Raw genomic sequence first — 115343 nt, 5'->3', positions numbered from 1 at the left:
CAGGAGGCGTTTCGCCATGATGATGACGTGCTGGTGGAAGCGTTTCTCAGCGGCGCCGAGTACACGGTGGGCATCGTTGGCGATGAAATTCTGCCTTCCATCAGAATTCAGACCGCCAGCGAGTTCTATGACTATGAAGCAAAATACATTTCTGACGATACTCAATACTTCTGCCCGAGCGGGTTGAGTGCAGAGAAAGAGGCAGAGCTGCAGGCGCTGGTGCTGGCTGCGTGGCGCGCGTTAGGCTGCAGCGGCTGGGGACGGGTTGATGTAATGGCTGATGGCGACGGTAACTTCCAGCTGCTGGAAGTGAACACCTCGCCAGGCATGACCAGCCACAGCCTGGTGCCGATGGCCGCGAAGCAGGCAGGATACAGCTTCCCGCAGCTGGTGGCGCGCATTCTGGAGCTGGCTGACTGATATGTCTCAGGCGGCACTGCGCGTTAGAAATCGCGAACCACAGGAGCGTGCGCGCTCCGGACGGAGCAACGGAGCACGGCTGTTTGGCATCGTGTTCCTGCTGCTGGTGATGGGCACCATGGTGGCTGGCGGCCTGGTGGTGCTGAAGTGGATGAATGATGCGTCGCGACTGCCGCTGTCGAAGCTGGTGGTGACGGGCGAAACCCACTACACCACGCACGATGATATTCGCCAGGCGATTTTATCGCTCGGCGCGCCGGGCACGTTCATGTCGCAGAATGTGGATATCATTCAGCAGCAGATTGAGCGTTTACCGTGGATTAAGCAGGTCAGCGTGCGCAAGCAGTGGCCTGACGAGCTGAAGATAAACCTGGTGGAGTTTGTCCCGGTGGCACGCTGGAATGACTCGCACATGGTGGACGCCGATGGCGTCTCCTTCAGCGTCCCGGCCAGCCACATCGGCAAGGAGACGTTGCCGATGCTGTATGGTCCGGAAGGCAGTGAAAAAGAGGTGCTGGCCGGCTATCACACCATGAGTGATGTGCTGCGGGCCAGTAAGTTTACCCTGAAGGTCGCGTCGATGACGGCGCGGCGCTCGTGGCAACTGGTGACCAGTGACGATGTGCGCATCGAACTGGGGCGCAGCGATACCATGAAGCGTCTGAACCGTTTTATTGAGCTCTACCCGGAGCTGCAGCAGCAGGGCCAGAGTCAGAACCAGCGCATCAGCTATGTTGATCTACGCTATGACTCCGGCGCCGCAGTAGGCTGGGCACCGGCACCGATTGAGCCACAGGACAGTAATCAGCAACAAAACCAGGCACAGGCTAAACCACAATGATCAAGGCAACGGACAGAAAACTGGTAGTAGGACTTGAAATCGGCACTGCGAAGGTCGCCGCCCTGGTTGGGGAAATTCTGCCCGATGGTATGGTCAACATTATTGGCGTCGGCAGCTGCCCGTCCCGCGGGATGGACAAAGGCGGCGTAAACGATCTGGAGTCGGTGGTGAAGTGCGTACAGCGCGCCATCGATCAGGCGGAATTGATGGCTGACTGCCAGATTTCGTCGGTATACCTTGCTTTATCGGGCAAACATATTAGTTGTCAGAACGAAATCGGGATGGTTCCGATTTCCGAAGAGGAAGTCACTCAGGATGATGTGGAAAACGTGGTGCACACGGCGAAATCCGTTCGCGTGCGTGACGAACATCGTATTCTGCATGTGATTCCACAGGAATACGCCATCGATTATCAGGAAGGCATCAAAAACCCGGTCGGCCTTTCCGGCGTGCGTATGCAGGCCAAGGTGCATCTCATCACCTGCCACAACGATATGGCAAAAAATATCGTCAAAGCAGTTGAACGTTGTGGCCTGAAAGTTGACCAACTGATTTTTGCCGGACTGGCAGCCAGTTTTTCGGTACTGACCGAAGATGAACGTGAGCTGGGAGTCTGTGTTGTTGACATCGGTGGCGGTACAATGGATATCGCGGTGTACACCGGCGGCGCGCTGCGTCATACCAAAGTGATCCCCTATGCCGGGAACGTGGTGACCAGCGATATCGCCTATGCATTTGGCACACCGCCAACCGACGCCGAAGCGATTAAAGTGCGTCACGGTTGTGCGCTGGGTTCGATTGTCGGCAAAGACGAAAACGTCGAAGTGCCGAGCGTGGGTGGACGTCCACCGCGCAGCCTGCAGCGCCAGACGCTGGCGGAAGTGATTGAGCCGCGTTACACCGAACTGCTGAATCTGGTGAACGACGAGATTCTGCAACTGCAGGAGCAACTGCGTCAGCAGGGCGTGAAGCACCATCTGGCAGCCGGTATTGTGCTGACCGGCGGTGCGGCGCAGATTGAAGGTCTGGCGGCCTGTGCGCAGCGGGTGTTCCACACCCAGGTGCGCATCGGTCAGCCGCTTAACATCACCGGCCTGACGGATTATGCGCAGGAGCCGTACTACTCGACGGCGGTTGGCCTGCTGCATTACGGCAAAGAGTCACACATGAACGGTGATGCAGAAACGGAAAAACGTGCTTCAGTGGGCAATTGGTTTAAACGCATCAACAGCTGGCTGAAGAAAGAGTTTTAATTTTTTGAAAAAGGAGATCATCAGGCAATGTTTATGATCTCCAGGCGACAGGCACATAACGGAGAGAAATCATGTTTGAACCTATGGAATTAACCAATGACGCGGTGATTAAAGTCATCGGCGTCGGCGGTGGCGGTGGCAACGCCGTAGAGCACATGGTACGCGAGCGTATCGAAGGTGTGGAATTCTTCGCTGTGAACACCGACGCGCAGGCGTTGCGTAAAACGGCGGTCGGCCAGACGATTCAGATCGGGACCAACATCACCAAAGGTCTCGGTGCGGGTGCTAACCCGGAAGTCGGTCGTACCTCGGCGGAAGAGGATCGCGAAGCACTGCGTTCTGCGCTGGAAGGGGCAGACATGGTGTTTATCGCCGCAGGCATGGGTGGCGGTACCGGTACCGGTGCAGCACCTGTAGTGGCTGAAGTGGCCAAAGATTTAGGTATCCTGACGGTTGCGGTGGTGACGAAGCCCTTCAACTTCGAAGGGAAAAAGCGCATGGCGTTTGCGGAACAGGGTATCGCTGAGCTGTCCAAGCATGTCGATTCACTGATCACCATTCCTAACGATAAGCTGCTGAAAGTGCTGGGCCGTGGTATCTCTCTGCTCGACGCGTTCGGTGCGGCTAACGACGTGCTGAAAGGCGCGGTACAGGGTATTGCTGAACTGATCACACGTCCGGGTCTGATGAACGTCGACTTCGCTGACGTGCGTACCGTGATGTCGGAGATGGGTTACGCGATGATGGGTTCTGGCGTTGCCTGCGGTGAAGATCGTGCTGAAGAAGCGGCCGAAATGGCGATCTCCAGCCCGCTGCTGGAAGACATCGACCTGTCGGGCGCGCGCGGCGTGCTGGTTAACATCACGGCGGGCTTCGACCTGCGCCTGGATGAGTTCGAAACCGTGGGTAACACCATCCGCGCCTTCGCCTCTGACAACGCGACCGTGGTGATCGGTACCTCGCTGGATCCAGAGATGAACGACGAGCTGCGCGTCACCGTGGTGGCAACCGGTATCGGCATGGATAAGCGTCCGGAAATCACTCTGGTGACTAACAAGCCAGCCACTCAGCCGGTGATGGATCATCGTTACCAGCAGCACGGCATGGCGCCGCTGCCGCAGGAGCAGAAACCGGCCGCGAAAGTGGTGAACGATCAGCCTGCGTCTTCCAGCAAAGAGCCTGACTATCTTGATATTCCCGCCTTCCTGCGTAAACAGGCAGACTAAGAATATCCTGAGAATTGGGATTCTCCGCTCTTTGTGCTAAAGTATTCGCCCGCCGGTAATTTATACTGGCGGTCGGATGGGTAATATTGCGAGATAATGCGATGATCAAACAAAGGACATTAAAACGTATTGTTCAGGCGACTGGCGTCGGTTTACATACCGGCAAAAAAGTCACGCTGACCTTACGCCCTGCGTCGGCTAATACCGGGGTCATCTATCGTCGCACTGACTTGAATCCACCGGTTGATTTCCCGGCTGATGCAAAATACGTGCGCGACACCATGCTGAGTACGTGCCTGGTGAATGATGAAGGCGTGCGTATTTCGACGGTTGAACACCTGAATGCTGCATTGGCGGGCCTGGGCATCGACAACATCATTGTTGAAGTTGATGCGCCAGAAATTCCGATTATGGATGGCAGTGCCGCGCCTTTTGTTTATTTGCTGATGGATGCCGGTGTCGAAGAGCTGAACAGTGCGAAGAAATTCGTGCGCGTGAAGCAAGCGGTACGGGTAGAAGATGGCGACAAGTGGGCCGAGATCAAACCGTATAATGGTTTTTCACTCGACTTCACCATCGACTTCAAACATCCGGCGATTGACTCAAGCTCGCAGCGTTACCAGCTCAATTTCTCGGCTGAATCCTTCGTGCGTCAGATTAGCCGTGCGCGCACCTTTGGCTTTATGCGTGAAATCGAATATCTGCAGTCTAAAGGCCTGTGCCTGGGCGGTAGTTTAGATTGTGCGATTGGCCTCGATGATTTCCGCGTGCTGAACGAAGATGGCCTGCGCTTTGAAGATGAGTTCGTGCGTCACAAAATGCTGGACGCCATCGGCGACCTGTTCATGTGTGGTCATAACGTGATTGGCGCATTCTCTGCGTTCAAATCCGGCCATGCGCTGAACAACAAGCTGCTGCAGGCGGTACTGGCTAAGCAGGAAGCCTGGGAATGGGCGACCTTCGAAGACGAAGCTGAACTGCCACTGGCCTTCAAAGCGCCAAATTTAGTGCTGGCCTAAGTCAGCCATCAAACGGCGGGCTTCCCTGACACCCTCTCCGGTCAGTGGAACCCGCCGTTTTTTATTGCCTGTCTCTGGCTCTGTAACCCCGCTCGCAAAACCCTGTCGTGACCGGCGAAACCCTGCGCAAAAAAACGTGAAATCCGCCGTAAGCCCTTTAATCCCTGATGTCGAAGCCCCACATAAGTGCTATTATCTGGCGCTCATGTAAGCAGGGTAGTTAATGCAACTCTGACTTAGCGCTTAATGACTGGCATGATGGACGAAAGGTGATCGGGATTTTCTCACGCTGGCGACAACTCGGCAGACGCTATTTCTGGCCTCATCTCCTGTTGGGAATGGTGGCGGCCAGTCTCGGCCTGCCTGCCTGTGCGCAAAGCGCAGAGCCGACCAGCAGCGATTCACCGGTCAGCAGCCTGTTTACCGGCAAGGTGGTGCGGTTCGATCACCTGATTCGCCTGCAGGAAAGTGCGCGCCGACCCAGTTTCAACGTTGATTACTGGCATCAGCACGCCATCCGCACCGTTATTCGTCATCTCTCCTTCAGCATGACGCCACCGGCAACCGCAGAAGCGGAACATGCTCTGCCGCTGGCGGCGCAAAAGCTGGCGCTGATTGACTCGCTGCAGGCGCTGCTCACTTCGCCCGCGCAACCTTTAGCCGCGATGGCCGCGCCGTCGCGCGCGCATCCTGTTCTGCCCAACGTTCACTCTTCTGCTGACTGGCAGGCTGCTATTCATGGCATCCGCGCCGGACCTTTCATTGCTCACAGCTAACGTTATTTTCCTTTTTCTGTTTTTTGCCTTTGCAGCCCGTATTGTCACGGCTGAATTGAGATAAATTTATTATGTTAATCAAATTGTTAACGAAAGTTTTTGGTAGCAGCAATGATCGTACACTGCGCCGTATGCGTAAAGTGGTCGATGTCATCAACAAGATGGAGCCGGAGTTCGTCAAACTGTCTGACGACGAACTGAAAGCGAAAACCGACCAGTTCCGCGAGCGCCTGAAAAAAGGCGAAACGCTGGAGAGCCTGATTCCTGAAGCCTTCGCCACCGTACGTGAAGCCAGTAAGCGTGTGTTTGGCATGCGCCACTTTGACGTCCAGCTGATCGGCGGCATGGTGCTTAACGAGCGCTGCATCGCGGAGATGCGTACCGGTGAAGGTAAAACCCTGACCGCAACGCTGCCGGCCTACCTGAATGCGCTGAGTGGCAAAGGCGTGCACGTTGTGACCGTCAACGACTACCTGGCGCAGCGTGACGCCGAAAACAACCGTCCGCTGTTTGAGTTCCTCGGTCTGACTGTGGGCATCAACCTGCCGGGCATGCCGGCGGTGGCTAAGCGCGCTGCCTATGCAGCCGATATCACCTACGGCACCAACAATGAATACGGCTTCGATTATCTGCGCGACAACATGGCCTTCAGCCCGGAAGAGCGCGTACAGCGTAAACTGCACTATGCGCTGGTGGATGAGGTGGACTCGATCCTGATCGATGAAGCGCGTACGCCGCTGATCATCTCCGGCCCGGCCGAAGACAGTTCCGATCTCTACATCAAGGTCAACAAAATCATCCCGCACCTGGTACGCCAGGAGAAAGAAGATTCAGACAACTTTCAGGGCGAAGGCGACTTCTGGGTAGATGAAAAAGCCCGTCAGGCGCACATGACCGAGCGCGGTCTGGTGAAAGTGGAAGAGCTGCTGGTCAGCCAGGGCATCATGGATGAGGGCGAGTCACTCTACTCGCCGACCAACATCATGCTGATGCACCACGTGACCGCAGCACTGCGCGCTCACGCGCTGTTCACCCGCGACGTTGACTACATCGTGAAGGACGGCGAGGTGATCATCGTTGATGAGCACACCGGCCGTACCATGCAGGGACGTCGCTGGTCTGATGGCCTGCACCAGGCGGTCGAAGCCAAAGAGGGCGTGGAGATCCAGAATGAGAACCAGACGCTGGCCTCCATCACCTTCCAGAACTACTTCCGTATCTACGAGAAGCTGGCCGGTATGACCGGTACCGCTGATACCGAAGCATTTGAATTCAGCTCCATCTACAAGCTCGATACCATCGTGGTGCCAACCAACCGTCCGATGGTGCGTAAAGATATGGCCGATCTGGTCTACATGACCGAGAAAGAGAAGATTGACGCCATTATCGAAGACATTCGTACCTGTACGGCTAACGGACAGCCGGTACTGGTGGGCACCATCTCGATCGAAAAATCTGAAGTGGTATCCCAGGAGCTGACGCGCGCCGGCATCAAGCACAGCGTGCTGAACGCCAAGTTCCACGCCAGCGAAGCGGATATCGTGGCGCAGGCCGGCCAGCCAGCCGCAGTGACCATCGCCACCAACATGGCCGGCCGTGGTACGGACATCATGCTCGGCGGCAGCTGGCAGGCGGAAGTGGCGGCGCTGGAAAACCCGACGGAAGAACAGGTTGAGGCCATCAAAGCGGCGTGGAAACTGCGCCATGATGCGGTGCTGGCGGCAGGAGGCCTGCACATCATCGGTACCGAGCGCCACGAATCACGCCGTATCGATAACCAGCTGCGCGGCCGTGCGGGTCGTCAGGGTGATGCCGGTTCCTCGCGCTTCTATTTGTCGATGGAAGATGCGCTGATGCGTATCTTCGCTTCCGATCGTGTTTCCAACATGATGCGTAAGCTGGGTATGAAGCCGGGTGAAGCGATTGAGCATCCGTGGGTGACCAAAGCGATTGCCAATGCGCAGCGCAAAGTGGAAAGCCGCAACTTCGATATCCGTAAACAGCTGCTGGAATATGATGACGTCGCCAACGATCAGCGTCGCGCCATTTACAGCCAGCGTAACGAACTGCTGGATGTGTCCGATGTCTCCGACACTATCAACAGCATTCGTGAAGATGTGTTCAAAGCCACCATCGACACCTACATTCCGCCGCAGTCGCTGGAAGAGATGTGGGACGTCCCGGGGCTGGAAGAGCGTCTGCGTAACGACTTCGACCTGGACCTGCCGATTGCCGAGTGGCTGGATAAAGAGCCGGATCTGCATGAAGAGACGCTGCGTGAGCGCATCATGAGCCGCGCCAGCGAAAATTACGCGGCGAAAGAAGAGGTGGTCGGCGCAGAAATGATGCGCAACTTCGAAAAAGGCGTGATGCTGCAAACGCTCGACTCGCTGTGGAAAGAGCATCTGGCGGCGATGGACTACCTGCGTCAGGGCATCCATCTGCGTGGCTATGCGCAGAAGGATCCGAAGCAGGAGTACAAGCGTGAATCTTTCGCCATGTTTGCCGCGATGCTGGAGTCGCTGAAATACGAAGTGATCAGCACCCTGAGCAAAGTGCAGGTGCGGATGCCGGAAGAAGTGGAAGCGATGGAGCAGCAGCGTCGCGAAGAAGCAGAGCGTCTCGCCCAGCAGCAGCAGCTTAGCCACGTTGATGACGACACCGCAGCGGCCGCTGCGCTGGCGGCTCAGGGCGGTGAGCGTAAAGTGGGGCGTAACGATCCGTGCCCATGCGGCTCAGGTAAAAAATACAAACAGTGTCACGGTCGTCTGGCCTGATAGCAAAAAGGAGCCCGCGGGCTCCTTTTTCTTTGGCTGATTAGCGGGTGATCGCCATCAGCTTCTCTTCATTGAGCCGTACGCCATGATACGGCAGCGTAACCAGGAGTCCGTCGGGCAGACCATAGCGTTTTAACAGGGCACGGCTTTGAAACAGCAACTGGTGATAGTTGTTATCGCTGATCCCCGGATAGCTCTCATTCCACACCGTGGCAATGATCTGCCGCTTAGAGGTGATGCGCAGTAGCAGGCAGGAGAAGAAGCGCTTTTGCGCTTCGTTAAGCGGGATGGTTTTCTGCTCTGGCCACCAGGTCAGGGTGTTCTGCGCGCTGTCGAGCGTTAAAATGTCGTGAAAAACCAAATGGCGTAAAGTATTCATTTGTTTCTGTGCGTCTTGCGCCAGAAACGTTGTTAGTTTGCGTTCCATGGGTAGTCGGCCTGGCTAGAGTAAAGTGGCTGCGAGTATTCCCAACATGGCGCGTTACGATCATTACGACCTGTCTTAATAACCGGAATCTGTGCAGCAGGATGCTGCGGAAGCCGCACAGCAGTTAACATCGTCCTGCGTCTGCTTTAAAATCAGCGCTCACTAACTACAAGCGGAATCCAGCTTATGAAACACCTGCAGGTTGCGGTGGGCATCATTCGCAATGCCAGTCGTCAGATCTTTCTTGCCCAGCGTGCGGCAAGCTCCCACATGGCCAACAAATGGGAGTTTCCGGGCGGAAAAATTGAACAGCACGAAAGCGCAGAACAGGCGTTAAAACGTGAGCTGATGGAAGAGACCGGTATTGACGTGATGACGGCGAAAGCGCTTGGTCAGGCCGACCACAGTTACGATGACCTGCGCGTGACGCTGCATTTCTTCCTGGTGGAAGAGTGGCAGGGCGAGCCGTGGGGACGGGAAGGACAGCCGCAGCGCTGGGTTGAACAGCGTGATTTGGTGGCTGAGGAGTTTCCGCCGGCTAACCACGCGCTGATTGCCCGCTTAGTGGCAGGCGAGATTTAATGGCAGGGGCCGGGCGCCCCTGTAGCGATTACGGCTGTTCTTCGCTCCAGTCGTCGCTGTCCGTCATGTCACCGCTGCTGGGAATACGTTTCTCTTCAGCGGCCCACTCACCCAAATCAATCAGCTGACAGCGTTTGGTGCAAAACGGGCGCCACGGACTCAGTTCATCCCACATCACAGCTTTGCCGCAGTTGGGACAGGTTACGGTAATCATTTCTTCCTGCATAACATCCTCTAACAACAGGCTAATTCAAAATTCAGTCGCGCCGGCACTTCGCCGCGTTCACTATCGAGCGGCAAAAAGCGGATGGCATAGCGGCTTTTATGACCGGAGACCTGCGGATAAAGCGCATCCTCCAGCGTCAGCTGCAGGCGCAGCAGATCGGAACCTTCGGCGTTATCCTGGTAAAAGCCGTTGAGGCTGGTCTGATGACGAAACACGCCCGACTGGCGAATCAGGTTGAGAATCATCGTCAGGCTGTTGCGCAGTGGATCGAGCGAGGCCAGCCAGCCATTTACCTGAGTATCGCGCAGCGCCTGTGGCTGATGCAGCCAGATGTGTAGACCCGGCAGGTCAAAGCTGCAGCAGCCGCCGGGAATGCTCAGACGCTGTCGCACCGCAGCAATCAGCCGATCTTCGCGCAGCTGCTGGCCCATGCGCGGCGCGGCCATCAGTTCGCTGGACTGCTGTTTGAGCTGATCGCGCAACTGGCTGACGGTTTGCTCATCGACGCCCGGTACATCCAGCCAGGCGCGCAGTTTTTGCTGCTGGCGCTCCAGCTCTTTCAACAGTTCGGTGCGCATGTCGCCGCGCTCAAAGATATCCAGCAGATCGCCAATGATGCGAAATACGCCTAATGCGGCAACTGAGCTGTTGACCGGCAGCGTTTCGTGCAGCTGGTTAATCAGAAATTCTACGCGCAGCCAGGTGCGCATCTTCTCATTCAGGGGGTGTTCAAACAGAACCACTGTGCTCATGATATTAATCCCGTCCGGTTGCTGCCAGGCGTAAATAGCGCTGGTGAAGTTCAGCAACGCGCGGCAAAGCCTGTTCCGGCGTGCCGCTGTTATCTATGATGTCATCCGCGCAGGCTAAGCGCTGCTGGCGGCTGGCCTGCGCGGCAAGGATACGTTGTGCCTGGCTGAGAGAGATGCCATCGCGCTGGCGGGTGCGCTGCAGCTGCGTGGCCTCATCGACATCCACCACTAACACCCGATCGGCCTGATGCTGCAGACCGTTTTCCACCAGCAGCGGTACCACCCACATGACGTAAGGCGAGGCCGCCTGCGCCTTCAGCTGCTGGGTACGGGCGTTAATCAGCGGATGCAGCAGCTGATTGAGCCAGTTCTTCTCTTGCGGCTGCTGGAAAATAATTTCCCGCAAACGTGCGCGATATAGCGTGCCTTCCGCCGTCAGGATTGCTTCCCCATGACGTTTTACAATGGCGTTGAGCGCAGGCGTGCCCGGTTCAACCACCTCGCGGGCAATCACATCGGCGTCAATGATGTCGACGTTCAGCGCGGCAAAAGCGTTAGCAATGGTGCTTTTACCACTGCCAATGCCACCGGTCAGTGCAACGGTAAAAGGCATCGCGTTCTCTCAACATTCCTCTCACCCGCCGCAGCGTGATGAGAGCCCGATCACAATCGGTTTTCTCAGCTAAATTTAACGGATTGTAGCTTAAATAAAGTGAAATTCGCAGTCTTGTCGCGGAACGAATGGCGCGTATGATAACGACACTGGAGCCGTGAGCGCTACCCGAACTGCGGTTCGTCGTCACTAACCAGGACACTCTGTTATGCGTATTGAAGAAGATGTAAAACTGGGCTTTAAAGATGTGCTGATTCGCCCAAAACGCTCCACGCTGAAAAGCCGTTCTGAGGTTGAGCTGGAACGCACCTTCACGTTCAAACATTCCGGCCTCGCCTGGTCCGGTGTTCCGGTGATTGCCGCCAACATGGATACCGTCGGTACCTTTACCATGGCCGAAGCGCTGGCGGGATTCAACGTGCTCACCGCCGTGCATAAGCACTACAGCGTTGAAGCGTGGCAGACCTTTATCCAGCGCGTACCGGCCTCGGTGCTCAGCCACGTGATGGTGTCCACCGGCACGTCCGAAGCGGACTTCAGCAAGCTAAGCGCGATCCTCGCGCTGTCGCCCCAGCTCAACTTTATCTGTATTGATGTGGCAAACGGCTACTCCGAGCATTTTGTTGCCTTCCTGCAGCGCGCGCGGGAAAGCTTCCCGGGTAAAACCATTTGCGCCGGCAATGTGGTCACCGGGGAGATGGTCGAAGAGCTGATTCTGTCCGGTGCCGACATCGTGAAAGTCGGGATCGGTCCGGGCTCGGTGTGCACCACGCGCGTCAAAACCGGCGTTGGCTATCCGCAGCTCTCGGCGGTGATTGAGTGTGCCGATGCGGCGCATGGACTCGGTGGGCAGATTGTCAGTGACGGCGGCTGTGCTGTGCCGGGCGATATCGCCAAGGCGTTCGGCGGCGGGGCCGATTTCGTGATGCTCGGCGGCATGCTGGCGGCACACGATGAGTGCGAAGGCACTATCGTTGAAGAGCAGGACGAGCAGTTTATGCTGTTCTACGGCATGAGCTCTGAATCGGCCATGAAGCGCCATGTGGGCGGAGTGGCGGGCTACCGTGCCGCAGAAGGGAAAACCGTTCGTCTGCCGCTGCGTGGTCCGGTCGCGGAAACGGTGAAAGATATCCTCGGCGGGCTGCGTTCAGCCTGTACTTACGTCGGCGCAGAGCGCCTGAAAGAGCTGACCAAACGCACCACCTTTATTCGCGTGGCAGAACAGGAAAACCGCGTGTTCAACCGCTAATGTACCGCAACGGGCGCCGCACGCGCCCGTTTAACGTATGGCGTCACCCAGCCCAAACACCGGCAGATACATGGCAATCACCAGCGTGCCAACAATGCCGCCAATCACTACCATCATCAACGGCTCCAGCGAGGCGGCCAGACTGTCGGCGCGCGTCAGCGTCTGCGCTTCATGCCACTCCGCCAGCCGCGCCAGCATCACATCCAGCGCACCGGCCTCTTCACCGACGCGGATTAGCTGAGCGCACAGCGGTGTAAACAGCGGATGTCCCTGCAGTGCCTGATGCAGTGGCGCGCCAGCGGCAATGTGCTGTTGTAACGCGACAATGGCATCGCGCCACAACCGTGAAGCCAGCGTTACCTCTACCGCCTGCAGGCTTTGCAGCAGCGTCAGTCCGGCCTGCTGGGTCAGTTGCAGGATCGCGTATATCTGGCTCAGCTGGCCGCCACGCCACAGCGGAGCCAGCAGCGGAAGCCGCAGCAGCCACTGCTGGCTGCGCTTTTGCCACGCAACGGAGCGTCGGTAGCTGAGGCGCGCCAGCCAGCCAGCTGCCACACTGAATAACAGCAGCGGCAGCGCCGCCTGCTGCAACAGCGCCGACAGCGCCATCACGCCAGCGGTAAAGGCCGGCAGCGGTGCGTCAAAGCTGGCATACACCGCAACAAATTCCGGCAGCACGAACAGCAGCATGCCAGCACTGACCGCCAGCGCTACCAGCAGGATAAACAGCGGATAGCGCAACGCTTTCACCACTTTTTGCCGTAAAAACTGCTGCTTGCTCTGCTGCAGTGCCAGCTGGCGGCAGCACTCGTCCAGTTGCCCGGTCAGCTCACCCACCTGCATCAGCGCCGGAAACAGCGGCGGGAAAATATCCGGCCAGTCGCGCAGCGCCTGTGAAAACGGTTCTCCGGCCATAACCCGCTGATGCAGAATGCTCAGCAGCACGCGCCAGCCCGCGTGGGGATGGCCGCTGGCCAGCAGCGTGAGACTCTCCGCCAGCGGCAGTCCGGCTTTCAGCAGCGTCGCCAGCTGGCGCATCAGGTCAATCTTCTGCTGCCACTTCCAGTCTCGTGCGCGCCAGCACTTCCCGCGCTGCCAGCTCACGACCAGCATGCCGCGATCGGCGAGCTGATTGAGCAGCGCGTCCTGGCTGATCTGCAGCGACTCGCCCTCCTGCAGCTGACCCATGCTGTCCAGCGCCTGCCAGCGGAACTGGTAGCGATTAGCCATTGCCGAGACCTACCACGCGCTGCATCTCCTCGAAAGAGGTGTCGCCGCGGCTAACCGCTTCCAGTCCGGCGGTCAGCAGCGTTTTCATCCCCTGCTCCGCGGCCAGCGTCAGCAGATGCTCCAGCGGCATATCGGCCGAGATGGCGTTCTGCAGCTTGCTGCTCATCGGCAGGATTTCAAACAGCGCCAGGCGGCCGTAGTAGCCGGAGAAACAGTGATCGCAGCCGGGCGCGCGCCAGGTTTGCAACGTGCCGGGCCACATGTCACCCGGCAGATGAGCGATGGCCTGGCCTGGCTGGCGGCAGTGCACGCACAGGCGGCGTACCAGCCGCTGCGCGACCACCAGCTGTAACGCCGGACCGAGCAGGTAGCCGGGAATGTCCATTTGCCGTAAGCGGGTCAGGGTTTCCGCCGTTGAATTAGTGTGCAGGGTTGAGAGCACCAGATGCCCGGTTTGTGCCGCTTTGACGGCGATGCTGGCGGTTTCAGCATCACGAATCTCGCCAATCATAATGACGTCCGGATCCTGCCGCAGCAGCGCACGCAGTACGCGGTTAAAATCGAGACCGCTGCGTGGCTGCACCTGAGTCTGGTTAATGCCCTGTAGCGGAATCTCCAGCGGATCCTCTACGCTACAGACGTTTTTCTCCGGCACGTTGAGGGCGCTCAGGCTGCTGTACAGCGTAAAGGTTTTGCCGCTGCCGGTCGGGCCGGTGACCAGAATCAGGCCCTGCGGTTTAGCCAGCGCGTTTTTCAGCAACCGCAGTTGAGCCGCCGGCATCCCCAGCTTATCCAGCGCAATGGCGCTGTTTTCGCTTTGCAGCAGGCGCACCACTGCTTTTTCCCCCTGGCTTACCGGCAAGGTTGACAGGCGAAATGCCGCCGGTTTGTCATCCATCTCCAGACTAAACTGACCATCCTGCGGCAGCCGACGCTCGGCGATATCCAGACTGCCAAGAATTTTCAACCGCGCCAGCACGGCGGCGGGTGGGACATCGGGCAGCTGTGGCAGCGCATGCAGCACGCCGTCAATGCGCAGCCGTACGCGCAGCCCGTGACGCTGCGGTTCAAAGTGCACATCGGAGGCGCGTCGCTGGATGGCCTGACGCAGAATCTGATCCACCGCGTGGATGGCGGACTCGGCGCTGGCCTGCTCGCGCGGTGCCGCACTGCTGTCCGGCTGGTGCAGCAGCTGCTCCAGCCGTGCGGCAGGCCAGCACTCGACCTCGACCGCGCACTGGCTGGCAAACTGCAGCGCTTCCAGCAAAAGCGGGTCCGGTGCGTCTGCTACGGCCACGCGCAATTGCGTGGCATCATGGTGCAGTATCACGGCCTGATAGCGGGCGCACAGCGTCTGCAGGGCACTCGCTGGCTTATCCATTGTTCTGTTCCTTGTCGGCAAAGCGGAACTGTTCCAGACAGCTGTCGCGCAGGCTGGCGTTGTCGCTGGTGCAGCTGCGTTGCCAGCTGAGTGCGCCTTCCGCCGCATTCCATACCGGTAGCATCTCTACCGTCAGACCTGTCAGACTTTCCTGCCCGGCCAGCGTTATGGCGCCGTTAATCACGTTCAGTTTTGCCACATAGCGTGAGCCTTTGGCCGCGGGAATACCACGTTCGCCGGCCTGACACTGTGCCGGTCCGCCGCGCTCGATGGCGCACAGCTCCACGGCCGTTTTGTAAGGCACCATGGTTTGCAGCATGTCGGTTAGCGCGGCGCGTTGCAGGTAATTTTGATAAGCGGGCAGGCCAATGGCGCTGAGGATGGCGACGATACCGATGACGATCATCAGTTCAATCAGGGTGAAACCGCGTTGTTTATCCATAATGAGGCTCCTTGTTGTGGAGCCGCAACGGTATGAAAGGGCGGAGAGAAGCGAAAGGGGGCGCGTTTCAATGCTGGAAAGGCGCGCGCAGACAATCTGGCGCGTTACAGGTGAAGCCGCATGTTAATGGAAGCCCGCTCGCAATTTGCCGCCCGATGCGGCGGCACCAGCGGGCGTCAGACCTCGCGAAAACGCATCGACAAATCGAGCGCCTGCACGTGCTTGGTCAGTGCGCCCACCGAAACGTAATCCACGCCGGTGGCGGCGATCTGCGGCAGCGTCGTCTCCGTCACGTTGCCGGACACCTCCAGCAGTGCACGCTTCGCCGTCAGCGTGACCGCCTGCTGCATCATCGCCAGCGTGAAGTTGTCCAGCATAATGATGTCGGCGCCGGCCGCCAGCGCCAGCTGCAGTTCGCTGAGGTTTTCCACTTCCACCTCGACCGGTACATCCGGGTGCAGCCACAGCGCTCTCTCTACCGCTTTACTGACCGAACCGCTGGCAATGATGTGGTTTTCTTTGATCAGGAAAGCGTCAGACAGGCCCAGGCGATGATTCTGTCCGCCGCCGCACAGCACCGCATACTTGAGCGCGGTGCGCAGGCCGGGCAGGGTTTTACGCGTATCCAGCAGTTGGGTATTACTGCCAGATAGCAGCGCGACGTAGCGGTTTACGGCTGTTGCCACGCCGGAGAGCGTTTGCACAAAATTCAACGCGGTGCGTTCTGCGGTCAGCAGCAGCCGCGCCGGGCCCTGCAACTCAAACAGCAGCTGATCGGCCACCAGCGGTTGGCCATCTTCGACGTGCCAGATAATGGAAACGTGATTGCCCAGCTGGATAAACACTTCTTCCACCCAGCGTTTACCACAGAAAACACCGGCCTCGCGGGTGATAATGCGCGCTTCAGCCTGCGCCGACTGCGGCAATAGCTGAGCGGTGATGTCGCGGTCAGCGTCAACCTCACCGCCTAAATCCTCCTGAAGCGCGCGCGCCACGGTTTCCGGGATATCCAGCTGAATACGTTTAAGCAGTTCCTGACGACGATGTTCGGGATTATAACGACGCGATACCATGATTTTGCGGCTCCACCACGCGAATGAGGTGCGCTCACCTTAGCCCGAACGCGTGGCTATTGCCAGACGCAGTGGATGAAAAGTTTAGTATCCTGAACCTAATGTGGCCGTAACGCATTAAGTCACAAGCAGCGTGGCGGAATCATGGTATTCTCAGCCAGATTTTGTTCAGGATAACAGGCATGAAACTGGAACACGGCTGGATCAGTAGCGCACGCAAGGTGCCGTCGCCGCACTTCAATGCGCGGCCGGATAATGAACCGCCATCGCTGCTGATCATTCATAACATCAGCCTGCCGCCGGGCGAATTTGGCGGTCCGTGGATCGATCGGCTGTTCACCGGCACGCTGCCCGCCGATGCGCATCCTTATTTCGCGGATATCGCGCAGCTGCGTGTGGCGGCGCACTGTCTGATTCGCCGTGATGGTGAGCTGGTGCAGTATGTTTCCTTTGACCAGCGGGCCTGGCATGCTGGCATTTCGCAATTTGCAGGGCGGGAAAACTGCAACGATTTTTCTATGGGCATTGAGCTGGAAGGCACCGACACGCTGCCGTATACCGATGCCCAGTACGCCATGCTGCAGCAGGTTACCCGCCTGCTGATGCAGCATTATCCGCTGACGCCGCAGCGTATCACCGGTCACAGCGATATCGCACCGGAACGCAAAACCGATCCCGGTCCGGCATTTGACTGGATACGCTATAAACAGGCTATCGGGCAGGAGCACCCCTGACACCGCAGGAGCAGGTATGACGTTGTTTAGTTTGTTGTTAGTTTTGGGTTGGGAACGCCTTTTTAAACTGGGTGAACACTGGCAGCTGGATCATCGCCTTGAGCCGCTGTTCCGCAGCCGCCAGCGCTTTTCACTGCTGCGTACGCTGCTGATGACCGTGGTTGCGATGCTGCTGGTCTGGCTGGTGGTATGGAGCCTGAAAGGCATTCTGTTTGGCGTGGCGCAGTTGCTGTTCTGGATCGTGGTCGGTTTGCTGTGTATTGGGGCCGGCTCGGTACGGCTGCATTACCACCAGTATCTCAAAGCCGCGAGCCACGATGATGAGGCGGCGCATCAGGCGATGGCGGCAGAGCTGACGCTGATTCACGGCGTGCCGGTTGACTGTAGCGAACGTGAATTTCTGCAGGCGCTGCAAAACGCGCTGATCTGGATTAACTTCCGCTTTTACCTGGCGCCGCTGTTCTGGTTTGTGGTCGGCGGCCCTTACGGGCCGGTGTTGCTGGTGGGATATGCGTTTCTGCGCGCCTGGCAGAGCTGGCTGGCGAAGCACCGTTCACCGCTTGAGCGCGCGCAGTCCGGCATCGATCGCATTCTGCACGTGCTGGACTGGATTCCGGTGCGGCTGGCCGGCGTGGCTTATGCGCTGCTTGGCCATGGCGAGCGGGCGCTGCCGGCCTGGTTTGCCGCGCTCAGCGATGTGCATCGTCCCCAGTATCAGGTGCTGACCAGCCTGGCGCAGTTCTCGCTGGCGCGCGATCCGCATCTGGATAAAGTGGAAACGCCACGGGTTGCCGTGGCGCTGGCCAAACGCGTTTCGCTGGTGCTGGTCGTGGTGGTGGCGCTGCTGACCATTTACGGCACGTTAGTGTGATCGGCTGGCGGCACGCCGAAATCCGGTGTGCCGTCTTCGCGCCAGTCAAAATATTTGAGCCGCGTATGGCGGTTTGGATCCCACAGCGGATCGCCCTCGATTTCGGTGTAATTGCGCGCGTGATACACCAGCACATCCCGTCCTGCTTCATCCACGGTAAAACTATTATGCCCCGGACCGTACTGATGATTATCCCAGCTGGTGGCAAATACCGGCCGCGCCGATTTGTGCCATGCGCTGATGTCGAGCGGATCGGCCTGTGCATCAATACTCAGTATGCCGAGGCAATAATTTTCGTCCGTGGCGCTGGCCGAGTAGGTGACAAACAGCCGATCACCATGGCGAATCACCGCCGGTCCTTCGTTGACGCTAAAGCCGGCGCACTCCCACTCATATTCCGGCCGGCTGAGCATCAGCGGCTGGGTTTTCAGCGTCCACGGATTCAGTAATTCCGCCAGATACAGGTTGGAGTTACCGGGGATCGCCGGATCTTTCTGCGCCCACAGATACCAGTTTTTGCCCTGATGCACGAAGTGCGTGGCGTCGAGGGCAAAGGTATCGAGGTGCGTTTGCACGCGACGGCACGGCTGCCAGTGACCGCTGAGCGGATCGGCATCATCACATACCAGCGCGTACATACGGTGCTGAAACAGCCCTTCTTTAATTTCACGGGAAGGCGCTGCGGCGAAGTAAATCACCCACTGACCATTGATATAGTGCAGCTCCGGCGCCCAGATTAGCGCGCTGCAGGGACCGCTGTCCGGTTTACGCCACACGGTGGTGGCCGGTGCGGTAATCAGGCCGTGAAGCGTGCTGGCGTAGCGCAGCTCCAGCCGATCATATTCTGGTACCGAAGCGATAAAGTAGTAGCCATCGCCGTGGCGCAAAATAAATGGATCGGCACGTTGCGTAATAAACGGGTTAGGCCAGCTCATTTGATCTCTCCTGGTTGTGGGGTCGCGTGGTGAACGGGTGTGGACAGCTCGCGGAAATTGGCGCGGCGCAGGGCAAGGTCCTGCTGAATAGTGCGCATCAGCGCGCGGTCTACTTTCAGCAGGCGCACCACGCCGGCGGTGATCAGATAGCCGACGCCGGGAATAAGCGTAAACAGCAGCACGATGCCGTTCATCGCGCTGGCAGACTGCTGCTTCGCCCCTGCGTCATAGCCATACATCGATAATAAGAATCCGACCATGGCACCGGCCACTGCCAGTCCGACCTTGAGGAAAAACAGGTTGCCGGAGAAACTGATACCGGTGATGCGTTTACCGGTTTTCCATTCACCGTAATCATCGACATCGGCCATCAGCGACCAGTGCAGCGGTGAAGGGATTTGATGCAGGATGTTCAGCAGGAAATAGGCGATGACGACAGTGACGGTGGCGTGCGGATCGATCCAGTAAAAGCCGCTGGAGAACAGTGCCAGCGCAATGTTGGTCCAGAAAAACACCTTCAGCTTGCACCAGCGATCGGTGAGGATTTTCGCCAGCGTACTGCCCAGCATCATGCCAATGACGCCCAGGCTGATAAATAGCGTCGCAAAGTGCGTCGACTGACCCATCACCCAGGTGACGTAATACATGGTGGCGGCCATGCGAATAAAACCGGGGCAGACGTTACAGAACGTCAGCAGCAGAATGCGCACCCACTGATCGTTCTTCCATACATCACGCAGATCTTTTTTCAGATCATCGTGGCTCGGTACCGCCGGGCGAATACGCTCGCGCACCGTGGCAAAGCAGAACAGAAACATCGCCAGGCCGATCAGCGCCAGTACGCTCATCGCCAGCTGATAGCCGCGCGCTTTGTTGTCGCCGCCAAACCACTCGGCCATCGGCAGCAGCGACAGCGACAGAATCAGCGTGGCGATTCCCACCATGACAAAGCGGTATGACTGGCAGGAGACGCGTTCACCGGGATCGTTGGTGATGACGCCGCCCAGCGAGCAGTAGGGAATATTGATGGCGGTGTAGGTCAGGGACATCAGGAAATAGGTGACAAATGCCCAGATCACCTTGTTTTCATAACTCCAGTCCGGCGTGGTGAACATCATGACGCTAAACAGTACATAGGGCACCGATATCCACAACAGCCATGGCCGGAAGCGTCCCCAGCGGCTCTGCGTGCGGTCGGCAATCGCGCCCATTATCGGATCGGTCACCGCATCCAGCACCCGTACCGACAGTAACAGCGTGCCGACCAGCGCCGGGGCGAGGCCAAACACATCGGTATAGAAGTAGTTGAGGAACAGCATGATGGCACCGCCAATCATGTTGCATCCGGCGTCACCCATGCCGTATCCCAGTTTTTCTCTGAACGAGAGGGCTGCTCCTTTCATAAGTCGTCTCCTGCGACAAGTGGAGCAAAAATTATCAGCGTTAAATCAGTAACCTGGTGGTAAACAATCGGTCAGGATGATGGACAAAATGCGCGGGCGGGGAAAAGTGTGAGGCAGATCGGCAGGACGGCCCGGCAGCAGCGTGCCGGGCCCGGTGAAACATCAGGCTTTCTGGGCCCGATTTTTAATGGCATAGCCGACGGCCAGAATCACCAGCCATACCGGAATCAGCCACACTGAAATCGCCATGCCCGGCGTCATGAGCATGATGACCAGGATGGCTGCCAGGAACACCAGGCAGATCCAGTTACCCAGCGGATAGAGCACCGCTTTGAAACGGGTGGTCACGCCCTGCTGATCTTTCTTCTTACGGAATTTCAGATGCGCGAGGCTAATCATCGCCCAGTTGATGACCAGCGCGGAAACCACCAGCGACATCAGCAGACCGAAGGCTTCACCTGGCATCAGGTAGTTGATCAGCACGCACAGCGCGGTGGCGACCGCTGACACCAGAATGGTGGCGACCGGCACGCCGCGGCGGTCTACTTTCAGCAGTGCTTTCGGTGCATTACCCTGCTGCGCGAGGCCAAACAGCATGCGGCTGTTACAGTAAACGCAGCTGTTGTACACCGACAGCGCGGCGGTCAGGATCACCACGTTGAGCGCATTGGCTACCAGCGCATCACCCAGTTCATGGAAGATCAGTACAAACGGGCTGGTCTCTTCGGTGACGCGCGTCCACGGCATCAGCGAAAGCAGCACGGCCAGTGAGCCGATGTAGAAAATCAGAATACGCCACAGCACCTGGTTGGTGGCTTTAGGGATGCTCTCCTGCGGGTTGTCGGCTTCTGCAGCGGTGATACCGACCAGTTCGAGGCCGCCGAAGGAGAACATGATGATTGCCATCATCATCACCAGTCCGCTGGCGCCGTGCGGCAGGAAGCCGCCCTGGTTCCACAGATTGCTGACGCTGGCCTGCGGGCCGCCATTGCCGCTGAACAGCAGCCAGCCGCCGAACAGGATCATACCGATGACCGCCACCACTTTAATGATCGCGAACCAGAACTCCATCTCACCGAACACTTTTACGTTGGTCAGGTTGATGGCGTTGATCACCACAAAGAAGATGGCCGCAGTAGCCCAGGTAGGAAAGTCCGGCCACCAGAACTGAATATACTTGCCGACCGCAGTCAGTTCGGCCATCGCCACCAGCACATACAGCACCCAGTAGTTCCAGCCGGAGGCGAAGCCGGCAAAGTTGCCCCAGTATTTATAGGCGAAGTGGCTAAAGCTGCCGGCAACCGGCTCTTCCACCACCATTTCGCCGAGCTGACGCATGATCAGGAAGGCAATAAAACCGGCGATGGCATAGCCGAGAATCACGGCCGGACCGGCCGATTTAATTACGGATGCGCTGCCCAGAAACAGACCGGTACCGACGGCACCGCCCAGCGCAATCAGCTGAATATGGCGATTTTTCAGGCCGCGATGCAGCGTTTCGCCATGCTGTTGTTCCATACAAACCTCATGATGTTGTTATTGTGCACCTGCAGTGCGCGCACTGTAAGGCTGTTTTATCTGTGTACGTTTTTCTTTACGGTATCTGACGGGCTGTGTGTAAGCCTGCGCTACCCTGGCGACCAGAATAGTGATAAGCGCGACGCTTTGCACCTGCTTTTGCTTTTTGTGCTGAGAGATGGCTGAAAAAGCAGCAGCATCCTCTGCGCTTCCCTTGCGCTATTTCTGCCATGAATAACGCTTAAACACGAATAGCATTCGCTTATGGCTGTCTGTCGCTGACGGCGCTAACGCAGTGTAAGGTTTGGTAAAAGTGAAATCTGTTAACATTTGCCGCGCCAGGGCTATTTTCTGCCAGATCCCGGTAAGTTAGCGCGCAGTAACCGGTATCTGCTGTGAAAGTGTGAGGGGGGCCATATAGACACAAGGTGAATACTTTGTTACTTTACCGGCACCATTTTTCAATTGGTATTACCAATTTACTCCGGACGTTTGGCTCATAAGAAGGGATGATGGCTTACAGTAAAATTCGCCAACCCAAGCTCTCCGATGCAATAGAGCAGCAGCTGGAATCCCTGATTATGGAAGGGACGCTCCAGCCGGGTGAAAAACTGCTTCCCGAGCGTGAACTGGCCAAACAGTTTGATGTCTCACGTCCATCGCTGCGTGAAGCGATCCAAAGCCTTGAAGCCAAAGGCCTGCTGCTGCGCCGTCAGGGCGGTGGCACTTTCGTGCAGCAGAATCTCTGGCAGAGCCTGAGCGACCCGCTGGTCGGTCTGCTTGCCGAACATCCGGAATCCCAGTTTGATCTGCTGGAAACCCGCCATGCGCTGGAAGGCGTTGCCGCCTATTATGCTGCGCTGCGCGGCACCGACGAAGACCTGCAGCGCATTCGCGACTGCCACGTCAATATCCAGCAGGCGCAGGACAGCGGCGATTTGGATGCCGAAGCCGATGCGGTGATGAAGTATCAGATTGCTGTCACAGAAGCCGCCCATAATGTGGTGCTGCTGCATTTGCTGCGTTCCATGGGACCGATGCTGGAACAGAACGTCCGTCAGAATTTCGAATTGCTCTACGCTCGCCGCGAAATGCTGGCGAAAGTGAGCGGTCACCGCGCCAGTATCTTTGAGGCGATTGTGGCTCGTGAGCCAGAACAAGCACGCGAGGCATCCCATCGTCACCTGGCGTTCATTGAGGAAATCTTGCTGGACAGAAGTCGGGAGCAGAGCCGTCGTGAACGCTCCCTGCGTCGTTTACAGCAACGTAAGGAATAACGCACGGCAATGAACGTGCGACATAAACGACGGGCCTGTCTTCTTGTGCTGTGAATCCGAAGCAAAGCACAAGCAGACAGGCTCCTGATAATTCAACGTATTAGACACAGATAAGGAATACACCCCATGTCAGAACGTTTACAGAATGACGTGGATCCGATCGAAACTCGTGACTGGCTACAGGCGATCGAATCGGTCATCCGTGAAGAAGGTGTTGAGCGCGCACAGTATCTGATTGATCAGGTGCTGAGTGCTGCACGCAAAGGCGGTGTGAAAGTGGCAGCGGGCGGCAATGCCGTCAGCAACTACATCAACTCCATTGCGGTCGAAGATGAGCCGGAGTATCCGGGTAACACCTCTCTTGAACGTCGTATCCGTTCCGCAATCCGCTGGAACGCCATTATGTCGGTTCTGCGTGCGTCGAAGAAAGATCTGGAGCTGGGTGGTCACCTGTCGTCTTTCCAGTCTTCTGCCACCATTTATGAAGTGTGCTTCAACCACTTCTTCCGCGCGCGTAGCGAGCAGGATGGCGGCGATCTGGTCTATTTCCAGGGCCACATTTCTCCAGGCATCTACTCGCGTGCGTTCCTTGAAGGACGCCTGACCGAAGAGCAGATGAACAACTTCCGTCAGGAAGTCCACGGCAACGGTCTCTCTTCCTATCCGCATCCAAAACTGATGCCGGACTTCTGGCAGTTCCCGACCGTGTCGATGGGCCTTGGCCCACTGAACGCCATCTATCAGGCGAAGTTCCTGAAATATCTGGAACACCGCGGCCTGAAAGATACCTCTAAGCAAACCGTTTATGCCTTCCTCGGCGACGGTGAGATGGATGAGCCGGAATCCAAAGGGGCGATCACTATCGCTACCCGTGAGAAACTGGATAACCTGGTGTTCATCATCAACTGTAACCTGCAGCGTCTCGACGGTCCGGTCACCGGTAACGGCAAGATCATCAACGAGCTGGAAGGCATTTTTGCCGGTGCCGGCTGGAACGTGATCAAAGTGATCTGGGGCGGACGCTGGGATGAGCTGCTGAAGAAAGACACCAGCGGCAAGCTGATTCAGCTGATGAACGAAACCGTTGACGGCGACTACCAGACCTTCAAATCGCGCGACGGTGCCTACGTCCGTGAGCACTTCTTCGGTAAATATCCGGAGACGGCGGCGCTGGTGAAAGACTGGTCAGACGAAGAGATCTTCGCCCTGAACCGTGGTGGTCACGATCCGAAGAAAGTCTACGCGGCACTGAAGAAAGCGCAGGAAACCAAAGGCCAGCCAACGCTGATTCTGGCGCATACCATTAAAGGTTATGGTATGGGTGACACCGCTGAAGGTAAAAACATCGCGCACCAGGTCAAGAAGATGAACATGGATGGCGTTCGCTACATCCGCGATCGCTTCAACGTGCCAGTGGCTGACGACAAAATCGAACAGCTGCCGTATGTGACCTTCGAAAAAGGCTCAGAAGAGTACAACTACCTGCACGGACAGCGTGAGAAGCTGGGTGGCTACCTGCCAACCCGTCAGGCTGAGTTCAGCGAAAAGCTGGAAATGCCGGCGCTGGAAGAGTTCAGTGCGCTGCTGGAAGAGCAGAGCAAAGAGATCTCTACCACCATCGCCTTCGTACGTGCGCTGAACGTGATGCTGAAGAACAAGTCGATCAAAGATCGTCTGGTGCCGATCCTCGCGGACGAAGCGCGTACCTTTGGTATGGAAGGTCTGTTCCGTCAGATTGGTATCTACAGCCCGAACGGCCAGCAGTATACGCCGCAGGACCGTGAGCAGGTTGCTTACTACAAAGAAGACGAGAAAGGCCAGATTCTGCAGGAAGGGATCAACGAGCTGGGCGCAGGTTCTTCCTGGCTGGCGGCGGCGACCTCTTACAGCACCAACAACCTGCCGATGATTCCGTTCTACATCTACTACTCGATGTTTGGCTTCCAGCGCATCGGCGATCTGATGTGGCTGGCGGGCGATCAGCAGGCGCGCGGCTTCCTGGTGGGCGGTACTTCCGGCCGTACCACGCTGAACGGTGAAGGTCTGCAGCACGAAGATGGTCACAGCCACATTCAGTCGCTGACTATCCCGAACTGTATCTCTTACGATCCGTCTTACGCGTACGAAGTGGCAGTCATCATGCATGACGGTCTGGTACGTATGTACGGCGAAGCGCAGGAAAATATTTACTACTACATCACCACGCTGAACGAAAACTACCACATGCCTGCCATGCCGCAGGGTGCGGAAGAGGGTATCCGTAAGGGTATCTACAAGCTGGAGACGGTAGAAGGCAGCAAAGGTAAAGTGCAGCTGCTGGGCTCAGGTTCTATCCTGCGTCACGTGCGCGAAGCGGCACAGATCCTGGCGAAGGATTACGGCATCGGTTCTGACGTCTACAGCGTGACCTCGTTCACCGAGCTGGCGCGCGACGGCCAGGATTGTGAGCGCTGGAACATGCTGCACCCAACGGAAACGCCACGCGTACCGTACATCGCTCAGGTGATGAACGACGCACCGGCGGTGGCATCGACCGACTACATGAAGCTGTTCGCAGAGCAGGTTCGCAGCTACGTGCCAGCCAGCGATTATCGCGTACTGGGCACCGATGGTTTCGGCCGTTCCGACAGCCGCGAAAACCTGCGTCACCACTTCGAAGTGGATGCGTCATATGTCGTGGTGGCAGCGCTGGGTGAACTGGCTAAACGCGGCGAAATCGAGAAGAAAGTGGTGGCGGATGCCATTACCAAATTCAACATCGATGCCGATAAAGTTAACCCGCGTCTGGCTTAAGAGGTAAGAGAGTAATGGCTATCGAAATTAACGTACCGGATATCGGGTCAGACGAAGTTGAAGTCACCGAAATTCTGGTCAAGGTGGGCGACAAGGTGGAAGCCGAACAGTCGCTGATCACCGTGGAAGGCGATAAAGCCTCGATGGAAGTGCCTTCGCCGCAGGCCGGCGTGGTTAAAGAGATCAAAATCGCCACCGGTGACAAAGTGAATACCGGTTCGCTGATCATGATTTTCGACGCTGAAGGTGCTGCCGCGGCAGCACCAGCCGCCGAAGAGAAGCCAGCGGAAGCCGCACCTGCGGCCGCCGCCGCCAGCGAAGCGAAAGACGTGAACGTCCCGGATATCGGCGGCGACGAAGTAGAAGTCACCGAAATCCTGGTTAAAGTGGGCGACAACGTGGCGGCAGAGCAATCGCTGATCACCGTCGAAGGCGACAAAGCGTCCATGGAAGTGCCTGCACCGTTTGCCGGTGTGGTGAAAGAGATCAAAATCGCCACGGGCGACAAGGTGAACACCGGTTCACTGATCATGATCTTTGAAACCGAAGGTGCGGCGCCAGCAGCGGCTGCCAAACCGGCAGTGAAAGAAGCGGCGGCCTCTGCGCCAGCCGCGGCAGCGGGTGCCAAAGACGTTAACGTCCCGGATATCGGCGGCGACGAAGTGGAAGTCACCGAAGTCCTGGTCAAAGTAGGCGATAAAGTTGAGGCTGAGCAGTCACTGATCGTGGTGGAAGGCGATAAAGCGTCAATGGAAGTTCCGGCACCGTTTGCCGGTACCGTCAAAGCGCTGAAAGTGGCTACCGGCGATAAAGTGAGCACCGGTTCGCTTATCATGGTGTTCGAAGTAGAAGGCGCTGCGCCGGCTGCTGCGGCACCGGCAGCAAAACAGGAAGCCGCACCAGCCGCAGAAGCCAAACCGGCTGCAGCAGCTGCGCCAGCGGCGGCGAAAGCCGAGGCGAAGAGCGAATTTGCTGAAAACGACGCTTACGTGCACGCCACGCCGGTGATTCGTCGCCTGGCGCGCGAGTTCGGTGTTAACCTGGCGAAAGTCAAAGGCACCGGCCGTAAAGGTCGCATCCTGAAAGAGGATGTGCAGGCTTATGTGAAAGACGCGGTGAAACGCGCTGAAGCGGCACCGGCTGCCGCAGCAGGCGGCGGTATTCCGGGCATGCTGCCATGGCCGAAAGTGGACTTCAGCAAGTTTGGTGAAATCGAAGAAGTGGAACTGGGCCGTATCCAGAAAATCTCGGGTGCGAACCTGAGCCGTAACTGGGTAATGATTCCGCATGTGACTCACTTCGACAAAACCGATATCACCGATCTGGAAGCGTTCCGTAAGCAGCAGAATGCGGAAGCCGAGAAGCGCAAGCTGGACGTGAAGTTCACCCCGGTGGTGTTCATCATGAAAGCGGTTGCGGCGGCGCTGGAGCAGATGCCACGTTTCAACAGCTCGCTGTCGGAAGATGGCCAGAAACTGACGCTGAAAAAATACATCAACATCGGTGTGGCGGTCGATACGCCAAACGGTCTGGTGGTTCCGGTGTTCAAAGACGTGAACAAGAAAGGCATCACTGAACTGTCGCGTGAGCTGATGGCAACGTCGAAGAAAGCGCGTGATGGCAAGCTGACCGCCAGCGATATGCAGGGCGGCTGTTTCACCATCTCCAGCCTTGGCGGCCTCGGCACCACGCACTTCGCGCCAATTGTTAACGCGCCGGAAGTGGCTATCCTCGGGGTGTCCAAGTCGGCGATGGAGCCGGTGTGGAATGGCAAAGAGTTCGCTCCACGCCTGATGATGCCGATTTCGCTCTCGTTCGACCACCGCGTAATCGACGGTGCGGATGGTGCGCGCTTTATCACCATCATCAACAATATGCTGTCTGATATTCGCCGTCTGGTGATGTGACGTTAATCAAGGCCGGCAAATGCCGGCCTTGTTGTAAGCATTCGGAGTTGCCGCGGTTGGCAGTTTGTTAACAATTCTGTAAACTCTCGCGGTGAAATGTCCCGGTGGATATAGGGCATCAAGAGCCTGGGAAAGGGTCGCTTTTGACCGCCGGCAATCTAACAAGAGGTCATGATGAGTACAGAGATTAAAACTCAAGTCGTGGTACTTGGGGCAGGTCCTGCAGGTTACTCTGCAGCCTTCCGTTGCGCTGATTTAGGTCTGGAAACCGTACTGGTAGAGCGCTACAGCACCCTCGGCGGTGTCTGTCTGAACGTCGGCTGTATCCCGTCAAAAGCGCTGCTGCACGTGGCGAAAGTCATCGAAGAAGCGAAGGCTCTGGAAGAGCACGGTATTGTGTTTGGCCAGCCGCAGACTGACATTAACAAGATTCGTACCTGGAAAGAGAAAGTCATCACGCAGCTGACCGGTGGTCTGGCTGGCATGGCGAAAGGCCGTAAAGTGAAAGTGGTGAACGGTCTGGGTAAATTCACCGGTGCCAATACGCTGGTGGTAGAAGGTGAAGGTGGCGCAACCACCATCAACTTCGACAACGCCATCATCGCTGCAGGCTCGCGTCCAATTGAACTGCCTTTCATTCCGCATAACGATCCGCGCGTGTGGGATTCTACCGATGCGCTGGAGCTGAAAGAAGTTCCGAAGCGTCTGCTGGTTATGGGCGGTGGCATCATCGGTCTGGAGATGGGTACCGTTTACCATGCGCTGGGTTCAGAGATCGACGTGGTCGAAATGTTTGACCAGGTGATCCCGGCCGCCGATAAAGACGTGGTGAAAGTGTTCACCAAGCGTATCAGCAAAAAATTCAACCTGATGCTGGAAACCAAAGTCACCGCGGTAGAAGCGAAAGACGACGGTATCTACGTATCCATGGAAGGTAAAAAAGCGCCAGCCGAACCACAGCGTTACGACGCCGTGCTGGTGGCGATTGGCCGTGTGCCGAACGGTAAAGGTCTGGATGCCGGTAAAGCAGGCGTGGAAGTGGACGATCGCGGCTTTATCCGCGTCGACAAGCAGATGCGCACCAACGTGCCACACATCTATGCTATCGGTGACATCGTCGGTCAGCCAATGCTGGCGCACAAAGGCGTGCACGAAGGTCACGTGGCGGCAGAGGTGATTTCTGGCCTGAAGCACTACTTCGACCCGAAAGTGATCCCTTCTATCGCTTACACCGAGCCAGAAGTGGCCTGGGTAGGTCTGACCGAGAAAGAAGCCAAAGAGAAAGGCATCAGCTACGAAGTGTCCACCTTCCCGTGGGCGGCATCGGGCCGTGCTATCGCTTCTGACTGCGCAGACGGTATGACCAAGCTGATCTTCGACAAAGAGACGCACCGTGTTATCGGCGGCGCGATTGTCGGCACCAACGGCGGCGAGCTGCTGGGTGAAATCGGTCTGGCTATCGAGATGGGTTGTGATGCCGAAGATATCGCGCTGACCATCCACGCGCACCCAACCCTGCACGAATCGGTTGGCCTGGCGGCGGAAGTGTTTGAAGGTAGCATTACTGACCTGCCAAATCCAAAAGCGAAAAAGAAATAAGTTCGCTCGCGGCTTAGGTTAATTAACGGCTCCTTTAAGGAGCCGTTTTTTTTATTAATTTAATACGTAAGTTGAATAGATAAAAACGGGCGCAGGAGCAACACGTTAAACGATGCCGGAATAGCGGAGGAAACCCTCCGCTATTGAAGTTTACTGTTGTGCTTCGTAAGCCATGACAGCCGATAATTCAGCCGCAAATATCCGCAATCGTAATTCACACAGTGAACTGCGATTTGCCAGGCATAAACCTAACAGGATGAGCCCGCTGATAATCAGCGTGCTGAATTTCACCTTCATAATCACTTACTCCTTGCATTAGCACGAGCAAGCTACTACCCTGACACTGTCTGGGTGTAGGGTAGTGGCTCACCCGTGCGGTTAATGAAAATTAATCGCACGGTTCACCTTCCACCATCCACCTCAATTTCTTTTGCAGATCTCAAGGCAGATAGCCTCAAGCGCCCGCAGGCAGTCTACGCTATTTATTTTCCATTTCCTCTTTTATTTTTTATCGCTTTTTTTAATCTCGCTTATTTTTTTAAGGGTGTATTTTAATTGAGTGGTTAAATTTAACGACTCATTTAAACCGGCATTGCGCTGATATTTAATTAAATATGTGCAAGGCATCACGTGCAATATTTATTAGATGATGTAGTATTAATTTTTCCTCAGGAAAACGTGTGCGGCAAGCTGAAGGGCAGCCGTTTGGTGCACGCGCATCAGTACATAACCAAAAGTGAACGAACTCCCCTGAAACGGTTTTGCAGGTTATGGATCTGCTGTATGAAGGCCGGATGCAACACATTACGCGCTAAAGCCTGGGTCAACGGGCTATCGGCATTTGCGCGAACAGCCACTGTCACGGCCGCTCTGGCCTCTCTCCTGACGCAAACCACAGACAAATCTGCTAAATAACGCGCGGATGTTGCTTTTTTGTAAACAGATTAACAATCAGCCGAAATCCTGCTATGCTGGCCGACGCAGAACCGGGCACCTCACCCTACTGTTTGACAGCATCAACAGGTGCACCGGAAAGCTATACAATGAGAGCGAGGAGAACGTCGTGCTAGAAGAATACCGTAAGCACGTTGCCGAGCGTGCTGCCCAGGGAATCGTACCTAAGCCGTTAGATGCTTCCCAGATGGCCGCGCTGGTTGAACTGCTGAAAAACCCGCCAGCGGGTGAAGAAGAATTCCTGACTGACCTGCTGGTCAACCGTGTCCCGCCGGGCGTTGATGAAGCGGCGTATGTAAAAGCCGGATTCCTGGCAGCTATCACAAAGGGCGAAGCCCACTCTCCTCTGGTTACTCGCGAAAAAGCAGTCGAACTGCTGGGCACCATGCAGGGCGGCTATAACATCCATGCGCTGATCGAAGCGCTTGACGATGACGCTCTGGCACCGATTGCCGCTGAAGCACTGTCCCACACGCTGCTGATGTTCGATAACTTCTACGACGTCGAAGAGAAAGCCAAAGCGGGTAATCCCCACGCGAAGAAAATCCTCCAGTCCTGGGCTGATGCTGAATGGTTCCTTAAGCGTCCTAAGCTGGCAGAAAAAATCACCACCACCGTGTTCAAAGTGACCGGCGAAACCAACACCGACGACCTGTCTCCGGCGCCGGATGCATGGTCACGCCCGGATATTCCACTGCACGCGCTGGCGATGCTGAAAAACCCACGTGACGGCATCGAACCCGACGATGCTGGCAACGTTGGCCCGATCAAACAGATTGAAGCACTGCAGCAGAAAGGCTTCCCGCTGACCTACGTTGGTGACGTGGTCGGTACCGGTTCTTCACGCAAATCCGCCACCAACTCGGTGCTGTGGTTTATGGGTGATGACATTCCATACGTGCCGAACAAAAAGGGTGGCGGTCTGTGCCTCGGCGGTAAAATCGCACCGATCTTCTTCAACACCATGGAAGATGCCGGCGCGCTGCCGATCGAACTCGACGTTGATCGCCTGAACATGGGCGATGTGATTGATGTTTATCCTTACAAGGGTGAAGTGCGCAATCACGAGACCAACGAACTGCTGGCGACCTTTGCGCTGAAAACCGACGTGCTGCTGGATGAAGTGCGTGCCGGCGGCCGTATTCCACTGATTATCGGTCGCGGCCTGACCACCAAAGCGCGTGAGTCACTGGGCCTGCCGCACAGCGATGTGTTCGTGCAAGCCAAAGATGTGGCTGAAAGCAGCCGCGGTTACTCGCTGGCACAGAAAATGGTGGGACGCGCCTGCGGCGTGGAAGGCATCCGTCCTGGCGCCTACTGTGAACCGAAAATGACCTCGGTCGGCTCCCAGGATACCACCGGTCCAATGACCCGTGATGAACTGAAAGACCTGGCGTGTCTGGGCTTCTCCTCCGATCTGGTGATGCAGTCCTTCTGTCACACTGCTGCTTATCCGAAGCCGGTTGACGTCACCACGCACCACACGCTGCCGGACTTCATTATGAACCGTGGCGGTGTCTCGCTGCGTCCGGGCGATGGCGTGATTCACAGCTGGCTGAACCGTATGCTGCTGCCGGATACCGTCGGCACCGGCGGTGACTCGCATACCCGCTTCCCGATCGGCATCTCCTTCCCGGCCGGTTCGGGTCTGGTGGCGTTTGCCGCAGCGACCGGCGTAATGCCACTGGATATGCCGGAATCGGTGCTGGTGCGCTTTAAAGGTGAAATGCAGCCAGGCATCACGCTGCGCGATCTGGTGCACGCCATTCCGCTGTACGCCATCAAGCAGGGCCTGCTGACCGTTGAGAAGAAGGGCAAGAAAAACATCTTCTCTGGTCGCGTACTGGAAATCGAAGGTCTGCCGCAGCTGAAAGTTGAGCAGGCGTTTGAGCTGACCGATGCCTCAGCAGAGCGTTCTGCGGCAGGTTGCACCATCAAGCTGGATAAAGAGCCGATTATCGAGTATCTGAACTCCAACATCGTGCTGCTGAAGTGGATGATCTCCGAAGGCTACGGCGACCGTCGTACGCTGGAGCGCCGTATTCAGGGCATGGAAAAATGGCTGGCCGATCCGCAACTGCTGGAAGCCGATGCCGATGCCGAATACGCGGCAGTGATCGAAATCGATCTGGCAGACATCAAAGAGCCAATCCTGTGTGCGCCAAACGATCCGGACGACGCGCGCTGGTTGTCTGACGTGCAGGGCGAGAAGATCGACGAAGTGTTCATCGGTTCGTGCATGACCAACATCGGCCACTTCCGTGCGGCGGGTAAACTGCTGGACGCGCACAAAGGCCAACTGCCGACCCGTCTGTGGGTGGCGCCGCCAACCAAGATGGATGCTGCGCAGCTGACTGAAGAGGGCTACTACAGCGTCTTTGGTAAGAGCGGTGCGCGTATCGAGATTCCGGGCTGTTCACTGTGCATGGGTAACCAGGCGCGCGTGCAGGACGGTGCGACGGTGGTTTCCACCTCGACCCGTAACTTCCCGAACCGTCTCGGCACCGGTGCTAACGTGTTCCTGGCGTCAGCCGAACTGGCTGCGGTCGCTTCCCTGCTGGGTAAACTGCCCACGCCGGACGAGTATCAGCAGTTTATGGTGCAGGTGGATAAAACCGCTGCCGACACCTATCGCTACCTGAACTTCGACCAGCTGGGCCAGTACACCGAAAAAGCGGACGGAGTGATTTTCCAGACCGCGGTGTAAATTACGCCTGAAGATGAAAAAGGGACGAGCGCATCGTCCCTTTTTTTATGCGCTTTTTTCCCTCGCCGTCTCCAGGCATAATGCGAGCGCGATCCCACTTTCTTGCGCGCGCAGCGCACAAAATGCACGAAAGCGCGCCGACTGGCGCGCCACTGGTATGAGGCCAACATGGAATATGAATTTCTGCGTGACGTGACCGGTCAGGTCCGGGTGCGCATGTCGATGGACCACGAAGCGGTGGGGCACTGGTTCAATGAAGAGGTAAAAGAGAATCTCGCGCTGCTGGATGAGGTCGAAGCCGCGGTGCGTGCAGTTAAAGGCACGCAGCAGCAGTGGCAGCGTATCGGGCACGAATATACGCTGTGGCTGGATGAGGAAGAAGTGATGATCCGCGCCAATCAGTTGGCGATCGAGGATGACGGACTCGAAGAGGGCATGACCTATTATGACGAAGAGAGCCTGTCGTTCTGCGGCGTGGAGGATTTTCTGGCGGTGATTGCCGCATACCGGCATTTCATGGCGGGGCGCTGACGGGCGCCCGCAGCCGGGCGCCACAACGGTCTGAACGTTATACGCCGTTAACCACGGAACGCGCGTGTGGAAGTTGCTCCTCATCGACAATCGGTTCAACCTTGCCGAGCAGGAACAGGTAATTAAGAATACCGATGACCACCAGCACCGCCGAGAAGACCAGCGCCCAGGTAAAGTGACCGGTAGCGCCGACGATGGCACCGGTAATGATCGGGCCAACCGCGCCGCCCATATTTGAAACGGTGTTCTGCAGCCCGGCCACAATTGACACGCTGTTGGTGGGCGCAACATCGCCCGGCAGCGCCCACACCTGAGAGGCCGCGACCGTGGTGCCGGATTTGGCAATACACAGCAGCAGCACGGTCATGAACACCGAATCGGTGAACGGCGCGAATCCGATGCACAGCGCCATCAGCAGGCCAATGGTCAGAAACAGCTTGCGCGTGGCGGTCAGCGACAGCACTTTTTTGTGCACCATGCGGTCCGACGCCCAGCCGGCCAGCACCTCAATCACCATGCCGCAGATCAGCGGCAGCGCTGCCACCATACCCATCTTCAGGAAATCCATCCCTTTATCTTTCACCAGGTAGGTTGGCAGCCAGGTGATAAAGAAATAGGAGGTGTAATTGATGGTGAAGAAGCCAATGCACATCGCCCAGATGTTGCGGTAGCGCAGCAGCTTGTACCACTTCATTGGCCGCACGTTCCTGTCGCCGTGCTTCTGCGCCTGGCCATCGCGGATCAGACGCACTTCACCGGCGCTGATCGCTTTATGGTCTTCCGGGTTCTCGGCATAGATAAAATACCAGGCGATGACCCAAATCAGCCCGACGGCACCAATCGCCAGGAAGGTCAGACGCCAGTCGAACAGTGCGATCATAAAGACGATCAGCGGCATGGCCACGGCGCCGCCAAATTTTGATGCGCTGTCGAACAGGCCGGAAACGGTGGCGCGCTCGCGATCCGGGAACCAGCGCGCGGTTATACCGGCGTTGCTCGGATAAGCCGCCGCTTCACCGACGCCGAGCGCCAGACGCAGCGCCAGCAGCGATTTAAAGCCGGTGGCCAGCCCCATCGCCATGGTGGCAATCGACCACCAGCCGACAGCGATACCGAGGCCTTTTTTCTGGCCGAAGCGATCGGCAAACCAGCCTGCCGGGATCTGCAACAGCGCGTAGGACCAGAAAAACGCCGCCATGATAAAGCCCATCATCTCCGGATTGATATCGAGCTCGGTGATCAGGTGTGGTGCGGCGGCAGAGAGTACGGTGCGATCAATATAGTTAATGGCGATGGCCAGCCACATCAGGCCAGCGATCCACCATCTGATGCGTGTTGAGCGTGCGGTGTTGGTCATAATAGTTATCCACGCGAAAAGGGTGACAGAGGTGGGCGGCGTTAAGCCAGCCCGTTCATGACATTCATCGGGCGTTCGCCCTGTTTAATACACTGCACAATCTGCGTCACGCAGCGTTCGCCGATGGCGCTGATGGCACCGTCGGTATAGCCGGCAAGGTGCGCCGTGGGGATAAAGTTGCTCAGAGAGAACAGCGGATGCTGCGTCAGCGGTTCCTGCACAAACACGTCCGCTGCCGCACCGGCAATCACGTTATCCTGCAATGCCTGGCAGAGATCCTGCTCATTCACCACGCCACCGCGTGACGCGTTAATAAGAAACGCACTTTTCTTCATGCGCTTCAGGCGCGCAGCGTCGAACAGGTTTTGCGTCTTGTCGGTGAGCGGCATATGTAAGGTGATGAAGTCGCTGCTTTCCGTCAGCTGATCGAGGCTGACGAACGTCACGCCGTGTTCGGCGGCGAAGGCGTCATCGGGGTAAAAATCGAAGGCGAGGATGCGCATATTGAAGCCTTTGGCGCGCAGCGCCACCTGCTTACCGATATTGCCAAGGCCGATGATGCCAAGCGTTTTGCCGTACACGTCGGTGGCAAAAATGCGCGGCCAGTGGCCGGCGCGGGTTTCAATCGCTGCGGTGGTGATCTGGCGTGCGCTGTTGAGAATCAGCGCAAAGGCGAAATCGGCAACCGCGTGTTTGTTCGCGTCCGGCACGTTCGTCACATAAATGCCGCGTGCGCGCGTTGCGTCGAGGTCGATGTTATCGACGCCCACGCCGTGCTTGCAGACGATTTTCAGCTGCGGTGCCAGCGACAGCAGCGCCTCGTTGACCTCAGTAAACGCCACGATCAGGGCGACAGTATCGGCCAGATGCGGCGACAGTGCGCTGAGCGGCGCATCGGCGGGCAGCGTAATCAGCTCAAAGCCGTGCTGGTGCAGTGTGTCGATCGGCGCGGCGTCATAGCGGGCGAACGAAGGTGAAGTACAGATGACTTTCATAGCAAATGCGTCCCGGTGTTAATAACGGCAGCCATCGCTGCCTGAATCCGACCCGCCACCGTCAGATTAACCCTAAGCATGATGGCGGCTGGGGGGGGTAACGGCGCAATGCATTGCGCGATGGATCGCGCCGCTACCACAACTGCGTGCTGTAATCGCGTTGAATTTACGGGCTTTACTGCAAATACTGATTCACGATCTGGCGGATTTTCTGCTCCTCTGCGGCAGAGAAACGCACCGCGTAGCGGCTGTCGCCGACCTCATAGCCAAGCAGCGCCACGGCTTTTTTCACCGCTGCCGGGGAGAAACCGATGCTGTAGAGATCGGTACGCAGGCCGGTGACGTTCTCCTGAGCGGCGCGCGATCCGGCGATGTCGCCGGCATGGAAGCGCGCCCAGATGGCATTAATCTCTTTCGGTGCCACGTTAGCCAGCCCGGAAATACAGGCAGAACAGCCATCGACAAAGCCCTGATGAATCAGTGAATCCGGCCCGTTGAGCACGTTGAAATGTTCAATGCCTGCCGCTGCCTGCAGAAAACCGCTCAGGCTTTCGTAGCTGCCGGCGCTGTCTTTGATGCCGATGATGTTGGGATGTGCTGCCAGCGTGCGCACGGTTTCCGGCTGCAGCGTATTACCGGTGCGTGCCGGAATGTTGTAGAGAAACAGCGGGACGTCGATAGCGTCGGCGACGGCGCGGTAGTGATCAATCAGCTCTTCCTGTTTGAGCGGCACAAAGTAAGGCGTGATCACCGAGACGGCATCCACGCCCAGCTTTGCCACCTGCCTGCCCAGCCGGATGGTCTCACGTGTCGAGATCTCACCAATGTGCGCCACCACCGGTGCCGCACCGTTCACTTCCTCGACGCAGGTGCGGGTCACCGCCAGCTTCTCCTGCTCGTTCAGCACGAAAAATTCCCCGTTGGTGCCGCCGCAGAAAATACCGTTACCGGCGCTCAGCTGACGCTGAATCTGTTCACGCTGCGCGACAGGGTCGTAGGCTCCGTCGCGATCAAAGGTGGTGACGATGGCGGTCAGTACGCCCTGAATGTTGTTGCTCATGATTTCCCCGCTCAGGCTGAGTGATTCAACGCCGGAAACAGCGTCAGGTAGACGTTGCGCACATCGTCGGCGCTCACTTTCATCGGTACATTCTTCATCAGGCGCTGGACATCCAGCGCGGCTTCCACCAGATACGGCAGATGATCCGGCCCGATGCCCAGTGCCTCCAGGCTGGCGGGCAGCTTAAGGCGCTGCACCAGCGCGGCGAAATAGGCCACCAGCGCGTGTGATTTGGCCTCTTCATCCAGTGCGCGATCGGCATCCGGCAGCAGATCGTAGGCCTGCGCGAACTTGCTCACCGCCGCCGGACGCACAAACTGCATGCACGGCGCCAGCAGAATGGCGTTGGCCACGCCGTGCGGCAGGTGATATTTGCCGCCCAGTGGATAGGACATGGCGTGCACCAGGTGCGTCCCGGCATGGGCGATCGCCGCTCCGCCGTAGTAAGACGCCCACAGCATATTCAGCCGTGCTTCGAGGTTATCCGGTTCGGCCAGCGTCGTTTCGAGGCTGGCGAACAGCTTTTTCATGCCAATCAGTGCATAGTTATCACTCACCGGGTTGGCCACGGTCGCAGTGAAGCACTCAATCAGGTGGCACAGCGCGTCAATTCCGGTTGAAGAAGCGATGTGCGCCGGCATGCTGGTGGTCAGTTCCGGAATCAGCGCCACGTAGTCCGGCAGCATCACCGGTGAAATAATACCGACTTTGGTCTCTTTCTCCGGAATGGCAAGGATGGCGTTGGGCGTGGCTTCCGAACCGGTGCCGGCCGTGGTCGGGATCAGTAAAGAAGCAGTGCGCGTCTGTGGTTTCTCGCCAGCCAGCAGTGCCGTTAGCGTGGGCGCATCGGCCACGCACAGCACGGACAGCAGCTTCGCCACATCCAGCACGCTACCGCCGCCAATACCAATCACCAAATCGACATCGCGGGCCGGCAGCGCGGCCACGATGGCCGCCACATCATGCTGGCTTGGCTCGGGCGGCACCGCATCGACCAGGCTCAGGCTGGCGATCTGCTGTTGCAGTTGAGCGATGAGCGCCTGCACCGCCGGAATGCCCATAATGTTTTTGTCAGTGACCAGCAGCGCGTTCTGCTTACCCTGCAGTAAATAGCTGAGATCGTTCAGCGCCTGATAGCCACTGATCACGGTGCTATTGATATTCATGTCATGCCCTTCTAACGGTTCTGCACATCTGATTAGGTTTGCTCAAAAGTGTGCGAGATGTGTCACGTACTGAGGCTAAATTTATAGGCGATATCGATTTCAATTAATTTGATCTTGCTCACATATAATCAATCATGATTGAATATAATCAAATGCAGCACGGAATCGATCCGTGACAGGAGAGAGAATGACTTCACCGCCATGGAAAACGCCCGTTCTGGTGATTGCCGATGATTTTACCGGTGCCAATGACGCCGGCAGCGGTCTGGCTCAGGCCGGGGCGCGCGTCCACGTGCTGTTCGACAGCCACACGCCACACGATGCCAGCGCGGCGGATGTGCTGGTAATCAGCACCGACAGCCGCGCCGTCAGCGCAGCAGAAGCAGCCAGCCGTACACACAGTGCGATTCAGGCGCATCAGCCGATGGCGCAGCACGGCTGGCTGTTTAAGAAGATTGACTCAACGCTGCGCGGCAATCCGGGCGCGGAGATTGCCGCTGCGCTGCAGGCCAGTGCTAAACAGCTGGCGCTGGTGGTACCGGCGGTGCCAACGCTGGGCCGCGTCACGCGCGGCGGGGAAGTATGGATTCATCAGCAGCGCCTGACCGACACCGAATTTGCCAGCGATCCTAAAACGCCGGTCACCAGCAGTAACGTGCTGACGCGGCTGCAGATGCAATGCGAGCTGCCGGGCGAGCTGATCGATCTTGCCACGGTACGCAGTGGCACGCTGGCCGCACGGCTGGCGACCTGTCAGGGCCTGCTGGTGCTGGATGCGGAACAACCGGCCGATATCGACGCGATCGTTGCGGCGGCGGCAACGCTGCCTGAGCGTCCGCTGCTGGCGGGTGCGTCCGGGCTGAGCAACGCGCTGGGCGCGTATCTCGCTGCGCGCCCGTCACGTCCGGTGCTGGCGGTTGTCGGCTCGATGAGCGCGATGGCACAGCAGCAAATCGCCCGGCTTGCCAGCCAGCGCGATATCCGGCTGATTGATATTGATGTCAGCCAGCTGTTTGCCTCGCCGGCATGGCCGCAGGCTGCAGCCTGGCAGCAGGCGATGGAACAGGCGCTGAGCGAGGGGGTGCACTGCGTGGTGCGCACCGTGCAGCAGGCAGACCAGCGCCATGCGATCGCGCAGCTGTGCGAGCAGCATCAGCTGACGCGTCAGCAGCTCGGCGAGCGCATCTGCCAGTTGCTGGCGCAGCTGACGCGCGCCGTTTGCGCCCGCATCCAGCCTGCCGGGCTGTACTTGTCCGGCGGCGACGTCGCCATCGCGGTGGCGCAGGCGCTCGGGGCCAGCGGCTTTCAGATTCAGGGCCTGGTAGCGGGCTGTGTGCCGCACGGGGTTCTGCTTAACAGTGAATTACACCTGCCGGTGATGACCAAAGCGGGTGGCTTTGGTGATGAAAACACCCTGGCAGAAGCCATTCGTTTTATTGAGGAGAAGTCGAGTGAATAACACTATTGCGGTGACCATGGGCGATCCGGCGGGCATCAGTCCGGAAATCATCATTAAAGCGCTGGCGGAAGGGGAGCTGGCGGGCATTCCGGCGGTGGTGGTCGGCTGTGCCGCCACGCTGCGTCGGGTGCTGGCGCTGAACATTACGCCGCACGCCGAGCTGCGCGTGCTGGATAGCGTGCAGGATGCGCATTTTGCGCCGGGCATCATTAACGTGATCGATGAGCCGCTGGCCGATCCCGATGCGCTGCAGCCGGGCAAGGTGCAGAAGCAGGCCGGCGATCTCGCCTGGCGCTGCGTGAAGCGTGCCACCGAGCTGGCACTGGCAGGTGACGTGCAGGCGATTGCCACCGCCCCGCTGAACAAAGAGGCGCTGCACGCGGCGGGCCACCTTTATCCCGGCCACACCGAACTGCTGGCACAGCTGACCAATACCAAAAATTATGCCATGGTGCTGTATACCGACCATCTGAAAGTGATCCACGTAACCACGCACATCGCGCTGCGCAAATTCCTCGACACGCTGAACGGCGAACGTATTCAGACGGTGATCGGCATGGCTGACAGCTTCCTGCGTCGGGTGGGCTATGACCAACCGCGTATTGCGGTCGCCGGGGTCAATCCACACGCGGGCGAGAATGGCCTGTTTGGCGATGAAGAGATCACCACGGTGACGCCAGCGATCAAGGCAATGCAGCAGCAAGGCATTGATGTTTATGGTCCGTGCCCGCCGGATACGGTGTTTTTGCAGTGCCAGCAGGGACAGTACGATATGGTAGTGGCGATGTACCACGATCAGGGGCATATCCCACTGAAACTGCTTGGGTTTTACGATGGTGTCAACATCACGGCGGGACTGCCGTTTATCCGCACTTCCGCTGACCACGGCACGGCGTTTGATATCGCCTGGACAGGTAAAGCGAACTCTGCGAGCATGGCGATCTCCATTAAACTCGCGATGCAGCTTGCATAGGGAAATATGAAGGGACAAAGCCGTCTCGATCAGATTATGGACTATCTCAAAAGTCATAATCTGGTCACTGTTGAACAGCTGGTGAGCGCCATTTCTGCTTCGCCAGCCACCATTCGCCGCGATCTGATCAAGCTGGACAAGGAAGGCGTAATTAGCCGCAGCCACGGCGGCGTCACGCTGAATCGCTTTATCCCGACGCAGCCAACCACGCTGGAGAAGATGCAGCGCAACCTGGCGGAGAAGCAGGCCATCGCGCAGTTCGCCGCCAGCTATGTGCAGTCCGGCGATGCGGTGGTGCTGGATGCCGGCACCACGATGCTGGAGCTGGCGCGCCAGCTGACCCATCTGCAGCTGCGGGTGATCACCGCCGATCTGCACATCGCGCTGTTTCTGTCGGAGTTTAAACAGATTGAAACCACCATTATCGGCGGTCGCATCGACGACTCCAGCCAGTCGTGCATTGGTGAGCACGGCCGGCGGCTGCTGCGCAGCATCAATCCGGACATTGCGTTTGTCAGCTGTAACTCGTGGAGTATTGAGCGCGGAATCACCACGCCGACCGAAGACAAAGCCGGGCTGAAGACGGACTTGCTGGCCAACGCGCGGCGGCGCATTCTGCTGGCCGACAGCAGTAAGTATGGTTCGTGGTCGCTGTACTGCGCGGCACCGATTGATAGCCTGACCGACGTCGTGACGGATGCGCGTCTTGATGAAGCGGTATGCCGTGATTTGCGCGAGCGCGGCATCGGCCTGCAGCTGACGGCGTAAGCGTGCCGTCTGAAGAATTGCCGGGAAATTGCGCGCCCTGCGTGGCGGCGACGCGCAATTCACCCTGAGTGCGCTGAACTATAACAACTTCAATCCCGTCGCCGGAATATTGCGGCCGTAGTAAATCTCACGCATCTCCTTCCACAGCAGATTGGTAATGCGCTTGTGCTCCTGCGGGCTCAGCTCTTCAGGTTTGGTGTTGAACAGGTAATACTTCAAATCAAACTCTTTCAGCAACATCTTGGTATGAAAGATGTTTTCCTGATAAACGTTGACGTCCACCATGTCGTACATCGCCTTCATATCCTCGGACATGAAGTTCTGAATCGAATTGATCTCATGATCGATGAAGTGCTTCACGCCATTCACGTCGCGGGTGAAGCCGCGCACGCGGTAATCCACCGTCACGATATCCGACTCGAGCTGGTGGATCAGATAGTTCAGCGCTTTCAGTGGCGAAATCACGCCGCAGGTCGAGACTTCAATGTCGGCGCGAAAGGTGCATAAACCGCCTTCCGGGTGACTTTCCGGATAGGTGTGCACGCAGATGTGACTTTTGTCGAGGTGCGCCACCACCGAATTGGGCAGCGGACCGGGATGCTCGGAGTTATCGATATCCTGCGGATTGATCGGCTCTTCGCTGACCAGAATCGTCACGCTGGCGCCCTGCGGTTCATAATCCTGACGCGCGATATTCAGCACATTAGCACCGATGATCGAGCAGGTCTCAGTGAGGATTTCCGTCAGGCGGTTGGCGTTATATTGCTCATCAATATAGGCGATATAGCCATCACGTTCGGCTTCGCTATTGGCATAGCAAATGTCGTAGATACAAAAACTCAGGCTTTTGGTCAGATTATTGAAGCCATGTAGTTTTAGCTTTTGCAATTGGGTTCACCTCCTGAGGTCAGCTGAGCGCGTTTAAAAGGTATTGTGGCAGGGCAAAGCTGCCGATGTGCAGCTGTGGCGTGTAGTAACGGCAGGGCAGTCCGGCCGCGGCAAAACGTGACTGCAGCGTCGCAAGGTCCGGCTGGCGCAGCGCCGGATTATCGCTCGCCCAGGCGAAGGTCATGATGCCGCCGTAGTAGGTCGGAATCGCCGCCTGGTAAAAGCTGACGTCAGCAAAATAGTGGCTGAGTTTGCGGTGGCTATTGACCGCTTCATCCTGCTGCAGGAAGCAGACGCCGTTCTGCGCGACAAACACGCCACCGGGATTGAGCGCCTGTTTACAGCCGGCATAAAACGCCGAGGTAAACAGGCTCTCGCCGGGACCGATCGGATCGGTACAGTCGGAGATGATCACATCAAAGCGTTCCTGGGTCTGGCTGACGAAGTTAACGCCATCATCGATCACCAGCTGCAGACGCGCATCGTCGTAGGCACCCGCGCTGTGGTTGGGCAGATAGGTTTTGCAGAAATTCACCACGCCGGCATCAATTTCCACCATGGTGATGTGCTCAACGCTTTGATGCCGGGCGACCTCGCGCAGCATCGCGCCGTCGCCGCCGCCGATAATCAATACGCGCCGGGCGTTGCCGTGCGCCATAATCGGCACGTGCGTCATCATTTCATGGTAGATAAACTCATCGCGCTCGGTGGTTTGCACCACGCCGTCCAGCGCCATCACGCGACCAAAGGCCGCGTTTTCAAAGATCACCAGATCCTGATGCGCGGTTTTATCGCGGTAAAGCAGATTGTCTACGCTGAAATATTGGCCAAAGCCGCTGTGCAGCGTCTCATGCCAGGTGTCGTTGTCGGCCATGCCGGCGTGCTCCTTATGCTGTAAATGCGCAATGATGCCAGAAAAAAGCATAACGAATTATGACCGTGCTTGCACGGTCAGGGCGTCAGCAGAGGAGCAGAGCGGAGGATTATTTCACGTAGGCGAGCAGGCTGAGGGAATCGCGCGCCAGCGACTTACATTTTTTGTCGTTGGTGATGGCGATACCGCTCAGATCTTTGTAGCTCTCTTCACCGAGGGATTTCATGTTGTAAGCGCTATAGTTGCTCAAATCCCAGCGGTTTTGCTGGGCAAAAAACACCAGTGCTTTACGAATTTGCGCGTCGGGCAGATCCTGATAGCCGCAATCATTTTTCAGATAGACAAACACCGCGGTGAGGTCAGCCAGATCTTCTGCTTCGGATTCGCTCAGGGCAAAACTGGTGGAGGAGAAGCCAAGGAGTCCCGCCAGCAGCAGGATCTTGATGCTTTTCGTCATAATCGTTCTCAACAAGGGACAATTTAATGACGTTAGCACAGTTATTGCCGGGATTCCGCTAAATTTGGCTAAATGGGCCACTGGCGCGCTTTTTCCCCCGGCGGGCGCTTTCATCGCTTGACCCTCCCGCAGGGGAAAGGTTTACGCTGTGCCCCTATTCACGATAAGGATATGAATATGCAACGTCGTCATTTTCTCAAGCTGACCGCCGCCCTCAGTGCCGCAGGCGCGCTGCCCTTCTGGAGCCGCTCGCTGATGGCCGCCATGCGCCCGCTGCTGCCCATCCCTTCGCTGCTGGAGCCCGATGCGCACGGCCAGTATACGCTGACCGCCATGGCCGGCAGCAGCCAGTGGAACGGCAAAACCGTCCCCACCTGGGGTTACAACGGTAGCCTGCTTGGCCCGGCGCTGCGGCTGCAGCGTGAGAAAAGCGTCACCGTCAATATTCATAATCGCCTGCCGGAAGCCACCACGCTGCACTGGCACGGGCTGGAAATTCCCGGCGCGGTAGATGGCGGCCCGCAGGCGCTGATTGCGCCCGGCGCTTCGCGTCAGGTGAGTTTTACCCCCGATCAACCGGCAGCGACCTGCTGGTTCCATCCGCATCAGCACGGCAAAACCGGCTATCAGGTGGCGCAGGGGCTGGCGGGGCTGGTGCTGCTGGAAGATGAGGCGTCCGGCAAGCTGCGGCTGCCGATGCAGTGGGGCGAAGATGATGTGCCGCTGATTTTCCAGGATAAGCAGCTCACGCAGGACGGCACGCGTATCGATTATCAGCTGGATATCATGCGCGCCGCCGTGGGCTGGTTTGGCGATTTGATGCTGACCAACGGCGTGCCGTATCCGCAGCACGCGGTGCCGCGCGGCTGGCTGCGTCTGCGCCTGCTCAACGGCTGTAACGCGCGCTCGCTGCATATCGCCGCCAGCGATAAACGTCCGCTGTATGTGGTGGCGAGCGACGGTGGCCTGCTGGCTGAACCGGTGAAGGTGGAGAGCCTGCCGCTGCTGCCGGGCGAGCGCTTCGAAGTGCTGGTGGACACCTCAGACGGCAAAACCTTCGATATGGTAACGCTGCCGGTGACGCAGATGGGTATGACGTTGGCGCCGTTCGACCAGCCGCTGCCGCTGGTGCAGATTCTGCCGTTGCGCGTGATGGCCAGCGGTACGCTGCCGGACCAGCTGGTGGATGTGCCGCCGCTGCCGGCAACGGAAGGGCTGCAGAGCCGCTGGCTGCAGCTGATGATGGATCCGCAGCTCGATCAGCAGGGCATGCAGGCGCTGCAGCAGCGCTACGGTGCCAAAGCGATGGGCAGCCAGCACGGCGCGGGCAAACCGATGGATCACGGCAGCATGAACATGGACCCTGGCGCGATGGATCATGGCAACATGGATCACGGCGATATGGCGATGGATCATGGCAACCACGCCAGCAGCGCCGCATATGATTTCCACAACGGCAACAAAATCAACGGCCAGGCCTTCAACATGGAAAAGCCCATGTTTGCCGTGCCGCTGGGCAAGTATGAAAAATGGACCATCTCCGGCGAAGGCGACGCCATGCTGCATCCGTTCCACATTCACGGCACGCAGTTCCGCATTCTGTCCGAGAACGGCAAACCGCCTGCGGCGCACCGCGCCGGCTGGAAAGATATGGTCAGCGTCAACGGCTGGCGCAGCGAAGTGCTGGTGCGCTTCAACTACGTCGCCGATAGCGAAAATGCCTATATGGCGCACTGCCATCTGCTGGAGCATGAAGACACCGGCATGATGCTGGGCTTTACGGTGAGCTGACGGCGGCTTCCAGCGCCAGGCGAATATCCTCAATCAAATCATCGGCATGTTCGATGCCGATCGACAAACGCACCGTTGCATCGCTGATGCCGATGCGCTCGCGCACCTCCAGCGGTACGCCCGAATGGGTGGTGCTGGCGGGATGGCTGGCCAGCGACTCGGTGCCGCCGAGGCTCACTGCCAGTTTGAACAGCGCCAGCGCATTAAGAAAGCGGAACGCTGCAGGCTGGCCGCCCTCGATATCAAAGGAGAAGGTGGAACCGGCACCGCTGCACTGGCGCCGCCAGGTTTCTCCTGCCGGGCTGCTGGCGTCCAGATACGGCAGCCAGTGCAGTTTCGCCACCTGTGCGCTATCGCGCAGAAATGCTGCCACTTTTTCCGCATTGCTGGCGGCTTTCTCCATGCGCAGCGCCAGCGTTTCCAGCGAGCGGCCAATCATCCAGCTGGAGTGCGGATCGAGCTGGGTGCCGATGGCGCTGCGCAGCGAACGCACCTTGTTGATTAACGCCCGGCTGCCCAGCGCGGCACCGGCAATCAAATCGGAATGGCCGCCGACATATTTGGTCAGCGAGTAGAGCGAGATATCAGCGCCGTGCTGCAGCGGACGCTGAAACAGCGGGCCAAGCAGGGTGTTGTCGCAGGCGAGAATCGGCCGGGAGCCTTGCTGCTGGGTGATTACCTCCGCCACCTGACGCATCAGTTGAATGTCCACCAGGCTGTTGGTGGGATTGGCCGGCGTTTCGATCAAAATCATCGCCACGCGCCCGCGCTGCCACGCCAGTTTCGCGGCTTCATACACTTTATCTTCGTCGGTGCCGTCGCTGAATCCCACCGCTTTGATTTCCAGATCGTGCAGCGTTTTGCTCAGCAGCGTTTCGGTGCCGCCGTACAGCGGCTGCGAGTGCAGGATCACTTCGCCAGGACGGGCAAAGGTCAGCAGCGTGGTGGCGATGGCCGACATACCGGAAGAGAACAGCGCGGCGCTCTCGGCACCTTCATAGATCGCCAGCCGGTCTTCGACGATTTCGCTGTTAGGGTGGTTGAAGCGGGAATAGACCAGCCCGCCGCTTTTGCCCGCCGGCGGCTGCTGGCGGCCGGCAACGAAATCAAAAAATTCTTTACCCTCTTCGGCGCTGTTAAACACAAAGGTGGATGTAAGAAACACCGGTGGCTTCACCGCACCTTCTGACAGGCGCGGATCGTAACCGTAGTTAAGCATCTGTGTTTCCGGATGCAGTTCGCGCGTGCCGATGTGCGTTTTTTTACTCGATGAAGCGGCCATAGGGATCTCCAGAGAGAGCGGGCAGGATGCTTACAGTTAACGCCAGCGCAATAAATTTCGCCACGGTAACGTTTGCGTTCTGTGCGCGGCGTTAGCCTGTGCGTCGACTATGATAGAATGCGCGGCTTTCTGAAAACCTTCTTAGGCGAATGCAATGAAACACACCGTCGACGTGATGATCTCTGAGCAGGAGATCGCAACCCGTATTGCCGAACTGGGCAAGCAGATCAGCGAGCACTACCGCGACAGCGGCAGCGAAATGGTGCTGGTCGGCCTGCTGCGCGGCTCCTTCATGTTTATGGCTGACCTGTGCCGCGCCATTGATGTCGCGCACGAAGTCGACTTCATGACCGCCTCCAGCTACGGCAGCGGCATGGCTTCCACGCGCGACGTGAAAATCCTCAAAGATCTCGACGAAGACATTCGCGGCAAAGATGTGCTGATCGTTGAGGACATCATCGATTCCGGCAACACCCTGAGCAAAGTGCGTGAAATCCTGCGCCTGCGTGAGCCTAAATCGCTGGCGATCTGCACGCTGCTGGACAAGCCAGAGCGCCGCGAGGTTGAGGTGCCGGTTGAGTTTGTCGGCTTTACCATTCCGGATGAGTTCGTGGTCGGCTTCGGTATCGACTACGCGCAGCGCTACCGTCATTTGCCGTATATCGGCAAAGTTACGCTGCTGGACGAATAACCGCACAATCTTCCAAGGCTGATTCCCTTCGCCTGCGATAAGATGCGCAGCCCGTAACTCAATGACTTACGGGCTCGGCCCGCGTTTTCCTGCGGCACGCAGAGTGCTAGAGTGTGGTGGGTTATCACTCTGCGCAATTCCTTTGATTTCACAACCGTTATCGCTGAATAACCCCGCACGCTCGACGTGAGCGCACTATCATTTCATATGGCTATGATGTCACTACAACAGGGTACGGACTCGCAATGACTTATGCACTGGAACTTTCCGGGCTGACCAAGACCTATCCCGGCGGCGTACAGGCGCTGAAAGGCCTCGATCTCAACGTGGAAGCAGGCGACTTTTATGCCTTACTGGGCCCCAACGGTGCCGGTAAGTCCACCACCATCGGCATTATTAGCTCGCTGGTAAACAAATCCAGCGGCAGCGTGCGCGTGTTTGGCTATGACCTGCAGAAAGACGTGGTCAACGCCAAGCGCCAGCTCGGGCTGGTGCCGCAGGAATTTAACTTTAACCCGTTTGAAACCGTGATGCAGATCGTGGTCAATCAGGCCGGTTATTACGGCGTCGAGCGCGCCGAAGCCAATAAGCGCGCAGAGAAATACCTCAATCAGCTCGACCTGTGGGGCAAGCGCAACGAACGGGCACGCATGCTGTCCGGCGGGATGAAGCGCCGGTTAATGATTGCCCGTGCGCTGATGCATGAACCCAAGCTGCTGATCCTTGATGAACCGACGGCCGGCGTGGATATCGAACTGCGCCGCTCAATGTGGGTGTTCCTGAAAGAGCTCAACGCGAAAGGCACCACCATCATCCTGACCACGCACTATCTGGAAGAAGCCGAAATGCTGTGCCGCAACATCGGCATTATCCAGAGCGGCGAGCTGGTGGAAAACACCTCGATGAAAGGGTTGCTGTCCAAGCTACAGTCGGAAACCTTTATCCTCGACCTGGCGCCGCGCAGCCCGCTGCCGCAGCTGGAGGGCTTCCAGTATCGTCTGGTTGATACCTCAACGCTGGAAGTGGAAGTGATGCGTGAACAGGGGCTAAATAGCGTATTCAGCCAGCTGAGCGCGCAGGGCGTGCAGGTGCTCAGCATGCGCAATAAAGCGAATCGTCTGGAAGAGCTGTTCGTCAGCCTGACGCAGGGAAAAACAGGAGTAACCGCATGACGCATCTGTACTGGGTGGCGCTCAAGAGTATCTGGAGCAAAGAGATCAACCGTTTTGCCCGCATCTGGATTCAGACGCTGGTGCCGCCGGTGATCACCATGACGCTGTACTTCATTATCTTTGGCAATCTGATCGGCTCACGCATCGGCGATATGCACGGCTTCAGCTACATGCAGTTTATCGTGCCGGGCCTGATTATGATGGCGGTGATCACCAACGCTTACGCCAACGTCGCCTCGTCATTCTTCAGCGCCAAGTTCCAGCGCAACATTGAGGAGCTGCTGGTGGCGCCGGTGCCGACGCACATCATTATCGCCGGCTACGTTGGCGGCGGCGTGGCGCGTGGCGTGTGCGTGGGCGTGCTGGTGACTGCGGTGTCGCTGTTTTTCGTGCCGTTCCACGTGTTTTCGTGGCCGATGGTCGCGATTACGCTGCTGCTAACGGCAATTCTGTTCTCGCTGGCGGGCCTGCTGAATGCGGTGTTTGCGCGCACCTTTGACGACATCAGCCTGATCCCGACCTTCGTGCTGACGCCGTTAACCTATCTCGGCGGCGTATTCTATTCGCTGGCGCTGCTGCCGCCGTTCTGGCAGGCGGTATCGAAGCTCAACCCGGTGGTGTACATGATCAGCGGGTTCCGCTACGGCTTCCTTGGCATCAACGATGTTCCGCTGGTGTTGACGCTGTCGGTGCTGGTGGCGTTTATCGTGGTGTTCTATGTCCTGGTGTATGCACTGATTCAGCGCGGACGCGGCTTGCGCACCTGAGGCGCGGGTCAGAACAAGAAGCCGCTGCCGGCGTTGTCCGGCGGCGGCTTTTTTTTACCTGCTCTTCGCAGTTTCAGACGCGTCTTGTGCTTTCAGCCCGTGGCTTTCCCCATAGTGGCCGCTGACCAAAAAAGCAGCGGGGAAGCGAAGAGTGAATCGGGTATCATGGATTGATAATTTACGCGGCATGAGCATTCTGGCGGTGATTTTTTTGCACTGCATGATTGCAGTGAACCAGCAGGCCGGGCACTTTACTGCCTTTAACGAGCTGGTGAATCAGCTGCTGGCGCCGGTGCGTATGGGGCTGATGTGCTTTGTCTCCGGACTGTTCGTCGCCAGCGGTTTACGCCACGGGCAGGCGCGCTATCTGCGAAACAAAGTCAGCAGCATTCTCTATCCGTTTGCCGTCTGGGCGCTGATCTACGGCGGACTGAAGTGGACCTTCAGCGCGATGGCCAATCACCCACAGTCGCCGCTGGCCATCGTGCTCGGCCATCTGAGCGGCGGCGATATCACCTGGTTTTTGCACTCGCTGTTTCTGTTTTTTGTGCTGATTATCCCGGCCCGCCGCCTGCCTGCGGCGCTGGTGCTGACTCTGTGCGTTGCCGGTGCGGTGCTGCTGCCGCCGGTGCCACCTGACTCGCTGTTTGCCAGTTTCGACAACCTGCATCTGAACAAGTCGCTGGTGCTGTTTGCCTTCTTCTACAGCGCCGACTGGCTGGTGCGCCAGGATGTTGATATTGCCGCGTTCGCGCAGCGTCGTACGCCGCTGCTGCTGTCGCTGATCGCCTTTATGCTGCTGGCGGCGTTCAGCCTGTGGGGCGGGCTGCGTCAGCATTCGCCGTGGCTGCTGCCGCTGGCGCTGCCCTCCATCCCGCTGTTCGTTGCGCTGGCCTGTCGTATCAATCTGCGGGCGATTAACTACGTTGGCCGCCATTCGATTGTGTTTTATCTGTCGCACTATCTGGCGATTCAGGTGTGCAGTAAATTGCTGCGCCACGACGGCCACTCTGCGTGGCTGGCTGACCTGCATTTTGTGCTGGCGTTCAGCGTCGCGCTGGCGTTGCCAACGGCGCTGTGCGTACTGCGGGCGAAAGGGTGGTTTGACTGGTTGTTTACGCTGAAGCGCAAAGGGCAGCCGCAGCTGGCGGGCGTCTAAGGGAAAGGCGCGCTGTCAGTACAGCGCGCGGAATGATCAGGCGACCTGCACCGGCAGCGCTTTGGCGATACGCTTCATCTCGTTATCGCCGTCGAAGTAGGCCACTTTCGGCTGCCAGCTACGTGCCACTTCATCTTCCACCTGCACGTAGGAGCAGATGATCAGCAGATCGCCCTGGCAGGCGCAGCGCGCAGCGGCACCGTTGACCGAAATGATCTTCGAGCCACGCTCCGCGGCGATGGCGTAGGTGGAGAAGCGCTGGCCGTTGGTGACGTTATAGATATCGATGGCTTCGTATTGCAGAATGCCGGAAGCATCTAGAAAATCCTGATCGATGGCGCAGGAGCCCTCGTAGTGCAAATCCGCCTGCGTCACGGTTACGCGGTGCAGTTTGCCTTGTAATACGGTACGAATCATAGCGTGATACCTTTGTTATACCCGCACGCCCGGTTTCACCGCGCAGTGTGTAGCGGGTACATGCTGCCCATAAACGACGGCGTTAAACCGTCAGATCCACTTGCTGATTATCAATCAGACGCGCATTGCCAAGCCAGGCGGCCATCAAAATTACCGCGCGCTGGCTGTCGACGGTCAGCGGCCGCAGCGTGTTGGCATCGCAGATGGCCAGCCCGTCCGGGCGCAGACCCTGATCGCGCAGCGCCTGTTCGGCGTGCTCAATAATCTCATCCACGTGCCGCTCGCCGTTACTGAGGCGCTGCGCCATGCTGTTCATCACCTGGCTGAGCACCGGCGCCAGCTGGCGTTCATCGGCAGTAAGATAGCCGTTACGTGAGCTGAGTGCGAGACCGTCGTTGGCGCGCACCGTTGGCACGCCAACGATATCAATGTCGAAGCCCATGTCCGCCACCATCTTGCGGATGATCGCCAACTGCTGGAAATCCTTCTCGCCAAAACAGGCAATATCTGGCTGCACCAGATTGAACAGCTTGCTGACGATGGTCGCCACGCCGCGGAAATGACCGGGACGGCTGGCGCCCTCCAGCAGCGAGGAGAGTCCGGGGACTTCAACAAATGTCTGGCTGTCGAGACCCTGCGGATAGACATCGGCCGGCGCGGGGGCAAACACCAGATCGACGCTGTGACGATTGAGTTTTTCGCAATCGTCCTGCAGCGTGCGCGGATAGCGCGCCAGATCGTCGGCGCGATCAAACTGCATCGGGTTAACGAAGATCGATACCACCACGATATCCGCACGCTGGCGTGCTTCATCCACCAGCGTCAGATGCCCTTCATGCAGGTTGCCCATGGTGGGCACCAGCGCGATACGTTTACCTGCCTGGCGCCAGCGTCGGATTTCACGGCGCAGCAGCGGCAGCGTTTCAATGATCAGCACTGCAAATCTCCTGATTTACTGGAAACTGTGTTCGGCGGCCGGATAGGTGCCGGCCTCAACGTCGGCAATATACTGGCGAATTGCCGCGCGAATGTCGCCGGTTTCCGCGAGGAAATTTTTGGCAAATTTGGGAATGTGGCCGCCGGTAATGCCAAACGCATCGTGCATCACCAGAATCTGGCCGTCGGTGACGTTACCGGCACCAATGCCGATCACCGGTACCGACAGCGCTTTGGTGACGCGCTCGGCCAGCGCCACCGGCACGCACTCCAGCACCAGCAGTTGCATGCCGGCCGCTTCCAGCGCCAGCGCATCCGCCAGCAGGCGTTCGGCAGCCGCCTCGTCGCGCCCCTGCACCTTGTAGCCACCGAAGATATTGACCGACTGCGGCGTTAATCCCAGATGACCACACACCGGTACGGCGCGTTCGGTCAGCATGCGCACGCTCTCTGCCAGCCAGGCGCCGCCTTCCAGTTTCACCAGGTTGGCACCGGCGCGCATCAGCTGCGCCGCGCTGTCAAAGGTTTGCTGCGGCGTGGCGTAACTCATAAACGGCAGGTCGGCCATCACCAGCGCGTTGGGCGCGCCGCGCCGCACGGCGGCGGTGTGATAAGCAATATCGTCGACCGTCACCGGCAGCGTGGAATCATGGCCCTGCACGGTCATGCCGAGCGAATCACCAATCAGCAGCAGCGGAATGCCCTGGTCAGCAAACAGGCGCGCAAAGCTGAAATCGTAGGCGGTCAGCGTGGCGAACTTGTGGCCGCTGGCTTTCAGCTGGCGTAAGTGAGAGAGGGTGGTGGGTTTCATCGCAATCTCCAGGCATTTTCTGATGCGCGCAGTGTACTGGATTGATTGCAAAGGCGATACGACGGGCGTGCGATTCTGCCGCGTCAGGCGGACCACAAGCGAATGCTGCTGCGGTCCAGCGTCGCCAGAATGCCAGCCAGCGGCTGACCGTTCGGCAGGCGCAGCGCCGGCGCAATCTCCAGCAGCGGCACCAGCATAAAGGCGCGGTTGTGCATATCGTAGTGCGGCACCGTCAGGCGCGGCGTGTGGATCACCGCGTTGCCGAACAGCATGATATCGAGATCCAGCGTGCGCGGTCCCCAGCGTTCGGCTTTGCGCACCCGGCCATGCTCCAGCTCAATGCGCTGGGTATGATCGAGCAGGGTTTCGGCGGCCAGCGCGGTATCCAGTGCGACCACGGCGTTAAGGTAATCCGGCTGATCCGGCGGACCGTACGGTGGCGTGCGATAAAACGCGGAGGTGGCAACGCGGCGGGTATCAGGAATGGCATCCAGCGCGCTCAGCGCTGCATCAACCTGATGCAGCGGATCGGCGAGATTACTGCCTAACGCGAGATAAACCCGCGTCATGACGCGCCAGTGTTACTGTCGCGGCGCGGTCCGGTCGGACGACGGCGCGGACGACGTGGTTTGCGACGCGGTGCCGGATCGTCACCCAGAGTGTTGAGCATGGTTTTCTGCTGTGTTGGCACCGCCGACTGGAACTCGCCCCACCACTGGCTGAGACGCAGCAGCTCGGCGTTGTTTTCCACTTCCGCACGCAGCGCCAGCAGATCGTAAGCCGCACGGAATTTCGGATGCTCCATCAGCTTCCACGCACGCTTGCCGTGACGGCGCGACATGCGCAGCTGCAGCTGCCAGATATCGCGAATCAGCGTGGTGATACGTTTTGGAATTGCCAGCGCACGGCAGGCTTCATCCAGCGTTTCGTTCATCGACAGCGCAAAGGCGTCGAAATAGGTCAGGCCGCTCTCCTGCGCGATCTGCTCCGCGGATTCCAGCTGCGGATACCAGAACATCGCCGCAAACAGGAACGCCGGATTCACGCGCATATCATTGTGCAGGCGGGTATCGGTGTTTTTCAGCACCTGCGCCAGCATGCGCTCCATCGGGCTGTCGCCCTGTTCGGTGAAGTTGCGCGCCAGCGTCGGGAACAGCGGCTGGAACAGCTGGTATTCGCGCATCATCAGATAGGTGCGATAACCGTAACCGGCCTGCAGCAGCTTCAGCGACTCCTCAAACAGGCGCGCCGGCGGAATGTCATTCAGCAGCGTGGCGAGGCGCGGAATCGGCTCGGCGGTTTCTGCCGCAATGCTCATGTCCAGCTTCGCGGCGAAGCGCACCACGCGCAGCATGCGCACCGGATCTTCGCGGTAGCGCGTCTCCGGATCGCCGATCAGACGAATGATGCCTTCCTGCAGATCCTGCAGGCCACCGACGTAATCGCGTACGGTGAAATCAGCCACGCTGTAATAGAGGCTGTTGATAGTCAAATCGCGGCGCTGCGCATCATCTTCAATGTTGCCAAAAATGTTGTCGCGCAGCAGCATGCCGTTCTGACCGCGCTGCGAACCGTTGCGATCGTCGACGCTCTCTTCCTGATGATGGCCGCGGAACGTGGCGACTTCGATCACTTCCGGACCGAACATCACATGCGCCAGACGGAAGCGACGCCCGACCAGGCGACAGTTGCGGAATAGCTTACGCATCTGCTCCGGCGTGGCGTTGGTGGTCACGTCAAAGTCCTTCGGCTTTTTACCCAGCAGCAAATCGCGCACGCCGCCGCCGACCAGATAGGCTTCGTAACCGGCTTTGTTCAGGCGATACAACACTTTGAGGGCGTTTTCGCTGATATCTTTGCGTGAGATGTTGTGGCTTTCCCGGGGGATAACGGTCATCAGACTTACGGTTTCCACCTCTTCAGGGGCCTCCTCATCACGCTTGAGGACTCTCCGGCAAAAATTAGCGACTCGGGTAAAAATGGGACACCTCGACAGTGAGAAAATGGGTGTGAATAAAATCAGCGGCTAATCATAGCCTGTTGCGAACCATTTAGGAATGGCGTTGTCACCTCCGCCGGCTGGCGCGCATCGTGCTGCGGGATGCGTGCGCTATCCCAGTGCGTAACCGCATGGTCCAGTAGCGTTTCCAGCGCGTGGTCCTGCCAGCCCGGCAAAACCGGCTGACCCAGGAAGCTCAGCGCCTGCACCAGCACCGGTCGCGGATCGCCATCCGGCAACGCCGGCGCGTGGTTCTGCTTCGACAATTTGTTGCCGTCCGGGTTAAGCGCCAGCGGCAGATGCAGATAAGCCGGCTCCGGCCAGCCAAACTGCTGATACAGCGCGATCTGGCGCACCGTCGGCTCAATCAAATCCGCACCGCGCACAATTTCCGTCACGCCCTGAAAATGGTCATCGACCACCACCGCGAGGTTATAGGCGAACAGTCCGTCACGGCGGTGAATAATGAAGTCTTCCTGCGCCAGACGCGGCTCGGCCAGCAGATGGCCGCGCAGGCGATCGTCAAAACCGTACACCGGCGCATGCTGACGCAGCCGCAGCGCGGCACCGTCCGGCGGCAGATGTAAATCGCGGCAGTGGCCGTCGTAAAAGCCGCCCAGCTGCTGAATGCGGCTGCGCGGGCAGGTACAGAAGTAGCTTTGACGCTGTTCGCGCAGCCAGCTGAGTGCCGCGCGATAGGCTTCGTGGCGCTGCGACTGCCACAGCACGTCGCCATCCCAGTGCAGCCCGTAACGTTCCAGCTGCTGCAGGATGCGCGTTGCGGCACCGGCAACTTCACGCGGCGGGTCGATATCTTCAATGCGCACCAGCCAGCGGCCCTGCTGCGCACGTGCGCTCAGGTAGCTGCCTAACGCGGCTATCAGCGAACCGAAATGAAGATCACCGGAAGGAGAGGGGGCGAAACGCCCGATGCAGGGAAGCGTGGCGGACATCATGCTGTGGTGCACCGCACGGCGGGAAAACAGTGGTTTTCCCGGCTGTGCGGCGACAGTCTGTTAACGGCCATTAGCCTGCCATCTGCTTCTCGCGGATTTCTGCCAGCGTTTTGCAGTCAATGCAGAGATCGGCGGTCGGACGCGCTTCGAGACGGCGGATACCAATTTCGACCCCACAGGATTCGCAGTAGCCAAAGTCGTCGTCTTCCACTTTCTTGAGCGTTTTCTCAATCTTTTTAATGAGTTTGCGCTCACGATCGCGGTTACGCAGCTCCAGGCTGAACTCCTCTTCCTGCGCGGCGCGGTCAACCGGATCCGGGAAGTTGGCAGCTTCGTCCTGCATATGCGACACAGTACGGTCTACTTCATCCCTGAGTTGGTTGCGCCAGGCTTCCAGAATCTTGCGGAAATGGCTCAGCTGGGCGTCATTCATATACTCTTCGCCCGGTTTCTCCTGATACGGCTCCACCCCAGCGATGGCGAGGATACTCAGGGACGATGTTTTACGGTTTTGCCCTTCTTGCATGTTGTTTCTCCTGGATAACACGCACTACCCGTTCTGTTTCAGATTGCGAAAGCCTTTGCCTGCAACCCGACGCATGCGGAGCATATCGATTCCCATCAGGGAAAAAAACAGGCCGCTATAAATAGCAGAAGCAATCAAGGTTGGCAATTATTCATGAACGCACCTTGACAAGCCTGTGAGGAACAGCGTATTTAGCGCACCGCTCAGAACATTCTTATCACAGCAAATAACGTTAAATATTACAACTGTGCGTTAATCGTTACCGTTAACGGCCGGGTAAGTAACATTTCTGCCGGTGAAATCTGAGCCTGATACGCCAACACTTCCACACCGCAGCGCTGCGCCTGTACCAGTAGTTCTGCGTATTGCGCATCGATATGGTGCGCCGGGGAAACGTCCTCAATCCCCGTGTGCAGAACAGCAAACAACAAAACGGCCCGGTGGCCTTCTGCCGCGATAGTGCTTAATTCGCGCAGATGTTTCTGTCCACGAGCCGTCACCGCATCCGGAAAATAGCCTTTACCATTTTGTAAAAGGGTGACGGACTTGACTTCAATATAGCAGTTGGCTTTGCCCTCCGCTTGCAACAGGAAGTCAATTCGGCTTTTTTCCGTGCCGTATTTCACCTCAGCCTGGCAGTGGCTATAAGCGGATAATTCCGGAATTGCGTCGCGCAGCAGCGCCTCGCGCACCAGTTGGTTGGCGCGCAGCGTGTTGACGCAAATCCAGTGGCCCTGCGCGGTTTGCGTTATTTCCCAGCTGTGCGGATATTTGCGCGTGGCGCTGGCCGAGGTGGAGTACCACACGGTGTCGCCCGGCGTGGCGCAGCCGGTCATCGCGCCGGTGTTGGCGCAGTGCAGGGTAAAGGTTTCGCCTTCCGGCGTGATGACATCGGCTAAGAAGCGTTTATAGCGGGTGATCAGGCGGGCTGATTTTAGGGGCGGATCGAACTGCATTTATGCACCTGCGGCAGATAACAGCGGCCAGCGCGCCAGCCGGCGATAGCGCGTGCGTCCCTGCGTGAAGCTGGACGCAAACAGCGCGAAATGATCGATCTCAACGCGCCAGTGGAAACCGCGCGGCGGCAGCGCCACGGCCTGCGCAGCGTGGCGCAGCAGAGTGATGTGGGGATGGAACGGCTGCGTGCTCTGCGCACAGCCATGACGCGCGGCCTGGGCGCGCAGCAGATTGGCCAGCTGCAGTAAACCGCGCGGCGCGCGCTGGCAGCCAAGCCACACCACGCCGGGACGCGGCCAGTGACCGGCGTCATCGAGATCCAGCGTAAAGCCGGGCTGGCGGATGCGTGCCGCCAGCTGCTGCAGCTGGCCCGCCGTTTCCGTACTGACCTCACCAAGAAACGCCAGCGTCAGGTGCAGATTCGCCGCCGCCACCGGTTTACCCGCGTCTGCGGCGAAGCAATCGGCCCGCCACTGCACCAGCTGTTGCTGGAGCGAGTCAGGCAGTTCGAGGGCAAAAAACAGTCGTTGCGTGGCCATGCTGAACTCCGGTAATCGGCGCCGGGTGGTGTACAATGCGCGCCATCTTAGCACAGGCAGAGTGGGAGTTGAGTGTGAGTGAATTACCGGTAAGCGAGGTACTGCCTGCAGTGCTGGCGGCGCTGGCGCAGTCGCCACAGGTGCTGCTGGCGGCCCCGACCGGCGCCGGGAAATCCACCTGGCTGCCGCTGCAGCTGCTGCAACAGGCACAGCTGCCGGGACAAATCATCATGCTGGAGCCGCGCCGGCTGGCGGCACGCAACGTGGCGCAGCGGCTGGCGGAACAGCTGGGCGAACAGCCCGGCGAGACGGTGGGCTACCGGCTGCGCGGTGAAAACTGCAGCAGCGCAGCGACCCGTCTGCTGGTAGTCACCGAAGGCATTCTGACGCGCATGCTGCAGCGCGATCCGCTGCTGGACGGCGTATCGCTGGTGATCCTCGACGAATTTCACGAGCGCAGCCTGCAGGCTGACTTAGCGCTGGCGCTGCTGCTTGATGTGCAGCAGGGGCTGCGCGACGACCTGAAGGTTCTGCTGATGTCGGCGACGCTGGATAACCAGCGTCTGTGCACGCTGCTGCCCGACGCGCCGTTTATTGTGTCCCAGGGGCGCAGCTTCCCGGTGACCCGCCGTTACGCCTCGCTCAATCCGCAGCAGCGGTTTGAAGAGGCGGTGGCGCGCGAAGTGGCGCAACTGCTGCGTGACGAGTCCGGTTCGCTGCTGCTGTTTCTGCCGGGCGTGGCGGAGATTGAACGGGTGAAGCGTGAGCTGGCGTCGCGCGTCAGCGATGACGTCGACCTTTCTCCTTTATATGGTGCGCTGCCGCTGGAGGCGCAGCGGCGCGCCATCCTGCCGGCCGCGCCGGGCCGGCGTAAAGTGGTGCTCGCCACCAACATCGCTGAAACCAGCCTGACGATTGAAGGCATCCGGCTGGTGGTGGACAGCGCGCTGGAGCGCGCAGCGCAGTTTGACGTGCGCAGCGGCGTGACGCGTTTGCTGACCCAGCGCATCAGCCAGGCGTCCATGACGCAGCGCGCTGGCCGTGCCGGTCGCCTGGCACCGGGCATCTGCCTGCATCTGCTGCCGCAGGAGCAGGCGCTGCGCGCGGCGGCACAGAGCGAGCCGGAGATACTCACCAGCGATCTGGCCTCGCTGCAGCTGGATTTACTGCAGTGGGGCTGTCAGGACGCTGGACAGCTGTGCTGGCTGGATAGCCCACCGGCACGCAGCCTGCAGGCGGCGCGTCAGCAGTTGCACCGGCTCGGGGCGCTGGACAGCGAAGGGCGGCTCAGCGCGCGCGGTCGTAAAATGGCGCAGATCGGCAGCGATCCGCGTCTTGCGGCTATACTGTGTGCCGCCGGTGATGATGCGCACGCGATCGCCAGCGCCGCGCTGCTGGTGGCGATTCTGGAAGATCCGCCGCGCAGCGGCAGTGCCGATCTGCGCGATGCGCTCAATCAGCCGCAGCCGCACTGGCAGCGGCGCGCGCGCCACTGGCAGCAGCGGCTGAACGCGCGCGAAGGACGCGTTGATGCCGATCGTTTCCCGGCGCTGCTGGCTGCCGGGTTTGCTGACCGGCTGGCGCAGCGTCGCGGTGACAGCGCACGCTATCAGCTCGCCAACGGTATCGGCGCGATGCTGGATGAGCACGATGGCCTGAGCCGCTATGAGTGGCTGATTGCCCCAAGCCTGCTGCAGGGTGCCAGCAGCGCCGATGCGCGCATGCTGCTGGCGCTGCCGGTAGACATTGATGCACTGCGTCAGCAGTGCCCGCAGCTGGTGGAGCAGCGCACCGATGTCGACTGGGATGACGACAAAGGCACGCTGCGCGCGTGGAAGCGCGAGGCGATTGGCGCGCTGATTCTGCGGGCCCAGCCGCAGGCGCGACCCGAACCGGACGTCCTGCATCCGGCGATGCTGCGCTGGATACGTGAAAAAGGGCTGGCGGTGCTCGGCTGGACGCCGCAGGCAGAACAGTTGCGTCTGCGCCTGCAGTGCGCCGCGCAGTGGCTGCCGGAAGAGGCGTGGCCAACGCTGGATGATGACACGCTGCTGGCCGCGCTGGAGCACTGGCTGCTGCCGGAGATGGGCGCAGTACGCGATTTAAAAGGGCTGCAGAGCGTTAATCTTGTCAGCGCTTTATTACATTTGCTGACATGGTCACAGCGGCAGCGGCTGGATACTGTGCTGCCAACTCATTACACTGTGCCGACCGGAAGTCGCCTGCCCATTCGCTACGACGCGGAGAAACCGCCCGCGCTGGCGGTGCGCATGCAGGAGATGTTTGGCGAGGCGCAAAACCCGGCGGTTGCCGACGGGCGCGTTCCGCTGGTGCTGGAGCTGCTTTCACCGGCGCATCGCCCGCTGCAGATCACCCGTGACCTCGCGGCGTTCTGGCGCGGTGCGTATCCTGAAGTGCAGAAAGAGATGAAAGGGCGCTATCCCAAACATCCGTGGCCGGACGATCCGGCCAGCGCCTTGCCGACAAGGCGCACCAAAAAATATTCCTCGTAGCCGCTGTGGATCGAATTCAGAGGGTTCTGCCATGCGCGGCACGAGAAAGCAGTTAGAGTAGCGGCGCTGCCGTAGCTATGCCTGGAGAAAACAAAGCATGTCTGGGAACGATCGCGAACCTATTGGGCGCAAAGGAAAAGCGCCAAAGCCGCCGCGTAACATTGCGCGTCGGGGTCGCCGCAGGGAGCCTGAAGATGATATCGATCAGGACGATTTTGACGAAGATGATGAGGAGAGTGCGCCGGTGCCACCCAAAGGTAAAGGAAAACGTCCAACGCGTGGCAAACGCCGCTGGTTAGGCTGGTTGATTAAACTCTTCCTGGTGTTTGTCGTCGTGATGGCCGCCTGGGGCGTCTATCTCGATTCGGAAATCCGCAGCCGCATAGACGGTAAAGTTTGGCAGCTGCCGGCCGCCGTGTACGGGCGCATGGTCAGCCTCGAACCGGGCATGGCTTACGACAAGAAAGAGATGATTGCGCTGCTGGAAGGCACGCAGTATCGCGAAGTGTCGCGCATTACCCGTCCGGGTGAGTTCAGCGTCAAAGGCAACACCATCGATCTGCTGCGCCGTCCGTTTGATTTTCCGGACAGCAAAGAGGGCCAGATTAACGCGCGTCTCACTTTCAGCAACAACGAGCTGAGCGAGATTAAAAACCTCGACACCGGACGTGATTTTGGCTTCTTCCGCCTCGATCCGCGGCTGATCACCATGCTGCAGTCGCCCAACGGCGAGCAGCGTCTGTTTGTGCCGCGCGCCGGATTCCCGGATCTGCTGGTCGATACGCTGATCGCCACCGAAGACCGCCACTTCTACGAGCATGACGGCATCAGCCCGTACTCGATTGGTCGCGCCTTCCTCGCCAATATCACCGCCGGTAAAGCGGTGCAGGGCGGCAGTACGCTGACGCAGCAGCTGGTGAAAAACCTGTTCCTCACCAACGAACGTTCGCTGTGGCGTAAAGCGCGTGAAGCCTATATGGCGGTGATCATGGATGCGCGCTACAGCAAAGATCGCATTCTTGAGCTCTACCTCAATGAGGTGTATCTCGGCCAGGCGGGCAACGATCAAATCCGCGGTTTCCCACTGGCCAGCCTGTATTACTTTGGCCGTCCGGTGGACGAGCTGAGCCTCGATCAACAGGCAATGCTGGTTGGCATGGTAAAAGGCGCGTCGCTGTACAACCCGTGGCGCAATCCGCAACTGGCGCTGGAGCGTCGCAACCTGGTGTTGCGTCTGCTGCAGCAGCAGAAAGTGATCGATCAGGAGCTGTACGACATGCTGTCGGCGCGGCCGCTCGGCGTTCAGCCGAAAGGTGGCGTGATTACGCCGCAGCCGGCATTTATGCAGATGGTGCGTAACGAGCTGCAGGCGAAGCTGGGCGACAAGGTGAAAGATCTCTCCGGCGTGAAGATCTTTACCACGCTCGATCCGATCTCGCAGGATGCAGCAGAAAAAGCGGTTGAGGACGGCATTCCCACGCTGAAGAAACAGCGCGGGCTGAAAGATCTGGAAACCGCAATGGTGGTGGTTGACCGCTTCAGCGGTGAAGTGCGCGCCATGGTCGGCGGTGCCGATCCACAGTTTGCCGGCTATAACCGCGCGCTGCAGGCGCGGCGCTCTATCGGTTCACTGGCCAAGCCGGCGACCTATCTGACCGCGCTCAGCCAGCCAAACAGCTATCGCCTCAACAGCTGGATCGCCGACGAGCCGATTGCGCTGAAACAGCCAAACGGTTCGGTGTGGAAGCCGATGAACGACGATCGTCGCTTCAGCGGTAAAGTGATGCTGGTGGATGCGCTGACTAACTCGATGAACGTACCAACCGTCAACCTCGGGATGACGCTGGGACTCGACGCGGTAGTCGATACCTGGACCAAACTGGGCGTGCCGAAAGATCAGCTGCATCCGGTGCCGGCCATGCTGCTGGGGGCACTTAACCTGACGCCAATTGAAGTGGCGCAGGCGTTCCAGTCGATTGCCAGTGGCGGAAACCGCGCTGAGCTGTCGGCGGTGCGCTCGGTGATTGCGGAGGATGGTACTGTGCTGTATCAGAGCTTCCCGCAGGCGCAGCGCGTTGAGCCGGCGCAGGCGGCCTATCTGACGCTGTATACCATGCAGCAGGTGGCGGATCACGGTACGGCGCGGGCGCTGGGCGCACGCTTCCCGGGCGCGCATCTGGCGGCGAAAACCGGTACCACCAATGACCTTATCGACAGCTGGTTTGCCGGTATTGATGGTAAAGAAGTGGCGATCACCTGGGTTGGTCGCGACAACAACCAGACCTCGAAGCTGTACGGTGCCAGCGGTGCGATGCAGATCTATCGTCGCTACCTCGACAACCAGTCGCCGATGCCGCTGGTCCTGACGCCGCCGGAAGATATCACCCAGATGAATATCGATTCGGCGGGTAACTTTGTCTGCGGCAGCGGCAGCAGCACCTGGCGTTCGCTGCCGGTGTGGGCGCTGGATCCGAATGCGCTGTGCCAGCAGCAACAGCAGCAGATTCAGCAGCAGCAACAACAGCAAGAGCAGCAACAGCAGCAGCAACAGCAGCCGCAGGGCGAGCAGAAGGACGCTGACGGCGTCGCGGGCTGGATTAAAGATATGTTTGGCAGTAAGTAGGCCGTCTGGCACTGCGCAGGGTTTATGCATTCATCGCCTGCGCGGTGCCAGCGCTTTGCACACAACGTTGTGGCACACTGTATTGCGCCGCTCCAGTCTGTGTCTGGCGGACCAACATCCTCATCAGGCGCTGCGGCGCCTTTTTCTTTGCCTGCCATTTTTTTAGCCGCGATCATAGATATGTGCGATCTGGTGGCAAACTCACCGCCATCAGGCATTACATCTTGCGGATCTTGCCGGGTTTCGCCTAAAATCCGTGCGTCTAATAATCATTCTCGTTTACATTCGCCTGCATTGTTCTATTTTCATGAGATCCCACTATGAATGCGCGAAACACTTTTCCCTGTTCTCTGCGCGCGGTGACCACCCGTCGACCGCTCGCGTTATTGATTTCCCTGACTCTGGGCACCCTCAGCATGCAGGCGCTGGCCGAAGAAACCGTAGTGGTGACGGCGGATGGCGGCAGCGGCGTCGCGCAGGAGAGCGCATGGGGACCGTCACCGACCATTGCCGCCAAACGCAGCGCGACCGGGACGAAAACCGATACGCCGATTGAGAAGAATCCGCAGTCGGTGTCGGTGGTGACGCAGGAAGAGATGTCAATGCACGCGGTAACCAGCGTGAAAGGCGCATTCAATTATACGCCAGGCGTGCTGACCGGTAACCGCGGCAGCTCCGACGTTATCGACGCGCTGTCGATTCGCGGCTTCAGCGAAACCAACACCAACCAGTATCTCGATGGCCTGAAGCTGCAGGGTGACAACTACTCGGAATTCGCTATCGATCCTTACTTCCTCGAGCGCGCGGAGCTGCTGCGCGGTCCGGTTTCGGTGTTGTACGGTAAGAGCAACCCGGGCGGCGTGGTGTCGCTGGTGAGCAAGCGGCCGACCCAGGAGACGCTGCGTGAAGTCCAGTTCCAGATGGGCACCGACAACCTGTTCTCCACCGGCTTCGATTTTGGCGGTTCACTGGATGATGACGGCGTTTACAGCTATCGCCTGACCGGCCTGGCGCGCAGCGCCGATGCGCAACAGGAGATGAACAAAGAGAAGCGCTATACGATTGCGCCTTCGTTCAGCTGGCGTCCCGATGCCAATACCCGCTTTGACCTGCTGACCTACTTCCAGAACGAACCGGAAACCGGCTATTACGGCTGGCTGCCGCGCGAAGGCACCGTGGTGGGCATCACCCGGCCGGACGGCAGCAGCTATAAGCTGCCCACCAATTTTGATGAAGGCGAAGACAGCAATAAGATCTCGCGCAACACCAAAATGGTTGGCTACAACTTTGAGCACAGCTTTAACGACACCTGGACGGTGCGCCAGAATCTGCGCTATGCGGAGCTGAAAACGAATTATCGTAGTATTTATGGCAACGGCTATCTGCCTGAGTCACAAGAGATTACACGTGGTTCAGCCATTTCCGATGAGAAACTGGATCAGTTTGCTGTCGATAATCAGGTGCAGGCAAAATTTGCTACCGGTGCGGTCGATCATACGCTGCTGATGGGGGTTGATTATCAGCGCACCCGTAATGATATTGATGCTGCATTTGCCTCCGCAGCGCCAATCAATGCGATCGATCCGCAGTACGGTAATGATGCTGTGGGTGCCGCCTTCCCCTATCAATATCTGAACCGTCAGGAACAAACTGGCCTGTATACGCAGGATCAGATGGAATGGAATAAATGGGTGCTGACGCTGGGCGGGCGATACGATTATGCGATGACCTCCGCACTGAACCGTAACGGTAACAGCGAAGTAAAAAACCACGACCAGGCATTTACCTGGCGCGGTGGTGTGAACTATGTGTTTGATAATGGTATCGCGCCGTATTTCAGCTACAGCGAATCCTTTATCCCAACGGCTGGCACCACGGTTGATGGGAAACCTTTTGACCCATCCCGCGCGAAGCAGTATGAGGCTGGCGTAAAATACGTACCAAAAGATCGCCCGATTGTGGTCACCGCAGCGGTTTATCAGCTGACTAAAACCAAAAACCTGACGGCAGATCCGAACAGCCTGCAGTTTAGTGTGCAGGGAGGGGAAATCCGCTCACGCGGCGTCGAGCTGGAAGCCAAAGCGGCGCTTAACGCCAACATCAACCTGACGGCGGCTTACTCATATACCGATGCGGAATACACCGAAGACACCTTGCTGAAAGGCCGTACGCCGGTGCAGGTGCCGAAGCATATGGCTTCGCTGTGGGGTGATTACACCTTCCACGAAACCGCACTGTCGGGCTTCACCGTGGGTGCCGGGGTGCGCTACGTGGGTGAAAGCAAAGGCCTGTACGCCAGCGGCGCGAATGCTAACCAAAACTTCGACGTCGCCGCTTACACCACTGTAGATGCCGCACTAAAGTACGACCTGGGCCGTTTCGGTTTGCCGGGCTCAACCGTGGGCGTCAACATCAACAACCTGTTCGATCGCGAATACGTTGCCAGCTGCTACCGCGACTACGCCTGTTACTGGGGCGCAGAACGCCAGATCGTCGGTACCGCCACCTTCCGCTTCTGATACTGAACACAGGGCGCTGCGGCGCCCGTTAACCAGGGATTATCATGCAGCATCCGCACCACGCAGAAACCACCTTCTCGCTGGAAAACGTCAGCTTCCGGGTGCCCGGCCGCACGCTGCTGCATCCGCTATCGCTAACCTTCGCTCCCGGCAAAGTCACCGCGCTGATCGGGCATAACGGTTCCGGTAAATCCACGCTGCTGAAAATGCTCGGTCGTCACCATGCCGCCAGCGAAGGGCGCGTAATGCTGAACGGCGAGGCGGTTGATACCTGGAGCAGTAAAGCCTTTGCGCGCCAGGTGGCCTATCTGCCGCAACAGCTGCCTGCGGCGGAAGGGATGACGGTGCGCGAGCTGGTGGCGATTGGGCGCTATCCGTGGCACGGCGCGCTGGGGCGCTACGGCCAGGAAGATCGCGATCGGGTGGACGAGGCGATTGCGCTGGTTGGACTGAAACCCTTCGCCGGGCGGCTGGTGGACAGTCTGTCCGGCGGCGAACGCCAGCGCGCGTGGCTGGCGATGCTGGTGGCGCAGAACAGCCGCTGTTTGCTGCTGGATGAACCCACCTCGGCGCTGGATATCGCCCATCAGGTGGACGTGCTGGCGCTGATTCAGCGCCTCAGCCACGAACGCGGCCTGACGGTGATAGCGGTATTGCACGATCTCAACATGGCGGCTCGCTACTGTGACCAGTTGGTGGCGCTGCGCGCGGGCGAAGTGATCGCGCAAGGCGGACCGGAAGCGATTATGCAGGCTGAGGTGCTGGGTGATATTTATGGCATTCCGATGGGCATTCTGCCGCATCCGCAGGGCGGCGCGCCCGTCAGTTTTGTCTACTGAGGCCTTGTGATGTTCGACATTTCCCGTCGCCGTCTGCTGACCGCGCTGGCGCTCTCTCCACTGATGAACCTCACGCCGCTGCGTGCGGCGCTGCCGGACAGTCAGCGCATCCTGGCACTCGAATGGCTGCCGGTGGAGCTGCTGATGGCGCTCGGCGTCGCCCCGCTCGGCGTGGCCGATCTGCATAACTACGCTATCTGGGTGGGCGATCCGGTATTGCCGGCCAGCACCCTCGACCTCGGTTTGCGCACCGAACCCAATCTGGAACTGATGACCCAGCTAAAGCCGTCGCTGATCCTGCACTCCAACGGCTACGGCCCGGCGGTCGACAAGCTGGAACGCATTGCGCCGACGATGGGTTTTGACCTCAACAGCGGCGATGGCAAACCGTTCACCACCGCGCGCAAATCGCTGCATGCGCTGGGTGCCCGGCTTGGCCTTGAAGCGCAGGCACAGGCGCATTTGCAGTGGGTGGATGGTGAAGTGGCCGCCGCACGTGAGCGCTTGCGTCCGTGGGCGCAGCGTCCACTGCTGCTGATGTCGCTGATGGATCCGCGTCACGCCATTACCTTCGGCAAAGGCAGCCTGTTTCTTGAAGTGATGGAGCAGCTCGGGCTGCGCAATGCCTGGCAGGGTGAAACCAACTTCTGGGGCAGCGCGGTGGTCGGGCTGGAGCGGCTGGCGGAGGTCGGTGACGTTGAGGTGATCTGCTTCGATCATGATAACGCGCGCGATATGCAGCTGGTGGCGCAGAGTGCGCTGTGGCAGGCGCTGCCGTTTGTCCGGTCCGGCCGCTTTCACCGCGTGCCGGCGGTGTGGTATTACGGCGCGACCTACTCGGCCATGAAATTTATTCGCGTGCTGGAACACGCGCTGGAGTCGCACTGATGCGCAACCGTCTGTTTCCCGTCGCGCTGCTCAGCGTGCTCAGTTTACTGGCGCTGGCGCTGACGTTTATCAACCTGCGCCAGGCGCTGCCGCTGGCGCAGTGGCAGCAGGCGATGTTCGCACCGGATATCGATAACATCCGTCAGGTGGTGTTCCATTACAGTCTGCTGTCGCGGCTGGCGCTGGCGCTGCTGGTCGGGGCCGGACTGGGCCTCGCGGGCCTGCTGTTTCAGCAAGTGCTGCGTAATCCGCTGGCGGAGCCCACCACGCTCGGCGTCTCTTCCGGTGCGCAGTTTGGCCTGACGGTCGCCACCCTGTGGCAGCTGCCGGGCGGTGAGCTGACGCAGCAGTTTGCCGCGATGGGCGGAGCGGTGCTGGTCGGCGTGCTGGTGTTTGGCATCGCCTGGGGCAAGCGCCTGTCGCCGGTGACGCTGATCCTCGCCGGTCTGGTGTTGAGCCTGTATGCCGGCGCGGTCAATCAGATCTTCGCCATCTTCAATCACGATCAGCTGCAAAACATGTTTCTGTGGAGCACCGGCGCGCTGAACCAGCTCGACGGCCACAACGTGGCGCTGCTGTGGCCGCGCCTGCTACTGGCGTTCGCGCTGACGCTGGCGCTGCTGCGTCCGCTGACGTTGATGGGGCTCGATGACGGCGTGGCAAAAAACCTCGGTCTGGCGCTGTCGGCGGCGCGCGTGGCCGCGCTGGCGCTGGCGATTCTGCTCAGTGCGCAGCTGGTTAACGTCGCCGGCATCATTGGCTTTATCGGGCTATTCGCGCCGCTGCTGGCGAAGATGCTGGGCGCGCGTCGTCTGCTTAGCCGCTTGCTGCTGGCGCCGCTGATTGGCGCACTGCTGCTGTGGCTGGCCGATCAGTGCGTGCTGTGGCTGACCGCGCACTGGCGTGAGGTCTCAACCGGAACCGCCACCGCGCTGATTGGCGTGCCGATTCTGCTGTGGCTGCTGCCGCGTCTGCGCACGGGCTCGCTGCCGCCGGCGATGAATGCCGGCGACACAGTGCCGCAGGAGCGCCAGGCGGTGCTGCGCTGGTGCCTGGCGGGCGTGATGATTCTGGCGCTGTGCAGTCTGGCGGGCATTGCGTTTGGGCGTGAAGCGCACGGCTGGACGTGGGTCAGCGGCGACATGCTGCAGCATCTGCTGCCGTGGCGCGTGCCGCGCGTGCTGGCGGCGATAGTGGTCGGCATGATGCTGGGCGTCGCCGGGGTGCTGATTCAGCGCCTGACCGGCAATCCGATGGCCAGCCCGGAAGTGCTGGGCATTAGCTCCGGGGCGGCCTGCGGGGTGGTGGTGATGCTATTTTTTGTGCCCGGCAACGCGATGGCGTGGCTGCTGCCTGCCGGCGTGTTGGGCGCTGCGCTGACGCTGCTGGTAATTATGCTGGTGGCCAGCCGCGGCGGTTTTTCACCGGAGCGCATGCTGCTGGCCGGAATGGCGCTGAACAGCGCGTTCGTCACGTTGCTGATGGTGTTACTGGCGAGCGGCGATCCGCGCATGGCCGGATTGCTGAGCTGGATTTCCGGTTCGACGTATAACATCTCAATGACGCAGGCGCTGCAGAGTGCCGTCGTGGGCATCATACTGGTGGCGCTGGCACCGCTGGCCAGCCGCTGGCTGACGCTGCTGCCGCTCGGCAGTGCCACGGCGCGTTCAGCTGGCATGGCGCTGAACCGGTCGCGCTTCGTCCTGCTGTTGCTGGCGGCTGCGCTGACCGCCACTGCGACGCTGACCATCGGTCCGCTGAGTTTTATTGGCCTGATGGCGCCGCATATTGTACGCATGCTCGGCTTCCGTCGCGCGCTGCCGCAGCTGCTGATGGCCGGCCTGCTCGGGGGGAGTCTGCTGGTGTTCGCCGACTGGTGCGGGCGCATGCTGGCCTTCCCGGATCAAATCCCGGCGGGCCTGATGGCGACCTTCTTCGGCGCGCCGTATTTTATCTGGCTGCTAAGGCGGGCTTAGTGAAGCGGGGCGCGATGAATGGCGCCCCGGCAGGTTTACAGCTGTGCGAAGCAGCGGCGGGCGGCATCGACGGTGCGCTGAATGTCTTCCTGGCTGTGCGCCAGTGACATAAAGCCGGCCTCATAGGCCGATGGCGCGAGGTAGACGCCTTCCTGTAGCATCAGATGGAAGAAACGTTTAAAGCGCTCAATGTCGCACTTCGTCACGTCGGCGTAGCAGGTCACGCTGTCGGCGTCGGTGAAGAAAATACCAAACATGCCACCGACGTGGTTCACCACCAGCGGGATATTTTCCGCTTCGGCTGCCGCCAGCAGGCCAGCACACAGCTGGTCGGTGAGCGCGGTTAAGGTGGCATGGGTGCCCGGCTGTGCGATCTGCGACAGGCAGGCAAAACCGGCTGCCATGGCAATCGGGTTTCCGGACAGCGTGCCCGCCTGATACACCGGACCGGTCGGAGCCAGCGCAGCCATCACCTCACGGCGGCCACCAAAGGCGCCGACCGGCATCCCGCCGCCGATGATTTTGCCAAGGCAGGTCAGATCGGGCATCACGTCGTAATACGCCTGAGCGCCGCCCAGCGCCACGCGGAAGCCGGTCATCACTTCATCGATAATCAGCAACGCGCCAAACTCATCGCACAGCGCACGCAGGCCCGGCAGGAATTCCGGCTGCGGCGGGATGCAGTTCATGTTGCCCGCTACCGGTTCAACGATGATACAGGCGATCTCTTGCGGATACTGCTCAAACGCCGCGCGCACCGAGTCGAGATCGTTGTAGGTGCAGGTCAGCGTGTGGCGGGCGAAATCCGCCGGCACGCCCGGCGAGTTGGGCTGGCCGAGCGTCAGCGCGCCGGAACCGGCTTTCACCAGCAGGCAGTCAGCGTGGCCGTGGTAGCAGCCCTCAAATTTGATGATCTTGTCACGCTGGGTGAAACCGCGCGCCAGGCGGATGGCGCTCATGGTGGCTTCGGTGCCGGAGTTAACCATACGCACCATATCCATGCTCGGCACCAGCTCGCACACCAGCTCGGCCATCTTCACTTCCATCTCCGTCGGCGCGCCAAAACTCAGGCCGCGCGCGGCGGCTTCAATCACCGCATTACGAATGGTGGCGTTATTGTGGCCCAGCACCATCGGTCCCCAGGAGCCGACGTAATCGATATAGGCTTTGCCGTCGGCATCATAAAGATAAGCGCCGTCGGCGCGTTCGATGAACAGCGGCACGCCGCCCACACCGGTAAAGGCACGCACCGGGGAGTTCACGCCGCCCGGGATCAGGCGTTGTGCTTCGGCATACAGGTTTTCTGACTTACTCATGGTTCGGCTCCTGCTGTTCTGGAAAAAATCTGGCGCCATTCTACGGAAGAGCGGCCGGTGAAGAAAGGCGCGCGGCCGCTTGCGCCTGCGACATTGCTATACTTTATGCCATATCTGGCGGCACACAGTGTCAAGGGCGCTACTTGATTGCACTGGACGGCTGGCAGATAATAGCGAAATTAAGGTCGTTTTCTGACCTGGACGTTTACCCGGAGTAAAAGATGAGTGACGACGTAGCCGCGCTGCCTTTGCAGTTCACCGATGCAGCAGCGAAAAAAGTAAAAAACCTGATTGCGGATGAAGAGAATCCGGCGCTGAAACTGCGCGTATACATCACCGGCGGAGGCTGCAGTGGCTTCCAGTATGGTTTTACTTTTGACGATCAAATGAATGACGGCGACATGACCATCGAGAAGCAGGGCGTGGCGCTGGTGGTTGACCCGATGAGCCTGCAGTATCTGGTGGGAGGATCGGTTGATTACACCGAAGGTCTGGAAGGTTCCCGCTTTATCGTGACTAACCCGAACGCCAAAACCACCTGCGGCTGCGGCTCCTCTTTCAGCATCTGATGCTGGGCTGGCTGCCGTTCTGGCAGCCAGAACTCACCACTCAATCGTCACCAGGCGAGCCGTTTCACGGCGCGATGCATCGCGGTTCAGTACGCTTTGTGTCACGCGCGGCTGCGCGCTGAAATGCCGGCCACAATCAACGGATGGCAGCGTCTGCTCACTCGGGCGTGAGATATCGCAGCGGGAGAAAATCGTCAGCGAGACGGCGATAGAGCCGGTGGTGCCTGCCGCACCGATCGGTGCAGCCACAATCAGCCCTATGGCCAGCAGCAGCGCTCTGGTCATGGTGAAATCCTGGTGATGTCAAAAGTGCGCTACGCGCTAAAAGGGCACAGAGCATACGTGGCCGCGGTGCCTTGTCATTTGATTTTCGACATAAATCGCCGAATCTTTAGTCGGGTAATGCTTTATTTTTCGTCGGATGTAAAGCTTCGCATAATTGTTTTGCCGCCAGCAGCAGGCGCGGACCCGGCCGGCTCAGCCAGTCATCGTTAAGCGCAATCACCGGCACGTTAAGCTGTGGCTGCCAGAAGCGCGCGACGCTGGCGGCGCGGCTGACATCACCGCCAGTGACAATCGCCTGCGGGTGGCGCGTCAGCACCTGTTCCCGGCTCACCTGGGGCCAGCTCACGCTGCTGTCGGCAAAGATATTGCGACCGCCGCACAGGGTGATGACCTCATTCTGCAGCGTGCTGCGTGCGGCAGTGAACAGCGGTTGCTGGCCAAACTGCAGAAACAGCGGCACCGGCGTCTGCTGCTGATAGCGCTGACGCAGCGCCTGCAGCTGCTGATGTAATGCCTGCGCGGCCTCTGTGGCCCGTTGCGGCTGCGGGCTCCAGCGCTGCAGCGCGGCCAGCGCGTCAATCATCTGATCGATTGACTGCGGATCGATCCATTCCACATGGATGCCCAGGCGCTGCAGCTGCTCCACCTGGCGCAGCGGATTGCCACCGCGCCAGGCCAGCACCACATCCGGCCTGAGCTGCACAATGCGTTCAACGCGGATCCCCTGCCAGTTTGCTACCTGCTCCAGCTGGCGGGCAGCGGCGGGATAGTCTGACCAGGCGCTCACCGCCACCGGCGTGATGCCGGCAGCGAACGCCAGTTCAGTGAGATGCGGCGACAGGGTAATGACGCGCGGTGCGGCCAGCAGACTGTGGCACAGCAGCCACAGTCCGAGCAGCAGGTATTTAGCCACGCGCCAGCTGAGCCAGCAGGTTTTCTACCATCAGCGACGACTGTTTAGCCGCCACGCTGAGGAACTCTTCGAAACTCAGATGCGACGCTTTATCGGCCACGTCAGAAATGGCGCGTACCACGACAAACGGCACGTTGAACTGATGGCAGACGTGACCAATCGCCGTGGCTTCCATCTCTACCGCAATCGCCTGCGGAAAGGTGCTGCGGATACGCTCCAGCGGCGCGGCACCATTGATAAAGGCATCACCGCTGACCACCAGACCGCGCACCGCGTTGAGATCCAGCTGTTTGATCACCTGCTCTGCGGCGGCGATCAGCGCGCTGTCCGCGACAAACGCCGCCGGGCAGCCGGCCATCTGGCCTGGCTCATAGCCAAAAGCGGTGACATCCGCATCGTGATAACGCACTTCATCAGATACCACGATATCGCCCACCTGCAGCGTGGGTGCCAGGCCGCCGGCGGAACCGGTGTTAATTACCACGTCCGGTTTGCACAGCTCCAGCAACAGCGTAGTACCGAGCGCGGCCGCGGTTTTACCGATGCCCGACTTCAGCAGGGCCACCTCAACGCCGTTCAGCGTGCCGGTGTAAATTTCGCAGCCGGCCAGCGTCAGCGTCTGACGGTTTTCAATTTTGTCACGCAGCAGTGTAACTTCCTGCTCCATCGCGCCAATAATGCCTGCTTTCATAAAGAATCTCGCTGTAGTTATGGATGTATAAGGCTAAAGTGAGGCATAGTCTATCATGGCTCAATGGGGATCAATTCAGGAAAAAATAAGGGGTAACGATGGCGACGATCAATTTCAGGAAGAAGATCAGTTTCACCCGCCCTTATACCAGCCGCAAAGATCCCGAAGGCGAATACCTTATTACCCGCCATTTTGAAAGCGACCGCGGACGCATTATTAATTCCGCCGCGATTCGTCGCCTGCAACAAAAAACCCAGGTATTTCCGCTGGAGCGCAATGCGGCGGTGCGATCGCGCCTGACGCATTCGCTTGAGGTGCAGCAAACCGGGCGTTACATCACCAAAGAGATTCTGCATACGCTGAAAACCCAGGGCGGCGGGCTGGCGGCTTACGGCCTGGACGGCTTTGAAGGCGCGGTCGAAAGCCTGGTGGAGATGGCCTGCCTGCTGCACGACGTCGGCAATCCGCCGTTTGGCCATTTTGGGGAAGCGGCGATCAATGACTGGTTTGATGACAATCTGCCGGCCGAACTGGTGGATCCGCTGGTGGCAGGCGTGGCAGATGACGCGCAGCGTGCCGATTTCGACCGCCTGAATGCAATGATTCGTCAGGATTTGTGCCATTTCGAAGGGAATGCGCAGGCCATTCGGCTGGTGCACACCCTGCTGCAGCTGAATCTCAGCTATGCACAGGTGGCGTGTATTTTAAAATATACCGCGCCGGCGTGGTGGCAGGGCGATAAGCCGGCGGAGTTCAGTGTGCTAATGAAAAAGCCGGGTTTCTATTTATCCGAACGTGAATATGTAGCCGATCTTCGCGCGGCAACGGATATACCTGAGCATCACCGTTATCCGCTGACCTGGATAATGGAAGCCGCGGACGATATCTCTTATTGCATCGCCGATCTTGATGACGCCGTAGAAAAAGATATTTTCACGGTGGAGACGCTCTATCACTCTTTGCTCAACGCCTGGGGCGATGTTAAACCCGGCGATGCGTTCAGCCGCACCATTAATGAAGCCTGGAAAGAGGCCAGTAACAAAAAGCGTCGCAGCATCAGCGATCAGTTTTTCATGTCGCTGCGGGTTAACGTGCAGAGTGTGCTGGTCAGCCATGCGGTGCGCCGCTTTGTTGATAATTTACCCGCTATTTTCGACGGCAGCTTTAACCACGCGCTGCTGGAAGATGATGGAGATGAAGGGCGCCTGTTAAAATTATTTAAAACCGTGGCGCGCCAGCAGGTGTTTAATCATCCGGAAGTTGAGCAGCTGGAATTACAGGGTTATCGGGTCATTAAAGGATTACTGGAAATTTATCAGTCGCTGATGCAGCTCGATTATGAGCAGTTCACCACCTTAATGAATGAGGATTTTCTCGCGAAACATCCGATTGAAACCCGACTGTTTCATAAACTTTCCGGTAAACATCGTAAAGCTTATCAGCAACAGATGCGTAATCTGATAGTACAGCATAAATATCAGCGTTTGTTATGGGAACGTTATTATCGCTCGCGGCTGATTCAGGACTATATCAGTGGAATGACGGACAATTACGCCTGGGATGAGTATCGTCGGTTGATGGCAGTGGAATAAGCGCAGTTTTGTAAAGATGAAGAATAAATTTTTACCTTTGCCCAATACTTTATCAGGAACTTCGCGCTAAAAACTTAATCTCATCATCACGACCACAGCAATGGTCTGCACGTTAATTTCAGAGAGACACAGACGAATGAAAAAAAGCACATTAATGTTAAGTGCGCTGGCGCTCAGCCTCGGCATGGCGTTAAGCCCTGTCAGTGTTTTCGCGGCGGAGACAGCGTCTTCCTCCAGTCAGCAACTGCCCAGCCTGGCGCCGATGCTGGAAAAAGTGATGCCTTCCGTGGTGAGTATCAGCGTGGAAGGCAGCACCACGGTGAAAACCCCGCGCATGCCGCAGCAGTTCCAGCAATTCTTTGGCGATAATTCGCCGTTCTGTCAGGACGGATCGCCGTTCCAGGGTTCACCGATGTGCCAGGGCGGCGGCGGTGACGGCAGCGACGACGGTGCCAACGCGCAGAAGCAGCAGTTCCGCGCGCTCGGTTCCGGTGTAATCATTAACGCCGACAAAGGCTACGTGGTGACCAACAATCACGTGGTGGACAACGCCACCAAAATTCAGGTCCAGCTCAGCGATGGCCGCCGCTATGATGCAAAAGTCATCGGCAAAGATCCGCAGTCTGACATCGCACTGATTCAGCTGCAGGATGCGAAGAACCTGACGGCAATTAAAATCGCGGACTCCGACAACCTGCGCGTCGGTGACTACACCGTGGCCATCGGTAACCCGTACGGCCTGGGTGAAACGGTCACCTCCGGTATTGTCTCGGCGCTGGGGCGTAGCGGTCTTAATGTTGAAAACTACGAAAACTTTATTCAGACCGATGCGGCGATCAACCGCGGTAACTCCGGCGGCGCGCTGGTTAACCTCAACGGTGAGCTGATCGGTATTAACACCGCGATCCTCGCCCCGGACGGCGGCAACATCGGCATTGGCTTTGCGATCCCGAGTTCCATGGTGAAAAACCTGACCGCACAGATGGTGGAGTATGGCCAGGTGAAACGCGGCGAGCTGGGCATCATGGGCACCGAGCTCAACTCCGAGCTGGCCAAAGCGATGAAAGTGGATGCGCAGCGCGGTGCGTTTGTCAGCCAGGTGCTGCCAAACTCAGCGGCCGCGAAAGCCGGCGTCAAAGCGGGCGATGTGGTGGTTTCCATGAACGGTAAAGCGCTGACCAGCTTTGCGGCGCTGCGTGCAGAAGTCGGTTCACTGCCGGTCGGCACTAAACTGCAGCTGGGCCTGCTGCGCGACGGCAAACCGCTGAACGTGACGGTTGAGCTGCAGCAGAGCTCACAGGACAAAGTGCAGTCCGCGACGATTTACACCGGCATTGAAGGCGCCGATCTCAGTAACGTCGACAGCAACGGCCAGAAGGGCGTGCGCGTGGATAGCGTGAAAGCCGGCAGTGCCGCCGCGCGCATCGGCCTGAAGAAAGGCGATGTGATCCTCGGTGTGAACCAGCAGGCGGTAAGCAACCTCGGCGAGCTGCGTAAAATCCTCGACACCAAACCGTCGGTACTGGCGCTGAACGTCAAGCGCGGCGACAGCAGCCTCTATCTGCTGATGCAGTAATCCTGCGGCATGTTTTACCAGGCGAGCTCCGGCTCGCCTTTTTTATTGCCGCAATGCGACTGTGCGCTCAAGCAGCTGCGTCTCTCCAGTGTGATCGCTGCCGCAATTCCGGTAAACGCCCTGCGGCTATGTGCAGTTGCACAATGCCAGGCGCGAGCGGGATGCGTATTCTGTCGGTTCGTCCCGAATTCCGGAGTGTTTGATGGCCACCTATCATCTTGATGCGCGACTGGCTCAGGATATCGTTGCCCGCACCATGAAAATTATCGACAGCAATGTCAATGTGATGGATGCGCGCGGCCGCATTATTGGCAGTGGCGATCGCGAGCGTATTGGCGAATTGCACGAGGGCGCGCTGCTGGTGCTGTCACAGGGCAGGGTGGTCGATATTGACGAAGCGGTGGCTAAACACCTGCACGGCGTGCGGCCGGGCATCAATTTGCCGCTGCGCATTGATGGCGACATCGTCGGCGTTATCGGCCTCACCGGCCAGCCCAGCACGCTGCGCCATTACGGCGAACTGGTGTGCATGACGGCAGAGATGATGCTGGAACAGGCGCGCCTGCTGCATATGCTGGCGCAGGACAGCCGCCTGCGTGAGGAGCTGGTGCTGAACCTGATCCGCAGCGATACGCTGTCGCCGGCGCTGAACGAATGGGCGCAGCGGCTGGGCATCGATCTCAATCAGCCGCGCGTGGTGGCGGTGGTGGAAGTGGACAGCGGACAGCTCGGGGTCGACAGCGCGATGTCGGAGCTGCAGCAACTGCAAACGCTGCTGACCACGCCCGATCGCGACAACCTGATCGCTATCGTTTCACTCACCGAAATGGTGGTACTCAAGCCGGCGCTGAATGCCCATGGTCGTTACGATCAGGACGATCATCGCCGGCGCGTCGATCAGCTGTTGCAGCGCATGAAAGAGAGCGGTCAGGTGCGAATGCGCATCGCGCTCGGCAATTTCTTTACCGGCCCCGGCAGCATTGCGCGCTCCTATCGCACTGCCCGCACCACCATGATGGTGGGCAAACAGCGCATGCCGGAACAGCGCAGCTATTTCTATCAGGATCTGGTGCTGCCGGTACTGCTGGATAGCCTGCGCGGCGGCTGGCAGGCGAGCGAGCTGGCGCGTCCGCTGGCAAAGCTAAAAAGTATGGATAACAACGGTCTGCTGCGGCGCACGCTGGTTGCGTGGTTCAGCCACAACGTGCAGCCGAGCGCCACGGCGCGCGCGCTGTTTATTCATCGTAATACGCTGGAGTACCGTCTGAACCGCATTTCGGAACTCACCGGCCTCAACCTGGCGAACTTTGACGATCGGCTGCTGCTGTATGTGGCGCTGCAGCTTGATGAGCAGGCATAAAAAAGGCCAGCAGTTGCTGGCCTGAGAAGCGGCGCGAATTAGCGACCGTTGCGGGTCAGCTGATCGAGATCGGATTCGATTTCCGCGATTTTGTTCGACACCACGTTCTCGAGATGGCGCAGATCGGCAAGGATTTTGCGCTTCAGATCCACTTCGACCTGATCGCGCTGGCAGATCTGATCCAGTTCGTCGATCACGTAACGCAGATTAGGGCTGATTTCCTGAATCTCTTTATAACCCTGAGTGGTGTGGTCCGCCACCACGGTTTTGCGCTGACGCGGGTATTTAAACTTCACGCTTTTGGCAAAGAACTCGCCTTTATCTTTGCGGAAGTAGATTTTCAGGATGTCGTTGTTGGCTTCCTGACGCAGGCTGTAGCGGTCAATGTCTTCAGGATTGCTGATACCTAAGCTTTTCAGGTTGTCGTACATAGCGTTTATATTCCATCTGAGAGTGAGTGAGCGCGCAGGATAATCATCATCATTCGGCTGCGTGATAAACGCAACGAACCGAACGCTTACGGCATACTTAATCAACTGTAGACACAAAAACCGGGATGAACAGTGCGCGACCGGAGTTAACTGGCGCGGATTATGACCTGTTTGAAAAACAAACGCACCTGTTAATTCGCGGCGCGAAACAGGTAATGGCGGCAGGAGTGTAAAGAAAAAATGACGGGCCTGAATACAGGCCCGTGAACGTAAATTACGCGGGGGTAAAACTTAATCGATGGTGCGCAGCAGTTCGTTGATGCCGGTTTTTGCCAGCGTTTTCGCGTCAACTTTCTTCACGATCACTGCACAGTACAGGCTGTAGCTGCCATCTTTAGACGGCAGGTTACCGGAAACCACTACGGAACCCGCTGGTACGCGACCGTAATGCACTTCGCCGGTTTCGCGATCGTAGATTTTGGTGCTCTGGCCGATGTAGACGCCCATGGAAATCACTGAGCCTTCTTCGACGATCACGCCTTCAACGATCTCAGAACGTGCGCCGATAAAGCAGTTATCTTCGATGATGGTAGGGTTCGCCTGCAGCGGTTCCAGCACGCCGCCGATACCCACGCCACCGGACAGGTGCACGTTTTTACCAATCTGCGCACAGGAGCCCACGGTGGCCCAGGTGTCGACCATGGTGCCTTCATCGACATAGGCACCGATGTTGACATAGGACGGCATCAGCACGGTGTTGCGTGCGATGAATGCACCCTGACGCACTGCCGCCGGTGGCACCACGCGGAAGCCGGCGTTTTTAAAGCGCGCTTCATCCCAGCCGGCAAATTTCATCGGCACTTTGTCGTAGAAACGGGTTTCTGCGCCCTCGATCACCTGGTTGTCGTTGATACGGAACGACAGCAGTACCGCTTTTTTCAGCCACTGATGCGTTACCCATTCGCCGTTGATCTTTTCTGACACGCGCAGTTCACCGCTGTCCAGCAGGCCAATCACCTGATTGATGGCTTCACGGGTAGCGCTGTCCACGCTGGTCGGCGTAATGTCGGCGCGGCGCTCAAAGGCGGATTCAATAACGCTCTGTAACTGTTGCATATTTAATTCCTGAGTCTGTCATAGCGGAATGCACGCCAGCTGGCGTGCAGAGTAAAATTATCGGGCAAACATCCTTCATGCTGCAAGACGGTAGCGCCCAATGCGGCGAGGTCCACGGATGAACCGGGTCACCAGGCCAGCGCACCGGCAAGGTGAAGAATGGAAGCCGGGTCACATTTTATCGTTTGGATTAAGCACCTCTGTCAACCGTTGTTGCAGCACCGTGCGCATTTCGGCATCCAGCGCGCGCCGTTCGCTGTCGGCGAGGATGAACAAATCCTCCACCCGCTCGCCGATGGTGCTGATGCGGGCGCCGTGCAGCGACACGCCAAGGTCAGCAAACACTTCGCCCACGCGCGCCAGCAGGCCTGGCTGATCCAGCGCCACCAGCTCCAGATAGCTGCGGCGGTCGGTATGGGTGGGCAAAAAGTTGACTTCGGTATCGACGCTGAAGTGTTTCAGACGCGATGACTGACGACGCGTGCGCGGCGGCACCCACTGCGTTTGCGTGATTGCCTGCTCCAGCGCCTGAATGATCAGCGGATGGCGATCCGGCGCCAGCGGACTGCCATCCGGCTCCAGCACAATAAAGGTGTCCATGGCCATGCCGTCGCGGCTGGTAAAGATCTGCGCATCGTGCACGCTCAGATTGCGGCGATCGAGCTCTCCGGCGACGGCGGCAAACAGGTAAGGGCGATCCGGGCTCCAGATAAAGATCTCGGTGCCACCGCGCGTGGCCTGCGGACTGACCAGCACCAGCGGTTTGCTGAGGTCGTGATTGATCAGATGACGCGCATGCCACGCCAGCTGGTTGGGCGTGTGGCGCAGAAAATAGTCGGCGCGGCAGCGGCTCCAGATATGGTGCAGGCGCTCTTCATTGAGATTTTCCATGCGCAGCAGCGCCAGCGCCTGCAGCCGGTGATGACGCACGCGCTCACGCAGATCCGGACTGTTCTCCATACCGCGCCGCAGCTGTTTTTCGGTGGCGAAGAACAACTCGCGCAGCAGGCTCTGTTTCCAGCTGTTCCACAGGCTTTCATTGGTGGCACAGATGTCGGCAACCGTCAGGCAGGACAGATAGCGCAGCCGGTTTTCGTTTTGCATCACCTCGGCGAACTGCTGAATTACCGTCGGATCCTGAATATCGCGGCGCTGAGCGGTGACCGACATCAGCAGGTGATGGCGCACCAGCCAGGCCACCAGTTGCATTTCGCGTGAGTTGAGGCCGTGCAGTTCGGCAAAGTCCAGCGCGTCCTGCGCGCCGAGGATCGAGTGATCGCCACCGCGCCCTTTGGCGATATCGTGCAGCAGCGCGGCCATCAGCAGCAGTTCCGGCTGTGGCAGCCGCGGCCACAGCTCGACGCACAGCGGATGCATCGACCGTGTGGCTTCGTCGGCAAAACTCTCCAGCTTCTGCAGCACGCGAATGGTGTGCTCATCTACGGTATAAGCATGGAACAGGTCGAACTGCATCTGGCCGACGATGTTGCCCCACAGTGGCGTGTAGGCCCACAGCACGCTGTGGCGATGCATCGGCACGAGCGCGCGCTTCACCGCGCCAGGATGGCGCAGAATCGCCATAAAGGTGCGGCGCGCTTCGGGAATCTGACACAGCGGCTGTTGCAGGTGACGTCGCGCGTAGCGCAGCTGACGCAGCGTAGTGGAGTAAATGCCGGTAATGCTTTCGTTGCGTACCATCACGTAAAACATGCGCAGAATCGCCTGCGGCTCGCGTTCAAACAGCGCGGGATCGCGCAGGTCGATCAGATTACCGCGCAGCTGAAAATCCTCATCAATGCTGCGTGGCTTTTCGGTGGTCGACAGCGCCAGAATGGCTTCGTCAAACAGCTGCAGCAGCATCTGGTTCAGCTCGCCGATGCGGCGCGTGACGCGGTAAAAATCCTTCATCATGCGCTCAACCGGCTCATTGCCTTCGCCACCATAGTTGAGGCGCTGTGCCACGTTGAGCTGGCGGTCGAACAGTAAGCGGTTATCGTAACGCGGCAGCGTCAGGTGCAGCGCGAAACGAATGCGCCAGAGAAATTCCTGGCACTCATTGATCTCATTGCGCTCGGCTTCAGTGAGAAAGCCAAAACCGACCATCTCATCCATGGTGGTGGCACCAAAGTGACGGCGCGCGACCCACTGCAGAGTGTGAATATCGCGCAATCCGCCCGGACTGCTTTTGATATCCGGTTCAAGGTTGTAGCTGGTGCCGTGATAGCGCTGATGGCGTTCCAGCTGCTCCTCAATTTTGGCGGCAAAGAAGCGTGACGACGGCCAGAAACCGTCGCTGAAGATATTCTTTTGCAGTTCGAGAAACAGCGCCACGTCGCCGGTCAGCATGCGCGACTCAATCAGGTTGGTCGCCACGGTGAGATCCGACAAGCCTTCCAGCAGACACTCTTCCAGCGTGCGCACGCTATGGCCGACCTCCAGCTTGAGATCCCACATCAGCGTTAGCAGTTCCGACGTGCGCTGCGCGGCAGCTTCATCCAGCGGCTGACGGCTCAGGATCAGCACGTCGATGTCCGACAGCGGGTGCAGCTCGCCGCGGCCGTAGCCACCCACCGCCACCAGCGCGATCTCTTTCATCTGGTCGAAGCCGTACAGACGCCACAGCCGGCGCAGCAGGCGATCGATAAACAGCGTGCGCGCATCAATCAGCGATTCGATATCGCTGCCGGCGTCAAAAGCGCTGCCCAGATGCTGCTGAAACTGTTCAAGGTACTGTTTGAGTTTGTCGCGCGTCAGCGCGTCGTCAGGCCAGCTGGCGGGGGAATCGGTCAGGCCTTTGTGTACTGCTTCGGTCACGCTACCACTCATCAACATGCCTCTTCTGCGCCATAAAAAAGCGGGCTTACAGCCATGATGCCGTTCAGTTACCCGCCGCAGCCAGACGCATTACAGCCGCAGCGGCGCGCATTATCGCTCGATAAAGGGCGCCGCTACGGGAAGTGCAGGGATGGGCGAACGTATACTGCCAGCGTTCGTTTTAAGCCGGCCTGCTGTCCTGATGAAGCGCGTTACGCGTTGTTTTCCAGCACGGCCGGAATAGTGTCGTCTGCGCGCAGCGTCAGGATCTCACAGCCGTTTTCCGTCACCACAATAGTATGCTCATACTGTGCGGACAAGCTGCGATCTTTGGTTTTCACCGTCCAGCCATCTTTCATGGTGCGGATGCGATAATCACCGGCGTTGACCATCGGTTCAACGGTAAAGGTCATGCCAGCCTGCAGCACCACGCCGCTGTCGTCGGCATCGTAATGCAGCACCTGTGGCTCTTCATGGAAGCCCTTGCCGATACCGTGTCCGCAATACTCGCGCACCACGGAGAAATCCTGTGCTTCGACATATTTCTGAATCGCCCGGCCCAGTTCACGCAGGCGAATGCCCGGCTTCACCAGACGCAGCGCAATGTACAGGCTCTCCTGCGTAACGCGGCACAGGCGCTCGCCCTGAATGGTTGGCTGCCCGACGATGAACATCTTTGAGGTATCGCCATGATACTCATCCTTGATCACCGTGACATCGACGTTAACGATATCACCCTCTTTCAGCACGCGATCGTCGCTGGGAATACCGTGACACACCACTTCGTTGACCGAAATACACACGGATTTCGGGAAGCCGTGATAGCCGAGACAGGCCGAAATAGCCTGTTGCTTTTCGGTGATGTGCTGGTGGCACAGACGGTCAAGCTCGCCGGTGGTCACGCCCGGCACCACGTGCGGGGCAATCATCTCCAGCACTTCCGCAGCCAGACGGCCCGCCACGCGCATTTTTTCGATTTCTTCTGGGGTTTTGATTGAAATGGCCATTAAATAATCCGCAATCGCCGCAATTTTCGACAATAATGAGTTCTGTGGCAGCCATGTTAGCAGCCAGCAAATGGGCTGCCAAATCGGGATTTTGCCGTGCCGCTCATGCTAACAACTGTTGGCGTATTCCTGCGCATTGTGGTATAAAGCGCGCCGACGATTCTCTGTCACCTCGTATGAGGGGGCAGGAAACGCATAAATCTCATTATGTGTACTAAAACACACATGTATCGACACATACGCCGGGGTGCCTCGTAAGAGGTCGGTTGTATGGGATACATGGAGGCCCAACCCCAAACAAACTTTTAGAGGTAATCATGGCAACTGTTTCCATGCGCGACATGCTCAAGGCTGGTGTTCACTTCGGTCACCAGACCCGTTACTGGAACCCAAAAATGAAGCCATTCATTTTCGGTGCGCGTAACAAAGTTCACATCATCAACCTTGAGAAAACCGTACCAATGTTCAACGAAGCCCTGGCTGAGCTGAACAAGATCGCTTCCCGTAAAGGTAAGATCCTGTTTGTTGGTACTAAGCGCGCTGCTGCCGAAGCGGTAAAAGAGTCTGCACTGAGCTGCGACCAGTTCTTCGTTAACCACCGCTGGCTGGGTGGTATGCTGACTAACTGGAAAACCGTTCGTCAGTCAATCAAACGCCTGAAAGATCTGGAAACCCAGTCTCAGGACGGTACGTTCGAAAAACTGACCAAGAAAGAAGCACTGATGCGTGCTCGTGAGCTGGCCAAGCTGGAAAACAGCCTGGGCGGTATCAAAGACATGGGCGGTCTGCCGGATGCACTGTTCGTTGTTGACGCCGACCACGAACACATCGCAATCAAAGAAGCAAACAACCTGGGTATCCCGGTATTTGCTATCGTTGATACTAACTCTGATCCAGACGGCGTTGATTTCGTTATCCCAGGTAACGACGATGCAATCCGTGCTGTAAGCCTGTACCTGACTGCCGTTGCCACTACCGTGCGCGAAGGCCGTTCACAAGACCTGGCTGAGCAGGCTGAAGAAACTGCTGAAGCTTAATAAGGTTCGCTCTTTCTGAGAGCCCTTAGACATCAGATGTTATCTGTATAAGGGGCCGCTTAGGCCCCTTTATTTATCTCCTTCTGTGACGCACCCTGTTCGGGCCTGCGGGGCAGAGTAAATTTTCCGCAACAAGTTTCTGACAGTGTGAACGCACTGCGAGACGAATCGAGGATTCTGGAATGGCTGAAATTACCGCTGCACTGGTAAAAGAACTGCGTGAGCGTACTGGCGCAGGCATGATGGACTGCAAAAAAGCGCTGACCGAAGCGAACGGCGACATTGAGCTGGCGATCGAGAACATGCGTAAGTCTGGTGCGATCAAAGCTGCCAAGAAAGCAGGCAACGTGGCTGCTGACGGCGTGATCAAAACCAAAATCGCTGGCGACTATGCCGTGATTCTGGAAGTTAACTGCCAGACTGACTTCGTTGCCAAAGATGCCGGTTTCCAGGCCTTTGCTGACAAAGTGCTGGACGCTGCTGCTGCCGGTAAAGTGACTGATGTGGAAGTTCTGAAAGCGCAGTTCGAAGAAGAGCGCGTGGCACTGGTTGCGAAAATCGGTGAGAACATCAACATCCGTCGTGTTGCTGTCCTTGAAGGCGCAGAGCTGGGCAGCTACCTGCACGGCGCGCGTATCGGCGTTCTGGTTTCAGCGAAAGGCGCTAACGACGATCTGATCAAACAGATCGCGATGCACGTTGCAGCGAGCAAGCCTGAATTCGTTAAACCAGAAGACGTTTCTGCTGACGTGGTTGAGAAAGAGTACCAGGTTCAGCTGGACATCGCGATGCAGTCTGGCAAGCCAAAAGAGATTGCAGAGAAGATGGTTGAAGGCCGTATGAAGAAATTCACCGGCGAAGTTTCTCTGACCGGTCAGGCTTTCGTTATCGATCCAAGCAAAACTGTTGGCCAGGCGCTGAAAGAGCAGGGCGCTGACGTGATCAACTTCATCCGCTTCGAAGTGGGCGAAGGCATTGAGAAAGTCGAATCTGACTTTGCAGCCGAAGTTGCTGCCATGTCCAAACAGTCTTAATGGTTTGCAGGAACCGCCGAGAGGCGGTTCTTTTTTGTCTGCGTTTTGGCGCAGCAATTTTCAGTCTCATCCCAATAGCTTTTCTCACGCGCTAAGCGGATGATCGATCAGATTTAACTTCTCATTCATCTTATCTTCCAGGAAGAATTGACCATGGCGACCAACGCAAAACCTGTATATCAACGTATCTTACTGAAACTGAGCGGCGAAGCACTGCAGGGTGCCGAAGGTTTTGGTATCGACGCGAGCGTGCTTGACCGTATGGCGCAAGAGGTGAAAGAGCTGGTTGAGCTGGGCATTCAGGTGGGTGTGGTAATTGGTGGCGGTAACCTGTTCCGTGGCGCCGGTCTGGCGCAGGCAGGCATGAACCGCGTGGTCGGCGACCACATGGGGATGCTGGCGACCGTGATGAACGGCCTGGCAATGCGTGATGCACTGCATCGTGCCTACGTCAACGCGCGCCTGATGTCGGCGATTCCGCTGAACGGCGTGTGTGATAACTACAGCTGGGCAGAAGCCATCAGCCTGCTGCGCAATAACCGCGTGGTGATTTTCTCTGCTGGTACCGGTAACCCGTTCTTTACCACCGACTCAGCGGCCTGCCTGCGCGGCATCGAAATCGAAGCGGACGTGGTACTAAAAGCGACCAAGGTCGACGGTGTTTATTCAGCCGACCCGGTGAAAAACCCGGATGCCACGCTGTACGAACAGCTGACCTACGGTGAAGTGCTGGAAAAAGAGCTGAAAGTGATGGATCTGGCCGCCTTTACGCTGGCGCGCGACCATCAACTGCCGATCCGCGTCTTCAATATGAACAAGCCTGGCGCACTGCGTCGCGTAGTGATGGGTGAAAAAGAAGGCACCCTGATTACGCATTAATACCCGACGCGGGATAAAATAAGGTATATTCTGTTGGCGCGCTGCACTGCTGTCGCGCAGCATTCAGGATGATCGATGTTTATCGATACCGTTTCCGTTCCGCTGCGTCCGGAAGTGGCCAGGTCAAACCGAATCCAAGGGTTTCAACGTGATTAACGATATTAAAAAAGATGCTGAAACGCGCATGGACAAATGCGTGGAAGCATTCAAAAACACCATCAGCAAAGTGCGCACCGGTCGTGCTTCGCCTTCACTGCTCGACGGCATCGTTGTGGAATATTACGGTACGCCAACGCCACTGCGTCAACTGGCCAGCGTTACCGTTGAAGATTCACGCACGCTGAAAATCAACGTGTTCGATCGCTCAATGGGTCCGGCAGTCGAGAAAGCCATCATGGCTTCTGACCTTGGCCTCAACCCAAGCTCAGCCGGTAGCGACATCCGTGTTCCACTGCCTGCGCTGACGGAAGAGCGTCGTAAAGATCTGATCAAGGTTGTGCGTGGCGAAGCCGAGCAGGGCCGTGTTTCCGTGCGCAACGTGCGCCGTGATGCGAACGACAAGATCAAGGCGCTGCTGAAAGACAAAGAGATCAGTGAAGACGACGAGCGTCGCTCGCAGGACGAGATCCAGAAAATGACCGACGTTCGCATCAAGCATGTGGATGCGGCGCTGGCCGAGAAAGAGAAGGAACTGATGGAATTCTGATTCCGTCATTTGCCTGACAAAACGCCGTTCAGAGACGTAGTACGACTCTGGCGGCGTTTTACATTGTGCCGGCGTACGCGCGGGCGCACACCACGACTTCACAGGGACTGCACCATGAAGCGATTAACTCTGCTGGGTTCGACCGGCTCGATTGGCACCAGCACGCTGGCGGTAGTGGCGGCGCATCCTGAACTCTATCAGGTGACTGCGCTGGTGGCCGGCCAGAATGTGGCGCTGATGGCCGAACAGTGTCAGCAATTCAAACCGCGCTACGCGGCGATGTCCGATGACGCTTCCGCTGCGGCGCTGCGTGAACGACTGAAAGCACTCAACATTGATACCGAAGTGCTCTCCGGCGTTCAGGCTGCCTGCGAACTGGCAGCACTGGACGAGGTCGATCAGGTGATGGCCGCCATTGTGGGCGCTTCCGGTTTACAACCGACGCTGGCCGCGATTCGCGCCGGCAAAACCGTCCTGCTTGCCAATAAAGAATCACTTGTCACATGCGGCCGTTTGTTTATGGAGGCGGTACGCCAGCATCAGGCGCAGTTGTTGCCGGTCGACAGCGAGCACAACGCCATTTTTCAGAGTTTGCCCGCTTCCATACAGCATCAGTTGGGGTACGCTGATCTGCGGGAGAATGGCATCGAGTCGATTCTCCTTACGGGATCGGGTGGTCCTTTTCGTGACACGCCATTAGCCGAGCTGGCCGCCATGTCGCCAGACCAGGCTTGTGCGCATCCGAACTGGTCAATGGGGCGTAAAATCTCCGTTGATTCGGCCACCATGATGAATAAAGGTCTTGAATACATTGAAGCCCGCTGGCTGTTTAACGCCACCGACGCGCAAATGGAGGTCATCCTGCATCCGCAGTCGGTGATTCACTCTATGGTGCGCTATTGCGACGGTAGCGTGCTGGCACAGCTGGGTTCACCCGATATGCGCACGCCAATCGCCCACAGCATGGCCTGGCCGGCACGTATTACCGCTGGCGTAACGCCGCTTGATTTCACACGAATGAAGGCGCTGACGTTTGCCGAGCCGGACTACGCACGCTATCCCTGCCTGAAGCTGGCAATCGATGCATGTGCAACCGGACAGGCAGCCACCACCACGCTGAATGCAGCCAATGAAGTCGCGGTAGCGGCTTTTCTGCAGCATCAGATCCGCTTCACCGATATTGCGGCCATCAACAGTGAAGTGCTGGCAACCCTGCAGAGTCAGGAGCCGGGCAGCGTTGATGACGTGATGGAGATCGATCGGATCGCGCGCGTGCGGGCCACGGCGTTGCTGCCGCGCTTTCGTTTAGCCGGTTGATGGTGCCGCTATTTGTTCGCTCAGGGTGAAAATGGTATAGTCGCTCGCTCGCGTTTTACGGCCCGACATTGTTTCGATGTCATCCGGTGAAGTTTCCGGCGTTTGCCGCAGGCGCAATGTATTCAGAAACCACAGCATTTCTGATGAAAGGAATTATTACGCGTTATGTCGTCCAACAATCACAATACAATCGATGACGGGTCGTACTGCACGCCACGTCACGTGGCCATCATTATGGATGGTAATGGTCGCTGGGCAAAAAATCAGGGCAAACTGCGTATTTCAGGCCACAAAGCCGGGGTAAAATCAGTACGCCGGGCCGTCAGCTTTGCGGTCAGCAACAAGCTGGAAGCGCTCACGCTCTATGCGTTCAGCAGTGAAAACTGGAGCCGACCGGTACAGGAAGTGACGGCCTTAATGGAATTGTTTGTCTGGGCGCTCGACAGCGAAGTCAAAAGCCTGCACAAGCACAATGTGCGTCTGCGCATTATTGGTGATATCAGCCGTTTCAATAACCGCATTCAGGAACGCATTCGCCGCGCCGAGGAACTGACTCAGCAAAATGATGGACTCACCCTCAACATTGCTGCCAACTATGGCGGCCGTTGGGATATTATCCAGGGTGTAAAAAAACTGGCTGAACAGGTTCAGGAAGGACTGTTACGTCCTGACCAGATAACTGAAGAAAGTCTGGCTCCGCATCTGTGTATGCAGGAGCAAGCGCCGGTGGATTTAGTGATAAGGACCGGGGGAGAGCATCGGATCAGCAACTTCCTGCTGTGGCAGATCGCCTATGCTGAGTTTTGGTTTACCGATGTTCTCTGGCCTGATTTTGATGAACACGTTTTTGAAGGTGCACTGAATGCATTCTCTCTGCGGGAGCGACGCTATGGCGGCGCTGCACCAGGCGGCGCCTGAGCAACCTGGGGGTAACCTTTGCTGAAGTCTCGTCTGATCACCGCGTTTATTCTGATTCCGCTGGTGATCGCTGCACTGTTTTGGTTGCCGCTGTCCGGTTTTGCGATTACCACCATCATCATCTGCATGCTTGCCGCCTGGGAGTGGGGGCAGCTGGCGGGTATGGCGACGCGTCAGCAGCGTATCTGGCTGGCGGTGCTGTGCGGCCTGCTGCTGGCGGTGATGCTCTTCACCCTGCAACCCTATCAACGCAATCTGCACCAGCTTCAGATGGAGAGCTCGCTCTGGGCCTCGCTGGGCTGGTGGATTGTCGCGCTGTTTCTCGTGCTGTTCTATCCGGCCTCGGCTGCGCTGTGGCGCACATCGCGTCCGCTGCGCCTGCTGTTTGGCGTGCTGACCGTCGTGCCGTTCTTCTGGGGCATGATGGCGCTGCGCCAGTATCACTATGACACCGACCATTTCGCCGGCGCCTGGTGGCTGCTGTTCGTGATGTTCCTCGTCTGGGGCGCGGATTCCGGTGCTTACATGTTTGGTCGTCTGTTTGGCAAGCACAAGCTGGCACCGAAGGTTTCACCGGGCAAAACCTGGGAAGGCTTCTTTGGCGGACTGCTCTCTTCCGCGATTATCGCCTGGCTGTTTGCGCTGCTGGCGCCGCTGTCGGTGGCGCCGGGCACGCTGATTATCTGTGCGGTGATTGCCACGCTGGCCTCGGTGCTGGGCGATCTGACCGAAAGTATGTTCAAACGTGAAGCCGGTATCAAAGACAGCGGTAACCTGATTCCGGGTCACGGTGGTATCCTCGATCGCATTGATAGCCTGACAGCTGCCGTGCCGGTTTTTGCCTGCCTGCTGCTGCTGGTGTTCCGCACCCTCTGAGGATAAGCGACAATGTTGAGCATACTCTGGAGTTTTGTCGCCTTTATCGTGGCGCTCGGCGTGCTGATTACCGTGCACGAGTTCGGCCACTTCTGGGTGGCGCGTCGCTGCGGTGTCAAAGTAGAACGCTTCTCGATCGGCTTCGGTAAAGCGCTGTGGCGCCGTACTGACCGCCAGGGCACGGAATACGTGATCGCGCTGATTCCGCTTGGTGGCTACGTCAAAATGCTGGATGAGCGCGTTGAGAGCGTGCCGGCAGAGCTACGTCATCAGGCCTTCAACAATAAAACCGTGCTGCAGCGTGCTTCAATCATTGCCGCCGGTCCCATCGCCAATTTCATCTTTGCCGTGTTCGCTTACTGGGTGGTTTTCATCCATGGCGTACCGGGTGTGCGTCCGGTCGTCGGCGAAATAGTGAACGGTTCCGTCGCGGCCGAAGCGCAAATTACCTCCGGTATGGAACTTAAAGCGGTTGACGGTATCGAAACGCCTGACTGGGATGCTGTGCGCCTGGCGCTGATCGGCAAGATCGGTGACAGCAACGCCACGCTGACCGTGTCGCAGTTTGGTCAGCAGGCGACGCAGCAGAAGCAGCTGGATCTGCGCGACTGGCAATTTGAACCGGACAAACAGGACCCGGTGGTCGCTTTAGGTATTCGACCGCGCGGGCCGCAAATCGAAACCACGCTGGCAGAAGTGCAGGCGCGTTCACCGGCAAGTGCTGCCGGTTTGCAAGCCGGCGACAGGATCGTTAAAGTCGATGGTCAGCCATTAACGCAATGGCAGGTTTTTGCGGCTCAGGTTCGGGATAACCCCGGCAAAAACATGGCGCTGGAAGTCGAACGTAACGGTGAACCGTTAACGCTGACGCTAACGCCGGAAGCCAAACCGGGCAATGCAGCGGAAGGTTTTGCGGGGGTGATACCGCGCGTGATCCCGCTGCCGGATGAGTACAAAACGGTAAAACAGTACGGGCCTTTTGCCGCTATCGGTGAAGCCGGTGTCAAAACCTGGCAACTGATGAAGCTGACGGTTTCGATGCTGGGCAAGTTGATAACAGGGGACGTCAAGCTGAATAACCTGAGCGGGCCAATTTCGATTGCGCAGGGTGCCGGGTTATCAGCCGAATACGGGGTGATTTACTACCTGATGTTCCTCGCGCTGATTAGCGTCAACTTAGGGATCATCAATCTGTTCCCTCTGCCGGTTTTAGATGGTGGGCATTTGCTCTTTCTGGCGATCGAAAAGATCAAAGGTGGACCAGTGTCCGAGCGAGTTCAGGACTTCAGTTATCGTATCGGCTCAATTCTGCTGGTGCTTTTAATGGGGCTTGCACTTTTCAATGATTTCTCTCGTCTGTAATCGCTGGAACGCAGACAGGCGCGGGATGTGTTAGGAAAACGCATAACAACGATGGCGATGAAAAAGTTGCTCATAGCGTCGCTGCTGTTTAGCAGCGCCACCGTTTACGGTGCAGACGATTTCGTAGTGAAGGACATTCATTTCGAAGGTCTACAGCGAGTCGCCGTCGGCGCGGCTCTGCTCAGCATGCCGGTACGCGTCGGTGATACGGTGAATGATGATGACATCAGAAACACCATTCGCTCACTGTTCGCCACCGGTAACTTTGAAGATGTCCAGGTTCTGCGTGACGGCACCACCCTGATTGTTCAGGTGAAGGAACGTCCGACCATTGCCAGCATCACTTTCTCCGGTAACAAAGCGGTGAAAGATGATCAGCTGAAGGAGAACCTTGAGGCCTCCGGTGTGCGCGTCGGCGAAGCGCTGGACCGCACCACGCTCTCTTCCATCGAGAAGGGGCTGGAGGACTTTTACTACAGCGTCGGTAAATATACCGCCAGCGTCAAAGCCATCGCGACGCCGCTGCCGCGTAACCGTGTCGATCTGAAATTCGTCTTCCAGGAAGGCGTCTCGGCCAAGATCCAGCAGATCAACATCGTCGGCAACAAAGCGTTCAGCTCAGACGAACTGATCTCCCGCTTCCAGCTGCGTGACGAAGTACCGTGGTGGAACGTGGTAGGCGATCGTAAATACCAGAAGCAGAAACTGGCGGGCGACCTCGAAACCCTGCGCAGCTTCTATCTGGATCGCGGTTATGCGCGTTTCAATATCGATTCCACGCAGGTCAGCCTGACGCCGGACAAGAAAGGCATCTACATCACCGTTAACATCACCGAAGGCGATCAGTACAAAATTGCTGGCGTGATCGTCAACGGCAGCATGGCGGGCCACTCGGCGGAAATCGAGCACCTGACGCAGATTCCAAACGGTGAGCTGTATAACGGCACCAAAGTCACCCAGATGGAAGATGACATCAAGAAGCTGCTGGGTCGTTATGGCTATGCCTATCCGCGCGTGGTAACGCAGCCGGAAATCAACGACACGGATAAAACCGTCAAGCTGCACATCAACGTGGATGCCGGTAACCGCTACTACGTGCGTAAAGTGCGTTTTGAAGGCAACGATACCTCGAAAGATGCCGTACTGCGCCGCGAAATGCGTCAGATGGAAGGCGCATGGCTGGGCAGCGACCTGGTCGATCAGGGCAAAGAACGCCTGAACCGTACCGGTTATTTCGAAACCGTAGACGTTGATACTCAGCGCGTTCCGGGCTCGCCAGACCAGGTTGACGTGGTTTATAAGGTCAAAGAGCGTAACACCGGTACCTTCAACTTTGGTGTCGGCTACGGCACCGAGAGCGGCGTCAGCTTCCAGGTCGGCGTGACCCAGGATAACTGGCTCGGCACCGGTAATACCGTGGGTATCAGCGGTACCAAGAACGACTACCAGACCTACGCAGAATTCTCACTCACCGATCCGTACTTCACGGTGGACGGTGTGAGCCTCGGCGGCCGCGTCTTCTACAACGACTTTAAAGCGGATGATGCTGACCTCTCCGACTACACCAACAAAAGTTACGGTGTTGACGGTACGCTGGGCTTCCCGGTTAACGAAAACAACACGCTGCGCGTTGGTTTAGGTTACGTGCATAACGACCTGTCCAACATGCGTCCGCAGGTGGCGATGTGGCGTTACCTCGACTCGGTGGGGCGTCATCAGGGGCTGAATGATGACGGTGATTTCTCTGCGGATGACTTCACCTTCAACTACGGCTGGACGTACAACACGCTCGATCGTGGCTTCTTCCCGACGCGCGGTAACCGTACCAACCTGAACGGTAAAGTGACCATTCCGGGTTCCGATAACGCCTTCTACAAAGCGACGCTGGACACCCAGCAGTACGTGCCGCTGAACCGCGATGGCACCTGGGTGGTACTGGGTCGTGGCCGTGTTGGCTACGGTGACGGACTCGATGGCAAAGAGATGCCATTCTATGAGAACTTCTACGGCGGTGGCTCCAGCACCGTACGTGGCTTCCAGTCCAACACCATTGGTCCGAAAGCCGCTTACCTGAACGATCACTCGTCGAGCTGTAATCTGACCGATCCAAACGGCATCTGTAAGTCTGATGATGCGGTGGGCGGTAACGCGATGGCGATTGCCAGCCTTGAGCTGATTACGCCAACGCCGTTCCTCAGCGAGAAATATGCAAACTCAGTACGTACCTCGGTATTTATGGATGCCGGTACCGTCTGGGATACCAAGTGGCAGAACACTGCGGAAACCCGCGCGGCCGGCATTCCGGACTACAGCGACCCGAACAACATTCGCGTCTCTGCCGGTGTCGCGCTGCAGTGGATGTCGCCGCTTGGGCCACTGGTGTTCTCCTACGCACAGCCAGTGAAGAAAGTCGAGGGAGACAAAGCAGAACAGTTCCAGTTTAACATTGGTAAAACCTGGTAAGTTCTGAGCACGGAAGCAGAGTCGTAGTACGGCATCGCGCCGGCCCAGACGGGAGCCGGACGATGCCAACACTGTGTCGCTGACACAAACGTTGATGGTAAGGAGTTTATAGTGAAAAAGTTGTTGTGTGCCGCAGGTCTGGGTCTTGCTTTAGCGGTTTCCGCTGGCGTTCAGGCTGCTGACAAAATTGCAGTGGTAAACGTGTCCAGCATTTTCCAACAGTTACCGCAACGTGCGACCGTTGCTAAACAGCTGGAAAGCGAATTCAAGGGCCGTGCCACTGAGCTGCAGAGCCAGGAGCGCGATCTGCAGACCAAAATGCAGAAACTGCAGCGTGATGGTTCCACCATGAAGGCCAGCGACCGCAGCCGCATGGAAAAAGACATCATGTCGCAGCGTGAAGCGTTCTCGACTAAAGCGCAGGCGTTCGATCAGGATAACCGCCGTCGTCAGATGGAAGAGCGTAACAAACTGCTGAGCCGTATTCAGGACGCAGTGAAGAAAGTGGCTGACAGCGAAGGGTATGACGTTGTAATCGACGCCAACGCCGTTGCTTACGCTGCTAACGCGAAAGACATTACTGCTGACGTGCTGAAACAGGTTAAATAATCGATGTCATCAATTCGACTGGCTGATTTAGCCCAGCAGTTGGATGCAGAATTGCACGGAGATGGCGATATCGCCATCTCCGGCATTGCTTCTATGCAATCCGCCACCCCTGGTCAAATCACTTTTCTCGCCAACAGCCGCTACCGCGAGCAGCTCGCACAGGTTCAGGCTTCAGCCGTGGTGCTGACGGAAGCGGATCTGGAATGGTGTAAAACCGCCGCGCTGGTGGTGAAAAACCCGTATCTGACTTATGCCCGCATGGCACAACTGCTGGACACCACGCCGCAGCCCGCGCAGAATATCGCGCCCAGCGCCGTGATCGACCCGAGCGCGAAGCTGGGGAACAATGTTTCGGTGGGGGCTAACGCGGTTATCGAGTCCGGCGTTGAGCTGGGTGATGATGTGGTGATTGGCGCCGGCTGCTTTGTCGGCAAGCGCACACGCATTGGCCGTGGTTCACGTCTTTGGGCCAACGTCACGATCTATCATGAGATTCAGATGGGTCAGGATTGTCTGATTCAGTCTGGCACCGTGATTGGTGCCGATGGTTTCGGTTATGCTAATGACCGCGGCAACTGGGTAAAAATTCCTCAGCTGGGCACCGTGATAATTGGCGATCGGGTAGAAATTGGTGCCTGTACCACTATCGATCGCGGTGCGCTGGATAACACTCTGATCGGCAATGGTGTTATCATAGACAACCAGTGTCAGATTGCGCACAACGTTGTGATTGGTGATAACACCGCGGTTGCCGGTGGTGTGATCATGGCGGGTAGTCTGAAGATTGGGCGTTACTGTATGATTGGCGGTGCCAGCGTCATTAACGGCCATATGGAAATCTGTGACAAAGTGACGGTAACCGGCATGGGCATGGTCATGCGTCCCATCACAGAGCCTGGGGTATACTCATCGGGTATCCCGCTGCAACCCAACAAAACCTGGCGTAAAACGGCAGCGCTGGTGATGAACATCGATGACATGAGCAAACGCTTAAAAGCCATCGAACGCAAGGTCGGCAAAGACGACTGAGCACATCCCGGCTCTATCCGCTTTCATAATAAAACAGCGTACCTTCTTTCACCTCCGGGTTAACCAGAGTGCGGCAGCAGGTATCATGGAAAGCGAAACGCCACTGAACTGATTTGCGGCCTGCGAAAGATCATTTTGATCGGTGCAGGCCGTGTTATTGTTGCCATCAGATTTTTAGGACAGGAAGAGTATTTTGACAACTGAAACGCATACTCTGAAAATTGAAGAGATTTTAGAACTGCTGCCGCACCGCTACCCGTTTTTGCTGGTTGACCGCGTGCTGGAATTTGAAGAGCATAAATATCTGCGTGCGGTAAAGAACGTTTCTGTTAATGAACCGTTTTTCCAGGGACACTTCCCTGGTAAACCGATTTTCCCAGGCGTTCTGATCCTGGAAGCGATGGCGCAGGCGACCGGTATTCTGGCGTTCAAAAGCGTTGGGAAACTGGAACCCGGCGAGCTGTACTATTTCGCCGGTATCGACGAAGCCCGCTTCAAGCGTCCGGTAGTGCCGGGCGACCAGATGATCATGGAAGTGACTTTCGAGAAGACCCGCCGTGGTCTGACGCGCTTCAAAGGCGTGGCAACCGTAGACGGTAAGATTGTCTGTGAAGCGACCATGATGTGTGCCCGTAGCCGGGAGGCATAATTAGTGATTGATTCAACCGCCAGCATCCATCCAACGTCCATCATTGAAGAAGGTGCGGTGATCGGCGCCAACGTTCACATCGGTCCGTTTTGTGTTGTCGGAGCGAACGTGGAAATTGGCGAAGGCACGGTGCTGAAATCACACGTGGTGGTGAATGGCCATACGCGTATCGGCAAAGATAACCAGATCTACCAGTTCGTTTCGATTGGCGAAGTGAACCAGGATCTGAAATATGCCGGTGAACCGACCCGTGTTGAAGTGGGCGATCGCAACCGCATCCGCGAGAGCGTCACCATTCATCGTGGTACCACGCAGGGCGGCGGGCTGACCAAAGTCGGCAGCGACAACCTGCTGATGGTCAATGCGCACATTGCGCATGACTGCGTGATCGGCAACCGCTGCATTCTGGCCAATAACGTGACGCTGGGCGGCCACGTCACAGTGGATGATTTTGCTATCATCGGCGGCGTGACGGCGGTGCATCAGTGGTGCACCATTGGTGCCCACGTGATGGTCGGCGGTTGTTCCGGCGTCGCGCAGGACGTGCCGCCGTACGTGATCGCGCAGGGCAACCATGCCACACCGTTCGGCGTCAACATTGAAGGCCTGAAGCGCCGTGGCTTCAGCAAAGAGTCACTGCACGCCATTCGTAACGCGTATAAGCTGCTGTACCGCAGTGGCAAAACGCTGGATGAAGTGAAGCCAGAGATCGAAGAACTGGCCAAACTTCATAGCGAAGTGCAGCCTTTCTATGACTTCTTTGCCCGTTCTACCCGTGGATTGATTCGTTAATTCATGTCAGTGCGTCCCTTAACGATTGCCCTGGTCGCCGGAGAAACCTCCGGCGATATTCTTGGTGCCGGATTGATTCGTGCGCTGAAAGCGCGCCATCCTGACGCACGCTTCGTTGGCGTCGCCGGCCCGCTGATGCAGGCCGAAGGCTGCGAAGCCTGGTATGAGATGGAAGAGCTGGCGGTGATGGGCATCGTCGAGGTGCTTGGCCGCCTGCGTCGTCTGCTGCACATCCGCAAGGATTTAACCCAGCGCTTTACCGAACTGCGGCCGGATGTGTTCGTCGGCATTGATGCCCCGGATTTCAACATTACGCTGGAGGGCAACCTCAAGCGCGCCGGCATTCGCACTATTCATTACGTCAGTCCTTCCGTATGGGCCTGGCGACAAAAGCGCGTATTCAAAATTGGCCGCAACACCGATCTGGTGCTGGCGTTTCTGCCCTTTGAAAAAGCGTTTTACGATCGCTACAACGTGCCGTGTCGCTTTATCGGGCACACCATGGCCGATGCGATGCCGCTGCAGCCGGACAAACTGGCGGCGCGGCGTGAATTAGGCATCGCCGATGATGCGCTGTGTCTCGGCCTGCTGCCGGGCAGCCGCGGTGCGGAAGTGGAGATGCTCAGCGCCGATTTTCTGCGCGCTGCACAGCTGCTGCGCCAGCGCTATCCGGCGCTGGAGATTGTGGTGCCACTGGTCAACGCGAAGCGGCGCGCACAGTTCGAGCAGATCAAAGCCAGCGTCGCCCCTGAATTGCCGATGCACCTGCTGGATGGCAAAGGGCGCCAGGCGATGATCGCCAGTGACGCGGCAATCTTAGCCTCCGGTACGGCGGCGCTGGAGTGCATGCTGGCGAAATGTCCGATGGTAGTGGGCTATCGCATGAAGCCGTTCACTTTCTGGCTGGCGAAACGGCTGGTGAAAACGCCGTACGTTTCACTGCCGAACCTGCTGGCCGGCCGTGAACTGGTGCACGAGCTGCTGCAGGAGGAGTGCCAGCCTGAGGCGTTAGCCGCGGCGCTGGAACCTCTGCTGCATGCCGGACCCGAGCGTGACGCGCTGCTGGCCACTTTCACCCAATTGCATCAGCAGATTCGCTGGAACGCCGACGAACAGGCGGCGGATGCGGTACTGGAGATTGCTCATGGCTGAATTTATCTATCCTGACGCGCGGCTGATTGCCGGCGTTGATGAAGTCGGACGTGGCCCGCTGGTCGGTGCCGTGGTGACGGCTGCGGTCATCCTCGATCCGGCGCAGCCCATTGCCGGCCTGGCGGATTCCAAAAAGCTGTCGGAGAAACGCCGCCTCGCGCTGTTTGACGAAATCAAAGAGAAGGCGCTGGCGTGGAGCCTCGGCCGCGCTGAGCCGGACGAGATTGACCAGCTGAACATCCTGCACGCCACCATGCTGGCGATGCAGCGCGCCGTTGCCGGTCTGCCTATCACTCCGGATTTTGTCCTGATTGATGGCAATCGCTGTCCGGCGCTGCCGATGCCGTCGCTGGCGGTGGTCAAGGGCGATAGCCTGGTGCGTGAAATCAGCGCCGCCTCGATCATCGCCAAAGTCACACGCGACCGCGAAATGGCCGAGCTGGACCTGCTGTTTCCGCAGTACGGGTTCGCCCAGCACAAAGGCTATCCGACTGCGCTGCACATGGAAAAACTGACGCAGTTTGGTGCCACACCTCACCATCGCCGCAGCTTTGCGCCGGTGCGTAACGCCCTGATTGATGCCGATGTGCTGGCCGCGCGCCAGCCGACTACGCTTTAAGAGCCTGACGCTGTTTTAACCGGAAACTGATTATGGCTGAACCCCGTTTTATACATCTGCGCGTACACAGCGATTACTCCATGGTCGATGGTCTGGCCAAGACCGGACCGCTGGTGAAAAAGGCGGCCGCGCTTGGCATGCCAGCTATCGCCATCACTGACTACACCAACCTGTGCGGGCTGGTGCGCTTTTATGGCAGCGCGCACAGTGCTGGTATCAAACCGATCGTCGGGGCCGATTTCCAGGTGGCCAGCGATTTGATGGGCGACGAGCTGACGCAGCTTACCGTGCTGGCCGCTAACAACACCGGTTACCAGAATCTGACGCTGCTGATTTCGCGCGCTTACCAGCGCGGTTACGGTATCGCCGGGCCGATTATCGATCGCGACTGGCTGCTGGAGCTGGGCGAAGGGGTGATTCTGCTGTCGGGCGGACGGCGCGGCGACGTTGGTCGCAGCCTGCTGCGCGGCAATAACGCGCTGGTGGCGCAGTGCCTGAGTTTCTACCAGCAGCATTTTCCCAACCGCTATTACCTTGAACTGACGCGCACCGGCCGGCCAGATGAAGAGGCGTATCTGCACGCCGCGGTGGAACTGGCGATTGCTGAATCGGTGCCGGTGGTGGCCACCAATGAAGTCTGCTTCCTGAATAAAGAAGATTTCGATGCGCACGAAATCCGCGTAGCGATTCACGACGGCTACACGCTGGACGATCCCAAACGTCCGCGCAACTACAGTCCTCAGCAATATATGCGCAGCGAAGAGGAGATGTGCGAGCTGTTCTCGGACATCCCGGAAGCGCTGGAAAACAGCGTAGAGATTGCTAAGCGTTGTAACGTCACGGTGCGCCTCGGCGAATACTTCCTGCCGCAGTTCCCGACCGGCGACATGTCGACCGAAGATTTTCTGGTAATGAAGTCGCGCGAAGGGTTGGAGGAGCGCCTGGCGTTTCTGTTCCCGGATGAGCAGGATCGCGCTCAGCGCCGGCCGGAGTATGACGAACGTCTCGACATCGAACTCAACGTCATCAACCAGATGGGCTTCCCCGGCTACTTCCTCATCGTGATGGAGTTTATCCAGTGGTCGAAGGATAACGGTATTCCGGTAGGGCCAGGCCGTGGTTCCGGTGCCGGTTCACTGGTGGCCTACGCGCTGAAAATTACCGATCTCGATCCGCTGGAGTTTGACCTGCTGTTCGAACGTTTCCTCAACCCGGAACGTGTGTCGATGCCCGACTTCGACGTCGACTTCTGCATGGAAAAACGTGACCAGGTGATCGATCACGTGGCCGAGATGTACGGCCGCGATGCGGTATCGCAGATCATCACCTTCGGGACCATGGCGGCGAAAGCGGTCATCCGCGACGTCGGTCGCGTGCTGGGCCATCCGTATGGCTTTGTCGATCGCATCTCGAAACTGATCCCGCCGGATCCCGGCATGACGCTGGAAAAAGCGTTCCAGGCAGAACCGCAACTGCCCGAGATCTACGAAGCCGACGAAGAGGTCAAAGCGCTGATCGACATGGCGCGCAAGCTCGAAGGGGTCACGCGTAATGCCGGCAAGCACGCCGGTGGCGTGGTTATTGCGCCGACCAAAATCACCGACTTTGCACCGCTGTACTGCGACGAGAACGGCCAGTTCCCGGTCACCCAGTTCGATAAAAACGATGTGGAATATGCCGGGCTGGTGAAGTTTGACTTCCTCGGCCTGCGCACGCTGACCATCATCGACTGGGCGCTGAAGATGATCAACCCGCGGCGCGAAAAGCAGGGTCTGCCGCCGATCGATATTGCTGCCATCCCGCTGGATGACAAAAAAAGCTTCGACATGCTGCAGCGCTCGGAAACCACCGCGGTATTCCAGCTTGAATCGCGCGGCATGAAAGATCTGATCAAGCGCCTGAAGCCGGACTGCTTCGAAGACATGATCGCACTGGTGGCGCTGTTCCGTCCGGGACCGCTACAGTCGGGCATGGTCGATAACTTCATTGACCGTAAGCACGGCCGTGAAGAGATCTCTTACCCGGATATTCAGTGGCAGCATGAGAGCCTGAAGCCGGTGCTGGAGCCGACCTACGGCATCATCCTCTATCAGGAACAGGTGATGCAGATTGCCCAGGTGCTGTCCGGCTATACGCTGGGCGGCGCGGATATGCTGCGTCGTGCCATGGGTAAAAAGAAGCCGGAGGAGATGGCCAAGCAGCGTTCGGTGTTCCAGGACGGTGCCGAGAAGATGGGCATCAACGGCGAACTGTCGATGAAAATCTTCGATCTGGTGGAGAAGTTCGCAGGTTACGGCTTCAACAAATCGCACTCCGCTGCTTATGCGCTGGTCTCCTATCAGACGCTGTGGCTGAAAGCGCACTATCCGGCCGAGTTCATGGCGGCGGTGATGACCGCCGATATGGATAACACCGAGAAGGTGGTTGGGCTGGTGGACGAGTGCTGGCGGATGGGCCTGAAAGTGCTGCCGCCGGACATCAACTCCGGGCTCTATCCGTTCCACGTCAACGACGACGGGGAGATCGTGTACGGCATCGGCGCCATCAAAGGCGTGGGTGAGGGGCCGATCGAAGCGATCCTCGAAGCGCGTAATCAGGGCGGCTATTTTAAAGAGCTGTTCGATCTCTGTGCGCGCACCGACACCAAAAAGATCAACCGGCGCGTGATGGAAAAGCTGATCATGTCCGGCGCGTTCGATCGCCTTGGTCCGCACCGTGCGGCGCTGATGAGCGCGCTGGGCGATGCCCTGAAAGCGGCGGATCAGCATGCCAAAGCTGAAGCGACGGGCCAGGCGGATATGTTCGGCGTGCTGGCGGAAGAGCCGGAGCAGGTCGAGCAATCCTACGCGGCTATTACGCCGTGGCCGGAGCAGGTGCAGCTGGATGGCGAGCGCGAGACGCTCGGCCTCTACCTGACCGGGCATCCGATCAATCAGTATCTGAAAGAAATTGAGCGCTACGTTGGCGGCATGCGCCTGAAGGACATGCATCCAACAGAACGTGGTAAAGTAACCGTTGCGGCGGGGCTGGTGATTGCCGCCCGCGTGATGGTCACCAAGCGCGGCAACCGAATTGGTATCTGTACTCTCGACGACCGCTCTGGTCGACTGGAAGTGATGTTATTTACCGATGCGTTAGATAAATACCAGCAGCTGCTGGAGAAGGACCGTATCCTGATCGTCAGTGGACAGGTCAGCTTTGATGACTTTAGCGGCGGCCTTAAAATGACCGCCAGGGAAGTCATGGACATCGACGAAGCGCGGGAAAAATACGCGCGCGGACTTGCTATCTCGCTGACGGACAGGCAAATTGATGACCAGCTTTTAAACCGTCTCCGCCAGTCTCTGGAGCCTCATCGCTCCGGGACCATTCCGGTGCATCTCTATTATCAGAGAGCAGATGCGCGGGCGAAGCTGCGCTTTGGTGCAGCGTGGCGTATTTCGCCCAGCGATCGTTTACTCAACGATTTGCGGTCGTTAGTAGGGTCGGAGCAGGTGGAACTGGAGTTTGACTAAAACAGGAACATTATGAGTCTTAATTACCTGGATTTTGAACAGCCAATCGCTGAACTGGAAGCGAAAATCGACTCGCTGAAATCGATTGGTCGTTCGGATGAGAAACACGATATTAATCTGGATGAAGAAGTGCAGCGTCTGCGCGAGAAAAGCGTTGAGCTGACCCGTAAAATCTTCTCCGATTTGGGTGCATGGCAGGTTGCGCAGCTGGCGCGCCATCCGCTGCGCCCTTACACGCTGGACTATGTCCGCAATGCGTTTGATGATTTCGACGAGCTGGCTGGCGACCGCGCCTATGCCGATGATAAAGCAATTGTCGGCGGCATCGCACGTCTGGATGGGCGTCCGGTGATGGTGATTGGCCATCAGAAAGGACGCGAAACCAAAGAGAAAATCCGTCGTAACTTCGGTATGCCAGCACCCGAGGGCTACCGTAAAGCGCTGCGTCTGATGGAGATGGCTGAGCGCTTTAAGATGCCGCTGATCACCTTCATCGACACGCCAGGTGCCTACCCGGGCGTCGGCGCGGAAGAGCGCGGTCAGTCTGAAGCGATTGCCCGCAACCTGCGCGAGATGTCAGGCCTGAAGATCCCGGTGATCTGTACCGTGATCGGCGAAGGCGGCTCCGGCGGCGCGCTGGCGATTGGCGTTGGCGATAAAGTGAATATGCTGCAGTACAGCACCTATTCAGTGATTTCGCCGGAAGGCTGTGCGTCGATTCTGTGGAAAAGCGCCGATAAAGCGCCACTGGCCGCAGAAGCGATGGGCATCACCGCCGGTCGTCTGAAAGAGCTGAAGCTGATCGATTCGATCATTCCGGAACCGCTGGGCGGCGCGCACCGTCATCCGGTGGACATGGCGGCAGCGCTCAAGCAGCAGCTGCTGGCCGATCTGGCCGATCTCGATGTGCTGAGCACTGAAGAGCTGCTGAACCGCCGCTATCAGCGCCTGATGAGCTACGGCTACGCGTAAGCGCTGGAAACCTTCAGAAAAGCGGACTCGGGTCCGCTTTTTTTATGCCTGTTTTCCACGATCCGGCTTGCGTTCGCCGCTGGGTTGCCATTTTTACCGGTGCGCATTAATGCGCACCCTGGAAAATACCGGCAGTGATCCTGTAGGGGCGCTATTCATGGCGACCTGATAAAACCGTGCAGTTACCCCGCAGGTGCGGCATTTATACCGGTGCGCATTAATGCGCACCCTGGGAAAAACCGGGCAGTGATCCTGTAGGGGCGCCATTCATGGCGACCTGATATGCCTCGCTGACAAACATCAGGCCAACAACGGCGCTATTCCGGAACATTCACCCGCCACTTTTCGCTATCCTTATTCCGTGCCACAACACCACAGGAGGTGAGCATTGAATATTATTGCGATCATGGGACCGCACGGCGCGTTCTACAAAGATGAACCGATTCGCGAACTGGACGCGGCGCTGAAGCTGCAGGGTTTCCAGACCGTTTATCCCAACAATGCCAGCGACCTGCTGAAACTGATTGAACACAATCCACGCATCTGCGGCGTGATTTTTGACTGGGACGATTACAGCCTGGCGCTGTGCAGCGACATCCATCAGCTCAACGAATCGCTGCCGCTGTATGCCTTCATCAACACCCATTCGCAGATGGATGTCAGCATTAATGAAATGCGCATGGCGCTGCACTTCTTCGAATATGCGCTCAGCGCCGCTGACGACATCGCGCTGCACATCCGTCAGTACACCGATGAGTACATCGACAAAATCATGCCGCCGCTGACCAAAGCGCTGTTCACCTACGTTAAAGAGGGCAAATACACTTTCTGCACGCCGGGCCATATGGGCGGCACGGCGTTTCAGAAAAGCCCGGTCGGCAGTCTGTTTTATGATTTCTTCGGTGCCAATACGCTCAAAGCGGATGTCTCGATCTCGGTCACCGAACTGGGTTCGCTGCTCGATCACACCGGTCCGCACCTCGAAGCGGAAGAGTATGTGGCGCGTACCTTTGGCGCCGAACAGAGCTATATGGTGACCAACGGTACCTCAACCTCGAATAAAATCGTCGGAATGTACGCCGCACCCGCTGGCAGCACGGTGCTGATTGACCGCAACTGCCACAAATCGCTGACGCATCTGCTGATGATGAGCGACATCATCCCCATCTGGCTCAAACCGACGCGCAACGCGCTGGGTATCCTTGGCGGCATCCCTCAGCGGGAATTCACCCGCGACAGCATTCAGCAGAAAGTTGATGACACACCGCGCGCCAGCTGGCCGGTGCATGCGGTGATCACCAACTCAACCTACGACGGCCTGCTGTACAACACGCAATACATCAAACAGACGCTGGACGTGCCGTCCATTCACTTCGATTCCGCCTGGGTGCCGTACACCAATTTCCACCCCATCTACAGCGGCAAAAGCGGCATGAGCGGCGATCGTATTCCCGGTAAAGTGATTTATGAAACCCAGTCGACCCACAAACTGCTGGCGGCGTTCTCACAGGCGTCGCTGATTCACATCAAGGGCGATTACGATCACGACACCTTCAACGAAGCCTACATGATGCACACCACCACTTCGCCGAGCTACGCCATCGTCTCCTCGATTGAGACTGCAGCGGCGATGCTGCGCGGTAACCCGGGCCGGCGGCTGATCAATCGCTCGGTGGAGCGCGCGCTGCATTTTCGCCGCGAGATCCAGCGGCTGCGCGAAGAGTCAGACGGCTGGTTCTTTGATATCTGGCAGCCGGAGCGGGTGGATGAAGCCGAGTGCTGGCCGATTCAGCCGGGCGACGAGGCGTGGCACGGCTTTACGCATGCCGATCGCGATCATATGTACCTTGATCCGATCAAAGTCACCATTCTCACACCGGGCATGAGCGAACTGGGCCAGATGGCGGAAGAGGGCATTCCGGCGGCGCTGGTGGCGAAATTCCTCGACCAGCGTGGCATTGTGGTGGAGAAAACCGGACCGTACAACCTGCTGTTCCTGTTCAGCATTGGCATTGATAAAACCAAAGCGATGAGCGTGCTGCGCGGACTGACGGAGTTCAAACGCGCTTACGATCTCAACCTGCGGGTCAAAAACATGCTGCCGGATCTGTATGCTGAAGACCCGGATTTCTACCGCAACATGCGCATCCAGACGCTGGCGCAGGGCATTCATCAACTGATCCTGCAGCATGACCTGCCGCGTCTGATGCTGCGCGCATTTGATGTGCTGCCGGAGATGAAGATGACGCCGCACCAGGCATTTCAGCGGCAGGTGCAGGGACAGGTGGAAACCGTGGATATTCGCGCGCTGGTCGGGCGGATTTCAGCCAATATGATCCTGCCTTATCCGCCAGGCGTGCCGCTGGTGATGCCGGGCGAGATGATTACCGAACAGAGCCGTGCGGTGCTGGATTTCCTGCTGATGCTCTGCACCATTGGACGGCACTATCCGGGGTTTGAAACCGACATTCACGGCGCCACACTCACCGACGATGGCCGCTATCTGGTGCGTGTGCTGCGCGAAGAGAATACGCGCTAACTTCGGATAATTGCCTCTTTTCAGCGTCGCGCCGGGCACGTAGGCTAAGCGGCTCAGAATACATTTGGAGCCGCTATGCTGCAGATAAAACAGATCCACCACATCGCCATTATTGCTTCCGACTATCAGCGCAGTAAGGCGTTTTACTGCGACGTGCTGGGCTTTGAACTGCTGGGTGAATACTATCGCGCGGAACGCGATTCGTGGAAAGGCGATCTCGGCCTCAACGGCGTCTATACCATTGAGCTGTTCTCATTCCCTGCGCCGCCGCCGCGCGTCAGCGGCCCGGAAGCGTGCGGGCTGCGCCATCTGGCGTTTTGCGTGGATGACGTTGCACAGTCGATTGCCGCGCTGGCAGAGAAGGGCGTAGTGTGCGAGCCGATTCGCATCGATGCACTCACCGGTAAGGCCTGCACGTTCTTCCCCGATCCGGACGGTTTGCCGCTGGAGCTGTATCAGGCGTAAAATAGCGCGCCAGTGAGCCGCAATCCGGCGGTTCACCCTGACGGAACGCGCGCATGTCCTTTTCTCATCTGGCCTCGCTGCTGCCCGCCGATGCCCGCTGCGTGCTGGCATTCAGCGGCGGGCTCGATTCCAGCGTCCTGCTGCATCAATTAGTCTGCTGGCAGCGCCAGCAGCCGCAGTTGCGCGTGCGTGCGTTACACGTACACCATGGTTTAAGCCCCAACGCCGATTGCTGGGCGGCGCACTGCCAGCAGCAGTGCCAGCAGTGGCACATTCCCTGCGAGGTGCTGCGCGTGCAGGTGGACGCTCGCGACGGCGGCATCGAAGCGGCGGCACGCACGGCGCGCTATCAGGCGCTGTTCACTCAGCTGCAACCCGGTGAGTACTTACTTACTGCTCAGCATGTTGATGACCAGGCTGAAACGCTGCTGCTGGCGCTGAAGCGCGGTAGCGGTCCGGCCGGTCTGGCGGCGATGCCGCAGCAGCGTCAGGTGAACGGGCACTGGCATCTGCGTCCGCTGCTGCACCTCAGCCGCCAGCAGCTGGAAGCTTACGCCGCCGACCATCAGCTGGACTGGATTGACGATGAGAGTAATGCCGACCGCCGCTACGATCGCAATTTTCTGCGTCAGGACGTGCTGCCGCTGTTGCAGGCGCGCTGGCCGCACTTCAGCGCTGCCAGTGCCCGCAGCGCGGCGTTGTGCGGCGAGCAGGAGCAACTGCTGGATGAGCTGCTCAGCGAGCAGTTAGCGCAGCTGACCGATGCCCAAGGCGCGCTGCATTTTCCGCCGCTGCTGGCCTGTAGCGAAGTGCGGCGGCATGCGCTGCTGCGTCGCTGGATTGGCGAACGCGGTGGCGCCATGCCCGCGCGCGGCGCGCTGCAGCGCATTACCGATGAGGTGATGCACAGCCGCGAAGATGCGCAGCCGTGTCTGCGTTTTGGCGCGCATGAACTGCGGCGCTACCGGGAACGGCTCTACTGGCTGCCGCGACAGCACTCGCTGAGTCAGCACTCGCTAACCTGGCAGCCGCTGACGCAGCCATTAATTTTGCCTGATGGACTGGGCGAGCTGCGCGCCAGTCCGGCGCTGGCGGAACTGCGCCCGCCGGCGGCGGATGAGCAGGTTAGTGTGCGCTTTCAGGCGCACGGCTATCACCATGTTGTCGGCCGGGCTGGTGGTCGCGAAATGAAAAAGCTGTGGCAGGAGCTGGGTGTGCCGCCGTGGCAGCGCGAACGCATTCCGTTGATTTACTACAACCAGACGCTGATTGCTGCGCCGGGGCTGTTTGTCACCCGCGCTGGCGCGGCGAGCGACACGCAAGGCTGGCAGGCGATCTGGTCACAACAATAAAAGGGAGAGCAACGATGAAACAGTGGATTGCCGTCGCATTACTGGCTGGCGCGCTGCCGGCTTTTGCGCAGGGCGACGCCAGTGCCGGCGCGCAGAAAGCGGCCAGCTGTCTGGCGTGCCATGGCGCAGAAGGAAAGAGTGCGGTGCCGCTCTATCCTAATCTGGCCGGACAGCATGCGCCGTACCTGCTGCATTCGCTGCAGGCCTATAAAAAAGGCGAGCGCAGCGGCGGTCAGGCAGAAGTGATGAAAGCCTTCGTTGCCGGGTTGAGCGATCAGGATATGGAAGATTTAGCGGCGTACTATGCTTCGCTGCAGCCCTGAGCGAGGTGGGCGGGAAGTGTTTTCCCGCCCGGGAGAGGTTATTCGTCTTCGCTGACGATAACGGTGCCCAGCTCCGGGTGGCTGAAGCTGGCGATGTGGTCGAGACGCAGCTCGCGCGTTTCACCGGAGAGATCGACGGCAAGATACTCGACGTTTTTACGTGAGACCATGTCCACGGCTTGCGCTTTTAACTGGTCGCCGTTTTTTAACTGCAGCGACAGCGTCCAGTGGCGGGTACAGGCGAGCTCGAGGTTGTCGTAGTCATCACAGTTGATGGGTTTGTAGGCTTCATTCGTCAACATAGTCGCTCACCAATAAGTTTGCAGCGGCATAGGCTGCCTGTTCCCTGACAGAAGAGTTTAGCGCAGAATTAGCGGCAATATCATTGAGTGCATTCAGCGCGCATCCTATCGCGTCTGGCACATACCCCAGGTCGCCGCTGCCAATCTCGGCATACTTCTGGCGAACTAACTCACAATACTTTTGCACATACACCTCCTCAGCAGAGCATCAATACTCTGGTTGATATGCGACTATATCACAGGGTTTTGCCGGAAATCAGCCACCGGGCTCAGGGAAGGCGGCAAAGAAAATACAAAAAGCGACAGCCGCCGCTGGTCTCAGCCAGCGTAACGGCGCACAAAAGGTTAAGTTGATGAACAGGTTATTTCCGGATACAACAGCGCTCACAACGGCAGGTTACAGATGATTGTGCTGTCACGCAGCGTCTCAATCGCAGACAACGAAGTTGAGCTCAGTGCCATTCGCGCTCAGGGCGCGGGCGGTCAGCATGTGAACAAGACATCGACCGCCATCCATCTGCGGTTTGATATTCATGCTTCGTCGCTCCCGCCGTTTTATAAACAGCGGCTGCTGGAGGCGAACCACCATTTAATCAGCGCTGACGGCGTGGTGATTATCAAAGCGCAGGAGTACCGCAGCCAGGAGATGAACCGCGAAGCGGCACTGCAGCGGCTGATTAACCTGATACGTGAGCTGACGACGGTGGAGAAAGTGCGGCGCGCAACGCGCCCGACGCGGGCGTCCAAAGAGCGGCGGCTGGAGGGCAAATCACGACGCAGCAACGTGAAGGCGCTGCGCGGTAAGCTGCGCTAAAAAAAACGCCTCCGGCAGGAGGCGTTGAGGCGTTACTTGTTGAGCGCGCGGCTGAGGAAGTCGACGATGTCGTGCTGCTTGATCATCTGCTTCTCGCTGGCGGCGCGGGCTTTGTACTCGATCTCCTGGTTATCCAGGTTGCGATCGCCAATCACGATGGTGTGCGGCACGCCGATCAGTTCCATATCAGCGAACATCACGCCCGGACGTTCTTTACGATCGTCAAGAATGACATCGATGCCTTTGGCACGCAGTTCGCTATACAGCTGTTCCGCCAGCTCTTTCACGCGGAACGACTTGTGCATGTTCATCGGCAGAATCGCCACTTCGAACGGCGCCAGCGCCGCAGGCCAGATAATTCCGCGCTCGTCGTGGTTCTGCTCGATAGCCGCTGCGACCACGCGGGTAATACCGATACCGTAGCAACCCATGGTCATAATCTGGTTACGGCCATCTTCGCCCTGTACCGCCGCTTTCATCGCGTCCGAGTATTTGGTGCCGAGCTGGAAAATGTGGCCGACTTCAATGCCGCGCTTGATCATCAGCACGCCTTTGCCGTCCGGGCTTGGATCGCCTTCTACCACGTTACGAATATCTTCCACGCGCGCTTCCGGCAGATCGCGGCCCCAGTTGATGCCGGCATAGTGCTGGCCATCAATGTTGGCGCCTGCGGCGAAGTCGCTCATTTTGGCTACCGTGCGGTCAGCAATCACCGGGATGGTCAGGCCAACCGGACCAAGGGAGCCGAAACCGGCACCGATGGCGGCGCGAATCTCTTCCTCGCTGCCCATTTCCAGCGGGGCAGCCACAATGTCCAGATGCTCGGCTTTGATTTCGTTGAGTTCGTGATCGCCGCGCAGCAGCAGCGCAACCAGCGAGTGGCCGCTCTCTTCGCTGGCTTTCACGATCAGCGTTTTCACCGTTTTTTCCACCGGAATCTGGTGCTGTTCGACCAGCTCGGCGATGGTTTTCGCCTCTGGCGTAGCGAACTGCGTCAGCGCCTGCGTGGCCGCCGGGCGTTCACCGGCCGGTGCCAGCGCTTCGGCTTTCTCAATGTTGGCCGCGTAATCAGACTCGCTGGAGAAGATCACATCATCTTCACCGCTCTGCGCCAGCACCTGGAATTCGTGCGAGCCGCTGCCACCAATCGAACCGGTATCGGCCTGCACCGCGCGGAAATCCAGCCCCATGCGGCTGAAGCTCTGGCTGTAGGCGCGATACATCGCATCGTAAGTTTCCTGCAGCGATTCCTGTGAAGTGTGGAACGAGTACGCATCCTTCATGATGAACTCACGCGAACGCATCACGCCAAAACGCGGGCGCACTTCATCACGGAATTTAGTCTGGATCTGATACAGGTTGATCGGCAGCTGCTTATACGAGCTCAGCTCGTTGCGAATCAGGTCAGTGACCACTTCTTCATGGGTCGGTCCCAGCACGAACGGACGCTCGTGACGATCTTTAATGCGCAGCAGCTCCGGGCCGTACTGCTCCCAACGTCCGCTCTCTTCCCACAAATCGGCTGGCTGAACCACCGGCATGGAGATCTCAATCGCACCGGCGTTGTTCATCTCTTCGCGCACGATGTTTTCGACTTTTCGCAGCACGCGAATACCGGTCGGCAGCCAGGTATAAAGACCGGAAGCCAGTTTGCGGATCATGCCGGCGCGCAGCATCAGCTGGTGGCTGATCACTTCAGCATCGGAAGGCGTCTCCTTCAGGGTGGAGAGCAGATATTGAGTAGTACGCATTAATTTACGATTCCAGTTGTACGGAAGGATACGAACAAAAATTTGCTGGCGGCTAGTGTACCAGCGAGATCAGTCACTCAAAAGCTTGTTTTAGCGCGGATCGAGCGCGATCACCTCGGTGCCCGCCGCGTCAATGCGCCAGCGCACGTTAAAGTCGAGTAGCCAGGCGGCATATTCACGATCGAGCGTTTCGCCTTTGCGATAAGCCGGACGCGGATCCTGCGCCAGTACTTCGGTGATAAAGCGCGCCAGCTGCGGATAGTGAGGCAGCTGTTGCTGCAACTGCTGCTGCGCCTGTGCGGAGAAACGCACCGGCATGCTGGCGTCGGGTGCGCTCTGAGCGAAACCGGCGCGCGCCTCGGGCAGCGCTTCGGCGAAGGGCAGGTAAGGCTTGATATCCACCACCGGCGTGCCGTCCACCAAATCGAGACTGCCCAGTTGCAGAATCACATGCTGCTTCTCGCAGCGGATGCCTTTGAGCTCAACCAGCGACATGCCGATGGGATTGGGGCGAAAGGTCGAGCGGGTGGCGAACACGCCAATGCGCGCATTACCGCCGAGGCGCGGCGGGCGGACGGTAGGACGCCAGCCGCCGGCCATGGTCTGGTGAAAAACGAACAGCAGCCACAGGTGGCTGAACGCCTCTAATCCGCGCACTGCTTCCGGCTGATTATACGGCGCCAGCAGATGCAGTTCGCCGCCGCCGTCCTGCACCAGACCGGGCTGGCGCGGTACGGCAAACTTTTCTTTCCACGGCGACCGGATCACCCCGATCTGCGCAAAGGCAAACTCACTCATTGATTCGAAACTTTCAGCGCCGAGCCCTGACATACGGCCTGGCGGTAGCAGCCTGGCGTGCTGGAGACAATTTCACATTTATGCAGCAGCACGGCGTTGGCTTTCATACCAGCCGCTTTGATCTGCAGACGTTTGCGCGCGGTATTGAGGTTTGGCGGCGAGTCCTGGCTGCTGCTCTGGCAGTCATCACCAGACACTTCACCCAGATCGCGGAACGGATTGCTCACCAGATCGGTCGCATCGGTGTAGATCTTCACCGGGGCCGGGCGGGCAGCGGGTTTGCGCTGAGGTTCGCTGGTTGACTGCTGCGGGCGAGACGGAGCACTGCTTATTGGGTGATATTCACGTACGCACCCGGTCAGCATCAATGCCAACAAGCAGAGCGGTAAAAAACGCATGGCAACATCCTCAAGTAATAAAAAGTGGCGTTATTGAAACAAGGACGACCGTAAATAACAAGTCAGCAGCCACATGCTGAAATAGAAAGGGCGGCCGAAGCCGCCCTGCACCGCATGAAAGGGATAATTACCAGCCTTTCACCGCGCCGCCATTGAAGATTTTATTGGCGGCTTCAGACACTTCGTCAGACTGGTAAGCCTCAACAAACTTCTTCACGTTTTCCGCGTCTTTATTGTCTTCGCGGCTAACGATCAGGTTCACGTACGGCGAGTCTTTATCTTCTACAAAGATGCCGTCTTTCGCCGGGGTCAGGCCAATCTGGCTGGCGTAAGTGGTGTTGATTACCGCCAGCGCAATCTGCTGATCGTCGAGTGAACGTGGCAGCTGTGGCGCTTCCAGCTCAACAATCTTCAGGTTCTTTGGATTCTCCGTGATATCCAGTGAGGTTGGCAGCAGGCCCACGCCATCTTTCAGTTTGATCAGGCCCACTTTCTGCAGCAGCAGCAGGGAACGACCGAGGTTGGTTGGATCGTTCGGGATAGCGATCTGCGCACCGTTCTGCAGCTCATCCAGCGATTTGATTTTTTTCGAGTAGCCGGCAATCGGATAAACGAAGGTGTTGCCAACCGGAACCAGTTTGTAACCGCGATCCTTGATCTGCTGATCGAGGTACGGCTTGTGCTGGAAGGCGTTAACGTCGATATCGCCTTTGCTCAGTGCTTCATTCGGCAGCACGTAATCGTTAAAGGTCACCAGCTCAACATCGAGACCGTATTTCTCTTTGGCGACTTTCACGGCGGTTTCCGCAACCTGCTGCTCAGCCCCGACAATCACACCCACTTTAATGTGGTTGGGATCTTTCTCTTTCTGATCGCATCCTGCCAGCGCAATCGCGCCAATCAGAGCACCCACAGCGGCAATCTTTTTAAATGTGAAAGACATATCCTTTCCTTAATAGAGGACTATTGATGTTGTTTGCTTATTTATGTGACACAGCACGCACGATGCGGTCGCCACAGAACTGAATTAAATACACCAGCACCACCAGCAAAATCAGCACGGTATTCATCACGGTGGCGTTGTAGCCGATGTAACCATACTGATAGCCAATCTGGCCCAGACCGCCCGCGCCCACAGCTCCGCCCATGGCCGAGTAGCCCACCAGCGTAATCAGAGTAATTGTAGCGGCATTCACCAGCCCCGGCAGCGCTTCCGGCAGCAGCACTTTACGCACGATCTGCAGCGGCGTGGCGCCCATGGCGCGCGAAGCTTCAATCAGTCCGGTCGGCAGCTCAAGCAGCGCGTTCTCCACCATACGGGCGATAAACGGTGCCGCGCCCACGGTCAGCGGAACGATGGCCGCCTGCAGACCAATGGAGGTGCCGACGATGGCGCGGGTAAACGGAATCATCCACACCAGCAGGATAATGAAAGGAATCGAACGGAAAATGTTAACGATGGCCGACAGCACACGATACAGCGTGGTGTTCGCCAGAATCTGCCCCGGACGCGTGACGTACAGCAGTACGCCAACCGGCAGGCCAAGTACAAAGCCAAAGAAACCCGAAACGAAGGTCATCATCAGCGTTTCCCAGACGCCACGCGTCAGTAACCACAGCATCGCTTCAGACATAACCCAGCACCTCTACTTTCACATGATTTTCTTTCAGCCAGGCAATCGCGGCTTGTGTATCTGTTTCACTGCCGTCCATTTCGGCCAGCATGATGCCGAACTTCACGCCACCGGCGTAATCCATCTGGGCACTGATAATGTTGTTATTGACGTTGAAGCGGCGCGCGGCTTCTGACAACAGCGGCGCATCCACCGATTTACCGGTGAACTCCAGCCGCAGCAGCGGCACGCTGTCGCTGCCCGCGCTTGCCTGCATGCGCTGCTGGTAGTCATCCGGAATATCCAGATGCAACGTCGACTGAATAAACTGCTGCGCCAGCGGCGTTTTCGGGTGCGAGAACACTTCGCTAACGCTGTCTTTTTCAATCAACTCGCCATTACTGATGACCGCCACCTGATCGCAGATGCGTTTCACCACATCCATCTCGTGGGTGATCAGCAGAATAGTGATGCCGAGACGACGGTTGATGTCTTTCAGCAGCTCCAGAATCGAGCGGGTGGTGGCCGGATCCAGCGCGCTGGTGGCTTCATCACACAGCAGCACCTTGGGATTGCTGGCCAGCGCACGGGCAATCGCGACGCGCTGCTTCTGTCCACCGGACAGGTTGGCCGGCCAGCTGTCGTGCTTGTCCGCCAGACCGACCAGCTCCAGCAGTTCGCTGACGCGCTTTTTGATCGCCTCGCGCGACAGGTTGCCCAGCTCAAGCGGCAGGGCAACGTTGCCCGACACGGTGCGGGAGTTCATCAGGTTAAAGTGCTGAAAGATCATGCCAATCTGGCGGCGCGCCAGCGTTAACTGCCCGGAAGAGAACGCGGTGAGATCCTGACCATCAACCAGCACGCGACCGGATGTCGGGCGCTCCAGCAAATTGACGCAGCGAATCAGCGTACTTTTACCGGCACCGGATGAGCCGATAACGCCATAAATTTGTCCGGCAGGCACGTGCAGGCTAACGTTTGACAACGCCTGAATAGTGCGTGAACCCTGCTGGAACACTTTGGTGATATTTTCGAGTTTAATCATTAGTTTAATTGTTATCGTGTTGCGTTGTCCGTGGTGTATCGGTCTTCGCGCTGCCGGGGCGGGCGAAATCTGGATGGATGTTAAGGCATCCAGACGGCTAAATCAATCAAAGTCATTCAATCTGCCATTCTCACGGTGCGCGCAATCATGCGATACTGCGCGGCACTATTTGCAGCAGGAGTTTCTACGTGGCGAACCCAGTCCCGGCTATTTTTCTCGATCGTGATGGCACCCTGAATGTCGATCACGGCTATGTTCATGAGATCGATAATTTTCAGTTTATCGATGGCACCATTGAAGCGCTGCAGGCGTTAAAGAAGATGGGCTATGCACTGGTGCTGGTGACCAACCAGTCTGGCATTGCACGCGGCATGTTTACTGAAGATCAGTTTATGCAGCTTACCGAGTGGATGGACTGGTCGCTGGCCGATCGCGATGTCGATCTCGACGGCATCTACTTCTGTCCGCATCTGCCCGATGCCACCGTTGAGGCCTATCGCCAGACTTGCGATTGTCGCAAGCCGCAGCCGGGCATGCTGCTCTCGGCGCAAAAACACCTGAACATCGATATGGCCGCTTCTTATATGGTGGGCGATAAGATTGAAGATATGCTGGCAGCGCAGGCGGCCGGTGTGGGAACGAAAGTGCTGGTGCGCAGCGGTAAGCCTGTTACAGCGGAAGGCGAAGCGGCAGCGGACTGGGTAATTGATAGTCTCGCAGACCTGCCGGCGCGCATGAAAAAGGCCTGAAATCAGGCCTTCTGCACAAATCTTGAGCGAACAGTAAAAAAGTTGAAATTTGCACTTGCGCTTCCGTCACTTCGCCCTATAATGCGCCACCACTGAGACGGCAAAGCGGCAACGCAGGCGGCTCAGCAGGGCGTGAAGTGATTCACCCCGCCGGAGAAAAACGCTGAAAAAAGTGTTTGACTCTGAAGGAGGAAAGCGTAATATACGCCACCTCGCGACAGCAGGCCGAACGCCGCGTCGCACCGCTCTTTAACAATTTATCAGACAATCTGTGTGGGCACTCGCAGGATTGATATCAGCGTCTCCGGACGTAAAAAATATCAAGTCTTTGCTGAGTGAACACGTAATTCATTACGAAGTTTAATTCACAGAGCATCGCTGCACTCGTTGCAGCAAATCAAACTTAAATTGAAGAGTTTGATCATGGCTCAGATTGAACGCTGGCGGCAGGCCTAACACATGCAAGTCGAACGGCAGCACAGAAGAGCTTGCTCTTTGGGTGGCGAGTGGCGGACGGGTGAGTAATGTCTGGGAAACTGCCCGATGGAGGGGGATAACTACTGGAAACGGTAGCTAATACCGCATAACGTCGCAAGACCAAAGTGGGGGACCTTCGGGCCTCACACCATCGGATGTGCCCAGATGGGATTAGCTAGTAGGTGGGGTAATGGCTCACCTAGGCGACGATCCCTAGCTGGTCTGAGAGGATGACCAGCCACAC

At 58.0% G+C, this 115343-nt stretch carries 103 protein-coding genes and 1 rRNA gene (1 of these 104 running past the window's edge); 59 read left to right on the top strand and 45 right to left on the bottom strand.

Annotation, left to right across the window (positions count from 1 at the left end):
- The 7 genes from MXF20_RS07705 to secA form a co-directional block, all read left to right on the top strand.
- Positions 1-420, top strand: the end of a protein-coding gene (locus MXF20_RS07705; RefSeq protein WP_325968613.1) for a D-alanine--D-alanine ligase. 501 nt of this gene lie to the left of the window's left edge; only the last 420 of its 921 coding nucleotides appear in the window; its start codon lies beyond the left edge, outside the window; it ends in the stop codon at positions 418-420.
- A 1-nt stretch (position 421) separates the two neighbouring features.
- Positions 422-1261 carry a cell division protein FtsQ gene (gene ftsQ, locus MXF20_RS07700; protein ID WP_058774824.1) on the top strand — a complete coding sequence of 280 codons (840 nt, stop codon included), beginning with the start codon at positions 422-424 and terminating at the stop codon, positions 1259-1261.
- On the top strand, positions 1258-2514 hold the full coding sequence (ftsA, locus tag MXF20_RS07695) for a cell division protein FtsA (protein ID WP_325968612.1): 1257 nt from the start codon (positions 1258-1260) through the stop codon (positions 2512-2514). Before ftsQ ends, ftsA begins: the two co-directional genes overlap by 4 nt.
- Before the next feature lie 71 nt (positions 2515-2585).
- Positions 2586-3740 carry a cell division protein FtsZ gene (gene ftsZ, locus MXF20_RS07690; protein ID WP_021507556.1) on the top strand — a complete coding sequence of 385 codons (1155 nt, stop codon included), beginning with the start codon at positions 2586-2588 and terminating at the stop codon, positions 3738-3740.
- A 101-nt stretch (positions 3741-3841) separates the two neighbouring features.
- Positions 3842-4759, top strand: a complete 918-nt coding sequence (lpxC, locus tag MXF20_RS07685) for a UDP-3-O-acyl-N-acetylglucosamine deacetylase (protein WP_127833677.1) — start codon at positions 3842-3844, stop codon at positions 4757-4759.
- 269 nt (positions 4760-5028) lie between these two features.
- Positions 5029-5535 (top strand): secA translation cis-regulator SecM, encoded by a 507-nt coding sequence (gene secM, locus MXF20_RS07680; protein ID WP_325968611.1) that lies wholly within the window; start codon positions 5029-5031, stop codon positions 5533-5535.
- Between the two features lie 71 nt (positions 5536-5606).
- Positions 5607-8312 carry a preprotein translocase subunit SecA gene (gene secA / locus MXF20_RS07675; RefSeq protein WP_325968609.1) on the top strand — a complete coding sequence of 902 codons (2706 nt, stop codon included), beginning with the start codon at positions 5607-5609 and terminating at the stop codon, positions 8310-8312.
- Between the two features lie 40 nt (positions 8313-8352).
- Here the strand turns inward: secA and MXF20_RS07670 are convergent, their stop codons facing one another.
- On the bottom strand, positions 8353-8691 hold the full coding sequence (locus MXF20_RS07670; RefSeq protein WP_227746431.1) for a winged helix-turn-helix domain-containing protein: 339 nt from the start codon (positions 8689-8691) through the stop codon (positions 8353-8355).
- A 234-nt stretch (positions 8692-8925) separates the two neighbouring features.
- On the opposite strand from MXF20_RS07670, the gene mutT reads away from it, so the two are divergent.
- Positions 8926-9321: an 8-oxo-dGTP diphosphatase MutT gene (gene mutT / locus MXF20_RS07665; RefSeq protein WP_325968607.1), complete on the top strand. Its 396-nt coding sequence runs from the start codon at positions 8926-8928 to the stop codon at positions 9319-9321.
- 28 nt (positions 9322-9349) lie between these two features.
- On the opposite strand, the gene yacG is transcribed toward mutT, so the two are convergent.
- The 3 genes from yacG to coaE are packed head-to-tail and all read right to left on the bottom strand — an operon-like array spanning position 9350 to position 10912.
- Positions 9350-9547, bottom strand: a complete 198-nt coding sequence (gene yacG / locus MXF20_RS07660; RefSeq protein ID WP_325968604.1) for a DNA gyrase inhibitor YacG — start codon at positions 9545-9547, stop codon at positions 9350-9352.
- A gap of 8 nt (positions 9548-9555) precedes the next feature.
- Positions 9556-10299 carry a cell division protein ZapD gene (gene zapD, locus MXF20_RS07655; protein WP_325968603.1) on the bottom strand — a complete coding sequence of 248 codons (744 nt, stop codon included), beginning with the start codon at positions 10297-10299 and terminating at the stop codon, positions 9556-9558.
- A 4-nt stretch (positions 10300-10303) separates the two neighbouring features.
- The gene (gene coaE / locus MXF20_RS07650; RefSeq protein ID WP_325968602.1) at positions 10304-10912 is read right to left on the bottom strand and encodes a dephospho-CoA kinase; all 609 of its coding nucleotides are present in this window, start codon (positions 10910-10912) and stop codon (positions 10304-10306) included.
- Between the two features lie 208 nt (positions 10913-11120).
- Between coaE and MXF20_RS07645 the strand changes: the two genes are divergently transcribed.
- Positions 11121-12161, top strand: coding sequence for a GMP reductase (locus tag MXF20_RS07645; protein ID WP_325968600.1), 1041 nt, complete (start codon positions 11121-11123; stop codon positions 12159-12161).
- A gap of 30 nt (positions 12162-12191) precedes the next feature.
- Here MXF20_RS07645 and hofC read toward each other — a convergent pair whose 3' ends face one another.
- The 4 genes from hofC to nadC form a co-directional block, all read right to left on the bottom strand.
- Positions 12192-13391, bottom strand: coding sequence for a protein transport protein HofC (hofC, locus tag MXF20_RS07640; protein WP_325968598.1), 1200 nt, complete (start codon positions 13389-13391; stop codon positions 12192-12194).
- Positions 13384-14772, bottom strand: coding sequence for a type II secretion system protein GspE (gene gspE, locus MXF20_RS07635; RefSeq protein ID WP_325968596.1), 1389 nt, complete (start codon positions 14770-14772; stop codon positions 13384-13386). Before gspE ends, hofC begins: the two co-directional genes overlap by 8 nt.
- The gene (gene ppdD, locus MXF20_RS07630; protein ID WP_325968595.1) at positions 14765-15214 is read right to left on the bottom strand and encodes a prepilin peptidase-dependent pilin; all 450 of its coding nucleotides are present in this window, start codon (positions 15212-15214) and stop codon (positions 14765-14767) included. Before ppdD ends, gspE begins: the two co-directional genes overlap by 8 nt.
- 176 nt (positions 15215-15390) lie before the next feature.
- The gene (gene nadC / locus MXF20_RS07625) at positions 15391-16287 is read right to left on the bottom strand and encodes a carboxylating nicotinate-nucleotide diphosphorylase (protein ID WP_325968593.1); all 897 of its coding nucleotides are present in this window, start codon (positions 16285-16287) and stop codon (positions 15391-15393) included.
- Between the two features lie 182 nt (positions 16288-16469).
- Here nadC and ampD point away from each other — a divergent pair, with 182 nt between their 5' ends.
- Entirely contained in the window at positions 16470-17021 is a 552-nt protein-coding gene (ampD, locus tag MXF20_RS07620) for a 1,6-anhydro-N-acetylmuramyl-L-alanine amidase AmpD (protein ID WP_325968591.1), read from the top strand.
- Positions 17022-17037: 16 nt separating this feature from the next.
- Positions 17038-17892 carry a beta-lactamase regulator AmpE gene (ampE, locus tag MXF20_RS07615; RefSeq protein WP_325968590.1) on the top strand — a complete coding sequence of 285 codons (855 nt, stop codon included), beginning with the start codon at positions 17038-17040 and terminating at the stop codon, positions 17890-17892.
- Here the strand turns inward: ampE and MXF20_RS07610 are convergent.
- The 3 genes from MXF20_RS07610 to aroP form a co-directional block, all read right to left on the bottom strand.
- Positions 17874-18827: a family 43 glycosylhydrolase gene (locus tag MXF20_RS07610; RefSeq protein ID WP_325968589.1), complete on the bottom strand. Its 954-nt coding sequence runs from the start codon at positions 18825-18827 to the stop codon at positions 17874-17876. The two genes, ampE and MXF20_RS07610, sit on opposite strands and share 19 nt — an antisense overlap.
- Positions 18824-20230, bottom strand: a complete 1407-nt coding sequence (locus tag MXF20_RS07605; protein ID WP_325968588.1) for an MFS transporter — start codon at positions 20228-20230, stop codon at positions 18824-18826. Before MXF20_RS07605 ends, MXF20_RS07610 begins: the two co-directional genes overlap by 4 nt.
- A gap of 162 nt (positions 20231-20392) precedes the next feature.
- Positions 20393-21748 carry an aromatic amino acid transporter AroP gene (aroP, locus tag MXF20_RS07600; RefSeq protein ID WP_325968587.1) on the bottom strand — a complete coding sequence of 452 codons (1356 nt, stop codon included), beginning with the start codon at positions 21746-21748 and terminating at the stop codon, positions 20393-20395.
- A gap of 512 nt (positions 21749-22260) precedes the next feature.
- On the opposite strand from aroP, the gene pdhR reads away from it, so the two are divergent.
- From pdhR to lpdA, 4 genes are all read left to right on the top strand, one after another.
- The gene (gene pdhR, locus MXF20_RS07595) at positions 22261-23025 is read left to right on the top strand and encodes a pyruvate dehydrogenase complex transcriptional repressor PdhR (RefSeq protein ID WP_021507539.1); all 765 of its coding nucleotides are present in this window, start codon (positions 22261-22263) and stop codon (positions 23023-23025) included.
- Positions 23026-23151: 126 nt separating this feature from the next.
- Positions 23152-25818, top strand: a complete 2667-nt coding sequence (gene aceE / locus MXF20_RS07590; protein WP_325968586.1) for a pyruvate dehydrogenase (acetyl-transferring), homodimeric type — start codon at positions 23152-23154, stop codon at positions 25816-25818.
- Positions 25819-25832: 14 nt separating this feature from the next.
- Complete coding sequence (gene aceF / locus MXF20_RS07585; RefSeq protein WP_325968584.1) at positions 25833-27725, top strand: pyruvate dehydrogenase complex dihydrolipoyllysine-residue acetyltransferase; 1893 nt, start codon at positions 25833-25835, stop codon at positions 27723-27725.
- Positions 27726-27899: 174 nt separating this feature from the next.
- Positions 27900-29324, top strand: coding sequence for a dihydrolipoyl dehydrogenase (gene lpdA / locus MXF20_RS07580; RefSeq protein WP_021507536.1), 1425 nt, complete (start codon positions 27900-27902; stop codon positions 29322-29324).
- Between the two features lie 150 nt (positions 29325-29474).
- On the opposite strand, the gene MXF20_RS07575 is transcribed toward lpdA, so the two are convergent.
- Positions 29475-29621: a Hok/Gef family protein gene (locus tag MXF20_RS07575; RefSeq protein ID WP_021314460.1), complete on the bottom strand. Its 147-nt coding sequence runs from the start codon at positions 29619-29621 to the stop codon at positions 29475-29477.
- Positions 29622-30387: 766 nt separating this feature from the next.
- Between MXF20_RS07575 and acnB the strand changes: the two genes are divergently transcribed.
- Both acnB and yacL read left to right on the top strand, forming a co-directional pair.
- Positions 30388-32985 carry a bifunctional aconitate hydratase 2/2-methylisocitrate dehydratase gene (gene acnB, locus MXF20_RS07570; protein ID WP_325968583.1) on the top strand — a complete coding sequence of 866 codons (2598 nt, stop codon included), beginning with the start codon at positions 30388-30390 and terminating at the stop codon, positions 32983-32985.
- 168 nt (positions 32986-33153) lie between these two features.
- Positions 33154-33516 carry a protein YacL gene (gene yacL, locus MXF20_RS07565; RefSeq protein WP_325968581.1) on the top strand — a complete coding sequence of 121 codons (363 nt, stop codon included), beginning with the start codon at positions 33154-33156 and terminating at the stop codon, positions 33514-33516.
- A gap of 37 nt (positions 33517-33553) precedes the next feature.
- On the opposite strand, the gene MXF20_RS07560 is transcribed toward yacL, so the two are convergent.
- From MXF20_RS07560 to MXF20_RS07545, 4 genes are all read right to left on the bottom strand, one after another.
- Positions 33554-34873: an MFS transporter gene (locus MXF20_RS07560; protein ID WP_325968580.1), complete on the bottom strand. Its 1320-nt coding sequence runs from the start codon at positions 34871-34873 to the stop codon at positions 33554-33556.
- A 41-nt stretch (positions 34874-34914) separates the two neighbouring features.
- Entirely contained in the window at positions 34915-35868 is a 954-nt protein-coding gene (locus MXF20_RS07555; protein ID WP_325968578.1) for a phosphoglycerate dehydrogenase, read from the bottom strand.
- Positions 35869-36043: 175 nt separating this feature from the next.
- On the bottom strand, positions 36044-36928 hold the full coding sequence (locus tag MXF20_RS07550) for a dihydrodipicolinate synthase family protein (protein WP_325968576.1): 885 nt from the start codon (positions 36926-36928) through the stop codon (positions 36044-36046).
- Between the two features lie 11 nt (positions 36929-36939).
- Positions 36940-38094, bottom strand: a complete 1155-nt coding sequence (locus MXF20_RS07545; protein WP_325968575.1) for an iron-containing alcohol dehydrogenase — start codon at positions 38092-38094, stop codon at positions 36940-36942.
- A gap of 187 nt (positions 38095-38281) precedes the next feature.
- Here MXF20_RS07545 and dtnK point away from each other — a divergent pair, with 187 nt between their 5' ends.
- From dtnK to MXF20_RS07530, 3 genes are read left to right on the top strand one after another with little or no spacing between them, the layout of a single operon-like run.
- On the top strand, positions 38282-39553 hold the full coding sequence (dtnK, locus tag MXF20_RS07540; protein ID WP_325968573.1) for a D-threonate kinase: 1272 nt from the start codon (positions 38282-38284) through the stop codon (positions 39551-39553).
- The gene (locus tag MXF20_RS07535) at positions 39546-40526 is read left to right on the top strand and encodes a D-threonate 4-phosphate dehydrogenase (RefSeq protein WP_166711214.1); all 981 of its coding nucleotides are present in this window, start codon (positions 39546-39548) and stop codon (positions 40524-40526) included. The genes dtnK and MXF20_RS07535 overlap by 8 nt, the downstream gene beginning before the upstream one ends.
- A gap of 6 nt (positions 40527-40532) precedes the next feature.
- Complete coding sequence (locus MXF20_RS07530) at positions 40533-41294, top strand: DeoR/GlpR family DNA-binding transcription regulator (protein WP_325968569.1); 762 nt, start codon at positions 40533-40535, stop codon at positions 41292-41294.
- 78 nt (positions 41295-41372) lie between these two features.
- On the opposite strand, the gene speD is transcribed toward MXF20_RS07530, so the two are convergent.
- From speD to MXF20_RS07515, 3 genes are all read right to left on the bottom strand, one after another.
- Positions 41373-42182, bottom strand: coding sequence for an adenosylmethionine decarboxylase (gene speD, locus MXF20_RS07525; protein ID WP_058770602.1), 810 nt, complete (start codon positions 42180-42182; stop codon positions 41373-41375).
- 19 nt (positions 42183-42201) lie between these two features.
- The gene (gene speE / locus MXF20_RS07520; protein ID WP_325968567.1) at positions 42202-43056 is read right to left on the bottom strand and encodes a polyamine aminopropyltransferase; all 855 of its coding nucleotides are present in this window, start codon (positions 43054-43056) and stop codon (positions 42202-42204) included.
- A 109-nt stretch (positions 43057-43165) separates the two neighbouring features.
- Positions 43166-43513: a YacC family pilotin-like protein gene (locus MXF20_RS07515; protein ID WP_021507525.1), complete on the bottom strand. Its 348-nt coding sequence runs from the start codon at positions 43511-43513 to the stop codon at positions 43166-43168.
- 177 nt (positions 43514-43690) lie between these two features.
- On the opposite strand from MXF20_RS07515, the gene cueO reads away from it, so the two are divergent.
- Entirely contained in the window at positions 43691-45304 is a 1614-nt protein-coding gene (gene cueO / locus MXF20_RS07510) for a multicopper oxidase CueO (RefSeq protein ID WP_325968566.1), read from the top strand.
- Here the strand turns inward: cueO and MXF20_RS07505 are convergent.
- A complete protein-coding gene (locus MXF20_RS07505; RefSeq protein ID WP_325968565.1) occupies positions 45291-46586 on the bottom strand; it encodes a cystathionine gamma-synthase family protein in 1296 nt (431 codons plus the stop codon). The two genes, cueO and MXF20_RS07505, sit on opposite strands and share 14 nt — an antisense overlap.
- Positions 46587-46740: 154 nt before the next feature.
- Between MXF20_RS07505 and hpt the strand changes: the two genes are divergently transcribed.
- From hpt to MXF20_RS07485, 4 genes are all read left to right on the top strand, one after another.
- The gene (hpt, locus tag MXF20_RS07500) at positions 46741-47277 is read left to right on the top strand and encodes a hypoxanthine phosphoribosyltransferase (protein WP_325968564.1); all 537 of its coding nucleotides are present in this window, start codon (positions 46741-46743) and stop codon (positions 47275-47277) included.
- 245 nt (positions 47278-47522) lie between these two features.
- Complete coding sequence (locus MXF20_RS07495; RefSeq protein ID WP_021507521.1) at positions 47523-48449, top strand: ABC transporter ATP-binding protein; 927 nt, start codon at positions 47523-47525, stop codon at positions 48447-48449.
- The gene (locus MXF20_RS07490; RefSeq protein ID WP_021507520.1) at positions 48446-49216 is read left to right on the top strand and encodes an ABC transporter permease; all 771 of its coding nucleotides are present in this window, start codon (positions 48446-48448) and stop codon (positions 49214-49216) included. The genes MXF20_RS07495 and MXF20_RS07490 overlap by 4 nt, the downstream gene beginning before the upstream one ends.
- A gap of 151 nt (positions 49217-49367) precedes the next feature.
- Complete coding sequence (locus MXF20_RS07485) at positions 49368-50375, top strand: acyltransferase (RefSeq protein WP_325968563.1); 1008 nt, start codon at positions 49368-49370, stop codon at positions 50373-50375.
- Between the two features lie 36 nt (positions 50376-50411).
- Here MXF20_RS07485 and panD read toward each other — a convergent pair whose 3' ends face one another.
- The 9 genes from panD to thpR all read right to left on the bottom strand — a co-directional run bounded on the left by panD (position 50412) and on the right by thpR (position 57516).
- On the bottom strand, positions 50412-50792 hold the full coding sequence (gene panD, locus MXF20_RS07480; RefSeq protein ID WP_325968562.1) for an aspartate 1-decarboxylase: 381 nt from the start codon (positions 50790-50792) through the stop codon (positions 50412-50414).
- Between the two features lie 82 nt (positions 50793-50874).
- A complete protein-coding gene (gene panC / locus MXF20_RS07475; RefSeq protein ID WP_325968561.1) occupies positions 50875-51729 on the bottom strand; it encodes a pantoate--beta-alanine ligase in 855 nt (284 codons plus the stop codon).
- A gap of 15 nt (positions 51730-51744) precedes the next feature.
- Positions 51745-52539 carry a 3-methyl-2-oxobutanoate hydroxymethyltransferase gene (panB, locus tag MXF20_RS07470; protein WP_325968559.1) on the bottom strand — a complete coding sequence of 265 codons (795 nt, stop codon included), beginning with the start codon at positions 52537-52539 and terminating at the stop codon, positions 51745-51747.
- A gap of 83 nt (positions 52540-52622) precedes the next feature.
- Positions 52623-53108 carry a 2-amino-4-hydroxy-6-hydroxymethyldihydropteridine diphosphokinase gene (folK, locus tag MXF20_RS07465; protein WP_325968558.1) on the bottom strand — a complete coding sequence of 162 codons (486 nt, stop codon included), beginning with the start codon at positions 53106-53108 and terminating at the stop codon, positions 52623-52625.
- Positions 53105-54520: a polynucleotide adenylyltransferase PcnB gene (pcnB, locus tag MXF20_RS07460; protein ID WP_325968974.1), complete on the bottom strand. Its 1416-nt coding sequence runs from the start codon at positions 54518-54520 to the stop codon at positions 53105-53107. The genes folK and pcnB overlap by 4 nt, the downstream gene beginning before the upstream one ends.
- A 38-nt stretch (positions 54521-54558) precedes the next feature.
- Positions 54559-55494 (bottom strand): tRNA glutamyl-Q(34) synthetase GluQRS, encoded by a 936-nt coding sequence (gluQRS, locus tag MXF20_RS07455; protein ID WP_418936844.1) that lies wholly within the window; start codon positions 55492-55494, stop codon positions 54559-54561.
- 70 nt (positions 55495-55564) lie between these two features.
- A complete protein-coding gene (gene dksA, locus MXF20_RS07450) occupies positions 55565-56020 on the bottom strand; it encodes an RNA polymerase-binding protein DksA (RefSeq protein ID WP_021507512.1) in 456 nt (151 codons plus the stop codon).
- 239 nt (positions 56021-56259) lie between these two features.
- Positions 56260-56976, bottom strand: coding sequence for a DNA/RNA nuclease SfsA (gene sfsA / locus MXF20_RS07445; protein ID WP_325968557.1), 717 nt, complete (start codon positions 56974-56976; stop codon positions 56260-56262).
- On the bottom strand, positions 56977-57516 hold the full coding sequence (gene thpR, locus MXF20_RS07440; protein ID WP_325968556.1) for an RNA 2',3'-cyclic phosphodiesterase: 540 nt from the start codon (positions 57514-57516) through the stop codon (positions 56977-56979).
- Positions 57517-57551: 35 nt separating this feature from the next.
- Here thpR and hrpB point away from each other — a divergent pair, with 35 nt between their 5' ends.
- From hrpB to fhuB, 6 genes are all read left to right on the top strand, one after another.
- Positions 57552-60029, top strand: coding sequence for an ATP-dependent helicase HrpB (gene hrpB / locus MXF20_RS07435; protein ID WP_325968555.1), 2478 nt, complete (start codon positions 57552-57554; stop codon positions 60027-60029).
- Positions 60030-60126: 97 nt separating this feature from the next.
- Positions 60127-62652 carry a bifunctional glycosyl transferase/transpeptidase gene (gene mrcB, locus MXF20_RS07430; RefSeq protein WP_325968554.1) on the top strand — a complete coding sequence of 842 codons (2526 nt, stop codon included), beginning with the start codon at positions 60127-60129 and terminating at the stop codon, positions 62650-62652.
- A 320-nt stretch (positions 62653-62972) separates the two neighbouring features.
- A complete protein-coding gene (gene fhuA / locus MXF20_RS07425; RefSeq protein ID WP_325968553.1) occupies positions 62973-65171 on the top strand; it encodes a ferrichrome porin FhuA in 2199 nt (732 codons plus the stop codon).
- Positions 65172-65215: 44 nt separating this feature from the next.
- Positions 65216-66010 carry a Fe3+-hydroxamate ABC transporter ATP-binding protein FhuC gene (gene fhuC / locus MXF20_RS07420; protein WP_325968551.1) on the top strand — a complete coding sequence of 265 codons (795 nt, stop codon included), beginning with the start codon at positions 65216-65218 and terminating at the stop codon, positions 66008-66010.
- 9 nt (positions 66011-66019) lie between these two features.
- Positions 66020-66898 (top strand): Fe(3+)-hydroxamate ABC transporter substrate-binding protein FhuD, encoded by an 879-nt coding sequence (gene fhuD / locus MXF20_RS07415; protein WP_325968549.1) that lies wholly within the window; start codon positions 66020-66022, stop codon positions 66896-66898.
- Positions 66898-68874 carry a Fe(3+)-hydroxamate ABC transporter permease FhuB gene (fhuB, locus tag MXF20_RS07410; protein WP_325968548.1) on the top strand — a complete coding sequence of 659 codons (1977 nt, stop codon included), beginning with the start codon at positions 66898-66900 and terminating at the stop codon, positions 68872-68874. The genes fhuD and fhuB overlap by 1 nt, the downstream gene beginning before the upstream one ends.
- A 35-nt stretch (positions 68875-68909) precedes the next feature.
- Here fhuB and hemL read toward each other — a convergent pair whose 3' ends face one another.
- Positions 68910-70190: a glutamate-1-semialdehyde 2,1-aminomutase gene (gene hemL / locus MXF20_RS07405; RefSeq protein WP_262264609.1), complete on the bottom strand. Its 1281-nt coding sequence runs from the start codon at positions 70188-70190 to the stop codon at positions 68910-68912.
- A gap of 221 nt (positions 70191-70411) precedes the next feature.
- Between hemL and erpA the strand changes: the two genes are divergently transcribed.
- Complete coding sequence (erpA, locus tag MXF20_RS07400) at positions 70412-70759, top strand: iron-sulfur cluster insertion protein ErpA (RefSeq protein ID WP_021507501.1); 348 nt, start codon at positions 70412-70414, stop codon at positions 70757-70759.
- 33 nt (positions 70760-70792) lie between these two features.
- On the opposite strand, the gene MXF20_RS07395 is transcribed toward erpA, so the two are convergent.
- From MXF20_RS07395 to mtnN, 3 genes are all read right to left on the bottom strand, one after another.
- Positions 70793-71044, bottom strand: a complete 252-nt coding sequence (locus tag MXF20_RS07395; RefSeq protein ID WP_325968545.1) for a hypothetical protein — start codon at positions 71042-71044, stop codon at positions 70793-70795.
- Positions 71045-71150: 106 nt separating this feature from the next.
- Complete coding sequence (gene btuF / locus MXF20_RS07390) at positions 71151-71957, bottom strand: vitamin B12 ABC transporter substrate-binding protein BtuF (RefSeq protein ID WP_325968544.1); 807 nt, start codon at positions 71955-71957, stop codon at positions 71151-71153.
- Positions 71950-72648, bottom strand: coding sequence for a 5'-methylthioadenosine/S-adenosylhomocysteine nucleosidase (gene mtnN / locus MXF20_RS07385; RefSeq protein ID WP_325968543.1), 699 nt, complete (start codon positions 72646-72648; stop codon positions 71950-71952). The genes btuF and mtnN overlap by 8 nt, the downstream gene beginning before the upstream one ends.
- Positions 72649-72746: 98 nt before the next feature.
- Here mtnN and dgt point away from each other — a divergent pair, with 98 nt between their 5' ends.
- The 3 genes from dgt (at position 72747) to MXF20_RS07370 (ending at position 77176) form a co-directional block, all read left to right on the top strand.
- Entirely contained in the window at positions 72747-74240 is a 1494-nt protein-coding gene (gene dgt, locus MXF20_RS07380) for a dGTPase (RefSeq protein WP_325968542.1), read from the top strand.
- A 136-nt stretch (positions 74241-74376) separates the two neighbouring features.
- Entirely contained in the window at positions 74377-75816 is a 1440-nt protein-coding gene (gene degP, locus MXF20_RS07375) for a serine endoprotease DegP (RefSeq protein ID WP_058759526.1), read from the top strand.
- A 202-nt stretch (positions 75817-76018) separates the two neighbouring features.
- The gene (locus tag MXF20_RS07370) at positions 76019-77176 is read left to right on the top strand and encodes a CdaR family transcriptional regulator (RefSeq protein ID WP_325968541.1); all 1158 of its coding nucleotides are present in this window, start codon (positions 76019-76021) and stop codon (positions 77174-77176) included.
- A gap of 38 nt (positions 77177-77214) precedes the next feature.
- On the opposite strand, the gene MXF20_RS07365 is transcribed toward MXF20_RS07370, so the two are convergent.
- The 4 genes from MXF20_RS07365 to map all read right to left on the bottom strand — a co-directional run bounded on the left by MXF20_RS07365 (position 77215) and on the right by map (position 82544).
- Positions 77215-77607, bottom strand: a complete 393-nt coding sequence (locus tag MXF20_RS07365; protein ID WP_010616197.1) for a DUF3461 family protein — start codon at positions 77605-77607, stop codon at positions 77215-77217.
- Between the two features lie 291 nt (positions 77608-77898).
- Complete coding sequence (gene dapD, locus MXF20_RS07360) at positions 77899-78723, bottom strand: 2,3,4,5-tetrahydropyridine-2,6-dicarboxylate N-succinyltransferase (protein WP_325968539.1); 825 nt, start codon at positions 78721-78723, stop codon at positions 77899-77901.
- A 171-nt stretch (positions 78724-78894) separates the two neighbouring features.
- Positions 78895-81549, bottom strand: coding sequence for a bifunctional uridylyltransferase/uridylyl-removing protein GlnD (glnD, locus tag MXF20_RS07355; RefSeq protein WP_325968538.1), 2655 nt, complete (start codon positions 81547-81549; stop codon positions 78895-78897).
- A gap of 200 nt (positions 81550-81749) precedes the next feature.
- Entirely contained in the window at positions 81750-82544 is a 795-nt protein-coding gene (gene map / locus MXF20_RS07350) for a type I methionyl aminopeptidase (RefSeq protein ID WP_325968537.1), read from the bottom strand.
- A 317-nt stretch (positions 82545-82861) separates the two neighbouring features.
- Here map and rpsB point away from each other — a divergent pair, with 317 nt between their 5' ends.
- The 21 genes from rpsB (at position 82862) to MXF20_RS07245 (ending at position 107152) form a co-directional block, all read left to right on the top strand.
- Positions 82862-83581, top strand: a complete 720-nt coding sequence (gene rpsB / locus MXF20_RS07345; RefSeq protein WP_325968535.1) for a 30S ribosomal protein S2 — start codon at positions 82862-82864, stop codon at positions 83579-83581.
- 182 nt (positions 83582-83763) lie between these two features.
- Complete coding sequence (gene tsf / locus MXF20_RS07340) at positions 83764-84615, top strand: translation elongation factor Ts (protein ID WP_325968534.1); 852 nt, start codon at positions 83764-83766, stop codon at positions 84613-84615.
- A 153-nt stretch (positions 84616-84768) separates the two neighbouring features.
- Positions 84769-85494 carry a UMP kinase gene (pyrH, locus tag MXF20_RS07335; protein WP_010616191.1) on the top strand — a complete coding sequence of 242 codons (726 nt, stop codon included), beginning with the start codon at positions 84769-84771 and terminating at the stop codon, positions 85492-85494.
- A 148-nt stretch (positions 85495-85642) separates the two neighbouring features.
- Positions 85643-86200 carry a ribosome recycling factor gene (gene frr / locus MXF20_RS07330; RefSeq protein WP_021507488.1) on the top strand — a complete coding sequence of 186 codons (558 nt, stop codon included), beginning with the start codon at positions 85643-85645 and terminating at the stop codon, positions 86198-86200.
- A gap of 114 nt (positions 86201-86314) precedes the next feature.
- A complete protein-coding gene (gene ispC / locus MXF20_RS07325; RefSeq protein ID WP_325968533.1) occupies positions 86315-87517 on the top strand; it encodes a 1-deoxy-D-xylulose-5-phosphate reductoisomerase in 1203 nt (400 codons plus the stop codon).
- Positions 87518-87682: 165 nt separating this feature from the next.
- Complete coding sequence (gene ispU, locus MXF20_RS07320; protein WP_021507486.1) at positions 87683-88435, top strand: (2E,6E)-farnesyl-diphosphate-specific ditrans,polycis-undecaprenyl-diphosphate synthase; 753 nt, start codon at positions 87683-87685, stop codon at positions 88433-88435.
- An 18-nt stretch (positions 88436-88453) separates the two neighbouring features.
- Complete coding sequence (gene cdsA / locus MXF20_RS07315) at positions 88454-89311, top strand: phosphatidate cytidylyltransferase (protein ID WP_325968532.1); 858 nt, start codon at positions 88454-88456, stop codon at positions 89309-89311.
- 12 nt (positions 89312-89323) lie between these two features.
- Complete coding sequence (gene rseP, locus MXF20_RS07310; protein WP_021507484.1) at positions 89324-90673, top strand: sigma E protease regulator RseP; 1350 nt, start codon at positions 89324-89326, stop codon at positions 90671-90673.
- A 51-nt stretch (positions 90674-90724) separates the two neighbouring features.
- A complete protein-coding gene (bamA, locus tag MXF20_RS07305) occupies positions 90725-93136 on the top strand; it encodes an outer membrane protein assembly factor BamA (protein WP_325968531.1) in 2412 nt (803 codons plus the stop codon).
- A gap of 111 nt (positions 93137-93247) precedes the next feature.
- Entirely contained in the window at positions 93248-93745 is a 498-nt protein-coding gene (skp, locus tag MXF20_RS07300) for a molecular chaperone Skp (RefSeq protein ID WP_325968530.1), read from the top strand.
- Positions 93746-93748: 3 nt separating this feature from the next.
- Positions 93749-94774 carry a UDP-3-O-(3-hydroxymyristoyl)glucosamine N-acyltransferase gene (lpxD, locus tag MXF20_RS07295; protein ID WP_325968529.1) on the top strand — a complete coding sequence of 342 codons (1026 nt, stop codon included), beginning with the start codon at positions 93749-93751 and terminating at the stop codon, positions 94772-94774.
- A gap of 193 nt (positions 94775-94967) precedes the next feature.
- A complete protein-coding gene (fabZ, locus tag MXF20_RS07290) occupies positions 94968-95423 on the top strand; it encodes a 3-hydroxyacyl-ACP dehydratase FabZ (protein ID WP_013507953.1) in 456 nt (151 codons plus the stop codon).
- Between the two features lie 3 nt (positions 95424-95426).
- Positions 95427-96215 (top strand): acyl-ACP--UDP-N-acetylglucosamine O-acyltransferase, encoded by a 789-nt coding sequence (gene lpxA / locus MXF20_RS07285; protein WP_325968528.1) that lies wholly within the window; start codon positions 95427-95429, stop codon positions 96213-96215.
- A 3-nt stretch (positions 96216-96218) separates the two neighbouring features.
- Positions 96219-97367, top strand: coding sequence for a lipid-A-disaccharide synthase (gene lpxB / locus MXF20_RS07280; protein ID WP_325968527.1), 1149 nt, complete (start codon positions 96219-96221; stop codon positions 97365-97367).
- On the top strand, positions 97360-97986 hold the full coding sequence (rnhB, locus tag MXF20_RS07275; protein WP_325968525.1) for a ribonuclease HII: 627 nt from the start codon (positions 97360-97362) through the stop codon (positions 97984-97986). Before lpxB ends, rnhB begins: the two co-directional genes overlap by 8 nt.
- Before the next feature lie 32 nt (positions 97987-98018).
- A complete protein-coding gene (gene dnaE, locus MXF20_RS07270; protein ID WP_325968524.1) occupies positions 98019-101501 on the top strand; it encodes a DNA polymerase III subunit alpha in 3483 nt (1160 codons plus the stop codon).
- A gap of 12 nt (positions 101502-101513) precedes the next feature.
- Complete coding sequence (accA, locus tag MXF20_RS07265; protein WP_021507476.1) at positions 101514-102473, top strand: acetyl-CoA carboxylase carboxyl transferase subunit alpha; 960 nt, start codon at positions 101514-101516, stop codon at positions 102471-102473.
- Positions 102474-102861: 388 nt separating this feature from the next.
- Positions 102862-105012, top strand: a complete 2151-nt coding sequence (locus tag MXF20_RS07260; protein WP_325968523.1) for a lysine decarboxylase LdcC — start codon at positions 102862-102864, stop codon at positions 105010-105012.
- Positions 105013-105087: 75 nt separating this feature from the next.
- On the top strand, positions 105088-105477 hold the full coding sequence (locus tag MXF20_RS07255) for a VOC family protein (RefSeq protein WP_325968522.1): 390 nt from the start codon (positions 105088-105090) through the stop codon (positions 105475-105477).
- A 53-nt stretch (positions 105478-105530) separates the two neighbouring features.
- Positions 105531-106829 carry a tRNA lysidine(34) synthetase TilS gene (tilS, locus tag MXF20_RS07250; RefSeq protein WP_325968521.1) on the top strand — a complete coding sequence of 433 codons (1299 nt, stop codon included), beginning with the start codon at positions 105531-105533 and terminating at the stop codon, positions 106827-106829.
- Between the two features lie 14 nt (positions 106830-106843).
- Positions 106844-107152 (top strand): cytochrome c, encoded by a 309-nt coding sequence (locus MXF20_RS07245; RefSeq protein WP_325968520.1) that lies wholly within the window; start codon positions 106844-106846, stop codon positions 107150-107152.
- A 38-nt stretch (positions 107153-107190) separates the two neighbouring features.
- Here the strand turns inward: MXF20_RS07245 and rof are convergent, their stop codons facing one another.
- Together rof and MXF20_RS07235 are read right to left on the bottom strand one after the other, a co-directional pair.
- Positions 107191-107454: a Rho-binding antiterminator gene (rof, locus tag MXF20_RS07240; RefSeq protein ID WP_325968519.1), complete on the bottom strand. Its 264-nt coding sequence runs from the start codon at positions 107452-107454 to the stop codon at positions 107191-107193.
- The gene (locus MXF20_RS07235; RefSeq protein WP_013507964.1) at positions 107441-107641 is read right to left on the bottom strand and encodes a YaeP family protein; all 201 of its coding nucleotides are present in this window, start codon (positions 107639-107641) and stop codon (positions 107441-107443) included. Before MXF20_RS07235 ends, rof begins: the two co-directional genes overlap by 14 nt.
- 216 nt (positions 107642-107857) lie before the next feature.
- Between MXF20_RS07235 and arfB the strand changes: the two genes are divergently transcribed.
- Positions 107858-108268, top strand: a complete 411-nt coding sequence (gene arfB, locus MXF20_RS07230; protein ID WP_325968517.1) for an alternative ribosome rescue aminoacyl-tRNA hydrolase ArfB — start codon at positions 107858-107860, stop codon at positions 108266-108268.
- 32 nt (positions 108269-108300) lie between these two features.
- On the opposite strand, the gene proS is transcribed toward arfB, so the two are convergent.
- The 6 genes from proS to metN form a co-directional block, all read right to left on the bottom strand.
- Positions 108301-110019: a proline--tRNA ligase gene (gene proS, locus MXF20_RS07225; RefSeq protein WP_325968516.1), complete on the bottom strand. Its 1719-nt coding sequence runs from the start codon at positions 110017-110019 to the stop codon at positions 108301-108303.
- Positions 110020-110109: 90 nt separating this feature from the next.
- The gene (tsaA, locus tag MXF20_RS07220) at positions 110110-110817 is read right to left on the bottom strand and encodes a tRNA (N6-threonylcarbamoyladenosine(37)-N6)-methyltransferase TrmO (RefSeq protein WP_325968514.1); all 708 of its coding nucleotides are present in this window, start codon (positions 110815-110817) and stop codon (positions 110110-110112) included.
- Positions 110814-111215, bottom strand: coding sequence for an Rcs stress response system protein RcsF (gene rcsF / locus MXF20_RS07215; RefSeq protein WP_325968513.1), 402 nt, complete (start codon positions 111213-111215; stop codon positions 110814-110816). The genes tsaA and rcsF overlap by 4 nt, the downstream gene beginning before the upstream one ends.
- Before the next feature lie 127 nt (positions 111216-111342).
- Positions 111343-112158, bottom strand: coding sequence for a MetQ/NlpA family lipoprotein (locus MXF20_RS07210; RefSeq protein WP_021507465.1), 816 nt, complete (start codon positions 112156-112158; stop codon positions 111343-111345).
- A 37-nt stretch (positions 112159-112195) separates the two neighbouring features.
- Complete coding sequence (locus MXF20_RS07205; protein ID WP_260641708.1) at positions 112196-112849, bottom strand: methionine ABC transporter permease MetI; 654 nt, start codon at positions 112847-112849, stop codon at positions 112196-112198.
- On the bottom strand, positions 112842-113873 hold the full coding sequence (gene metN / locus MXF20_RS07200; RefSeq protein ID WP_325968511.1) for a methionine ABC transporter ATP-binding protein MetN: 1032 nt from the start codon (positions 113871-113873) through the stop codon (positions 112842-112844). The genes MXF20_RS07205 and metN overlap by 8 nt, the downstream gene beginning before the upstream one ends.
- 188 nt (positions 113874-114061) lie before the next feature.
- Here metN and gmhB point away from each other — a divergent pair, with 188 nt between their 5' ends.
- Both gmhB and MXF20_RS07190 read left to right on the top strand, forming a co-directional pair.
- Positions 114062-114622, top strand: a complete 561-nt coding sequence (gene gmhB / locus MXF20_RS07195) for a D-glycero-beta-D-manno-heptose 1,7-bisphosphate 7-phosphatase (RefSeq protein ID WP_325968510.1) — start codon at positions 114062-114064, stop codon at positions 114620-114622.
- A gap of 405 nt (positions 114623-115027) precedes the next feature.
- Positions 115028-115343, top strand: a 16S ribosomal RNA gene (locus MXF20_RS07190); the annotation flags it as partial.

The organism is Pantoea dispersa (genome assembly GCF_035783935.1).
In the GTDB taxonomy this organism is placed as follows: Bacteria; Pseudomonadota; Gammaproteobacteria; order Enterobacterales; family Enterobacteriaceae; genus Pantoea; species Pantoea dispersa_C.
Note: the sequence above shows the minus strand (reverse complement) of the source record. Positions and strands in the feature narration are given on the sequence as shown.

What these genes read in the sequence shown, in the direction of transcription:
- ftsQ (WP_058774824.1), top strand. Translation starts at nt 422, where the DNA reads ATGTCTCAGGCGGCACTGCGCGTTAGAAATCGCGAACCACAGGAGCGT.
- ftsA (WP_325968612.1), top strand. Translation starts at nt 1,258, where the DNA reads ATGATCAAGGCAACGGACAGAAAACTGGTAGTAGGACTTGAAATCGGC.
- ftsZ (WP_021507556.1), top strand. Translation starts at nt 2,586, where the DNA reads ATGTTTGAACCTATGGAATTAACCAATGACGCGGTGATTAAAGTCATC.
- lpxC (WP_127833677.1), top strand. Translation starts at nt 3,842, where the DNA reads ATGATCAAACAAAGGACATTAAAACGTATTGTTCAGGCGACTGGCGTC.
- secA (WP_325968609.1), top strand. Translation starts at nt 5,607, where the DNA reads ATGTTAATCAAATTGTTAACGAAAGTTTTTGGTAGCAGCAATGATCGT.
- MXF20_RS07670 (WP_227746431.1), bottom strand. Translation starts at nt 8,691, where the DNA reads ATGAATACTTTACGCCATTTGGTTTTTCACGACATTTTAACGCTCGAC.
- mutT (WP_325968607.1), top strand. Translation starts at nt 8,926, where the DNA reads ATGAAACACCTGCAGGTTGCGGTGGGCATCATTCGCAATGCCAGTCGT.
- yacG (WP_325968604.1), bottom strand. Translation starts at nt 9,547, where the DNA reads ATGCAGGAAGAAATGATTACCGTAACCTGTCCCAACTGCGGCAAAGCT.
- zapD (WP_325968603.1), bottom strand. Translation starts at nt 10,299, where the DNA reads ATGAGCACAGTGGTTCTGTTTGAACACCCCCTGAATGAGAAGATGCGC.
- coaE (WP_325968602.1), bottom strand. Translation starts at nt 10,912, where the DNA reads ATGCCTTTTACCGTTGCACTGACCGGTGGCATTGGCAGTGGTAAAAGC.
- MXF20_RS07645 (WP_325968600.1), top strand. Translation starts at nt 11,121, where the DNA reads ATGCGTATTGAAGAAGATGTAAAACTGGGCTTTAAAGATGTGCTGATT.
- hofC (WP_325968598.1), bottom strand. Translation starts at nt 13,391, where the DNA reads ATGGCTAATCGCTACCAGTTCCGCTGGCAGGCGCTGGACAGCATGGGT.
- gspE (WP_325968596.1), bottom strand. Translation starts at nt 14,772, where the DNA reads ATGGATAAGCCAGCGAGTGCCCTGCAGACGCTGTGCGCCCGCTATCAG.
- ppdD (WP_325968595.1), bottom strand. Translation starts at nt 15,214, where the DNA reads ATGGATAAACAACGCGGTTTCACCCTGATTGAACTGATGATCGTCATC.
- nadC (WP_325968593.1), bottom strand. Translation starts at nt 16,287, where the DNA reads ATGGTATCGCGTCGTTATAATCCCGAACATCGTCGTCAGGAACTGCTT.
- ampD (WP_325968591.1), top strand. Translation starts at nt 16,470, where the DNA reads ATGAAACTGGAACACGGCTGGATCAGTAGCGCACGCAAGGTGCCGTCG.
- ampE (WP_325968590.1), top strand. Translation starts at nt 17,038, where the DNA reads ATGACGTTGTTTAGTTTGTTGTTAGTTTTGGGTTGGGAACGCCTTTTT.
- MXF20_RS07610 (WP_325968589.1), bottom strand. Translation starts at nt 18,827, where the DNA reads ATGAGCTGGCCTAACCCGTTTATTACGCAACGTGCCGATCCATTTATT.
- MXF20_RS07605 (WP_325968588.1), bottom strand. Translation starts at nt 20,230, where the DNA reads ATGAAAGGAGCAGCCCTCTCGTTCAGAGAAAAACTGGGATACGGCATG.
- aroP (WP_325968587.1), bottom strand. Translation starts at nt 21,748, where the DNA reads ATGGAACAACAGCATGGCGAAACGCTGCATCGCGGCCTGAAAAATCGC.
- pdhR (WP_021507539.1), top strand. Translation starts at nt 22,261, where the DNA reads ATGGCTTACAGTAAAATTCGCCAACCCAAGCTCTCCGATGCAATAGAG.
- aceE (WP_325968586.1), top strand. Translation starts at nt 23,152, where the DNA reads ATGTCAGAACGTTTACAGAATGACGTGGATCCGATCGAAACTCGTGAC.
- aceF (WP_325968584.1), top strand. Translation starts at nt 25,833, where the DNA reads ATGGCTATCGAAATTAACGTACCGGATATCGGGTCAGACGAAGTTGAA.
- lpdA (WP_021507536.1), top strand. Translation starts at nt 27,900, where the DNA reads ATGAGTACAGAGATTAAAACTCAAGTCGTGGTACTTGGGGCAGGTCCT.
- MXF20_RS07575 (WP_021314460.1), bottom strand. Translation starts at nt 29,621, where the DNA reads ATGAAGGTGAAATTCAGCACGCTGATTATCAGCGGGCTCATCCTGTTA.
- yacL (WP_325968581.1), top strand. Translation starts at nt 33,154, where the DNA reads ATGGAATATGAATTTCTGCGTGACGTGACCGGTCAGGTCCGGGTGCGC.
- MXF20_RS07560 (WP_325968580.1), bottom strand. Translation starts at nt 34,873, where the DNA reads ATGACCAACACCGCACGCTCAACACGCATCAGATGGTGGATCGCTGGC.
- MXF20_RS07555 (WP_325968578.1), bottom strand. Translation starts at nt 35,868, where the DNA reads ATGAAAGTCATCTGTACTTCACCTTCGTTCGCCCGCTATGACGCCGCG.
- MXF20_RS07550 (WP_325968576.1), bottom strand. Translation starts at nt 36,928, where the DNA reads ATGAGCAACAACATTCAGGGCGTACTGACCGCCATCGTCACCACCTTT.
- MXF20_RS07545 (WP_325968575.1), bottom strand. Translation starts at nt 38,094, where the DNA reads ATGAATATCAATAGCACCGTGATCAGTGGCTATCAGGCGCTGAACGAT.
- dtnK (WP_325968573.1), top strand. Translation starts at nt 38,282, where the DNA reads ATGACTTCACCGCCATGGAAAACGCCCGTTCTGGTGATTGCCGATGAT.
- MXF20_RS07530 (WP_325968569.1), top strand. Translation starts at nt 40,533, where the DNA reads ATGAAGGGACAAAGCCGTCTCGATCAGATTATGGACTATCTCAAAAGT.
- speE (WP_325968567.1), bottom strand. Translation starts at nt 43,056, where the DNA reads ATGGCCGACAACGACACCTGGCATGAGACGCTGCACAGCGGCTTTGGC.
- MXF20_RS07515 (WP_021507525.1), bottom strand. Translation starts at nt 43,513, where the DNA reads ATGACGAAAAGCATCAAGATCCTGCTGCTGGCGGGACTCCTTGGCTTC.
- cueO (WP_325968566.1), top strand. Translation starts at nt 43,691, where the DNA reads ATGCAACGTCGTCATTTTCTCAAGCTGACCGCCGCCCTCAGTGCCGCA.
- MXF20_RS07505 (WP_325968565.1), bottom strand. Translation starts at nt 46,586, where the DNA reads ATGGCCGCTTCATCGAGTAAAAAAACGCACATCGGCACGCGCGAACTG.
- hpt (WP_325968564.1), top strand. Translation starts at nt 46,741, where the DNA reads ATGAAACACACCGTCGACGTGATGATCTCTGAGCAGGAGATCGCAACC.
- MXF20_RS07495 (WP_021507521.1), top strand. Translation starts at nt 47,523, where the DNA reads ATGACTTATGCACTGGAACTTTCCGGGCTGACCAAGACCTATCCCGGC.
- MXF20_RS07490 (WP_021507520.1), top strand. Translation starts at nt 48,446, where the DNA reads ATGACGCATCTGTACTGGGTGGCGCTCAAGAGTATCTGGAGCAAAGAG.
- panD (WP_325968562.1), bottom strand. Translation starts at nt 50,792, where the DNA reads ATGATTCGTACCGTATTACAAGGCAAACTGCACCGCGTAACCGTGACG.
- panB (WP_325968559.1), bottom strand. Translation starts at nt 52,539, where the DNA reads ATGAAACCCACCACCCTCTCTCACTTACGCCAGCTGAAAGCCAGCGGC.
- folK (WP_325968558.1), bottom strand. Translation starts at nt 53,108, where the DNA reads ATGACGCGGGTTTATCTCGCGTTAGGCAGTAATCTCGCCGATCCGCTG.
- gluQRS (WP_418936844.1), bottom strand. Translation starts at nt 55,494, where the DNA reads ATGATGTCCGCCACGCTTCCCTGCATCGGGCGTTTCGCCCCCTCTCCT.
- dksA (WP_021507512.1), bottom strand. Translation starts at nt 56,020, where the DNA reads ATGCAAGAAGGGCAAAACCGTAAAACATCGTCCCTGAGTATCCTCGCC.
- sfsA (WP_325968557.1), bottom strand. Translation starts at nt 56,976, where the DNA reads ATGCAGTTCGATCCGCCCCTAAAATCAGCCCGCCTGATCACCCGCTAT.
- thpR (WP_325968556.1), bottom strand. Translation starts at nt 57,516, where the DNA reads ATGGCCACGCAACGACTGTTTTTTGCCCTCGAACTGCCTGACTCGCTC.
- hrpB (WP_325968555.1), top strand. Translation starts at nt 57,552, where the DNA reads ATGCGCGCCATCTTAGCACAGGCAGAGTGGGAGTTGAGTGTGAGTGAA.
- mrcB (WP_325968554.1), top strand. Translation starts at nt 60,127, where the DNA reads ATGTCTGGGAACGATCGCGAACCTATTGGGCGCAAAGGAAAAGCGCCA.
- fhuA (WP_325968553.1), top strand. Translation starts at nt 62,973, where the DNA reads ATGAATGCGCGAAACACTTTTCCCTGTTCTCTGCGCGCGGTGACCACC.
- fhuC (WP_325968551.1), top strand. Translation starts at nt 65,216, where the DNA reads ATGCAGCATCCGCACCACGCAGAAACCACCTTCTCGCTGGAAAACGTC.
- fhuD (WP_325968549.1), top strand. Translation starts at nt 66,020, where the DNA reads ATGTTCGACATTTCCCGTCGCCGTCTGCTGACCGCGCTGGCGCTCTCT.
- fhuB (WP_325968548.1), top strand. Translation starts at nt 66,898, where the DNA reads ATGCGCAACCGTCTGTTTCCCGTCGCGCTGCTCAGCGTGCTCAGTTTA.
- hemL (WP_262264609.1), bottom strand. Translation starts at nt 70,190, where the DNA reads ATGAGTAAGTCAGAAAACCTGTATGCCGAAGCACAACGCCTGATCCCG.
- erpA (WP_021507501.1), top strand. Translation starts at nt 70,412, where the DNA reads ATGAGTGACGACGTAGCCGCGCTGCCTTTGCAGTTCACCGATGCAGCA.
- MXF20_RS07395 (WP_325968545.1), bottom strand. Translation starts at nt 71,044, where the DNA reads ATGACCAGAGCGCTGCTGCTGGCCATAGGGCTGATTGTGGCTGCACCG.
- mtnN (WP_325968543.1), bottom strand. Translation starts at nt 72,648, where the DNA reads ATGAAAGCAGGCATTATTGGCGCGATGGAGCAGGAAGTTACACTGCTG.
- dgt (WP_325968542.1), top strand. Translation starts at nt 72,747, where the DNA reads ATGGCGACGATCAATTTCAGGAAGAAGATCAGTTTCACCCGCCCTTAT.
- degP (WP_058759526.1), top strand. Translation starts at nt 74,377, where the DNA reads ATGAAAAAAAGCACATTAATGTTAAGTGCGCTGGCGCTCAGCCTCGGC.
- MXF20_RS07370 (WP_325968541.1), top strand. Translation starts at nt 76,019, where the DNA reads ATGGCCACCTATCATCTTGATGCGCGACTGGCTCAGGATATCGTTGCC.
- MXF20_RS07365 (WP_010616197.1), bottom strand. Translation starts at nt 77,607, where the DNA reads ATGTACGACAACCTGAAAAGCTTAGGTATCAGCAATCCTGAAGACATT.
- dapD (WP_325968539.1), bottom strand. Translation starts at nt 78,723, where the DNA reads ATGCAACAGTTACAGAGCGTTATTGAATCCGCCTTTGAGCGCCGCGCC.
- glnD (WP_325968538.1), bottom strand. Translation starts at nt 81,549, where the DNA reads ATGAGTGGTAGCGTGACCGAAGCAGTACACAAAGGCCTGACCGATTCC.
- map (WP_325968537.1), bottom strand. Translation starts at nt 82,544, where the DNA reads ATGGCCATTTCAATCAAAACCCCAGAAGAAATCGAAAAAATGCGCGTG.
- rpsB (WP_325968535.1), top strand. Translation starts at nt 82,862, where the DNA reads ATGGCAACTGTTTCCATGCGCGACATGCTCAAGGCTGGTGTTCACTTC.
- tsf (WP_325968534.1), top strand. Translation starts at nt 83,764, where the DNA reads ATGGCTGAAATTACCGCTGCACTGGTAAAAGAACTGCGTGAGCGTACT.
- pyrH (WP_010616191.1), top strand. Translation starts at nt 84,769, where the DNA reads ATGGCGACCAACGCAAAACCTGTATATCAACGTATCTTACTGAAACTG.
- ispC (WP_325968533.1), top strand. Translation starts at nt 86,315, where the DNA reads ATGAAGCGATTAACTCTGCTGGGTTCGACCGGCTCGATTGGCACCAGC.
- ispU (WP_021507486.1), top strand. Translation starts at nt 87,683, where the DNA reads ATGTCGTCCAACAATCACAATACAATCGATGACGGGTCGTACTGCACG.
- rseP (WP_021507484.1), top strand. Translation starts at nt 89,324, where the DNA reads ATGTTGAGCATACTCTGGAGTTTTGTCGCCTTTATCGTGGCGCTCGGC.
- bamA (WP_325968531.1), top strand. Translation starts at nt 90,725, where the DNA reads ATGGCGATGAAAAAGTTGCTCATAGCGTCGCTGCTGTTTAGCAGCGCC.
- lpxD (WP_325968529.1), top strand. Translation starts at nt 93,749, where the DNA reads ATGTCATCAATTCGACTGGCTGATTTAGCCCAGCAGTTGGATGCAGAA.
- lpxB (WP_325968527.1), top strand. Translation starts at nt 96,219, where the DNA reads ATGTCAGTGCGTCCCTTAACGATTGCCCTGGTCGCCGGAGAAACCTCC.
- rnhB (WP_325968525.1), top strand. Translation starts at nt 97,360, where the DNA reads ATGGCTGAATTTATCTATCCTGACGCGCGGCTGATTGCCGGCGTTGAT.
- dnaE (WP_325968524.1), top strand. Translation starts at nt 98,019, where the DNA reads ATGGCTGAACCCCGTTTTATACATCTGCGCGTACACAGCGATTACTCC.
- accA (WP_021507476.1), top strand. Translation starts at nt 101,514, where the DNA reads ATGAGTCTTAATTACCTGGATTTTGAACAGCCAATCGCTGAACTGGAA.
- MXF20_RS07255 (WP_325968522.1), top strand. Translation starts at nt 105,088, where the DNA reads ATGCTGCAGATAAAACAGATCCACCACATCGCCATTATTGCTTCCGAC.
- tilS (WP_325968521.1), top strand. Translation starts at nt 105,531, where the DNA reads ATGTCCTTTTCTCATCTGGCCTCGCTGCTGCCCGCCGATGCCCGCTGC.
- MXF20_RS07245 (WP_325968520.1), top strand. Translation starts at nt 106,844, where the DNA reads ATGAAACAGTGGATTGCCGTCGCATTACTGGCTGGCGCGCTGCCGGCT.
- rof (WP_325968519.1), bottom strand. Translation starts at nt 107,454, where the DNA reads ATGTTGACGAATGAAGCCTACAAACCCATCAACTGTGATGACTACGAC.
- arfB (WP_325968517.1), top strand. Translation starts at nt 107,858, where the DNA reads ATGATTGTGCTGTCACGCAGCGTCTCAATCGCAGACAACGAAGTTGAG.
- proS (WP_325968516.1), bottom strand. Translation starts at nt 110,019, where the DNA reads ATGCGTACTACTCAATATCTGCTCTCCACCCTGAAGGAGACGCCTTCC.
- tsaA (WP_325968514.1), bottom strand. Translation starts at nt 110,817, where the DNA reads ATGAGTGAGTTTGCCTTTGCGCAGATCGGGGTGATCCGGTCGCCGTGG.
- rcsF (WP_325968513.1), bottom strand. Translation starts at nt 111,215, where the DNA reads ATGCGTTTTTTACCGCTCTGCTTGTTGGCATTGATGCTGACCGGGTGC.
- MXF20_RS07210 (WP_021507465.1), bottom strand. Translation starts at nt 112,158, where the DNA reads ATGTCTTTCACATTTAAAAAGATTGCCGCTGTGGGTGCTCTGATTGGC.
- MXF20_RS07205 (WP_260641708.1), bottom strand. Translation starts at nt 112,849, where the DNA reads ATGTCTGAAGCGATGCTGTGGTTACTGACGCGTGGCGTCTGGGAAACG.
- metN (WP_325968511.1), bottom strand. Translation starts at nt 113,873, where the DNA reads ATGATTAAACTCGAAAATATCACCAAAGTGTTCCAGCAGGGTTCACGC.